The 115343-nt window shown below is 25.0% G+C and carries 115 protein-coding genes, 1 tRNA gene and 1 pseudogene (2 of these 117 only partly in view); 2 read left to right on the forward strand and 115 right to left on the reverse strand.

Annotation, left to right across the window (positions count from 1 at the left end):
• From SFLOR_RS04880 to coaD, 52 genes are all read right to left on the reverse strand, one after another.
• Positions 1-349 carry the 5' portion of a hypothetical protein gene (locus SFLOR_RS04880; protein ID WP_100916950.1) on the reverse strand. It extends 143 nt beyond the left edge of the window, so only the first 349 of its 492 coding nucleotides appear in the window; its start codon is at positions 347-349; the stop codon falls past the left edge of the window.
• A 187-nt stretch (positions 350-536) separates the two neighbouring features.
• On the reverse strand, positions 537-3557 hold the full coding sequence (locus tag SFLOR_RS04885) for an Mbov_0399 family ICE element protein (protein WP_100916951.1): 3021 nt from the start codon (positions 3555-3557) through the stop codon (positions 537-539).
• A 221-nt stretch (positions 3558-3778) separates the two neighbouring features.
• Positions 3779-5545: an RNA-directed DNA polymerase gene (locus tag SFLOR_RS04890; protein ID WP_100916952.1), complete on the reverse strand. Its 1767-nt coding sequence runs from the start codon at positions 5543-5545 to the stop codon at positions 3779-3781.
• Between the two features lie 553 nt (positions 5546-6098).
• The gene (locus SFLOR_RS04900) at positions 6099-6782 is read right to left on the reverse strand and encodes a hypothetical protein (RefSeq protein WP_100916954.1); all 684 of its coding nucleotides are present in this window, start codon (positions 6780-6782) and stop codon (positions 6099-6101) included.
• Between the two features lie 26 nt (positions 6783-6808).
• Complete coding sequence (locus SFLOR_RS04905) at positions 6809-7099, reverse strand: HNH endonuclease signature motif containing protein (RefSeq protein ID WP_100916955.1); 291 nt, start codon at positions 7097-7099, stop codon at positions 6809-6811.
• A gap of 5 nt (positions 7100-7104) precedes the next feature.
• Positions 7105-7632 carry a hypothetical protein gene (locus SFLOR_RS04910; protein WP_100916956.1) on the reverse strand — a complete coding sequence of 176 codons (528 nt, stop codon included), beginning with the start codon at positions 7630-7632 and terminating at the stop codon, positions 7105-7107.
• A gap of 76 nt (positions 7633-7708) precedes the next feature.
• Positions 7709-9361 (reverse strand): Mbov_0396 family ICE element transmembrane protein, encoded by a 1653-nt coding sequence (locus SFLOR_RS04915; protein ID WP_100916957.1) that lies wholly within the window; start codon positions 9359-9361, stop codon positions 7709-7711.
• An 18-nt stretch (positions 9362-9379) separates the two neighbouring features.
• Positions 9380-9688 (reverse strand): hypothetical protein, encoded by a 309-nt coding sequence (locus SFLOR_RS04920; protein WP_100916958.1) that lies wholly within the window; start codon positions 9686-9688, stop codon positions 9380-9382.
• Between the two features lie 20 nt (positions 9689-9708).
• The gene (locus tag SFLOR_RS04925; RefSeq protein WP_100916959.1) at positions 9709-9969 is read right to left on the reverse strand and encodes a hypothetical protein; all 261 of its coding nucleotides are present in this window, start codon (positions 9967-9969) and stop codon (positions 9709-9711) included.
• Positions 9970-10124: 155 nt separating this feature from the next.
• Positions 10125-10487, reverse strand: a complete 363-nt coding sequence (locus SFLOR_RS04930; protein ID WP_100916960.1) for a hypothetical protein — start codon at positions 10485-10487, stop codon at positions 10125-10127.
• Positions 10488-10606: 119 nt separating this feature from the next.
• Entirely contained in the window at positions 10607-11116 is a 510-nt protein-coding gene (locus SFLOR_RS04935) for a hypothetical protein (RefSeq protein ID WP_100916961.1), read from the reverse strand.
• A 284-nt stretch (positions 11117-11400) separates the two neighbouring features.
• The gene (locus SFLOR_RS04940; protein WP_100916962.1) at positions 11401-11601 is read right to left on the reverse strand and encodes a hypothetical protein; all 201 of its coding nucleotides are present in this window, start codon (positions 11599-11601) and stop codon (positions 11401-11403) included.
• A 64-nt stretch (positions 11602-11665) separates the two neighbouring features.
• Positions 11666-12538 (reverse strand): hypothetical protein, encoded by an 873-nt coding sequence (locus SFLOR_RS04945; RefSeq protein WP_100916963.1) that lies wholly within the window; start codon positions 12536-12538, stop codon positions 11666-11668.
• 256 nt (positions 12539-12794) lie between these two features.
• Positions 12795-13499: a hypothetical protein gene (locus SFLOR_RS04950; RefSeq protein WP_100916964.1), complete on the reverse strand. Its 705-nt coding sequence runs from the start codon at positions 13497-13499 to the stop codon at positions 12795-12797.
• A 15-nt stretch (positions 13500-13514) separates the two neighbouring features.
• Positions 13515-14252, reverse strand: coding sequence for a hypothetical protein (locus SFLOR_RS04955; protein WP_100916965.1), 738 nt, complete (start codon positions 14250-14252; stop codon positions 13515-13517).
• Positions 14253-14514: 262 nt separating this feature from the next.
• Positions 14515-15222, reverse strand: a complete 708-nt coding sequence (locus SFLOR_RS04960; protein ID WP_100916966.1) for a lipoprotein — start codon at positions 15220-15222, stop codon at positions 14515-14517.
• A 143-nt stretch (positions 15223-15365) separates the two neighbouring features.
• Complete coding sequence (locus SFLOR_RS04965; protein WP_100916967.1) at positions 15366-15977, reverse strand: hypothetical protein; 612 nt, start codon at positions 15975-15977, stop codon at positions 15366-15368.
• On the reverse strand, positions 15964-18654 hold the full coding sequence (locus tag SFLOR_RS04970) for an Mbov_0397 family ICE element conjugal transfer ATPase (protein WP_100916968.1): 2691 nt from the start codon (positions 18652-18654) through the stop codon (positions 15964-15966). The genes SFLOR_RS04965 and SFLOR_RS04970 overlap by 14 nt, the downstream gene beginning before the upstream one ends.
• Before the next feature lie 160 nt (positions 18655-18814).
• Entirely contained in the window at positions 18815-19360 is a 546-nt protein-coding gene (locus SFLOR_RS04975; protein WP_100916969.1) for a hypothetical protein, read from the reverse strand.
• A 47-nt stretch (positions 19361-19407) separates the two neighbouring features.
• Positions 19408-21870: a type IV secretory system conjugative DNA transfer family protein gene (locus SFLOR_RS04980; RefSeq protein ID WP_100916970.1), complete on the reverse strand. Its 2463-nt coding sequence runs from the start codon at positions 21868-21870 to the stop codon at positions 19408-19410.
• The gene (locus tag SFLOR_RS04985; protein ID WP_100916971.1) at positions 21857-22108 is read right to left on the reverse strand and encodes a hypothetical protein; all 252 of its coding nucleotides are present in this window, start codon (positions 22106-22108) and stop codon (positions 21857-21859) included. The genes SFLOR_RS04980 and SFLOR_RS04985 overlap by 14 nt, the downstream gene beginning before the upstream one ends.
• Positions 22092-23693: a relaxase MobL gene (mobL, locus tag SFLOR_RS04990; protein WP_100916972.1), complete on the reverse strand. Its 1602-nt coding sequence runs from the start codon at positions 23691-23693 to the stop codon at positions 22092-22094. The genes SFLOR_RS04985 and mobL overlap by 17 nt, the downstream gene beginning before the upstream one ends.
• A gap of 308 nt (positions 23694-24001) precedes the next feature.
• Entirely contained in the window at positions 24002-25690 is a 1689-nt protein-coding gene (locus tag SFLOR_RS04995; RefSeq protein ID WP_100916973.1) for a DpnII family type II restriction endonuclease, read from the reverse strand.
• Positions 25691-25771: 81 nt separating this feature from the next.
• A complete protein-coding gene (locus tag SFLOR_RS05000; RefSeq protein ID WP_100916974.1) occupies positions 25772-26011 on the reverse strand; it encodes a P-loop NTPase family protein in 240 nt (79 codons plus the stop codon).
• Between the two features lie 305 nt (positions 26012-26316).
• Complete coding sequence (locus SFLOR_RS05005; RefSeq protein ID WP_100916975.1) at positions 26317-26526, reverse strand: hypothetical protein; 210 nt, start codon at positions 26524-26526, stop codon at positions 26317-26319.
• Positions 26527-26949: 423 nt separating this feature from the next.
• Complete coding sequence (locus tag SFLOR_RS05010) at positions 26950-27243, reverse strand: hypothetical protein (RefSeq protein WP_100916976.1); 294 nt, start codon at positions 27241-27243, stop codon at positions 26950-26952.
• 99 nt (positions 27244-27342) lie between these two features.
• Entirely contained in the window at positions 27343-29289 is a 1947-nt protein-coding gene (locus tag SFLOR_RS05015; RefSeq protein WP_100916977.1) for a type IA DNA topoisomerase, read from the reverse strand.
• 574 nt (positions 29290-29863) lie between these two features.
• Positions 29864-30268, reverse strand: a complete 405-nt coding sequence (locus SFLOR_RS05030; protein WP_100916980.1) for a hypothetical protein — start codon at positions 30266-30268, stop codon at positions 29864-29866.
• 13 nt (positions 30269-30281) lie between these two features.
• Positions 30282-30518 carry a hypothetical protein gene (locus SFLOR_RS05035; protein WP_100916981.1) on the reverse strand — a complete coding sequence of 79 codons (237 nt, stop codon included), beginning with the start codon at positions 30516-30518 and terminating at the stop codon, positions 30282-30284.
• Positions 30511-30633: a hypothetical protein gene (locus SFLOR_RS06105; RefSeq protein WP_281253761.1), complete on the reverse strand. Its 123-nt coding sequence runs from the start codon at positions 30631-30633 to the stop codon at positions 30511-30513. The genes SFLOR_RS05035 and SFLOR_RS06105 overlap by 8 nt, the downstream gene beginning before the upstream one ends.
• A gap of 32 nt (positions 30634-30665) precedes the next feature.
• Positions 30666-31076 carry a hypothetical protein gene (locus tag SFLOR_RS05040; RefSeq protein WP_100916982.1) on the reverse strand — a complete coding sequence of 137 codons (411 nt, stop codon included), beginning with the start codon at positions 31074-31076 and terminating at the stop codon, positions 30666-30668.
• Positions 31077-31364, reverse strand: coding sequence for a hypothetical protein (locus tag SFLOR_RS05045; RefSeq protein ID WP_100916983.1), 288 nt, complete (start codon positions 31362-31364; stop codon positions 31077-31079). It lies immediately after the preceding gene.
• 1 nt (position 31365) lies between these two features.
• Positions 31366-31872 (reverse strand): hypothetical protein, encoded by a 507-nt coding sequence (locus SFLOR_RS05050; protein ID WP_100916984.1) that lies wholly within the window; start codon positions 31870-31872, stop codon positions 31366-31368.
• Complete coding sequence (locus tag SFLOR_RS05055) at positions 31853-32083, reverse strand: hypothetical protein (RefSeq protein WP_100916985.1); 231 nt, start codon at positions 32081-32083, stop codon at positions 31853-31855. The genes SFLOR_RS05050 and SFLOR_RS05055 overlap by 20 nt, the downstream gene beginning before the upstream one ends.
• Positions 32083-32370, reverse strand: coding sequence for a hypothetical protein (locus SFLOR_RS05060; RefSeq protein ID WP_100916986.1), 288 nt, complete (start codon positions 32368-32370; stop codon positions 32083-32085). The genes SFLOR_RS05055 and SFLOR_RS05060 overlap by 1 nt, the downstream gene beginning before the upstream one ends.
• 137 nt (positions 32371-32507) lie before the next feature.
• Positions 32508-32756, reverse strand: a complete 249-nt coding sequence (locus tag SFLOR_RS05065) for a hypothetical protein (RefSeq protein ID WP_100916987.1) — start codon at positions 32754-32756, stop codon at positions 32508-32510.
• Between the two features lie 8 nt (positions 32757-32764).
• Complete coding sequence (locus SFLOR_RS05070) at positions 32765-33517, reverse strand: ParB/RepB/Spo0J family partition protein (RefSeq protein WP_100916988.1); 753 nt, start codon at positions 33515-33517, stop codon at positions 32765-32767.
• 6 nt (positions 33518-33523) lie between these two features.
• Positions 33524-33943: a hypothetical protein gene (locus SFLOR_RS05075; protein WP_100916989.1), complete on the reverse strand. Its 420-nt coding sequence runs from the start codon at positions 33941-33943 to the stop codon at positions 33524-33526.
• Positions 33944-33979: 36 nt separating this feature from the next.
• Positions 33980-34639 (reverse strand): hypothetical protein, encoded by a 660-nt coding sequence (locus SFLOR_RS05080; protein ID WP_100916990.1) that lies wholly within the window; start codon positions 34637-34639, stop codon positions 33980-33982.
• A complete protein-coding gene (locus tag SFLOR_RS05085) occupies positions 34623-35045 on the reverse strand; it encodes a hypothetical protein (RefSeq protein WP_100916991.1) in 423 nt (140 codons plus the stop codon). Before SFLOR_RS05085 ends, SFLOR_RS05080 begins: the two co-directional genes overlap by 17 nt.
• Positions 35011-35529, reverse strand: a complete 519-nt coding sequence (locus tag SFLOR_RS05090) for a hypothetical protein (protein ID WP_157806963.1) — start codon at positions 35527-35529, stop codon at positions 35011-35013. The genes SFLOR_RS05085 and SFLOR_RS05090 overlap by 35 nt, the downstream gene beginning before the upstream one ends.
• Positions 35510-36277, reverse strand: a complete 768-nt coding sequence (locus tag SFLOR_RS05095; protein ID WP_100916993.1) for a ThiF family adenylyltransferase — start codon at positions 36275-36277, stop codon at positions 35510-35512. Before SFLOR_RS05095 ends, SFLOR_RS05090 begins: the two co-directional genes overlap by 20 nt.
• A 17-nt stretch (positions 36278-36294) precedes the next feature.
• Entirely contained in the window at positions 36295-36885 is a 591-nt protein-coding gene (locus SFLOR_RS05100; RefSeq protein WP_100916994.1) for an AAA family ATPase, read from the reverse strand.
• Positions 36878-37237, reverse strand: coding sequence for a hypothetical protein (locus SFLOR_RS05105; protein WP_100916995.1), 360 nt, complete (start codon positions 37235-37237; stop codon positions 36878-36880). Before SFLOR_RS05105 ends, SFLOR_RS05100 begins: the two co-directional genes overlap by 8 nt.
• Before the next feature lie 454 nt (positions 37238-37691).
• Positions 37692-38111, reverse strand: coding sequence for a hypothetical protein (locus SFLOR_RS05110; protein WP_100916996.1), 420 nt, complete (start codon positions 38109-38111; stop codon positions 37692-37694).
• A complete protein-coding gene (locus SFLOR_RS05115) occupies positions 38089-39351 on the reverse strand; it encodes a hypothetical protein (RefSeq protein ID WP_100916997.1) in 1263 nt (420 codons plus the stop codon). Before SFLOR_RS05115 ends, SFLOR_RS05110 begins: the two co-directional genes overlap by 23 nt.
• A 70-nt stretch (positions 39352-39421) precedes the next feature.
• A tRNA-His gene (locus tag SFLOR_RS05120) sits at positions 39422-39497 on the reverse strand.
• A gap of 87 nt (positions 39498-39584) precedes the next feature.
• Positions 39585-42479 carry a 2-oxo acid dehydrogenase subunit E2 gene (locus SFLOR_RS05125; protein WP_100916998.1) on the reverse strand — a complete coding sequence of 965 codons (2895 nt, stop codon included), beginning with the start codon at positions 42477-42479 and terminating at the stop codon, positions 39585-39587.
• A 114-nt stretch (positions 42480-42593) separates the two neighbouring features.
• The gene (locus SFLOR_RS05130; RefSeq protein ID WP_100916999.1) at positions 42594-43850 is read right to left on the reverse strand and encodes a Pr6Pr family membrane protein; all 1257 of its coding nucleotides are present in this window, start codon (positions 43848-43850) and stop codon (positions 42594-42596) included.
• Positions 43851-43935: 85 nt separating this feature from the next.
• The gene (locus SFLOR_RS05135) at positions 43936-45126 is read right to left on the reverse strand and encodes an acetate kinase (protein WP_100917000.1); all 1191 of its coding nucleotides are present in this window, start codon (positions 45124-45126) and stop codon (positions 43936-43938) included.
• The gene (gene pta / locus SFLOR_RS05140; protein WP_100917001.1) at positions 45126-46109 is read right to left on the reverse strand and encodes a phosphate acetyltransferase; all 984 of its coding nucleotides are present in this window, start codon (positions 46107-46109) and stop codon (positions 45126-45128) included. Before pta ends, SFLOR_RS05135 begins: the two co-directional genes overlap by 1 nt.
• Positions 46110-46112: 3 nt before the next feature.
• On the reverse strand, positions 46113-46541 hold the full coding sequence (gene coaD, locus SFLOR_RS05145; RefSeq protein ID WP_100917002.1) for a pantetheine-phosphate adenylyltransferase: 429 nt from the start codon (positions 46539-46541) through the stop codon (positions 46113-46115).
• A gap of 108 nt (positions 46542-46649) precedes the next feature.
• On the opposite strand from coaD, the gene SFLOR_RS05150 reads away from it, so the two are divergent.
• Positions 46650-47387, forward strand: coding sequence for a type III pantothenate kinase (locus SFLOR_RS05150; protein WP_100917003.1), 738 nt, complete (start codon positions 46650-46652; stop codon positions 47385-47387).
• A gap of 19 nt (positions 47388-47406) precedes the next feature.
• Here SFLOR_RS05150 and SFLOR_RS05155 read toward each other — a convergent pair whose 3' ends face one another.
• From SFLOR_RS05155 to lplA, 62 genes and pseudogenes are all read right to left on the reverse strand, one after another.
• Positions 47407-48324: an alpha/beta fold hydrolase gene (locus tag SFLOR_RS05155; protein WP_100917004.1), complete on the reverse strand. Its 918-nt coding sequence runs from the start codon at positions 48322-48324 to the stop codon at positions 47407-47409.
• 70 nt (positions 48325-48394) lie between these two features.
• Positions 48395-49348 (reverse strand): L-lactate dehydrogenase, encoded by a 954-nt coding sequence (locus tag SFLOR_RS05160; protein ID WP_100917005.1) that lies wholly within the window; start codon positions 49346-49348, stop codon positions 48395-48397.
• A gap of 127 nt (positions 49349-49475) precedes the next feature.
• Positions 49476-49880, reverse strand: coding sequence for a 30S ribosomal protein S9 (rpsI, locus tag SFLOR_RS05165; protein WP_100917006.1), 405 nt, complete (start codon positions 49878-49880; stop codon positions 49476-49478).
• Positions 49880-50335, reverse strand: coding sequence for a 50S ribosomal protein L13 (gene rplM, locus SFLOR_RS05170; protein ID WP_100917007.1), 456 nt, complete (start codon positions 50333-50335; stop codon positions 49880-49882). The genes rpsI and rplM overlap by 1 nt, the downstream gene beginning before the upstream one ends.
• A gap of 158 nt (positions 50336-50493) precedes the next feature.
• On the reverse strand, positions 50494-51543 hold the full coding sequence (locus SFLOR_RS05175) for a hypothetical protein (protein ID WP_100917008.1): 1050 nt from the start codon (positions 51541-51543) through the stop codon (positions 50494-50496).
• Positions 51544-51547: 4 nt separating this feature from the next.
• The gene (locus tag SFLOR_RS05180) at positions 51548-55666 is read right to left on the reverse strand and encodes an FtsX-like permease family protein (protein WP_100917009.1); all 4119 of its coding nucleotides are present in this window, start codon (positions 55664-55666) and stop codon (positions 51548-51550) included.
• The gene (locus tag SFLOR_RS05185) at positions 55666-57660 is read right to left on the reverse strand and encodes a hypothetical protein (RefSeq protein WP_100917010.1); all 1995 of its coding nucleotides are present in this window, start codon (positions 57658-57660) and stop codon (positions 55666-55668) included. Before SFLOR_RS05185 ends, SFLOR_RS05180 begins: the two co-directional genes overlap by 1 nt.
• Positions 57661-57768: 108 nt before the next feature.
• Positions 57769-58470 carry a hypothetical protein gene (locus tag SFLOR_RS05190; RefSeq protein WP_100917011.1) on the reverse strand — a complete coding sequence of 234 codons (702 nt, stop codon included), beginning with the start codon at positions 58468-58470 and terminating at the stop codon, positions 57769-57771.
• A 132-nt stretch (positions 58471-58602) separates the two neighbouring features.
• On the reverse strand, positions 58603-59325 hold the full coding sequence (locus SFLOR_RS05195) for an ABC transporter permease (protein WP_100917012.1): 723 nt from the start codon (positions 59323-59325) through the stop codon (positions 58603-58605).
• A gap of 41 nt (positions 59326-59366) precedes the next feature.
• Entirely contained in the window at positions 59367-62984 is a 3618-nt protein-coding gene (locus tag SFLOR_RS05200) for an ABC transporter permease (RefSeq protein ID WP_100917013.1), read from the reverse strand.
• A 24-nt stretch (positions 62985-63008) separates the two neighbouring features.
• Entirely contained in the window at positions 63009-63722 is a 714-nt protein-coding gene (locus tag SFLOR_RS05205; RefSeq protein ID WP_100917014.1) for a hypothetical protein, read from the reverse strand.
• Positions 63723-64001: 279 nt separating this feature from the next.
• Positions 64002-64739, reverse strand: coding sequence for a tRNA pseudouridine(38-40) synthase TruA (gene truA, locus SFLOR_RS05210; protein WP_100917015.1), 738 nt, complete (start codon positions 64737-64739; stop codon positions 64002-64004).
• Positions 64740-64750: 11 nt separating this feature from the next.
• Positions 64751-65650, reverse strand: coding sequence for an energy-coupling factor transporter transmembrane component T family protein (locus SFLOR_RS05215; RefSeq protein ID WP_100917016.1), 900 nt, complete (start codon positions 65648-65650; stop codon positions 64751-64753).
• A gap of 18 nt (positions 65651-65668) precedes the next feature.
• Positions 65669-66562 carry an energy-coupling factor transporter ATPase gene (locus tag SFLOR_RS05220; RefSeq protein ID WP_100917141.1) on the reverse strand — a complete coding sequence of 298 codons (894 nt, stop codon included), beginning with the start codon at positions 66560-66562 and terminating at the stop codon, positions 65669-65671.
• Positions 66563-66873: 311 nt separating this feature from the next.
• Positions 66874-68073, reverse strand: a complete 1200-nt coding sequence (locus SFLOR_RS05225; RefSeq protein WP_245858714.1) for an energy-coupling factor transporter ATPase — start codon at positions 68071-68073, stop codon at positions 66874-66876.
• Positions 68074-68170: 97 nt separating this feature from the next.
• A complete protein-coding gene (locus tag SFLOR_RS05230) occupies positions 68171-68680 on the reverse strand; it encodes a hypothetical protein (RefSeq protein WP_100917017.1) in 510 nt (169 codons plus the stop codon).
• 219 nt (positions 68681-68899) lie between these two features.
• Positions 68900-69937: a sulfite exporter TauE/SafE family protein gene (locus SFLOR_RS05240; protein ID WP_100917019.1), complete on the reverse strand. Its 1038-nt coding sequence runs from the start codon at positions 69935-69937 to the stop codon at positions 68900-68902.
• Positions 69938-70229: 292 nt separating this feature from the next.
• Positions 70230-70598: a hypothetical protein gene (locus SFLOR_RS05245; protein ID WP_100917020.1), complete on the reverse strand. Its 369-nt coding sequence runs from the start codon at positions 70596-70598 to the stop codon at positions 70230-70232.
• Between the two features lie 34 nt (positions 70599-70632).
• Positions 70633-71439, reverse strand: a complete 807-nt coding sequence (locus SFLOR_RS05250) for a pyrroline-5-carboxylate reductase family protein (RefSeq protein WP_100917021.1) — start codon at positions 71437-71439, stop codon at positions 70633-70635.
• Between the two features lie 112 nt (positions 71440-71551).
• Positions 71552-71911, reverse strand: a complete 360-nt coding sequence (rplQ, locus tag SFLOR_RS05255) for a 50S ribosomal protein L17 (RefSeq protein WP_100917022.1) — start codon at positions 71909-71911, stop codon at positions 71552-71554.
• 16 nt (positions 71912-71927) lie between these two features.
• A complete protein-coding gene (locus tag SFLOR_RS05260; protein WP_100917023.1) occupies positions 71928-72881 on the reverse strand; it encodes a DNA-directed RNA polymerase subunit alpha in 954 nt (317 codons plus the stop codon).
• A gap of 8 nt (positions 72882-72889) precedes the next feature.
• Entirely contained in the window at positions 72890-73282 is a 393-nt protein-coding gene (gene rpsK / locus SFLOR_RS05265) for a 30S ribosomal protein S11 (RefSeq protein ID WP_100917024.1), read from the reverse strand.
• A gap of 17 nt (positions 73283-73299) precedes the next feature.
• Complete coding sequence (rpsM, locus tag SFLOR_RS05270; protein WP_100917025.1) at positions 73300-73665, reverse strand: 30S ribosomal protein S13; 366 nt, start codon at positions 73663-73665, stop codon at positions 73300-73302.
• A gap of 62 nt (positions 73666-73727) precedes the next feature.
• On the reverse strand, positions 73728-73841 hold the full coding sequence (gene rpmJ / locus SFLOR_RS05275; protein WP_020834730.1) for a 50S ribosomal protein L36: 114 nt from the start codon (positions 73839-73841) through the stop codon (positions 73728-73730).
• 60 nt (positions 73842-73901) lie between these two features.
• Positions 73902-74129 carry a translation initiation factor IF-1 gene (gene infA, locus SFLOR_RS05280; RefSeq protein ID WP_053946570.1) on the reverse strand — a complete coding sequence of 76 codons (228 nt, stop codon included), beginning with the start codon at positions 74127-74129 and terminating at the stop codon, positions 73902-73904.
• On the reverse strand, positions 74129-74902 hold the full coding sequence (gene map, locus SFLOR_RS05285) for a type I methionyl aminopeptidase (protein WP_100917026.1): 774 nt from the start codon (positions 74900-74902) through the stop codon (positions 74129-74131). The genes infA and map overlap by 1 nt, the downstream gene beginning before the upstream one ends.
• 5 nt (positions 74903-74907) lie before the next feature.
• On the reverse strand, positions 74908-75543 hold the full coding sequence (locus tag SFLOR_RS05290; protein WP_100917027.1) for an adenylate kinase: 636 nt from the start codon (positions 75541-75543) through the stop codon (positions 74908-74910).
• Between the two features lie 19 nt (positions 75544-75562).
• Positions 75563-76993 (reverse strand): preprotein translocase subunit SecY, encoded by a 1431-nt coding sequence (gene secY, locus SFLOR_RS05295; RefSeq protein ID WP_245858715.1) that lies wholly within the window; start codon positions 76991-76993, stop codon positions 75563-75565.
• Between the two features lies 1 nt (position 76994).
• A complete protein-coding gene (gene rplO, locus SFLOR_RS05300; RefSeq protein ID WP_100917028.1) occupies positions 76995-77432 on the reverse strand; it encodes a 50S ribosomal protein L15 in 438 nt (145 codons plus the stop codon).
• A gap of 17 nt (positions 77433-77449) precedes the next feature.
• Entirely contained in the window at positions 77450-78094 is a 645-nt protein-coding gene (rpsE, locus tag SFLOR_RS05305; protein ID WP_100917029.1) for a 30S ribosomal protein S5, read from the reverse strand.
• A gap of 17 nt (positions 78095-78111) precedes the next feature.
• Positions 78112-78462: a 50S ribosomal protein L18 gene (gene rplR / locus SFLOR_RS05310; protein ID WP_100917030.1), complete on the reverse strand. Its 351-nt coding sequence runs from the start codon at positions 78460-78462 to the stop codon at positions 78112-78114.
• Positions 78463-78485: 23 nt separating this feature from the next.
• Positions 78486-79028, reverse strand: coding sequence for a 50S ribosomal protein L6 (gene rplF, locus SFLOR_RS05315; RefSeq protein ID WP_100917031.1), 543 nt, complete (start codon positions 79026-79028; stop codon positions 78486-78488).
• A gap of 16 nt (positions 79029-79044) precedes the next feature.
• Positions 79045-79434 (reverse strand): 30S ribosomal protein S8, encoded by a 390-nt coding sequence (gene rpsH, locus SFLOR_RS05320; RefSeq protein ID WP_100917032.1) that lies wholly within the window; start codon positions 79432-79434, stop codon positions 79045-79047.
• Positions 79435-79452: 18 nt separating this feature from the next.
• A complete protein-coding gene (locus SFLOR_RS05325; protein ID WP_020834740.1) occupies positions 79453-79638 on the reverse strand; it encodes a type Z 30S ribosomal protein S14 in 186 nt (61 codons plus the stop codon).
• Between the two features lie 19 nt (positions 79639-79657).
• On the reverse strand, positions 79658-80215 hold the full coding sequence (gene rplE / locus SFLOR_RS05330; RefSeq protein WP_100917033.1) for a 50S ribosomal protein L5: 558 nt from the start codon (positions 80213-80215) through the stop codon (positions 79658-79660).
• Between the two features lie 17 nt (positions 80216-80232).
• Positions 80233-80550, reverse strand: a complete 318-nt coding sequence (gene rplX / locus SFLOR_RS05335; protein WP_100917034.1) for a 50S ribosomal protein L24 — start codon at positions 80548-80550, stop codon at positions 80233-80235.
• Positions 80551-80563: 13 nt separating this feature from the next.
• The gene (gene rplN, locus SFLOR_RS05340; RefSeq protein WP_100917035.1) at positions 80564-80932 is read right to left on the reverse strand and encodes a 50S ribosomal protein L14; all 369 of its coding nucleotides are present in this window, start codon (positions 80930-80932) and stop codon (positions 80564-80566) included.
• A gap of 17 nt (positions 80933-80949) precedes the next feature.
• Positions 80950-81207 carry a 30S ribosomal protein S17 gene (gene rpsQ, locus SFLOR_RS05345; protein ID WP_100917036.1) on the reverse strand — a complete coding sequence of 86 codons (258 nt, stop codon included), beginning with the start codon at positions 81205-81207 and terminating at the stop codon, positions 80950-80952.
• Between the two features lie 536 nt (positions 81208-81743).
• A pseudogene (gene rpmC, locus SFLOR_RS06130) lies at positions 81744-82157 on the reverse strand (50S ribosomal protein L29); the annotation flags it as partial.
• Positions 82157-82570, reverse strand: coding sequence for a 50S ribosomal protein L16 (rplP, locus tag SFLOR_RS05360; RefSeq protein ID WP_100917037.1), 414 nt, complete (start codon positions 82568-82570; stop codon positions 82157-82159). The pseudogene rpmC and the gene rplP, both read right to left, overlap by 1 nt.
• Positions 82571-82572: 2 nt before the next feature.
• Positions 82573-83283, reverse strand: a complete 711-nt coding sequence (gene rpsC / locus SFLOR_RS05365; RefSeq protein WP_100917038.1) for a 30S ribosomal protein S3 — start codon at positions 83281-83283, stop codon at positions 82573-82575.
• A gap of 17 nt (positions 83284-83300) precedes the next feature.
• On the reverse strand, positions 83301-83636 hold the full coding sequence (gene rplV, locus SFLOR_RS05370; RefSeq protein ID WP_100917039.1) for a 50S ribosomal protein L22: 336 nt from the start codon (positions 83634-83636) through the stop codon (positions 83301-83303).
• A 26-nt stretch (positions 83637-83662) separates the two neighbouring features.
• Complete coding sequence (gene rpsS, locus SFLOR_RS05375; protein WP_100917040.1) at positions 83663-83932, reverse strand: 30S ribosomal protein S19; 270 nt, start codon at positions 83930-83932, stop codon at positions 83663-83665.
• 14 nt (positions 83933-83946) lie between these two features.
• The gene (gene rplB, locus SFLOR_RS05380) at positions 83947-84789 is read right to left on the reverse strand and encodes a 50S ribosomal protein L2 (protein ID WP_100917041.1); all 843 of its coding nucleotides are present in this window, start codon (positions 84787-84789) and stop codon (positions 83947-83949) included.
• 52 nt (positions 84790-84841) lie between these two features.
• The gene (gene rplW, locus SFLOR_RS05385) at positions 84842-85126 is read right to left on the reverse strand and encodes a 50S ribosomal protein L23 (RefSeq protein ID WP_100917042.1); all 285 of its coding nucleotides are present in this window, start codon (positions 85124-85126) and stop codon (positions 84842-84844) included.
• On the reverse strand, positions 85126-85752 hold the full coding sequence (gene rplD, locus SFLOR_RS05390) for a 50S ribosomal protein L4 (RefSeq protein ID WP_100917043.1): 627 nt from the start codon (positions 85750-85752) through the stop codon (positions 85126-85128). The genes rplW and rplD overlap by 1 nt, the downstream gene beginning before the upstream one ends.
• A gap of 20 nt (positions 85753-85772) precedes the next feature.
• Positions 85773-86498, reverse strand: coding sequence for a 50S ribosomal protein L3 (rplC, locus tag SFLOR_RS05395; RefSeq protein ID WP_100917044.1), 726 nt, complete (start codon positions 86496-86498; stop codon positions 85773-85775).
• Between the two features lie 54 nt (positions 86499-86552).
• On the reverse strand, positions 86553-86861 hold the full coding sequence (gene rpsJ / locus SFLOR_RS05400) for a 30S ribosomal protein S10 (RefSeq protein WP_020834754.1): 309 nt from the start codon (positions 86859-86861) through the stop codon (positions 86553-86555).
• Positions 86862-87051: 190 nt separating this feature from the next.
• A complete protein-coding gene (locus tag SFLOR_RS05405; RefSeq protein ID WP_100917045.1) occupies positions 87052-92055 on the reverse strand; it encodes an ABC transporter permease in 5004 nt (1667 codons plus the stop codon).
• 43 nt (positions 92056-92098) lie between these two features.
• Positions 92099-92527, reverse strand: a complete 429-nt coding sequence (locus SFLOR_RS05895) for a hypothetical protein (RefSeq protein ID WP_157806964.1) — start codon at positions 92525-92527, stop codon at positions 92099-92101.
• Between the two features lie 399 nt (positions 92528-92926).
• On the reverse strand, positions 92927-97216 hold the full coding sequence (locus SFLOR_RS05415; RefSeq protein WP_100917047.1) for an ABC transporter permease: 4290 nt from the start codon (positions 97214-97216) through the stop codon (positions 92927-92929).
• A gap of 3 nt (positions 97217-97219) precedes the next feature.
• Positions 97220-99493 carry a hypothetical protein gene (locus SFLOR_RS05420; protein WP_100917048.1) on the reverse strand — a complete coding sequence of 758 codons (2274 nt, stop codon included), beginning with the start codon at positions 99491-99493 and terminating at the stop codon, positions 97220-97222.
• Positions 99494-99568: 75 nt separating this feature from the next.
• A complete protein-coding gene (locus SFLOR_RS05425) occupies positions 99569-100069 on the reverse strand; it encodes a hypothetical protein (protein WP_169919205.1) in 501 nt (166 codons plus the stop codon).
• 318 nt (positions 100070-100387) lie between these two features.
• On the reverse strand, positions 100388-103063 hold the full coding sequence (gene alaS / locus SFLOR_RS05430) for an alanine--tRNA ligase (protein WP_100917050.1): 2676 nt from the start codon (positions 103061-103063) through the stop codon (positions 100388-100390).
• Between the two features lie 53 nt (positions 103064-103116).
• Complete coding sequence (locus SFLOR_RS05435; protein ID WP_100917051.1) at positions 103117-103377, reverse strand: hypothetical protein; 261 nt, start codon at positions 103375-103377, stop codon at positions 103117-103119.
• Positions 103378-103435: 58 nt separating this feature from the next.
• Complete coding sequence (gene guaB, locus SFLOR_RS05440; RefSeq protein ID WP_100917052.1) at positions 103436-104905, reverse strand: IMP dehydrogenase; 1470 nt, start codon at positions 104903-104905, stop codon at positions 103436-103438.
• Between the two features lie 12 nt (positions 104906-104917).
• Entirely contained in the window at positions 104918-106462 is a 1545-nt protein-coding gene (gene guaA / locus SFLOR_RS05445; RefSeq protein ID WP_100917053.1) for a glutamine-hydrolyzing GMP synthase, read from the reverse strand.
• 98 nt (positions 106463-106560) lie between these two features.
• Complete coding sequence (gene lpdA, locus SFLOR_RS05450; RefSeq protein WP_100917054.1) at positions 106561-108438, reverse strand: dihydrolipoyl dehydrogenase; 1878 nt, start codon at positions 108436-108438, stop codon at positions 106561-106563.
• 12 nt (positions 108439-108450) lie between these two features.
• Positions 108451-109773, reverse strand: coding sequence for a dihydrolipoamide acetyltransferase family protein (locus tag SFLOR_RS05455; RefSeq protein WP_100917055.1), 1323 nt, complete (start codon positions 109771-109773; stop codon positions 108451-108453).
• Between the two features lie 23 nt (positions 109774-109796).
• Positions 109797-110786 (reverse strand): alpha-ketoacid dehydrogenase subunit beta, encoded by a 990-nt coding sequence (locus SFLOR_RS05460; RefSeq protein WP_100917056.1) that lies wholly within the window; start codon positions 110784-110786, stop codon positions 109797-109799.
• A complete protein-coding gene (gene pdhA / locus SFLOR_RS05465) occupies positions 110786-111898 on the reverse strand; it encodes a pyruvate dehydrogenase (acetyl-transferring) E1 component subunit alpha (protein ID WP_100917057.1) in 1113 nt (370 codons plus the stop codon). The genes SFLOR_RS05460 and pdhA overlap by 1 nt, the downstream gene beginning before the upstream one ends.
• Positions 111899-111908: 10 nt before the next feature.
• Positions 111909-112904: a lipoate--protein ligase gene (lplA, locus tag SFLOR_RS05470; protein WP_100917058.1), complete on the reverse strand. Its 996-nt coding sequence runs from the start codon at positions 112902-112904 to the stop codon at positions 111909-111911.
• 137 nt (positions 112905-113041) lie between these two features.
• Here lplA and SFLOR_RS05475 point away from each other — a divergent pair, with 137 nt between their 5' ends.
• The gene (locus SFLOR_RS05475; RefSeq protein WP_100917059.1) at positions 113042-113914 is read left to right on the forward strand and encodes a Cof-type HAD-IIB family hydrolase; all 873 of its coding nucleotides are present in this window, start codon (positions 113042-113044) and stop codon (positions 113912-113914) included.
• A 22-nt stretch (positions 113915-113936) separates the two neighbouring features.
• Here the strand turns inward: SFLOR_RS05475 and pepF are convergent, their stop codons facing one another.
• On the reverse strand, positions 113937-115343 hold the 3' portion of the coding sequence (gene pepF / locus SFLOR_RS05480) for an oligoendopeptidase F (protein WP_100917060.1). The gene runs 372 nt beyond the window's last position; only the last 1407 of its 1779 coding nucleotides appear in the window; the start codon falls outside the window, past its right edge — the gene reads right to left on this strand; the stop codon is at positions 113937-113939.

Below are 115343 nucleotides of genomic sequence, written 5' to 3' on the forward strand. Positions count from 1 at the left end.
CTGAAAATAAAGTATTAGCTTTAATAATTTGCTTATCATACTCTTTTATTTCTTTATCTTTGTTTTTTTCTTTATCTAAAACATCAATTGTAATTTCTCCACTATTTGGAATAGCTACTTGAACAAATGGTGATTCTTTATTTTCAGATAAAGAAAATGTTTTACCTTCTTCTTTTGAAAATTCAATATTTTTAATTAACTTAGTTGAAAGTGTAATATATTTTTTTTCTTTATCATTATTTATAATTTCTAAAACAGCAAATTCATTTCCATTAGAATTTAAATAAGTTTTTTTAACAGCATTTCTATGTAAATAAACATTTGTAAATTTTTTATTAACTTCGCTCATTTTAATTTCCTCCTATTAAGCTTTAGTTTAAATTTTCCCCAGGGAAAATTAGATTGAAAAAACTCTAGTTGTACTAGATTCTTTTTAAAATAAAAAAAAGAGTTGAAAGGACAATTAAAGACAAAAAAAGATAGAATACTAGTACAACTAGTGCTCTATCAACCTTAATTAAATAATAACATAAATTTTACTTTATTCTTTTATTTTTTTTATTTTTCCTTCATCAAATAATAAAAACTATTAATCCTGTTAAAGGAATAATTAATGAAATTATTCATCATAAATTTTGCTTATTATATTTAGTTTTATCTTTCTTTTCTTCTTTCTTTTCAGGAATATTTGGTGGTTTTGGTCTATCAGGGGCAATTTCTTTACTTGTTGGATCATTAATAATTTTATAACTTGTAAAACCACTTAACTTAATTGATTCATCACTAGAATTAATAAATATTTCTAAGTTTTTTTGATTTTTTGAATTTAAAAAGTTATTTATTATTTCATCAAAATTATCTAATTCTTTAATATCTTTGCCATTTTGTGAATTAATTGAAATATAGTAATCCTTTTTATAATCATAATTTCAATTAACCTTATTTGGTTTGTAAATTTCAAGAATTTTTTCAACATATTCATAAATATAATTTTGAACAAATTTTTCTTTTTTTTCATTTGAAGTATCAGTAAAGTTATATTTAATTTCTTTTAAATTAGCTATTTTTGATAAATCTAATACCTTACTTTCTTCAAAATCTTTATTATTAATAATATTGAATTCTTTTTTTCCTGTTAATAGAGTTGAAGTATTTAATGATTTAATAAATAAATTAATTCTTTTAATTTTATTATTTTCATTTAAATCAACAAAATTATTAAAATCTAGATTTTCTATTTGATTTTCAGTTGAATCACAAATTATATAATCAGTTTTATAAATTGCTTTATCACTAAATTTTTGCATATATTTTTTAACATGCTCAATAATTTTATTCTTAACTTCAATAGGATTTATTTCATTCATTTTTAAGTTACTAATATTCAAATTATTTAAGTCTTTAAAACTTACAGGAATTTGGGGAACATCAACTTTTTGAGAAATTTGATCACTTACATATTTTTTTCAATACATAATTACTTGTTCATAAGTTAACTGCTCTATTTTTTGACTAGTATTAATTGTTGTATAAGCTATTAAATAATTTTTTAAATGAACTCCTTGCAATGAATCTCAAAACTTAGATATGTTTTGATCTTTAGCAATAAAATCTAAACTAGAAAATTTTGTATAATCTTTAGTTTTATTAGATATGTAAAGCAGTTTATGAATCGTACTTCCCTTTGTAGCTAAAACTTTTTCATTACCTGGATTAGAAGGATCTATTTCTTTTTCAACATAATCTTTTAAATAAATTACATAATGTCATAAGCCTTCTTTTGATCATTGTTCATTTAAATTTAAACTTATTTTTTCTTCTTTTTCAATTATTTCAAGTTTTTCATTTAATTTTAATCTATCAACTTGATAAACTTTTGACATATCAAATTTATCAAGAAGTGTAACTCCACTATTTGCAACACTTGCTTCAGCAATAATTCCTTTATTTATATCTTTAAAATCTTTTATTCTATTTCCGTATTTATCAAGTGGATCTTGATAGAAAGGAAACTTCATATTTCTTTCAAGAAAAATATATTCATTTCTCATTCCTGTTTTAGGATTAATTGAAGGATCATAATCAGGATTAGGTTTTCCATCTCCTAAAGTTTTTTCAATTAATTTACTTTGCTCTAAATTTTCTTTTGGATTTCATCCAAGTCATCGATAATTTAATTGATTTGAAAGTGATTGAATATTAATATTTAAACTTAACTTTGTAATTCTTCCAACATTTTTAATACCATTTACTTCAATTTTATAAGTATCTACACTATCATCTAACTTAATTCTATAAATATTGTTAAATACAGGTACTTCTTTACCATTAACTGTCATTATTTCAGATTCACTAATTGCAGAAAATGTAACATCAACTGAATTATGATAAATTAAAGTATTATTTTTTGGATCATATTCAGGTTTATCAATAACCAATTCATTATTATCTGTATTTGGACTTACAATTTTTCCTGGAACAACTTGTAATCTTTTTTGAGCACTTCTTTGATAATATAAATCTGTTAATTTTACATTAATTGGCATAATTACATTAGTTAAAAATTGATTATTTCCTGATATTTGTTGTTCATCTTTAAAAGTTATTGAAACATAACTTTTCTCATCATTAAAAGTATCATTTCTTTTTAAAATTGGTTTGTTAAATCATGCAGAGTAATCTATTCCAAATGCTAATTTTAATCTTTTTTCAATTTCATCAATTATTAACTGTTTATTAGATTTTTTAAAGTTATCAACACTACCGTTTTTTTCTACTGATGAAATATTAGGAGAAGTATCACTTGCAATGGTAAATGAGTTTTCTAAACTTTTTTTAATTTTATTTTTTAAATTACTTTGATTAAAGCTGGATTTAAAATTTATTCATTCATGATCAACTACTATTAAACTTGCATGGTTTACAGTTGAACCCCCTTTTCAATAAACAGCTGCACTTAATTTTCACTTTAAAGTTAAATCATTTCCGTTTCAAACTCATCCAAAATCCATATTAGCATGAGCTTTATTTGTTTCATTGTGATAAGCTGTTAAATTAATTCATTGATTAGAAGTATTTAATGTATAATTTTTATTTACTCTTAAAGTTGCATTTATATCTTTAGCTTTACTGTCACTTCAACCAGTTGAAGAATCTCATGTATTGTAATTGTAATAAAAATCTACCTCAATATTTTTATAGTTATCTAAAAAAATCTGTTTATTAGGTGCATATTGTAATATATTAATTGTTTTAAGATTTCACTCAAAATTGTATCAACTTGCATTACCTACTTTTGAATAAGTTCTGTCATCAGAACCTCGATAGTAAGGCAAAGAACTATCTCTACTACTATCAATATAAAGTCTTTTAAGACTATTGTAAAAATCACCATAAAAATTAAAACTTGGATATGTTGGATTATAGTTATAATTTGAAACTAATTTATCTGTATTACTTTCTAAATTAGCTATCTGATTATTTTCAAGAAAAATTGGTTTTGTTGGAACATAAACTAAATTTAAACATATTATTAAACTTAATATTAATTTTTTCATACTTTTTTCCTTTCTATTTTCCCTGGGGAAAAATTAATAATGATAAATAAAAAAACTAGCTGCTGCTAGTTTTCAAAATATTAATTTAAACAAAAAAATAGAGTCCTAGTGCTGCTAGTGCTCTATTTACCTTACAAATATAATAACATAATTTTAGATAAAAAAATTTCTATTTATTTACTATATTTTGCAACTAGCTTATATTTTATAATAATTTATAGTTATAAATTATTAATATTTATAAAATCGATATCTTTTGAAACAAATTCAATAAAAGGATCGTTAGTTTTTAGAATATTTTCACAAAAAGTTTTATTATTATTAAAATTAAATTTTTTTAGTTCAATAAGAAAATAAAAATATTTTGTATATCAAATATTTTTATAAACTTTTTGCTTCTCTAAAAAAGATTCAAAAAAATTTTCAAGTATCAAAAGATTTTGCTCTGATATCTGATTATATTCAATACTTAGATAATTTGTACAAATAGCTAATGAAAAAATATTAATTTTCATTTTAGTTTTTACAAACATTTCTATCAATTGATTTGGATTTTGTTTTAACTTTATTAAAATTGAATAAAGATATATTGAAGATATATCATCATAATTTTCAACGCTTAAAATTAAATTTTCTATTTTTGATTGATAATAACTAACAACATTATTATCAGTATTATTTTTAATTAAAAAATAAAGAATTTCATATAATACACTTGATAAATTTGACTTTAAAATTAATAAATTAACAAAATACGAGAATAAACACTCTACAACTTCTTGATCTATTTTTATTTCTTTTTCATTTAATTCTTTAATATAATTTTTAAACCTAATAACACAATATTTTATTTTTTGATTTTCAAGAGAATTTAATGAGCTTATAAGTTCAAAAGCTAAATTTAAATTTAAGTACTTATTTTTAATTTTATCTAAAATTAAATTAAAAAAAGTAGTTTGTGTATCAAAATCATCATAAAAATTTAATATTTTCGTTTTTTGATCATTAATTCTAAGATTTATTTTACTAATTATTTCTTTAAATTTACTTTTTATTAATTTTAGTTCATTTTCATTATTGCTATAAAATTCAAAATCATCTTTATAATGTAAAAAAGAAATTTCATTTTCATGTTTTAATTCATTAGATATAAATGCCAAAAGTAGTTCAGAGAAAATATTAGACGAATAAGGACCAGTTATTAATTTATCAGTTTGATTTTCATTTTGAATTTGCACAATTGATTCTAAAGAACTTGTAAAAGAATTTAATCTTGATTCTTTTATTTTTAAATTTTCTTTTAAAAAATTTAAAAAAGCTGGTTGACCAAATATATGAGTATATACACTATTATAAAACTCTTTAATATCTAGTTTTAAAATTTTTAAAACTCCAATCATTTTATTATATTTCAATAATTTATTTTTATTAAAAGTATTTTTAATTTTATTATTATCAATATATGTCTTTCTATCTTCTTCATTTTCAATAATATCAAAAGAAATATCATAAGAATCTTGCAAGTATTCAATTTTTGAAATTTTACCCATTTCTATAACTTTTTGTAAATTTTCTTTATTACTACTTATTATTTTAAATATTTCCTCTTTATACTCTAAAAGAAATATAATTGAAATAAAAAAACTCAGAAAATTTGGTATTGATATTTTTCTTTCTTCTCCATTGTTTTTACTTATATAAAATACAGTAGGTTCAGTTCCTTTAGGTATTTTTCCTCCTATATATTCATTTTTCTTTTTTAAAAAATTTAAAAAACCTGAGCAATTTTTGTCATTTTTTAACTTAGAGTAATTTTCATCATTTGAATTTATAAAAAAATTTATAGTTTTTATAAATAATTCCTTATTATTTTTTTTAAAAAAACAAGGAGGAAGTTCTCTAAAAAAACCTGACTCAAAAAAAACATCTAATTCTTTTTCATTTATTTCATCGTTTTCAACTTGCTTAAGAATTTTTTTTATATCCATTTTATGCTTTATCTCCTTATATATAAAGTTTTAAAAAATTAAAAATAAATATTGATTTATTATTATAAATAATAAAAATAATTTATAATAATAAAATGTAATTTCTTTAATAAATTTTGTAAAAAAATATTATTCATTACATTTTTATGTACTACTATTAGTTTTTTTATTAGTTCCACCCTTAGATTTAACTTTAGTCATCCTTTTTCTTCTTTTTCCTTTAAAGTCTTATTTAATTTTTTATAGTGTTTTCTTTCTTCTATTTCAGCCTTTTTTCCTAAACCTAAAATTCAAGATATAATATTCAAAATTCCCATTTTTTACCTTCCTTTTAATAATTATATAAAAAAGATATGTTTATTTTCAATATCTTTTAGTTATTTTTTTATTCTTTTTATCAATTAATTTATTAATATATATCTTTTTTATTTTGTTTATTAAGTTCTTTAATAAATTGATTTTCATATTTAGCTTGTATTTTATTAGCTTTTTTGTATTACCAATTGAAATAAAGTGATTAACTTATAATAATAGAAACTCCTAAATTTTCAAGTTATATCATATAATTTTTCACAACTGTAACATAATATAGAATACATGACATAAATTCATATGTATAATTTTTTACTATATTTATTATGTTTCCCCTAGCTTCTTTTGGTAAATATATTAGTCTAGTATGATGCGTTATTTGATTTCTAATATTTTTTAAATAATTCTTATAAAAACCTATATTATCAATTGTTTCAATAAATTCAGAATTTCTAAAGTAGATTTTTCTTAAATAATCTTCAATTTCACTGTCTAATTCTAATTTTAAATAACTACTATTATAATTTGAGTTAGATGTTTTTCTGAGTGTTTCTAAAACATCTAGTCTATTTATTATGCTTAAAATAACCATTTCTATTTCATTTCGATTAAATTCTAGATATGAAACATCAATATTATTAATAAGTTCTAGTTTTACACAAATTCAATTATTAAAAGAGAAAGTATCATTTTTAATATCATTATCCAATAATTCAGAATTTCAAATTTTTAAAGTTAAAAGATTGATAATATTTTTTAAAAAAAGACTAATTTCAAAAAAATTATGGATATTTATACCATTATTTCTAAGAAAGTTATCAAATTTAATTAAAATATCATTATAAATGGATGACTCATTTTTTATTAAAAATTCCTTATAATTTTTGAGTATTAATTCTATTGTTTCTTTATTTTCAATATACATATTATTTTAACTTTTTTCTAAATTATTTATTTAGAAGTTCATTTCTGACCTTTCATAGATCTATATTTTTGTGTAAAGTCTTTTTTACCTTTTTCAATATTGCAACTATAATGAACTGCAACTCAATTTGATGTAACCCCATTTGATTTATTTCCATCTAAATGATCTACATTTCAACCATTATTAGGATTTGAATCTGAATTTCATTTAGTACCATGATTCATATTTTTTTGACATAAATAACACATTCTATATTGCTTTGAGTTTAAATTCTCTCATTCAATAGCATTTTCTCAAGCATAATAAAATTTATTCATATTTTTTACCTTTGTCTTTCTCTATTATTACTATTTTTTAAATCCCTAATTTGTTTTTCTAATTCTAGTATTCTTTTTTCTTTTTCAAGCATTTCAATTTTATCTATTTCAGATTTTTTTTGATTTAACATTTCTTGATCGATTTCTTCTGCTATTTTTAAAATTTCATCATCTGTTTTCTTTCTCTTTATTTTTACTTTTCATTTTTCAATAAGATAATATTTTCCTGAATCACCTTTATATTGAGGTTTTTTTGCTTCAGAAACTAAATCATCAATATATTTATATGCTATTTTTTCTATATATGTACTACCAGAAAATACATATTTTTTTGGAAAACTATTTACTAAATCTGAAATATATAAATCCAATCTAAAACTTTCAAAACCTGGTAACTCTTTTACAAATTTTTCAAGTTTAGAAACTAATTTATTTCTTGTATTCTCATAATCCTCTCTTTGATTTTTTGAATATTGTCTTTGTTCTGCAGGAGGAACTCCAAGCAATCAACCTAGTGCTTTAAATACTGACATATTAAATTTCCTTTCTATAATACTTTAATTTTATTATACTAAAAAAAGCATTTTTTTAAATAAAAATGCTTTTTGACTATTCATTATTAATTTTAGATTTTTTTTCTAATTTAGAATTAATTTTTTCTAATTTAAAATTAAATTTATTTTGTCTTTTTTCTAAAATATTAACTTTTTTGGTTGGTTTTGAAATTTGTTTAGCATATTTATTTTCAAGTTCTAATGCCTTTTTAGCAATAAGTGGATTTTTACTGTTTTTTAAATTAGATACTAGATTCTCATGCTTTTTAAAGTTAGAGTTTTCAATTTTTTCTACATTTTTTTTAAGAGTATTTTTAAGTAAACCTGAATAAGTACTATTTACTTTATTTCTTTTTACAACAAATCTATTAATAGTATTTGCTCCTGCAATTACACCAAAATTAGTTGCTACACCTTTAACAACGTTTTTACTAGTTTCTCTCATACTTGCTCAACCTTTTCTTGAAAACAAACCTCCAGCAAATGCAACACCACTTGTTGCACCTCTTGCAACTCTTCCAATAACACTTGGAAAGCCCTTCATTTTTTGACTTATATTTTGAGCAGCTGCAAGATTTTGTTTACCCCCAGCAATTGAACCATCTGGGTCCGAAGCAGAAAAGTTTTGTACTTTATCAGCAGCTCTATTTAATGCATTAGTTGCACCATTTGAACCTTTAGATTTAAATAAAGCCATCATTCCAGCTCCTCCAGCAGCTCATCCAAGTGCTTTCATTCCAGCACCAAATATACCTTTACCGTGTTTTGCACTTAATAAAGCATTCTGACCTTCACTGTGTGTTACACCTTCTCCACCAGTAAAACTAGCTATAATTTGAGGAGCAACAAGTGCAAATGTTGACACACCAAGAATTACAACAATTAGTAAAAACATTTTTGTTGAAAATTCAAATTTATTAATTGATTTTGAAATAAATAGCATTAAGAAATTAATCATTACTATGTAACTTAAAATATTTCCTATACTTACGAATGCTTTTGCAATAACCATGTCTTTTCATTGTTTCATTCTTATACCATGATCATTTACCATTCATGCTGCAACAAGTGGTCCAATTAAAAATAATAAAAATAATTCAATACTTTTTTGAACAATTGCCATACATAACATTATTAAAGTATAAAGTAAAAACGCAACTGCTAATATTTCTACAACTATATTATAATTTTTAATATTTCCAGGAACCGAGTAATCACTAGGAATGTTTCCAAAATCGCCTTTCCAATCAGGGTCACCCATTTTATATAACAAATCTGCTAAATTTGCATTTTTTAAACCAAAAGCTAATTGAAAAGCTTTTTGTAAAAATTCGATTAAAAAAGTTAATCCATAAAAGCCAATTGGTATAAAAAATACAAAAACTATTGCAAGTCCAGTTGATTTTAAAGATTTTACAATTCTGGTTTTTCAGTCCAAATCTTCATTAAAAGTATAAGTCATGTACTGAATTGTAAAAATTAAAACAGCTACAAAACCACCAATAATACAAAATGCTCAAAAGCTTTGTGGTATATTTTCAATTCTAAAGTCTTTTTGACCATTAAAAAGTACATCATAAATAATTCCAGTTGTTAAATACTCAAATACTCCTTGAACTACAGAAATTAACTGTAAAGGACCTTGAATAAAAACAAATCAAATAACTTTAAGAATTACTTCTCAAATAGCTTCTCCTATAAATCCCATATCTTTAACTCCTATCTTTTAATTTTTTAAAAATATTGCAGAAAATACTCCTGCTGCAATAGTTGCAGAAAATACAAGTGCAGCCCCAATTGAAGCTCAAATTATGTCTCTAATTGCAGCACTTCTCCCTTCAACATCTCCATCGCTTGATGCTTTAGCAATTCTAAAACCTATTTTTACTAAAACAAATACTAAAAATAAACTGATTAAACTACAAACTGCTGTAACTGCAGCAAGTCCATAACCTCAAATATAATCTGTAATAGGCTTAAAATCTGGTACATCTGCAAGAAATACTATATTTAATTTTGCAATAAAATTTTTCATATGTTTTCTTCCTTCCTAAATTACATTTCATATTCAATTTCATCTTTATTTAATTCTGATAATAATTCTCTTTCGATTACATCTTCAATTGCTAGTTCTAAACTTGAATAATCTTTAAGCAAAGTTCCAGAATTATTTTTAGAATTAAGCACTTCTAAATCATCTATTTCGTTTTCATTTAAATTTTGATTATTTATTAATTCATCTCTTATATGTTCAGCTATTTTTTCAATAACTTCATGATGTGTTAAACTATTTAAAATTAATTCTTTTAATTCCATGTTTTTTTCCTTCCTATTTTCCCTGGGGAAAATTTAATAATGATAAATAAAAAAAACTAGCAGCTGCTAGTTTTCAAAATATTAATTTAAACAAAAAAATAGAGTCCTAGCGTTGCCAGTGCTCTATTTACCTTAATTTAAGTATAACATAAATTTTAAAATTCAAAGTCAATTTCATTATCTTTTAAAACTTTTTGAAGTGTATTTATTTTTTTTTCTTGTTCTTTGAACTTGTTTTCTTGTTCTTTGAACTTGTTTTCCTGTTCTAATAAAATTTCATTTATTTTTTCTTCTCAAATTTTATTATTTTTTTCAATTTCTACACTACATTTTGACATATCTAGTTTAAACTCCTTAATACAATTTCCAATATCTTTATTATACTTAATTTTTTGTTTATTTGTTAAATTTAGATCATTCAAAAATTGTTTAACTTCTTTAGGAGAATTACCATCATAAGAAATACCAACAATAATTTCATTATCTTTATTTTCAACTGTAATAATAATTCTTTTCATTTTGTTCTCCTTTCTTAGAAAATGAGTAAATAAAAAACTAGCAGCTGCTAGTAAACAAAAAAATAGAGTCCTAGCGCTGCTAGTGCTCTATTTACCTTAATTAAAGTATAACATAGATTTTAAAATGACGGCTCTTGGTTTTTATCATTTAAATTTCTAATTTCTAATTTAAGAATTTTAATTTCCTTATTTTTATCTTCTAATTCTTTTTTTAAGGAAATATTATCTTTATTTAATTCTATATAATTAGCTTTTAATTCTTTTAACATCAATTTATCTTTTACTCTTTGTTCTTCTATTGCTTTTAAATAATCTATTTCTTTATCTAAAACTTCTCTATTAAACTTTGATTTTTCAGTAAAATCATTAATATTTTTTAATTGAGAAATAATAATTGAATCATTATTTTCTAGATTCTTTTCAATTTTATTAATAATTTCTTGATGATCTCGAATTAAAGAGGTATTTTTATTCTCTCCAATTTGATTTTTAATATCTAAAGTATCACTTTTAATTTCATCTGTATTCTTTACTTTTGGTCTTTTCACACTTACTCCAATTATTACACCAATTAAAGTTATTATAGCTGTTACTATGGCTCCACAAAAACCTCATAATTCTCCTGACATATGTTCGTCTCCCTTCGTTGTTATTACTCTATATATTAGAATTATAACACTTACTATAAAGGGAATAAAAAATCATGTGTACATCCAAATATTAAGAAATTTATCAACATTAAATTTATATTTTTTCATTTTGTTCTCCTTTCTTAGAAAATGAGTAAATAAAAAACTAGCAGTTACTAGTAAACAAAAAAATAGAGTCCTAGCCCTGCTAGTGCTCTATTTACCTTATAAATATAATAACATTATTTATTTACTTTAATAAAAAAATTTAGCCATTTAAATATCTATTTATCAAACTCTTTTTCCAATTTATCTAAAGTTTCATTTATATTACTCATAAAATCACTAATTTCTTTATCAGATCAATTTGCACTATATTTTTTAAACTTTTCTAAATCATCTTTATTTGCTAAATTTAGTCTTCCTTCCTCACTTTCTACATAAATGCAAACTTTTAAACCATCTAATTTTTCAAATCTCTCCATTATATTTCCCTCCTTTTTAAACTTTATTTTTAATAAACTTAATTAAATTTTAACATAACGTAATTTACTCAAATTCTTTTTCTTTAATATTCTTATTGTTTTTATCTTTATAAATATCATTCATTTCTTTTATTTCTTTTAATTTATTTTTTAATTTTTTAATATATTCATTTTTATCTTCTCTTTCTAATTTATATAAATTTAATTGCTTTTTATATACATCAACTTCTATTTTTAATTTTTCTTTCTCATCTGAAACTTCAAAATAAAGTTTTTGTAAATTTTTATCTTTATTATCTAAAAAACTTTTACTATTTAATAAATTAATTTTTTCAATTGTTTCTTTTGCTTTTTTAGTAAAAAAAATTAATTGTTTTGAAATTGATAATATATCATTATTTAACTTTTTTTGAGTTTCTTCCATTAAATTATTTCTCAATATTACTTTTTTAATATTAAAATGTTTATCTTTATTACTTTTACTAAATTGTTTCTCTCTTTCTCATAATTTTTGTTCATTTAAAGTTAATTTATAAATTTTTTTATTCTTAATTATTTTTATAAATAAAGATTTTTCTTTACATTCAAATAAATATTTATTTGATATTTTTTTAATCTTATTTATGTCTTTAATAGCAATAGTTCCTACTTTTTCTCTTAATCTTTTTTTATGAAGAATATAAATATCATCAATTAATAAATTATGAGTATTAACTAAAACACCATTTTTATAAAGTTTATTAATACTTTTAATTTTTACAGATTTTGTTTTTATATACTTATTACTCAAAATGCCAACAATAAATCAATTATTGTCAATATTGTCAATTTTAATTACTTTTCTAATTTTTAAATCACCTTGTTTATAATTACCTTTTTCATCATTTTTTATATGAAAATCATCTGGAAATATTGATTTCATGTTATAAATATTCATATTTTAGTTCCCTTCCATTTTTAAAATGTAATAATAAAAAACTAGCAGCTGCTAGTTATCAAAATATTAATTTAAACAAAAAAATAGAGTCCTAGCGCTGCTAGTGCTCTATTTACCTTAATTTAAGTATAACATTAAAATTAAAAAAAGAAGTAATAAAATACTTCTACTCGTTTATATTTCAATAAACTAATCTGTAAACCAACTTGTACTATCAGTACTACTTGCACTTTTATAATATCATTAATTTTTAATATTAGTTTATTTTATTTAGCTGTTCATCAATTTTATTTGCAAATTTAGTATATTTATTTATTTTTGAAGACATTATTGGATTTTTTAAGTATTCTCAAGCTTCTTTTTCTTTTTCATATTTATTTGGTTCAAATTTAGGATCTTGAGTTAAATAATTTCATCACTCAGTTTGAATTTTTGTAAATTTTTTAATATTTATATATAAATTTGAAGTTTTTCTAGATAATTCTAAAAGTTTTATTTTATCATTAACAACTAAAATATTATTTAATAAATTATCTTCTTTATCGTAATCAATATCAATTTTATTTTCATATAAATATAAATAAAAATCAGTTTCTTGATAAATAACAAGATATCATGAATATAAAACTTCTAAAGTTAATCTCAATTTTTTATAAGATTGTTTAGCTTCTCCAGATGAATTTTTTTCTCATTGACTAAACTCTTCAACTCCTTTTTTTGTTTTATCTCTTTCTTTTGAGTACAAACTGCTAATATAATTTCAATCTTGTTTTGTTTTTGCAATAACATCTAATTTTTCCTTTGGAGTTTTTAGTATATTTACAATATTGTATGGATTTTTATCATCTTTTTTATCAATACCAGGTAAACTTCCTGATAAAACCCATCCACAACTTGCAATATTTGAACTAGTACTAACTATTAAACTACTTGCTCCTAAAAACAATAATAACTTTTTCATTTTTCTTTTTCCTTTCTAATTTAAGAATTCTAATAAATTTTGAAACGAATTTAAAGTAACACCATAAATTCCTTTTTCTGATGCTTCAAAATTAATATAATCTGCTAATAATAAAAATTTATTATACATTCCATTATTTTTATCTAAATTTTGTTTACTTAATTTAAAAAATTCTACTCAATTAAAATTCATTTTTTTATTTTCTTTTGAATCAAAAAATTGAAGGTCAAGTTTATAAAAATACTTATTTTTTATAGAAAACCTATACTCATATTTATTATTAGTTAACATTTTAAAAATAAATCAACCTTTGCTAGTTTCAATAATAAGATCTCAAATCAAGAAATTATTGTTATCTTCACCAAAATAAAATTTATTACTCTCTTCTGAAGACTGAAATATTATTTTAGCATCAGTAAGTTTTTTACTAATCATATTAAATACTTCATTTATTCATTTTCTTTTCTTTTTATTCATTTGTTTATTTTCTTTATTTTTTTGTTTTAAATTTAAATCTAAATTTTCTTTTTTTAAAAATTTTTTTAGTCTACTATACTCAGCAAAGTCAATTATTACTTGTAAAAGAATATATTTAGTTTTTTCATTACATATTACTCTAAAAGATATAACTTTTAATTTATTATTATCACCTTGTCATTTAAAAGGTTCTAAAGTTTTATAATCTTTATTGCTTATTAATTCAAGAGCATAAAACTGCTCTCCATATAAATTTGTTAATTCTTTAATTGTCATTTTTATTCCTTCTTTCTATTTTCCCCAGGGAAAATTTAATAATGATAAATAAAAAAACTAGCAGCTACTAGCAAACAAAATATTAATTTAAACAAAAAAATAGAGTCCTAGCGCTGCTAGTGCTCTATTTACCTTAAATTAAGTATAACATTAAAAATAAAAAGAAGTAATAAAATACTTCTCTATTTGTTTATATTTCAATAAACTAATCTGTAAATCTATTTATACTACTTTCACTTTTATAATATCATTAATTTTGATATTAATTAATATTATTTACACGTTCCTCAATTTTTTTGTCAAATTTTTCATATTTATCTCTTTTTGGTCACATGATTTTATATTTTAAATACTCTCATGATTCTTTTTCTTTTTCATATTTATTTGGCTCAAATTTAGGATCTCTACTTAAATAATTATCTCATCAATTTTCTTGAGCAATACAAAAGTCTCAAACGTCATGGTATAAAAGTAAAGTTTTTTTTGAAATTTTTAGAAGTGTTATTTTATCATTAACAACTAAAATATTATTTAATAAATTATCTTCTTTATCGTAATCAATATCAATTTTATTTTCATATAAATATAAATAAAAATCAGCTTCTTCAGAAATAACACGATATCATGAATATAAAACTTCTAAAGTTATTCTTTCTTTTTCATAATTTTTTTTAACTTCTCCTGATGAATTTTCTTCTAATTGTTTCAACTCTTCAACTTTTACTTTTGTTTTATCTCTTTCTTTTGAGTACAAACTGCTAATATAATTTCAATCTTGTTTTGTTTTTGCAATAACATCTAATTTTTCCTTTGGAGTTTTTAGTATATTTACAATATTGTATGGATTTTTATCATCTTTTTTATCAATACCAGGTAAACTTCCTGATAAATCTTGTCCACAACTTGTAATATTTGAACTAGCACTAACTATTAAACTACTTGCTCCTAAAAACGATAATAATTTTTTCATAATTAATTCCTTTCTTTTTTTCTTTTATATTTTAATTTTAATCTAAGTTTTCTTTTTTTAAAAATTTTTTTAGTCAAGAACATAAAACTGCTCTCCATATAAATCTGTTAATTCTTTAATTATTATTTTTCTTCCTTCTTTCTTTATTTAGTTTTTTTGCTTAATTTTAAGCTATGTTTTTTTAATTTATTATCAATATCTTTATTTATTTTTTCAATTGTTTTATTTAAATCTTCTTCTAATTCTTTTTGCAAGACAAAACTTTCCTTACCAATTGAAGCAAAATCTTTAATTATTTCAGTTTTTTGTAAATATGCAAATTCTGAATCTAAATTATTTTTTTGTTTTCTAACTCATGGAGCATCACTTAATTGCTGTTTGTGAGGTTCTGTAAAGGCGTTATCTTTTATAATTCCTGATTCAAATAATTGACTTAATAAATAGTTACTTTTCAATTCATCTATTTTTAAAAATTTTATTAAATTTAAAGTTATTAGATCTTGTCTTGCAAAAACTCTTTTCAAAATAAGATTTATATTTTTTTCTAATAAATTTTGAATTACATCTTCTAAATAATCTATCTTATTACTTAATAAATCTTGATTTATTGAATTTATAAGTAAATTCTCTAATGTTTTATTTTTACTAATATCTAATTCACTTGAATTATATTTGCCTTCTCACTCTGAAAAAATATCTAAATTTTTTTTATTAGTGATTCTGATATTAACTTGTTTTTGTTTATGATTTGACATTTAAACTCACCTCGTTATTAAAAGCTCTAAATTGTTCTGGAGTTACTTTTACAGAAATTGTGTGTCTATCAAATCCTGTTACCATTAATAACCCTTCACCTTGTTTTGCATATGCTATAAAATTAAGTTCTTCTTCACTTAAACCATCACCATAATTACTATAGAGTTGTGCAATATCTTGAATATTTTTTGATAATAAATTCATTAAAACTGAATATTGTACGTTGTTTAACATAGCCATAGTTTTTTTTCTAACATCTTCACTTCCTAAAAAATCATCTGGATTTTGAGTAATTAAAGTCATTGATCCTTTTCTTTTTCTAATTCTTTTAACCATTTGAAAAATAAAATTTAAAGCTATTGGTTTGTCTTTATCTACTAGTAAATGTGCTTCATCTATTAAAACAAAGCTTTCTTTTTTTGCATTAATAAAATTTGTATTTACTTCATTTCCAATAAATGCAGTAATCAAATAAAGTTGAGCTTGAATAATATTTTGTTGTCCTTTTTCAAATAAAGTATTTATATCAAAAACTATAAATGGATTATCATTTTTAATTAAAGTTGAATAACCATTATATAAAGTAGCATATTGACCATAATTTTCAAATTCTGATTTTAATAAAGATAATAATTTCTCTTGAACATCACTATTTTCTTTAACAACTTTAGTTTTATTAATAAATTTAATTAAATCACTCATTGTAGGATATTGTTCACTTTTTAAATTAACTATATCTTCAAAATCCCCTAATCAAGTTTCATATAGTTCTGCACAATTAGAGCTAAAACCTCTAATTATGTCTTTATTTAAATCACTAAATAATATTTCAAATCAACCAGTTAAAAATGCAACATGATTAGAAATAATTGTTTTATTACTTGGTTTTATTTCATCATCTAAAGTAGTAAAAATTTGTAATGGATTAATTCTTCCTGAAGTTGCATTTCCTACATCAACTCAATTTCCACTATGATAATTGCAAAGTGATCTATATTCTCTTTCAGGATCAACAACAATAACTTTTCTTCCAACTGAAGCATGATAATTTAATAGTAATTTTGCTAATGTTGTTTTTCCACTTCCAGTTGTTCCCATAATAACCATATTATGATTTTTTCTATCTCCTGTTAACTTAAATTGATCTAAAATAACTGGATCACCTAACATATTTTCTCCAATTCTAAATCCATTAGAATCATTTAATTCACTTGTCAAATATGGAAAACCTTCGGCTAATGTTATTGAAGGAACTTCTCTTGAAAAAGCTAAACTTAATGGATCTGTTGGTTTTAACATTATAGAAGATAATCCTTCAAATTGTCTATAAGCTAAGTGATCCAAGATAAATCCTGATTCTTTAAAAGAATCACTAAGGCTTTTAAATTTGTTTTCTAAATCAGTTTTATTAATTCCATAATTTAATACAAATACATTCATAGATTTAATAATTTCATTTCCAAAACCTATTGAATCTGCAACTTCATTATATATTTCTAACTCTTGTTGCATTTCTCTTGCTCCAACTAATTCTTTTTTTGATAATGTATACATGTTACTTTGTAAATTTAAAATTGTAGATTGTAATTTTTTAACAACTTTTTGTTTATTTAAATTTCCAATATTAATAACTACACTAGAATCATTTGTCATTAAAGGTAACATTCAACAGCGTTCAGGAAATTTGGGAAAATCTCTTATTACATTAACACTATAATTGATTTCTCCAGAATTAAAAGATTCTTTTTTAAATGTACAATCATCAAATTTCATAATATCTTTTAAATTACTTTTATTTTCATCAATTAACTCTTCACTAAATTCTTCTTCACTTGGATCAAATAAATATTTAATTGTATTAATAATTTCATAACCATTTAAAGAGTTTATATTTAGTCCTGCAATTTGACCTTTTTGAATAACACTATTAACCATTTCTTTACATTGTTTAAAATCAGAACAATATAAAAATAAATAATATTTATGTTGAAAATTATCTTCACTTAATTGTCCATTTTCTTCAAATAATTGTAAACTAGCTTTTAATTGTTTAACTCTAGAATTAATTTGTTCATTTGTTAATTTCATTTCTTTTAATTCATTTATTTTATTATTTAAATATTGTGCTCCTTTAATTTTATTAAAGTTTTTCTCTAATTTTAATAATGAACAACTAACTTCTATATTTGATCAAAATGTTTTTAAAATATTTATTTTTCTTATTTGTTCATCATAACTCATATTTAATAAGTTATATCCTTCTAATTCAACAGCACATACAAAAAATTCTTTATTTTCAAATAATTTGTCTGTTTTAATAACTCCTAACTCACTAATATTTCCAACTAACTCTTTATAGGGAATTAATAAACTAGTAGGATAATTTTTACTATTTATTTCATATTTTTTATTAGAAGCTTTAAATTTTAAAAATAAATAGATTAAGTAATAAATTCTCATACCACTTCTACCATTTGGCAATAGAAATATAGTTAAAAAACCAAAAATAAATATAGTTGTAATAACTTGACCAACTCATCCTATTACTGTTAAAGGTAAAGAAATTGCTAATGCAATTAAAATAAAAACTACACAACAAATAAAATCGATAAGAGTAATATTTCCTTTTATTTTTAATTTCTGACTACCTAATTTTTTGGGAATTATAGCACTCATACTTTTTTCCTTTCTATTTTCCCCAGGGAAAATTTAATAATGATAAATAAAAAAACTAGCAACTGCTAGTTACTAAAATATTAATTTAAACAAAAAAAATAGAGTCCTAGCGCTGCTAGTGCTCTATTTACCTTAATTTAAGTATAACATTAAAATTATTTTAATTTTTTCTAAATTTTTTTAAATTTGAAGATAAATAAACTTTTTCATTATCTAAATTAATAAATAATATTTTATCAAAAAAATATTTTTTTTCATCTAAACTTAATTTTAAAAAAGCAACATTTTCTTCTTCTGTAGAATTTTCAAAACCAATAGCTTTATAGATATTAAAATCTTCAAAAACATTAAATTTTATATCCATATTTTTCTTAATCGCTCATAATAAATTTTTTTTAACCCTAAAATATATTTTAATAAAAATAATATTAATTGCTTCAATTTCAATATGATTATTTGTTGTTACTGCTTTATTACAAAATACTTGAAATTTTTTAAAAAAACCATAAATATATACACTATAAGGGCCATAAATATTTACATTAAACTTATCATTTAAATATTCATTTTCTTTTATTAAAAATTTTAACACTCTATTATTGAAATTTCTTTTATGTTTAAAAAACGGAATAAAAATATAAGAAATTATTACAATTAAAATAGAAATAGTCAATGAAATTGCTGATATTAGTACTTCTGAATTCATATTATTACCTCTAAAAATATAATACCAAAAAAACATCTTTAAAGGTGTTAAATTTGTTTTAATAAAGACTTTAATTCTTTTTGAAGTCTTTTTATTTCTTCTTTTTCATTACTTGATAATAAATCTTCTGATTTAGATTGTAAAATATATAAATCATTTCTAATATTTCTTTCTCTAGTTTTTAACTCTAATAATTTATCAATATCTTGATCAGTAGTTTCTTTTAAAATTGAGAAAATATCTTCTCTAGCACTAGTTCCATCTTTTTCCAAAGCCTCATTTAAATTTACATTATCAGTTAATAAATCATCTTCATTAATTTTAGGTTTTATATCTAACTTAAATAAATTAATAAAGTAATCTTTTTCAAAGTTAATTGATTTATTTAAAGATATATCTTTATCTTGAATTTCAATCCCAAAAATCTCTTTAATTTTATAAAAATATTCATACGTTACAATATTTGGATTTGCTTCTTGATAAATTACAATAGCATATTTATTATTTTCTTTTTTGTTTGGTGGAAATATCAATTTAATATCACTAGGTTCAATTAAAGGTTTTTTTTGTAAATGATATGAAAAGTTCTTTTTACCAGTTTTATTATCTATATTTGGAGTACTGTTAGATACTTCTACAGTTGTATCTCCACACATTTTTGAAATTTGTTCATGAGTTTTTGTAGAAGCTGATTTTAAATAAACTGTTAGTAAACAGTTAGCCATTATTGTACTTGCAGTATCTGCTCCATATTTTGAATTTAACTGTTCAAAAGATTGCAAAACTAAATTAAAAAACATTCTTCTTCCCCTAGAAACTGTTAATATTGTTGCAAAGTTAACAATAGCTGGAAAATTACCAAATTCATCAAGATAAAATATTACATCCCTTTCTAATTGTTCTTTTCCAAATTTAATCAAATTCTGTCCTGCTTTAAATACATTAGCTTGATAAAGTTGACTTATAAATAGACTTGCTAATGGATGTTTTTGTTCTTTATCATCAGGAACTATCATAAAAATAGCTTTTGGTTTTTCACTAGTTACAAATTCAAATAAATTTATATTATTTTTACATAATAGACTTCTTAATTCATTTCCTTCAAATAATTGTAAACTAGTAGAGATAATTGAAAAAAAGTTACCAATTGATTGACTTGAACTTGTTAAAACTTTATTTGCTGCAATTACAGATTGATTAGATTCTCTTCCTTCACTTCATTTTTTAAAGAATTTTTGAATTTTATCTTTATCTGATAAATGAGTTGTAACAGTAACAATATTAAACTGATTTTCTGCAATTGAGTCAATATCTTCTTCAATCATTTCCATCATAGAGAAAATAAATCCTTTAAATAAACCTTGAGCACCATCATATCATTGTTTATTCTTATCATCTGCTCCAGGATTTAATAAAATTGCAGATAGATTATTAACTTCTTCATATGCGAGATTCTTTAATTTATTTGTTTCTCCTGAAATAAGTTCCTTTGCTAACTGTTCATCATTTGTTCAATAATCATCAATTTGATATATTAAAACTTCTTTTCAAATTAAAGCTAATTCATATTTTTCTGTATTTGGTTCAACATCATTGTTAACAGTATTATTTTTTAAAATTTCTTCTTTACAAATAGAACAGTTTTTTGCTTTATGATTTCTACATTTTATTTTTTTAATATAACTTTCAAATCCAAATTTTGAATGAAAAGTATTTTGTACTACATGTTCTTTTACATAGTTAATTGCAGAAATTAAAAATTTATAAGCATTAGATAATGGATTTCAACTTTGTGAATACATTGGATCTCTTAAATTTAAAACAAGTATTTCATATCCTTGCTCTTCTAAAATTGAACCCAAATTTGCATGTAGTTCCCCTTTTGGATCTGAAAATACCATACAAGGTTTTTTCTCAAATTCTAATTGACAATTAACAAAAGCAGATACATAAATAATTCTTTCAGTTTTTCCACTTCCTGTAGAACCAATTGTTATTGAGTGAACTGCTTTTTTAACAGGTATTCCTCAAATTTCAAGATTTTTTTTCTTATAATCAATTTGTGTTCTTGTAATGTAACTCGCTTCAGTAAAATTTTTATTATATACCTTTTCAAATTTAGTTAATTGTAGATTTCTAACTCTAATTTTATTACTTATTGGATTTTCATATTCATTTATATCTCAGGTTGCTTTACCAAAAGCTTTTTCTTTAGCTTCTTTTACTAAACTTTTAGACTTAACTTTTCCTTTAATATGAGCAAACAAGATAATAAATATTGTATGAATTAAACTTAAAAAAGTAACTAAATAAATAATTAAATTCTTTTCATTTTGAAAGTTAAAGTATTTAAATTTCTCTATTGTAATAATAAAATTAAATTCTGTTTTAAATAAAACTACTAAAAATAATAGAAATAAAGTTAAAAATAAAATTGAAAAAATAGAAATTATAAATAAGGCAATTAAAATGAATTTTCTATATCGATTTAATCATTTATTTTTTTGCATAAACTAAAATATAGGTAATTGTTGTAAAAATTAAAAATAAAGTTAAAAAAGTTAATCACAATATTAATGCATTTCTTTTTAATTTTTTTTGCTTTATTTTAAATTCATTATCAATTACTTGCTCCTTATTAATTTTTTTTAATTTAATTATTAAGCGAATATATTTATAAAAATAATAAATATAAAATACAAAAAATAGTGCATATATACATGACATTATTTTAATAATCAATTCCATTATAATTCCTTCTTTCTTTAATTAATTTATTTTTTTCTTTTGCTTCATTTTTTATAATATTCATAGCAGATTGTCTTGCTTTTCTTTTTTCTTTTTGAATCATTTGAAATAAGTTTTTTGGCATATATAAAAGAGAAGAAAAGTATTTTTTATTGTTACTTATTCCATTAGGATTAAATAAATTACTTCCTACATAACTTCTCTTAGATTTATATTTTTCTTTTTTTCAATTTCAAATAATTTTTTTTAATACTTTATTTCCAAAAGCTGGTAAAATACCTTGAAAATAACCTTGAGCATTTAATGACTTTATATGTTCATTTCTATACTTCAGTTTTTTATACTTAATTTTTTCAATTGGATCTTCTAAATTTCAATCTTTTTCATCTTTTAATAAGTCTTGTGTAGTTAAAATAAAACTTTTTTCTTCTATTTTTAAATCAACATTTTCTAATTCATAACTAGAATAAATTTGACAAAACTCTTCTGCTTTTTTATTATTTTCTTCAACAAAAATGTCATATTCTTTTTTTAAGTTAACATCACTTTTAATAAAATCTAAGGTAATTTCATCTAACTTTTTTCGATCTAAATCACTTATAAATTTAGAACCATAAGTAATTTTTTTTAATGGAATATCTTTAAAACTTCCAAAATTTAACTTTAATTTTTGTTGTAATTGATTAGAAAATAACTCAATTTTATCAATTAAATTTACTTTACTTTTATTAATATCTACATAAATTTGTTTTGCATCTTTTCATGATGTATTTACATTATTAGAAAATTGCTCTCATGATATTTCAAATCTTTCTCTTAAATTACGTTGAGTTTCTAAAAATCTAGAATTATCTTTTTGTTGATTTCTAATATTCATATCTAATCCAGCTCTAAATTCAATTTTTGAATAAAGTTTACCATTTTGTTTTCAAACTCTTTTTCTTTTTGGTTTTCCATATTTATTTAAAACTTTATTTTTATTATTATCTAAAACATACTCATAACTGGTAGGTTCTTTTTCAAAGAAACCTAAATGAATATGATTATTATCTGTATTTGTATGCATTGAAAAAAATCAATTTACTTTTTCATAATCCATTCCATTATCACTAAAAAAGTTTTTTAATTCAGTATTTAAAGCTTTCTGAACTTTTTCGGGAGTATAAAGATTATTTTCTTTAATAAAATCATCAGAAAAAGAAACAATAGTATCTCAAAAAACTTGGTTATCATCTAAGTTCTTCATATCTTTTCTTAATTCTTTAACTTCTTCTATACTCATTAGTCCATTTTTTGAATAAATTCCAGTACTTTTAAAGTTTTTATTTATTTCTTCAAGCATTTTATTATATTTAACTTTTTCCTCTCTTGATCCAGTTCTTAAAGTATTTAATAGTTTTACTTGTTCATCATCTATATTTAGATTAAAAACAGCATCAGGTCTAGAAATATAATTTAAATAATCACCAGATTTATAATAATTATCTCTAGATTTTTTACTTTTATTTCTTACTTCTTTTGTTACTGGATCAATTGGTTGATTAAAGTTTAAAGTTTTAAAAATAACTCCAGGAGCTTTTTTCATATATTTTCCTTTCTATTTTCCCCAGGGAAAATTTAATAATGATAAATAAAAAAACTAGCAGCTGCTAGTTTTTAAAGTATTAATTTAAACAAAAAATAGAGTCCTAGCGCTGCTAGTGCTCTATCTACCTTATAAATATAATAACACATATTAAATTTAATATTATTATATAATTTACTGTTATTTAATCTTAAAAAATGCTTTCATTTTATTGATATTTGTTTCTCCTTTGACATTTGGCAAGTACCAATAAGTTAAGTATAAAAAAACCTCTTTATTTTTAAAGAGGTTTGGTTTTTTAGAAGAATTTATTTTGCTATTGAGTCTAAGTATTTTTCAAATCTAAATAAATTAAACATGTTTTCAATTCTATCAAGAGCATTTATAACAATATCTCTATTTTTTCTTAAACCAGGTCCATCAGCAACATAAATAAATTGATATTTTTTAAAATCTTTAAATTTATCTTCTAGTCTAATAAATCTTGGTAATTCACTATTCATTTTAGAGCCTGAATCATTGAAAAAATTGCATTCTAAACAATATGTTATATCTTTTATTTTAAATACAAAATCGAATCTTTTGTCTTCTTTCAGCATAGCTTCTCCAAGAATTTTATTTTGACTAACTTCTTTTTCAAAAGATATATCTTTTGAAATTAACAATTCTTTTATAAAGTCACTCATAAATTTTCCAGATTTATTTTTTTTATCGTGTGAAGATAATCCAACTTTTAATCCAAATAAATATGTTTTTATATCTTTATATTCCGAATTAACAAACAGATTATTAATTAATCCTGATTCATCCATAAAATTAAAAATATCATCTTTATCATTTAAATTAAATTGATTTTCAGTATTCTTATTATCTATATAAGTAAAAGGTTCTTTTTTATTTTTAATATTATTATTTGCTAGTAATATAGGAATTAATTTTAAACATTCTCTTCTATTTTTGAATATATCATTAAAATTTAATCTAAACTCTTTAATATCTTGTGAAAACAAAATATTTAAATCGTTTATCAAAATTTTATTTTCACTTAGAAAATCTTTAATTTTATCTCATGAAACATATTTTTTTAAGATATATGATGTAGATTTTAATTCTTTAAAAAACAATGTTTGATTTAATTTATACTCTTGTTCTTTACTCAAAATATAGTTAGTTATTATAGTTTCAAAAGTGGAATTTTGTCTATTATCAGAATCTGAATTAATAAATCTATTTACAGGAATCCTATAAATATTAAAGTTTTTATAAAGTTCATTAATTAATTCGGTATTATGATTTGTCAAAATTCATTTAACTCCTTTTTTATCGACATTAATTAAAAAATTATTTAATCTAATTTGACCTTCTTTACCAAAAGAATTGGATGTGTACGAATCAAATCCTTTGTTATCAAAATCATATGGAGGATCCAAAAAAATAAAATCATCTTTCTTAGCTTTATTTAAAATTTCTTCAAAATCATCATTTAATATCTCTATATTATTTTTATTTAAAAACTTAGAAATATTTAATAAATTTTTTGAATCAAATATTGTTGATTCTTTTATAATTTCCTTATTATTGAAGGGAGTATTAAATTTATTATTTTTATTAACCCTATAAAGTCCATTAAAACAAGTTTTATTTAAGTAAATAAACCTTGCTGCAATTTGGATTTCAGATAATTTATTTGGATCTTTATCTCTCAATTTATAATAATAATCTTTTCCGTTTTTATTATGCTCTTTCACATATTTACTTAATAAATTCATTAATTCAGAACTATTGGATTTTATAACTTTTCAAGTAGTTATTAATTCAAAATTAACATCAGATAAAACAGCTTTTTGTGGCAGTAAATCTAAGAATACTGCACCACCACCTAAAAATGGCTCAAAATAATTATTTATTTTTTCTGGTAAAAATATATTTAAAATTTCTAATAATTGTCTTTTTCCGCCAACTCATTTTACAAAAGGCGCTATTTTTTCTTTATTCATTAATTTTGATTTCCTTATCTATAAAATATATTTTGACTTAATAATTTTACCATTTCTATATAATTATTATGATTTTTTGGTTTATTTTTTTCTTCTGTCAACACCTTTAAACTCATAAAAATCAAATAAATTCATCCTACTAGATATTCTATTTTGCAAATGAATTTCAATTGTACCTAAATTTTGTAAAATATTTTTAAATTCTTTCGGACTATAATTTGTTATAATTATTGTTTTTTTATCATTTTCTAACCTAGTATCGATTATTTCATAAAATATATTAATGTTATATTCGGTTGATTTTTTTAGATAAAAAATCATTAATAACTATAATATCTGAATTAAAGTATTTCTTAATTTTATTATCACCATTTAATACATCATTTATTATTTCATATCATTTATAATACATGCCTCTTCCACTAATTAATTCTTATGAAAAATAGGTTTTACCAACACCTATATTTCCGAATATATATAAATTATTATTCAATAATTCTGACTCTTTTAATCTTATTGATAATGATCTAAACTCTGTATCTCATTGAGTTTTTAGATCTAATTTATCATAATCTTATTTTTCTTTTTTAAATTTATTTAAAATGTCATAAAAATCATTTTGGATTTTAGTCATTCAAATATTCTCCTAATTTCTTAAATAATATTTGAACTGGTAAAATATCTTTACAAATATAAGCTGTTTCACTTGGTGGATTTTTACAAATCATTCCTTCTTCAGATTTAAATTTAATTCTTTTATCAAAAAGTAATAATTGTTTGTCATGTAATTTTCCCCTTATTGGTTTTAAAGCAATTGAAACTAAAGGAACTAACATCGCAAATGATTTATTCAGTTCTTCTAATTTATTAAAAACCTCCTTTCTTAAACTATATGGTGGATTTGAAATTATATAATCAAATAATAAAACATCCTAAAAAAATCAAATCCTTCTTTAATATCTCTATAAGTTAGATTATGTCCTGCATTTTTCAAAACATTTACATATTCACTATTTTTAGTATCAAAAGAGCATAATATATTTGAATTTGGTTTTAAAAATTCTAAAATTGGTTTAACTGCATATGGTAAGATGTATCATTTATCTTTTTTATTAGAAAAATATATTTTATTTATCCTCTTTAATTTTTAACTTTCTTTTTTGTAAAGTATCTTTACACATTAAAAACTTATATTTAACTATTGTATTAATTAAAAGTATATATAAGACTTCAAAAATCTCATTTTCTTAAAAATTTACTTACTTTCATCATTTTATTTCATAATTTTCTTTTCAAAATTGAATACACTTTTGTAATAATTCATTTTCAATATAGTAACTTTTGCCTATACCATTTAAAGTTGTATTTTCTTTAATAAAGGCTGGTGGTCTATAAAATGGTATTCCCCCTGCTCACTTATTTCATGTTTTTAGATATTTTGATTCTACATATCAAACCTTAAATTGATTATTAAATGTTGCTTTATTCATAAATTCTATAATTCTGGCATATCAATTAGCTTTAATATGCACTTTATTTATTTTTCTTTCCATTTTCTTTTACCTTTTCACTAAAATTATAAAATAAAAACTGCAATCTTTATTGCAGTAATTTTAATATTATTTAGTTTTAAAAATAAGTAATAAAAATGCTTAAAATACTGCATTTTTACAACTTGGGTAGTCTGAACAACCTATAAATTTCTTAGTTTTTTTGGTTTTTTTATCAGTATAACTTCTTTCGATCATGTAACCATTTTTACAAATTTCACATAATTTATTATTTGAATAATCTGGTTTATTAAACTTAATAAAATCACAGTTTGGATAATTTGAACAACCTTTAAATTTTGTTCCTTTTTTACTTACTCTCTCTAGAATATAGCCTATTTGACATTTTGAGCACTTTAATCCATCAAAATTGTAATTAGTAGATAAATTATCTAATTTTAAATAAAAATCCTTTAAATATTGTTTATGATTAACTATTTTATTATTAGCTATTAAATCTAAGTCTTTTTCCATGTTTTTAGTAAAATCTAAATTTATAATACTTTTAAAATTTTCTTCTAAAAAGTTATTAACTTTTAAACCTAATTCATTAACTATCATTGATTCAGATTTAGTTTTTTCTAATTCAACATAACCTCTTAAAACATTTACTTCTATTGCTGTTTTATAAGTACTAGGTCGACCAATTTCTAATTTTTGTAACTGTTCAATTAAACTAATTTCATTTAGTTTGCTTGGAGCTTTATCATAATCTTCAATAATTTCTAAATTACTTACATTTAATTTGCTATCTTTAAAGTAATTAAATTCAATATTTTTAGCTAATTCCAAACTTTTATCAATTTCATAATAACCTTTATTAATAAACTGCTTTAAATTTGTATAAAAAATACTTCCATTATTTTCTAAGAAAACTTCTTTTTTAATACCACTTGGCTTTTGATAAATTGAATTAATTGTATTTTGCCAAATTAATCAATACAATTCTTTTTCTTTATTACTTAATTGCTCACTACAATAATTGTCAATGTCTTCAACAAGTCATTCAAAATGAGTTGGTGTAATTGCTGGATGTCCTTCTTGATCTGTTTCTTTAGTTTGAGTTTTAATAAGTTTGCCCAATTTATCTTGTCCAAAATGATTAATAATAAATTTAATTAAATTCTGTTCAGTTTCATGATCTAAATTATTTGAATCAGTTCTAATATAAGTTATTAATCCTTTTTCATATAAACTTTGAGCTAATTGAGTAGTTTCTTTAGTTTTTAGCTTTAATTTTGATTTAGCTGCTTTTAATAAATCTGCTGTTGAAAATGGTTTAAAATTACTTTCTTCAAATTTAGTTTCTTTTATCTCTTTTACAATAAAACTATCATTTAAACTATTTTTTAACTCTAAAACTTTTTGCTTATCATAAATTTTATTAATTACTAACTTGTTATTTTCATTATAAATATAATTTTTAAAAATTATATCTTTAATAACTTCATCTTGTATATAAAAGTATTGTTTTTTATCAAAAGCTTCAATTTCTTTTTGTCTATTACACAATATTTTTAACACTGCACTTTGTACTCTTCCTGCACTAGCAGCTCCAATAGTTTTTTGCAAAATTGGAGAAATTCTAAACCCAACCATTCTATCAAGCATTTGTCTTGTAATAGCAGAGTTTACATAACTTTGGTTTATTTCATTTAAGTTATTTAATTCTTTTTGAATACATTCTTTTGTAATAGCATTTAATCTCATTCTTTTAAAATTATTATTATATTTTTTTAATATTTCAAATAAATGAAAAGCAATTGCTTCACCTTCTCTATCAGGATCTGTTGCAATAATTATTTCCTTTACATTTTTAGCTTGTTCAATTAATTCATTTACAACTTGTTTTTTATCATTTGAAATTTTATAAATTGGATTCATTTGTTTTAAATCAATTCCCATATTAAAGTCATTTTCATTTGAAAGTTCTCTAACATGTCCAATTGAAGCTTTTACAATGTAATTATTACTACTATCAATTTCTTTTAAAAACTGACTTACTTTTTTAATTTTACCTGGTGATTCTAATATAACTAGTTTAGTCATTTAATCAACTTCTTTCTATATTTAAGTTTGATATATAATATTTATATCTAGAAAAGGATTATATAATATCTATGTACTAAAAATATATGTAAAAACTTCTAAATAAGAAACAATAACATTGAAAAACAAATAAATTTTAATATATTAAATATAATTGTCATAAAAATAAATAACTGTTTTGCATAACTTGGTTTTTTTATTTTATAATTTCAAATAAAATAAGTTGTTATACTTGTATTAATAAAAAATAAAATAATTATTATAATGGATAAATAAATTGGCATATTTTCTACTTCTTTCTATATAAATTAGATAATATTGAAAAATTTTTAACAAGTTGACTACTTTAAATATAAATTATTATAAAATGGAGCAAATTTAAAATCTGATTTACACTTTGAAGAACAAACAGCTCTTTTTATTTTTATTCCTTCATAAAAATCTTTATTATATAATAATGGTACTTTTATATTTTTTTTACCCTTAGATATCTTTGTTTTACACATAAAACAATATTTTAATTTAATATATTCAGTTTTCCCACTTCCAGTTAGTCCCATAACTAATTCAATATTTAAATTATTTTTTTATATATATCACTTCTTTTTTTATCCCTATTAAAACTTTCTCTTTCAGGATTAGAAAATAAAAATACTATTCCATTTCTTTGAAAATTTTGAATTTCTTTTTGGTTAAATATTTTTATTTTTTTATTTGATTTACCAAAATAACAAATTTTTGAACCTTCTTTCTTTTCATAATCACCTAAAATACTTTTTGCTAGTGCTATAATAGAAATTTCATTTTCATTATTTACTTTTAGATTACTAATTTTTAATTCTAGTTGTTCAATACTTATATTTTCTTCAAAATTATCAATTATTAGCTTTTTAGCTGATTCTATTCAAAATTTATCTGTTGTTTTTTCTTTAGTTTCTAAGTCTAATTTTTTAATTAAAGTTTCTAAGTTTAGTTTCATATATATTCCTTCTCTATCTTTCTTTATTTAATTTAGCTATTTTTAGTTTTTTATTTAATACCTTTCTTTTCTTAATTTTTTCTTTTTGAATTTTTATTAAGGTATCGTATTCTATAACTGATAAATTTGGAAATTCATACATTCAAATTGCATGACTATTTTGTAACTTAATAGCTTCTTTTCCTGCTTTTCAATATTCTAATTCTTCATACATTTGCTTTAAGGTTTTTTTTCTTGACATTCTACTCATTATTTATCTCCTTCAATAGCTTCTTATATCTTTCCTTCACTTCTTTTAATTTTTTGATTTCATTATTTATTAACTTCACTACTTTTTTTCATCTTTCTTTATCATTTTCTATCATAATTTTCCTTCTTTCTTTATTTAATTTTTTTACTATCCTTTTTCTTTAATTTTTAATTCAAAACAATATTTTAAATTATTGTCTATTAAAAAATCTCTTATATTTTTTAATTTTGATTTTTCGTTTTCATAGAAAAGATAATTATTTCAATTAAAGGTTAAATCCCTTTTTTCTAAATCTCACACTTCATAATCATTGATAATAATTTCTTTTTTATCACCACAGATTCCCATACACGACATACAGGTTCTGAAAATAATATTTTTTTGACAAATGCAATTATTAAGTTTTTTAATTTTAAATAAACCTTTACTATCAATCTTTTCTAAAATATTAATATTTTCACAAACACTTCCTTGAGAACAGTAACAATTAACACTATGAGCTCATAATTTATTTACTTCTTTTGAAGTTATTAAAATATAAGTATCTTTAATTAACATCTAAAATTTTTCCTTATTTTTGATTTTTTTAAAAGCTTCAGGTTCATTAAATCAAGCTTTTCATTTATGTATTCCATATGTTAATCAATAAATTGGTATTCAAATAATTCAACCAACTGGAGCAAGAAATAAAATTGTTAAAAATATACCTACTATAGTTTTTCTCTTATTATAAATTTTTTTCTCTTTTAACTTTTCATATCAATTTAATCATTCAAGAAAAAATGCTCCAGTGATTGATAATCATATTAAAAACCCCAAAATACCAAAAAATATTCAAATTATCATTTTATCTTGCCTGCTCTCTATTATTTTTTCTATAATCTTCATAAGTCATTCATTGCTCATTGTGTCAAATATGAGTTATGTTATATCAATATAAACTATCTCCTTGCTTAAAATATTCTTTCAAAAAAATTCTTATAGAATTAAACATTTCTCATTTCATATTGTTTGAAGTAGAATACATCTCCAAATTATGTTGAATAAATCAAGCAATATGCAATGCATTCATAATAGTTTTTTGCAATTTAACTTTTACACTTGATTTAACCCTATAACAACCATACTTAAAAAGTATATTTTTTTTATTTTCTTGAATTTCTTCAAAATAATCAGGTCAATCGTGAGGGCATTTTTTTTCTTTTCTTTCGTGAAATTTAACTCCATTACAAACTACTTGTAATTCAACAATACCTTCTAAATCACTATCTTTTGTAATTTCAAAAGATTTATCACCACTCAAAATATAATTTTGAAAGTATTTAGTTATTTTTTTAGTTTTCATTGTTTGCATTGTAACACTCCTCACATAATCCCCATTCATCATCTTCTGTTTCCATTCAATGTGGTTCATAACAACTTTCACAGAATTCCTTTTTACATTTTTTACATCATCAAGTTTCTACAATATCATCTGATAAAATTTCACTATTCTCTGTAATCTCATTACAATTAGGGCAATATTCTTGTATATAAGTAAATTTCTTTTTTTCTATTGACTTCATTAATTTGTTTCTCTTAAATCTGGAGGTCAAAATAATCCAGTATAATCTTTAGGCAAATTATTTTTATTTCAATCAAAAAACTTAGCTAATATTTTAAAATTACCTTTTGCTAAAAAACTAACTCATACGTCTTTACAAGAATCACATAATTTTAATTTCAAATAAATGGGACCATTATTTTTTGTATCTTTAAACTCAAAATATATTTTCTTTTTATTTCAAATATTTTTATTACAGTTTTGACATAACTTACTATTAATTAATTTTGACTGATTTGTAATATTCATATATTTAATCTCCTCTTCTTATATTTTTGTAACAATTATGACAGACTTTTATTAACTCATTATTTAAATAATATGAAATCAGTTCTTTATTTTTAAATTTACATTTTTGACACATTTTAAAATCCTCTTTTTATTTATTATCTTGAAAATATTTGATTTAAAGAATTTAGAAGATCATTATAATTGTATTTATCCATTAATGTAGAAAGTATTCAATATCTGTTTCTACTTAAAGTAGTTTGATTAACTCATTTTTCTTTATCATCAACTATTTTCTTTTTTTCTCTAATTATTTTTAAAGCTTGATGAATTTCATCATAATCATGATATTTTGAAATATTTAAAAGTCATAAGTAATGATTTTTTTCTAATAATTTATAAGCCATACAAACACCTACCTTTTAAATAAATTTACAATCTGATTTAGCTGATCTAAATTTTTAAAATTTATAATTAATTTATTATTTTTTATACTAACTTTATATTTATTCTCTAAAGCTAAACAAATTTCTTGTTCTTGAATATAAAAATCTTCTCCAACTTTATTTTTAACTTTTTCTTCTAAATCTTTTTTTGAAACTTTATTGCTAATAACTTCGTTAATTAAATCATTTTTTTCTTCATTAGATAAATTTTTTTGACTTGCAATAATTGAAGCTTTACTAATTTCTATAGAACCATTTTCAATTTTTTCTTTTGCTTGTTCATCTAAATTATTAATTGCTAACATTTTATTTACTCAACTAACTGACTTTCCAAGTTGTTCACCAATATCTTCTTGAGTCATTCCAGAATCATAGAGCTCCTTAATACTTAATGAAGTTTCATATGAACTCATTTCTTCTCTTTGAATATTTTCAATAATTGATGCTTGTCTAAAATCTTTTTCAGTTGCATTTCCTACTAAAATAATACATTCAATAGTTTTTTTATTTAGTAACTTACAAGCTTCTAATCTTCTTTGTCCTGCAATAAGTTTTATCTCATTTTTATTATTTAAATTTACAATTATAGGTTGAAGTAAACCCACCTTTTTAATTGAATTTGCTAACTCCTCAATTTTTTCTTTATTAAAACTTTTTCTTGGTTGAAAAGGATTGGGAAGAATTCTTTCAAGTTCAATTTCTTTGATTTTATTTACTGCCATATATTTTTATCCTTTCTTAGGAGATTCTATTACATAGTAAAATATGTTATCTTCTTTATCATATTTAAGCTCAGCATTTTTATATTCTCATTTATTAATAATTCCATTTGGATTAACAACTTTTTTATGAATGTAATTTTGATCAATAACTTCATTTTCTTTAATAGATATATGTATTTGAAATTCTTCACCATCTATTCTTAAAATAGAACCTTTTGGAATATCTATAATTTCATCTACTTCTATTTCTTCAACTTTTTGTTTTTCTTTTGAAGTTTTTGCTTTATTAACTTCTTTTTCTTTATTATTACTTTCATTTTCATTAGAATTATCTGTCTTTATTTTTTCTTTAATTTTTTTACCAGTTTTAAATTTAAAAGCTGGTCATGTTACTTTTGTTTCTTGATTTTCATTAAATATTGACATATTTTTTACCTTTATTTTTCCCTGGGGAAAATCTTTCTATCTTTTATTAAAAAGTATTTTTTCATTAATTTTTTTGTATTGTTTTAAACCTTCTAATCCTTTTAAGAAATGTACTGGTTTTGTAAACTCTTCATTTATTTCAGTTCATTCATGACTAAATTTTGTAGAGAATATATAGTTTATAAGATTATCTAATTCATTTAACTCTTTTATTTTTTTTAAAGAATTAAGATTTCCCAAACATAAATCTCCAGATTCATAAAAATGAGGTAAGCGCATTGAGAAAAATTTAGTTTTTTCATTTAATTCTCCACTAAATGCAAATAATCGAATATTTCAGTTATTGGAAATATTTAATTTATCTAATCTAACTTCTGCAATTAGTTGAGGCAAAAATATAGTTTTGTGAATATATTTACCTTTGCTATAAGCAAAAATATCTCTTATAGAAGGTTCATAATAAAAGAAATAAAAATCAGAAGAATCATTGGATTTCATAGCAATAAGTTTTTTTGAAAAATTTATATTTCCAATTTTATCAATATTATTTTTTGTATTAATAAATAATCAATTTAAAAATTCATTAAATTTAATTCATCCAGATTGATTAATTCCACTTTTATTTTCTAATTCTACTTTACAATAACCTTTATCATTTTTATCAAACTCCAATTTCAATTTAGAAAAGGATTTCATAATCATCATTCCTTTCAAAAGTAATTTCTGTACAAGTTATCTCTTTTTCAGGTATAGATGAAGTTTTTGTTTCTTTTTCAACTTCTTTTTTTAGTTGAATAAAATTATAAAAACTATTTACATTAAGTTTTAATAATTTAGGATTTTGATCAAGTATTTCTTTAATTTTAATAACTCAATTTAAATCTAATTCACCTCATCCACAAATTTGTGCTCTAAGTTTTTCATATATGTATCATGTTTTAGATATTTTTCTAATTGACTGAATAAGTTCTAACTCAGTAAAACTGTTTTCATTTTTTTTAATAAATTCATTGTATTTACTTTTATCAATAATTTTTTTATTCTTTAAAGGGTTTGCATCTAAAAGTTTAATCTCTTTTATTTCTTTTAAATTTAGCTTCATCTATAAGCTCCTTTATCAATTTACGTTTTTCTTCCAATTCTTTTAAAAATAAAATATCTTGATTTTGATTTTTATTAGTTATTGATATTATTTCAAAATATAATTCATTTTTTAAATCTAAAATTTTTATATTTTCTGAACTTTTAAAGTTTTGTAATAAATACTCTTTTTGATATTTAGGAATTTTAGTTAAATACTTTGTTGTAACAAATAATTTATTTTTATTTTTTTCAAAAATAAAATTAGGCTCTGATAAATTTTGATTTATATTAAGTAAAATTGTTTCATATAAATCAAACTTATCATGATTAGGTATGAGCACTTTATTATAAACTGCAATATTTTTTATTAATTTATCTCTTTGTCAAGCTAACAAATAAATTTTATTTATAATATGTTTTTTCAAAAAATAGATTCTTTCTACATTACAATCTTTAATAATTTTTAAATTACTAATAAATGTACTAATTTGGTGTTTTTCCATTTTTAATACTTTCTTTAATTTTTTCAATTTTAGAATTAAATTCACAAAACTTAATATGATATTTCTTTTTTATATACATATCAATATTTGATAAAACTTTTAAAATTAAATTGCTTGTTTGATCATTTGTTGCAAATTGTTGAACAACTCCGTCATTTATTAACTCTTCACAACTTTCTTCTGATATTTTTAGTTCTGTTTCTTTTTCAATTTTTAAATTATAAATATTGCTTCTAAATTCATTAATTAAAATATCACCATATACATCTTCATTTGCTGAATCAATATAAATTACATCCGAAGTTTTAGAATATCCGATTCAACTAAAATCTTTTTCTGATAATCAATCTTTAAACATATCTGTTGATTTTTCAATAAATATTCTAGTTTTATGATTATCAACACAACTTATTATTATTACTTTATTAAAAGTATTATTAAAAGTATTATTAAAAGTATTATTAAAAGATTTAATTATTTTAAATAAAGAATTCTCTTTATTTAAAAATTTATTAATAGAATAACAATTTTTAAATCTACTTATACTATTTATTTTTTTAGCTAAACTTTCAGCCTTGAAGTTATAAACATCATGAGTTTGAAAAGGTTGTCTTGTGACATTTTTATATTCAACTTTATCTCCATCAATTAATACTAAATTATCATTATTTGATAAAAATTTTGCTAGTTTTCCAGCAAGAAGACCACCTGTGCCTCCTACTCCAATTAAAAATATTATTTTATCCATTTTTTCCCTGGGGAAAATTAAAAATCAATATATTCAAAATTTTTATTTTCAACTTCATTGGAGTATCTTTTATCAATTCCTTCAAATTCTATATTTAAATTCATTAATCCTTTTAATCTAGAAATTATTCTTGAAGAAGTTATATTATCAGATTTAGTACTATAGTTTTTTTCTAACTTATCTAAATCATAATTTGAAGTAATTATTGTAATTAAAGTATTATCTTGTTTACTCTTTTCAAATCTTTCATTTAATAAATTGTAAATATAAGGAAGTGTAGATTTGTGAATAAATTCACTGCCTAAATCATCTAAAATTAAAATTTGTTTTTGAGCTAAGCGACTAGGACTAGGAGCATAAATTCCTTCATAGCCATTTTCTCAAGCACTTTGATGAGATTTGATTCATTGTGAGACATTAACTAATTCAAAATTAGATCTTGAGTTTTCAACGAATTTATTAATAAAAGTGGTTTTACCAACTCCTGGTTTACCATAGATATAAATTCCATTATTTTTAAAATTTTCTTTTTGTTTAGCTTTTTCAAATAAAGAATCAAATTTTGTATAATCTAAATCTTGATCAACATTAAATTTAGTTTTAATCATAAATTTTTTCTCCTATAAATTTTGTTACAAATTCTCTATACTCTTGAGAATTTTTATTATTTAATTCTTCAAAGAAATTAGCTAAAATTTTACCTGAAATCAGATTTACTTGCTTTTCTCCTAAAGAGTAAATTATTTCTTGATAGTAATGAATTTCCTTGGTTTTAAAATTAACAATGTTAACTTCAATTCCAAAACGATTCTTATATTTACTAGATAAATAGTAATTTTTATAAATTCAAATTAGTCCGTTTGTATTTCAAGGGCTTTGAATTGCAAAAGCTGTTTTATTACTATTTCAACCCTTAAATCAATGGTTCAATAACCACACTTTTTGATTTTCACTCCCCATAGATGTCCTTTCTATTTTTCCCTGGGGAAAATTTTGTTTATTTAGTTTTCAATTTTTTTATAATCAAGTGATTATAATCAAAGATTATTAATAATTTAAAATTAATTTCTAAGTTTAAAGTAATTAATTTTATTTTTAAATGGTTTTTATAAATAATTCAAGAGAATAATCAAAGATTATAATCCAATTATTTATATTTATTTTTGTCATTTAGGTACTATAAAAAATAATTGCATTTGTTTTGTTAAGCATTTAATAGCTTTAGCAACTTTTTTAAATTTTTATATTTATAGTCATGACGTTTTTTTATTTTATTTTATTTTTTAGGTATAGAGCACAATATGTGCAAAAATGTTAAACTGCGTATTTGCAGATAGCTTAGATCACCTTTACTTTCTTAATCAAAATAAAAACTGCTTTTTATAGCAGTTTTTTTATTTACTTGGGGTATTTCTTACCCCCTTACTTTTTCCCTCGCCCTTTTATTAGTTCCATCATATTTTACACTTATCTCAGTTGGTTTTTTTGGATTATTAATTAAATAACTCAAATTAATTGAGTTATTTTTTGGTCCTAGTTTATTAAATTCTAATATAAAATAATATTTAAACTCATTCATTTTAAAAAGTTTTTCCTTTGAAAAATTTATAATATATATTTTTTGTTCTAAACTAAAGTTAATGCTCAAGTTTTTTTTCGCGAAATCAGTTTTTTTAATAACTGATGGCTTTTCTTTCTCTTGAGTATCGTTTTCTCCTTTTATTTCTACATTATTAGATTTAGTATAAGAATATATTAAAAAACTCAAAATAGATATTGTAAATAATAATAAAATTGATACAAAAAACAGCTTATAATTTTTTTTCTTTTTCATTTATATAATTTATTATCCTTTCTTTATTTTTTCATCCTATATTGTTTAACTCCTCTATTTTATAATTAATTAAATAAGTATACTTTTTATTCACTTTATCATAAGAATAATTAATCTTGTAGATATCATTTTCAAAATTATCATAAGTATAATCAACTAAAAAATATCTTGAGTTAAGATTAATAAATCTACTATAAATAATTGAATTATTATACAATGGATTTCAAAGTATCCCTTTTGTCCCTACTTCACTATCCTCAACTATATTTTTTGTAAATAAATATTTTGTCCTATTTAAACTAACTATTTCATAATTATCTTCTTTTTGTTTAACCTCATCTATTACTTTTTTAACATTATAATAGCTGCCAAAATTGGAATCACTTTTTAACTTTGGAGTAGAAGTTAAAAACTCTGTTCTATTTAATCCTTTTAAATAAAGTTTCAAAAAGGAAGTCATTTTATTTCCTAAAATTGATAAATCTAAATAATCTCATAAACTATATTTATTTTCCAAAGTCATAATAGGATCTATTGTATTTGAATATCTTGAATAGGTTTTAATTTTTATATCATTTCTTAGCAACTCAAAATAATTTCTTTTATACTTAAAATTAAAATCATAATTTATATAGCTATAGGCTAAATTAGCAATTGTAATTGTACATTGATTTTCTTCATACTTGTGTTGAGTTAAATTTCTTCTATCTATTTCAATACTTCCATAATTTGTATGTGGCTTTAATTCAAATCCTTGTACATCATAACTAGCACTATAAGAAATAAATATTTGTTGTTGATCTTCAATTAAACTTGCAGGAATATCTAATTTTATAAAATCAAAATCATTCAATATATATTTGCCATTTCTTTTTGCAGTAATTATATAACTTGGAATTTTAAATAAGTCTTCTTTACCATTTTTAATTGGTTGAATACCATTTTTAGTTCTTATATAAAATTGAATCATTCCCATCTTAAAATAAATTTGGGCTTCATTTTGATAAGTTTTTTTAAAAAAATTATCAAAATAATCATATCCTTCTGCATTAGATAAACTTGGTCTTATAAATAATCTATAGTACTCCTTTTTGTTATAAGTAAATTTCTCATTAATAAATATAGTATCAATATTGAAACTATTCATTTCAACAGGACTTACTTTTATAAACTCTTTATTTTGATTTTCTTGTGTAAATTTTATTTCATCTTTTAAAGATATATTTAAAATGTTTATCACCTCAATTAAACTATCGTCAATTAAAATAAAAAAAATCTCTTTTATTTAAAAGAGATTTTAGTTTCTTAAATGGGGCGTGTAAAGGGAATTGAACCCTCGAGTGCCGGAACCACAATCCGGAGCGTTAACCACTTCGCCATACACGCCATGAAAATATTTCACTTACTTATTATACTAAAAAAATATTTTATGTGTTAAAAAAGAATAAAAAAAATACAATAAATTATTGTATTTTAAGAAACAGTAAAAATTTCTGGTTTTTCAAGAATTGATTTAACTTTTGCCAAGAATTGTCCTGCTTCTGCAGCATCAATAATTCTTTGATCTACTGTTAAACTCATATTCATTATTGCTTTAATAGCTAATTTTTCATTATCAACTACAACTGGCTTTTTAACAACTTTACCTACACCAACAACTGCAGCGTTTGGATAAAAAATTGTTGGAGTTGCTTGAATTGCTCCAATATTTCCATAGTTGGCAATCGTAATTGTACTTCCATCAACTTCATAATTATAAAGTTCTCCTGATCTAAGTCTTGAAGTTACTTCTTTAATATCTATTGCCACTTCTTTTATTGATAACTTTTCCACAAACTTAAGTACAGGAATAATTAATCCTTCTGTTGTTTCTGTTGCAAGACCTATATGATGATATTTTTTAATTAATACTTCATTTGTTTCAGCATCATAACTTGAGTTCAATTTTGGATATTCTTCAAGAGCAATAGAAATAGCTTTTGCTATAAATGAAATTGTAGTAAATTTAATATTATTTTGAGTTTGTTTCAACATGTGTTTTAATTTTAAAATAGCACTCATATCTATTTCAGTTGAAATAGTAAGAGGAGGTATAAAATTTTGACTTAAAATCATTGATTTAACTGCTGGATTTCTATTTTTATTTACCTTAGTTCTTTCAACAACTTTATTTTCATCATTAGATTCAAATTGTAAATAACCTAGAGAGTTATCTGGTTTATCTTTTTCAAAATTTACATCCTGAATATTTTCTTTCTCTCTCTCTTTTTTATCAAATTCTCATTTTTCTTTTAAGTCTCTTTCAACTCTTTCAATTATTTCTCTTTCTAATCGAGCTCTTTCTTCTTCTTGACATTTTTTTTCTTTTAAATCTTTTGCAAATGAATTAATTTCATCTTTAATTATTGCTTTTAAATCATTTGCATTAAATTCTCTGTTAGGTTCTCTTTTTTGATTTTGATTCATATTTTGGATCATATTTTGCATTAACATATATTGCATCATTTGACCAAATGTATCTGTTCCAGCATTAAAATGTGATTGTTGATTTAATTTTGAAGTTGCTGCATTTAATTGATTTTGTTCTTTTAAAGTTCTTTGCAAATCTTTAATTTGATCTTTTAAAAATTCCAAAGTTTCATCTGCAACTTTTTTATCTGATACTTTCACAAGTTCATCATCTTTCTTCTCAATTTCTGTTTTAATTTCTTTTTGAATAATTTTTGGTGTTTTAACCAATATTTTTTCTTCTTCAAAATCCTGAGTAGGCTCTATTTGTTCTGTATTTTCTACAATTATATTTTCATGAGTTCTTTTAAAAGGCACTCGAATATTGCTTAAAGTTTCTTGAGTAGTTTCAATATTTTGTTTTTCTTTATATGCAGTATATAGATTTGTAGCTCTTAGTCAAGCTTCAAACTCTTCTATTCCTTTTGGTGTTTGATTATAAGGAATATAGAGCATAGCTCCAGTAATAGGGTCTTGATGAGGTACTTCTCTTAAAAATTCTTTTGGAATACCAATTTCATTAATTTTTTTATTGAAATCCATATTATCTTCTTGAATTCCTTTTTCAACCACTTTTCTTCTTTGATTAATAAGATTTCTCTCATCACGATTTTTTATAATATCTCATCTTCTTGAAGTATCATAAAGATTTGAAAGTTTTGATTCAGCATAAGTTTTGGTTGGTTTATGAATAATCTCTTCCACTAATTCCTCTGGTTTCTTTTTAGGCATAATAATTCCACTATGAGGACTTAAATCATTTGCATCAATTGTATTTTCTTCATCACTTTCAATATAAGACCCATATGATATTCCAAAAAGACCATCTTGAGAAGATCCTTGTTTTATTAATGTTTTCTTTAAATTAACGTCAAAATCTCTTTGTTTCATTTTTTCAACCTCTTGTGTACTGTTGACATTATTAGCAGAGCTTTTAAGTCTTTGATTATCGAGTATAGCATTACTTTTTGTTGCTACTATATTTTGTTCAAGAACACTTGGATCTCCCCCAGCATTATTTAATTTTTCCATTCTAGCTTGAATAATATTTCTCATTATTAAAGGTCTACCTTTTTCATCAGTTTTTGACATTGCATCAATTACTTGATTTTCATTTTGAGCCTCTTTAAAATCATTTTCTTCTAAAAGTTTTTCTTTTCTAGCTTGAACTAATTGTCTAAACTTACTTACTCCTGATGAATTATTTGTCGAAAATAAATTACTACCAGCTTCTTCATTTATGTCTTCTTTAGTCATTTTAAGTAATTCTTCTCTTGTTAAATCACCTATAACTTTATTTTGAGGAGCATTTTTAATTGAGTCTTTTATATTAGCTCTCATTTGAGCAAACTTATCTTTTGGTTGTTGATTTCCTTGACTCATGCTTTGATCTTTTTCCTCCATTTTTTGAACTTTTTGTAAAGTATCCATAATGTCATCTCTGCCTGTTGAAAAAGGTGTGACTGCTTGATTATATCTATCATATACAACAGCTCCTGAAAATGAATCAGCTACTGTTTCAACACCTTCTAACTTAGGTTCATCTTCTTGTGTTGAAATAAAAATTTCTTCTTCATTATTCTTTTTAGAATTTGTTTTTTTAATACTTTTATTTTTAAATTTTTGTATTTCTTTTTCACCAACAGCAATATTTGCTAAAATACTTCCATTTTTTACAGAAGTTCCTAAATTAATAGTTTTTGTAATTATACCATTATAGTTGGATTTTATATTAATTTTAGACCCATCATCTAATTCTATAAGAGCAAAGTCTTGTCCAAAATTAATTTCTTCATCAGAAAATAATCATTCTTTTAAAATTCCTTTAGATGGTAAATTTCTAACCCTCATATGAACCATAAAGCATCGCTCCTTTTTAAAATATCCACTATCTATAATTATATAAAAAATAAAGGCAAAATCCTACCTTTATTAGTTAACATATTAATATATAAAATATTATTTTTAAAACAGCTAATCAACATACTTAGTTTTAAATATAATGACTCCTTTTTTTACAAGTTTCTTGTAACGTTCTGCTTCTCTAAGATTTTCTTTAACAAAAGGTCTATCCTTATAATTTAAAGAAACAATAAATCTTTTAATCTGCTCTTTATTTGCTTTTTTCAGTATTTTCTGTTGTTTTATAGCAGCTTTTTTTACTTTTTCTTCTAAAAATCTAGCTTTAAAGTATTCTTTTCTCTTTTTTATTCTTTCTTTTTTTGGTAGTGATTTAATACTTTTTAAAAATACTTTATAAGCTGTTTTTTTATGAAGTAGAGTCATTTTATATTCATTTTTTGCAGTACTTTTTTTCAATTTAGCTTTTTGTTTACGATAGGCATGTTCTTCACTTGTAATAAGATTTCCCTCAATATCATGTCATCTATAGAATTTTTTATTATTTCAACTTAAATATACAAATTGTAAACCAACAACTAGAAAAGTTATAGCAAAGCAAGATATTACAAAAACAAGAAGTATAAATCATTGTGGTAATAAATTTTCACTAAAAACTGTTCCATTTGCTTCTAATTTAAATTGATGAATATTTAAAAATCAATATGGATATCACATTTGTTGACTAAAGTGTCTAGTTTGGTCAATAACTCCATTATCTGAGTTTCAGATATTTGTCCAAAACCAACTATCTGCAGGAAGAGAATAAATTTTTTTAAAAAGTTCCGGCGAATAGTAATTAAATCGAATTTCACCTCTTATCATTGCAAAAGCTAAATATCCTGCAGGATAAGTACATGTCAAAGGAAGTGCAAATTTTGAATATCTTCTAGCAGAAAAATATTGATCTCCACAAGATAATAAAAAGTAACCTATCATAATACTTGGTATACACAAATGTAAAACCATTGTAGAAATTCAATTTGATGGATAATATGCATCCATTTCATCACTTGATGCTAAAAGACCAAATCAGAAAACTAACATTGTTACTGTAATATAAACTGTCATAGCTAATTCAATACCAAAAACCGGTTTTGAATTATATATTCTTTTCATAAACAAGGCAGCTACTAAATATAGAACTACTGCATAGTTAGATTGTGTTGTAAAAAAAGAATAATATATATTTAATCTTTCAATTGCTGGTAAACCTTCAAGATTTTTTTTAGGTGAATATATTTGAAGTACAAAGTCTAATATTAAAAAGGAAATTAATAATATTAAAACCATGACCTTTAAAGAAAATTCAAAATCTTTATTAAGTTTCATTTACTCTCACCCGACTTCTCAATATAAAAATTATATCTAATTAAAAACAAAAAACCAAACCTGAAATTTGATTTTTAGAAATATTTTATAAAAATTTTAATGTTTCTTTGCAAATCATTAATTCTTCATTTGTTCTTACTTTAAAAACAGGTATTTTTGAATCTGTTGAAGATATTTTTAAATAATCTCCATATTTTTGATCATTTAATTTAGAATCTATTGATAATTCTAATAAACCACACTTTTGAGCAACTCTTTCTCTTATATTTGAAGCATTTTCTCCAATACCTGCTGTAAATATAATTCCATCAATTTTGCTATTAATTTGATTTACAAATTTGACTACAAAATCAGCAACAGTCTGTGTGTAAATTTCTAAAGCAAGTTTAGCTTGTTCATTATTTTTTGAGGCTGCATCAACTACATCTCTCATATCACTGCTTATTTCACTTATACCATACAAACCTGATTCCTTATTTAACATATCTGTAATTTCAAATACATTTTTTCCTGTTTCTTTAGAAACATATTGAAGAATTGATGGATCAATATCTCCACTTCTTGTTCCCATCATTAAACCTGCTAAAGGAGTTAATCCCATTGTTGTATTATATGATTTTCCATTTTTAATAGCACAAATACTTGCTCCATTACCTAAATGACAAACAATTAAATTTAAATCTTCTTTATTTTTGTTAAATATTTCTTGAGCTTTATATGTAATATAATCATAGCTAATCCCATGAAAACCATATTTTCTAACTTTTAAATCTTTGTATCATTTGTAAGGTACTGAGTACATATAACTAATTTCTGGCATTGTTTGATGATATGAAGTATCAAAACATCCAACAAGTTTAGCTTTTGGCAAACTTTCTTGAAATGCATTAATTGAAGTTAAAGCACCTGGATTGTGTAATGGAGCTAATCTAATATTTTCCTCTATTATTTTCTTAATTTCTTGTGTTAATTCTACTGTATTGACAATTTTGTCACCACCATGTACTACTCTAAAACCAATACCTTTAATATCTTCTGGTTTTTCAATAATTTTTAACTCAGTAAACTTACTTAAAATTAACTGAACTGCTTGTAAATGGTCTATCATTTGCTCTTCAAAAACATGTTTTTTTTCATTAACTTCAATGATTAATTTACCATCAACACCTATTCTTTCTGCTAATCCTTCTACTAATGATTTAGGATTTTCAGGATTTTTAATATCAAATAATTTAAACTTAATTGAGCTACTCCCCGCATTTACTACTAATATCATTATTTATTTCCTCCATTAAACATTGATGTAAAAATTGTAATTATAGATGTTTGTTTTATATCTTCTAATGTAGCTCCTCTTGATAAGTCATTTACAGGTTTATTTAAACCTAAAATAAAAGGACCTGCAGCTTGATAATTACCAAGTCTTTGAGCTATTTTATAACCTATATTTCCTGAATTTAAATCTGGAAATACATAAACATTTGCATGTTCTTTAGTAATTTTTGATTCTGGATATTTTTTATCTCTAACGCTTTTGTCAAATGCTGAATCAAATTGCATTTCTCCATCAAACAATATACCTTTAGTATTTTTAGTTTTCAGTATTTCAACTGCCTCTTTAACTTTTTCAACACTAGGTCCCATTCCTGATCCTTTAGTTGAATAATTTAACATTGCAACTTGAACATCATCTTCATTTAGTTGCTTTGCAAAATTTGCTGCCATTGAAGCTATATCTGCTAATTGTTGAGAAGTTGGATCAACATTTAAAGCACAATCTGTAAATAAATATATGTTTTCATCTTTTGACATTAGAAATACTGAAGAGGCAATTGAATACTCTGGAGATGTTTTAATAACTTGTAAAGCAGGTCTTAAAGTATCAGCTGTTGTATATTCTAAGCCACAAATCATTGCATCTGCTAAATTTAATTTCATCATCAATACACCAAAATAGGTTTTTTGTTTTAATAGCTCAACAGCAGTTGGTTTATCAAGTTTACCCTTTCTTACCTCCAAAAATACTTCAATCATTTCTTCTTTGTTATACTCTTCAAGAACAACTACTTCAATTTTTTCATTTAAATTGCTAGGTACTTCTTTTCTTGAATTAAATAATAATATTGGTTTTGCTAAATTTTGCTCCACTAAAAATTGAGCATTTTCTTGAATTTTTAGTTGATTTCCCTCTGGAAATACTATTTTTTGTTTCTTTTCAACTAATTTTATTTTATTTTCGATTTCTTTTATTGTTCACATATTTTAACTCTCACTTTTGTATTTTTCTATTTCTTTTAATAAAGAAGATGAAACTTTTCTATTTTCATTGTCTGATAAAAATAAAACTGTTTCTAATTCACTATATATACTTTTATTACCATCATGTAATTCAATTTCATAATCCAATGTTTGAGAATCTCTTATACCTCTAACTATATAATTTATTTTTCTCTCTTTTGCAAAGTTTGCAGTAAGTTGGTTTTGATTTATTTCAATTTTTACATTATCTAAATATCTTATTTTTGATTTTATTTTCTCTATTCTTTGAACTAAATCTGGATTTTTATCTTTTGAAATATTTTTTGTAACTACTAAAATTACTTCATCAAACAGTTTTGCTGCTTTTAATAAAATATTTAAATGTCCATCATGAAAGGGATCAAAACTCCCAGGATATATAGCTTTTTTCATATTTATTCCTTTTTTAATATCATTATAATTTTATAACCTTTTTAATGAAATTTTTTTCCTTTATTATATTTTATGTAATAAAATATTCTAAAAGAAAGAAGAAAAAAAATGAAAATACTTTTAATAGATATTGGAAATACCACAGCTGATTTTCGTCTTTGAGACAGTCAACAAAGTAAATTAACAAAAATCATAAGACCTTTAACAAAAGATACGCAATGAAGAAGAAGTAAAGCCTTAGTAAATTATTTTAAAAATAGTAATATAAGTTTTGATAAAATAGTTTATGTTTCTGTAGTTCCTGAATGAAATGATATTTTAAGAGCTTTTGCAAGCAATATTGGAATAGACATATTGAATTTAAGAAGTGACTTGAAAATAAATAAAACTGATTTTGAAGTTGATGATATAAACAAACTTGGTGCTGATTTTATTAGTAATTTTTATGGAGCTTTAAAATCTCACAATATTAAAAATGGAGCGATCGTTTCTATGGGCACAGCTTCTACAATTGCAATCGTAGAAAATAAAAAATTTAAGGGAGCAATAATTTGTCCAGGGTTAAAAAACTCTCTAAACTGTTTAATTTCAAGTGCAGTTCTTTTAAAAGATAATGCTTATAGTAAATCAAATAAAAAGTATGGAACAAATACAGTTGATGCCATAAATACAGGAGCTTTTAACGCTCACTATACAATGTTAAGTTCCACTGTTAAAAATTTAGGTTATGAATTTGCTATATTCACTGGTGGTAACTCTAGCGATTTTAAAGACGAAATTATCAAAGATAATTTTATTTTGGATGAGGAGCTAATTTTTAAAGGTTTAATAGAACTTAATAAATAAAAATAGCATTTAACTTTAGTTAAATGCTATTTAAAAAACTCAATGTATCTACAAAAATTTCTTTTTTATTAATATCAAAAAGAATCTCATGTCTTAAATTTTCATATAATTTTAATTTAGTATTCAGTTTAGCTTTTTTAAATTTTTTATATGTTTTTTTAACACTCTTACTATAATTTCCCACAGGATCATTTGAACCAGATACTAAAATTATTGGTAAGTCTTTTCTTATTTTTTTAATATTTTTATTATTTTGAATGTATATTAAGCCTTCAAATAAATCTTTAAACGCTGAAGTTGTGAAGATTTGACCACATAGTGGATCTTCAATAAATTTCTTAACATTATTTTCATCTATTGATAATCATTCCATTCCTGTTGAAGATTTCTCATTGAATTTTTTATTAAATTTTTTATAACTTAAATTTCAAATGAATTTATCTATATTTTTTGACCCATATTTTTTTTGTCTACTAATAGCAATTTTTCTACCGAATTTTAAAGCTAAATTACTTTGTCAAGCAGTTCCACTAAGTATTAATCCTTGAATAGTTTCAGAAAAATCAATGGCATAACTTCTTGCTAAAAAACTTCCCATAGAATGTCCTAACATTACTATATTTTGATTTTTATAATTTTGTTTTATATAATCATTAACTTTTTTTAAATCTTTTACTAAAATATCTCAACCATCTTTATCTGCAAAATATCCCAATTCATTATTATTTAAATCTGCTGTTTTACCATGACCTCTATGATCATTTGAAATAACAACTCAACCATTAGCATTTAAGAATTTTGCAAATTCATCATATCTTTTTGAATGCTCACAACTACCATGAACAAGTTGTAAAATTCCCTTTACAGTTTTAACATCTTCTCAAATATAAGTATATAAATTTTTACCCTCATGTCCTTTAATTAATAGTTCTTTCATAAAAAACACTCCTCTAATATTTATTTTATTCCTAAAATAAAAAAACCCCTAATTATTTAAGGGAGTTTTATTATTTTATTGCTGCTTTTGCTGTATCTAATGCTTCTCTTAATCGATCACAAGAATTTGTTAACAATTTTTGTTCTTCTTCAGCAATATCTCATTTTACAATTTCTTCAATTCCGTTTTTTCCAAGAATACATGGCACACTTGTATAAATATCCTTGTTTCCATATTCACCATCTAAATAAGCTCCAACCATCATCATTTTTAGTTCATCATTTAATATTGTTTTAGCAATTTTTGCTAAACAAGCACCGATACCATAGTTAGTAACTCTTTTTTTCTCAATAATTTTATAAGCTAAATTTGTTGCCTCATCTTTAACTTCTTCTAAATCTTCTTTAGTAATTGAACCTTCTTTTATATATTCTTCAATACTTTTTCCAAATATATATCCTCTACTTCAAGCTGCAACTGAAGAATCTCCATGCTCTCCTAATAAGAAAGCTTGAACAGCTTTTGGCATTACTCCTAATTTAACTGCCAACAGTCTTCTCAATCTTGCTGAATCTAAAGTTGTTCCTGATGAAATAACTCTTTTTTTATCAAATCCTGTAACTGATTGATAAACGTAAGTTAAAACATCAACTGGATTTGATGCAATTAATGTAATTCCTTTAAATCCTGATTTTTTAATTTGTGTTGCAATTTCTTTCATAATTTTTGCATTATCTGCAACCATTTCTAATCTAGTTTCACCAGGTTTTTGAGGTCTTCCTGCAGTAATAACTATTAATGCTGCATCTTTACAGTCTGAATAATCTCCTGCTTTAATTGAATTAAATGAATCTGGCAATACTGCTTGTGTATCAGCAATATCCATTTCATTTCCTTCTGCTGCATCTTTGAAAACATCTATTAATACATAATCATTTGCAATTCCTTGGTTAACAGCAGAATAAACAAAACTTGTTCCTACAGCTCCACAACCAACTAATACTACTTTTTTGTTATTTATCATATTTATCACTCCTACACTATTATATTAATACAAGCACAACTTATTTACACAAAAAAATACAAAAATGAAAAAAAATTGCAAAAAAATACCCTTTTGGGGTATTCATATGTACATATGATATTGTAAATTAACGTTTTGAGAATTGTGGTGCTCTACGTGCTCCATAAAGTCCGTATTTTTTACGTTCTTTAACACGAGCATCACGTGTTAATAAACCATGTCCTCTTAATTCTGGTTTGTAATCTTTTGAAGCTTCCAACAATGCTCTTGCTATTCCTAAACGAGCTGCTCCAGCTTGTCCAGTAAATCCTCCACCTTTAACAGTAATTTTGATTGAAAAATCTGATTTTGTTCCAGTTGCTTCCAAAGGTTGTTCCATATCTTGCACTAAAGTAGCATATGGGAAGAACTCTAAAGCTGGTTTCCCATTAACTATAATTCCACCTTGTCCAGGAGTTAATATAACTTGAGCAACTGAAGATTTTCTTCTTCCTGTTCCTCTATACATAACAACGTCTTTTTTTGCTGCCATTATTTATTATCTCCTTTTTTTGATTGAATCACTAATACTTCTGGATTTTGTGCTTGATGTGGATGTTCATTACCTGCATAAACGTGTAATGCACGGTATTGATTTCCCCCTTGAACATTTTTTGGTAACATTAATCTTACTGCTCTTTCAATAATTCTTTCAGGGAATAATTTACGTTGTGTTGCAACGTTTCTAGATTTTAATCCCCCAGGATGCATTGAGTGGTGGTAGTAGTTTTTATCATTTTCTTTTTTACCTGATAAAATTACTTTTTCTGCATTGATTACGATTACATGATCTCCATTATTAATATGAGGTGTAAAAGTTGGTTTATTTTTTCCTCTAAGTACCATAGCAATTTGTGTAGATAATCTACCCAAAGTTGCTCCAGTAGCGTCAACTACATATCATTTTTTAGCAATATCTGCTGTTTTAATAAGTGTAGTTTGTTTCATGTGCTTTTTCTCCTTACCTTCCGGGGCTTGTGAGTAAGCAAATATATTATACATTATTTCTTAATAGTGACAAACAAAAATAATAGAAAATATAAAAAACCTCAGGTTTAATCTTTCAAATAGAATAATAACATAAGGTTTTTAATTTTAATTAAATTTTATTGAAAATAACTAAAAGTCAATTCAATACCATCATTGTCTTTTAAATAATGTGCTTTTTTATCATAATCTCCATTTTGCTCTTCTGGAGATTCTGGTCTGTTATCATTTTCTTGATATGGTTTTAAAGTGAATTTCATTTTATATCTATTTTCTTGTCCTTCAATTGGCTCTGCTTTAAAATTATCTAAATCTAAGTCATTGACAAATAATCCCCAATAAGTTGGATTTGTTAAATTATCAATAATAAATTGCATTAATACAGTATACTGATCTTTTCCAGGTAAAGTTCCTAATTCTGTTTTTGGAGAATCCAAATTATTTGAAGCTTTGACCATTTCCTTTATAGTCATTGGATATGTGTCATTTTCAGGAGAAATAAATTCTTTGACATCATAATTTAACTCTAAAGATCCATAATAACCAGTAGGTTTTTCTTTAGGAATTGTATCATTTATTTTTATGGTTGCTCCATCAAGATTTTTATTATATACAAAGTTTTTAGAATTAGTTAACTCTTCTCCAACTTTTGGAAGTTGTTTAATCATGTCCATATTATTAAACATTAAACCCATCATTATTGTTCTTGGTCTATGATCATAAATTGTACCTATACTAGTAACTTTAAAAACATCTTGTAAATGTAAGGAATTTGTAATTTTAATTGAAGCAGTTATTTTATCATTACTATTTTTTTTGTTTGTAATAATAAAATCATAGTTAGCATTTCTAAATATATCAGTATTTTGTAAATCAGCTTCAATTCCATTTTTTAAAACTTGGATATTTAAATCACTCTCTTCATATCCTGCTAATTTTAAACATTGTAAAATTTCTTTTAACAAATCATCTGTATAAAATATCTTTTGAACATCTACACTATCCAAGTTTACATTTTCAAATCCATTTTTTACTATTGGTAAAATGGGAGCTGGTCTTCAAATATTACTTCCCCCCACACTCTTACAAGAAACTACACTCATTGTTAAAGAAGGAACAAAAATAAATGCTGAAATACTTATAATTATTTTATTAAATACTTTACTCATTTTTTTAGCCTCCTTGTACTGCCAATAACATACTTACTCTTTTTAAAGAATTTCAACTTAAAATATTACTTATAATATATAGTAATCATGTTCCCAAAATTCCAGGTATTATATATCATATTTGGAAACTTAATGGTAATGCTATAAGTGGTGTTAATACATTAACACTAAGAGTTATAATTCCCCAAGCTACTCCAAATCCTATAATTGAACTGATAATAGCAACTGGAATATATATACCAATAAATAATTTACTTATATAAAATTCTTTATAACCAAGTATTTTCATAACAGCAATTATTTTTGCATTTTCAGAAATTACTAAATTAATAGTTAATAAGATAATAATGGCACTTAAAAATATTGAAACAAATACAACGAAATAAATAATCATATTTACTGTATCATTTACTCTAGAAATAACTTTTAAAGCTTCATCAGTTTTAACAGCTTTTTCAATTGAGCTATTTGAATATCCAGAATATGAAGTGGTAGCATCTGATCCACCATTTAAACCAATCATGGAGTAATCTCCATATTTTTGATTTGTTGAAACTCCTTTTGAAATATCTGTAAAACTATTATCATAAGAACTTTTATAATTAAATAAAGGATATTCAGATTCAAATAATTTCATATATATTTCGTTTCCAGATTGATTTGTTCAATTTTTAAATTCACTAAACAGCTCACTATTTGAAGTATTTTTGCTTATTAGTTCATTTAGTTTTTCTGATAATCTTTTTATTTCATTATTTGGGTTTTTAGGATTTCGTCACTCTTCCATAAAAACTCTAAATAATAGTTCTTCAGACTCTTTATATTTAGACATTTCTTTAGCTTTTTCATTATTAATTCAAGCTTTATTATCTCCATATTGATCAACAATTCCAGATATTGTGTATTCAAAGTCTGATTCTAAATTTTTAATAGATATATTTGAGTTTGCAATATTTTTTGACATTTCTGTTGCTCCAACTAAACTTGGGCTAGTTACATCTATTTTTGATTTATAAACTCTATTATCTCCTAAAGGATTTATAACAGAGTTTTTTCAACCATTTCCATTATCTTTAATCATTGAAGAACTATATAAGTTAGAAGCTAATGTAAATCCATCTTCACTAGTTGAAGCTTTTAAAGATGAAGTATTTCAACTATCCATTTTTATTTCTTGTTCTTTATAATTTAAAGCACTAATTATGTGAGTTACGTTTACTCTATCTCCTGTTTTTAAATTTAATCTTTTTGCAAGAGATTGATTAATTAATATTGAATCATTGTTTTTAAATAATTCTTTTTTTAAATCGTTTCCTTTTACATCATTTAAAATTTGAGTTTTATTATCTTCTTTAATACCATAAAGTTTTAAATTCAGATTCTTAATATAACCATTTAAGTAAATTCCAATATCTTCTTTTTGTGAGTTATAAGGAATTAAATTAAATAAAGTATTAAAGTTTCCATCTTCTTTTTTAAACTCTTCTTCAAGAGTTGTTTTTATCATAGAAGGTGATTGACTGTAAATTCCTTGTAAAAAAGCTTGTTGTAAGTTATTAAAGAAAGATGCAATTATTCAATTATAAATTGGAATCATAACTGTGATTCTGGATTGAGTTCAATTTTCATTTTCTTCTCTATAATCATAAAGAGATTTTTCCATTGGTTCATCACCTTCAATTTGTCCAGTTTTCAAAACAAAAGTTGAAGGCATAGTATAGCTACTTCCAAATATATTTTTAAAGTCGCTATTAGATATCATTGGTTTTCCATCTTTTTCAGAACCACCTGTTGCATTTAAAAGATATTTTGAATTAACTTTCCTGAAATAATCACTTCTAGAAACTACAGAATCTATTCCAATAGTGTTTCTATATTTTAAATAAAATTGTCTTAATTTTTCTAACTCTTCAATATTTTCATTAGCTTTTGCATCACTTGAAATAATATTTAACAGTGATTGCTTGTTTCAATATTTATCTAAATTAAAACTTTTTAAATCAGGTCATAAATTAAAAATAACTGTTTTATAATAATTATTTTTAGTTCAAATATCTGTAATGTCTCCAAGATCTAAAGTAAGATTTTGATTTTTTAAATAATCTATATCAATTGATTTATATGTCATATCAGTTAAAGAACCAACGTCAGTTGAAGGATTATAAATCTTTTGTGAAACATTATTATTTAAATACATATTTCATATATTCTCTGATTCAGATACATCTAAATTATTTCCACTACTATAAGGATTATAAGTTTTATAAAAACTTGTGGGTACATTATAAAGAGGACTATTATATTCAATTTGATTGTCATAACCATCTTTTATATAAGTTTTAACTTTATTTTGATTTAATACATTTGGCATGATAGCTCCAACTGTAATTAAAGATGAAGAAACTAACATAACTGTAAATACAGATAATAGTTTTAAAATGGAACCAGATAATATAGCTCCTTTAAATCTACCATCAAATTTTCTTCCTTTAACCAATACTTTTTTTATAGTAAGTTTAAATCTATTAGTTGAACTTCTGCTTTCAAAATTTATCATTTGGAGAGGTGTAAATTTATTAAATACATAAAAATATGTAATTAATGTAATAATTTCTAAAAAGATAAACATTCCAAAAATAGTTACAAGAAATGATTCTCAAGATATTTCAAAAGATTGCATTTTTATAGAGAAAAAGTTATTAATAATTGATATAACTGCTTCTTGCATAACCATTCCTAATAAATAACCCGCTGTTCCCCCTATTATAGAAATAAATAAGGGATACAAACCATTTGATCATATTAATTGAGCTTTTTTATAACCAAGAGAAAGTAGTACTCCTGATTGTCCAAAAGATTTTTTAATTTGATTATTTAACATTACAACCAACATGACAATACCAATAGATAAAGTTATAAATATAATAATGTAGCTAAATATTTTATAACTATTTATTGTTAATTTTAATAATGTTGTTCTTCCATAAAATTTATATCTTGTATCTCCTCTTTGTAAGACTATTGGAACTGTTTTATTTAATGTATTTTCATAACCAGCATATAAATTAAGTTCCTTTGCTTTATCTAAATTTGTTAAATATTCATTTATCTTATCTGTAGAGTTTTTAATATCATTTCTATTTTTAAATTTTGCTACAAAAGTTACTTCTTTATCTGTATTAGAAGAAGCTGAAATAACTTCTTCATTTTTAATTTCACTGTTTGTATATCAAATTTTTTGATTTTGTGGATTATTAAGTTCAAAAATATTTTCTGGAAAAATACTTTGATAATAAGTATTTATAATTCCCAAATTTGAAGGTTCAATATAAACTAAACCTTCACTTTTAGTATTTGGAAGAGGTTTTGTTTCATCTATTATTGGAGTTGAAAAATCAGCAGTTGAACCAAAACCTACAACTTGAAATCAATCTTGACTAGCATATTTTGTATTCTTTATTCAAGAATTAATATCTATATTTTTATAAAGAGATAGATTAACTGGAGTAATTTCACTATCCTCTACACGCATAGTTGTTCCATACTCATCATCTTTTAATCTAATAACATCATCAATTTTAATATTATTTGCTGTTGCAAATTCTTCATTTAAATAAACTCATTTTTTTGTATTAATATTTGTTGCCTGAGTATATTGCTTTCACAGTTCAATACTCATTCCCTTGCTAACAACAAATTTATCAACTTTTTGATCTGGGTTTAATGCAAAAACCTTTAAAGTTTTATTTGAAGATAAAGTAGAAATTCTAGACTCTACTCTATCAAAATCAAAAGCTAAATCTGTATTATTTAGTTTATTTTGTAAATAAGTTATTAATAAATTATCTTTAATTTCATCATTTGAGATATTTTTACTAAATAAATCTTTTTCAAAATCTTTTACATATGAAGCTTTTGATAAATCAATTACAAAGTCATGGATATTACTATTATTTTCAGAAATAAAACTATTATAGGACTTCTCAATTCTACTTGTTGAAGAGTAGGAAAGAGTAAAGACAAAGGAAGTTAAAAACACTAGAACAATAATTGTAATTAACTGTATTTTATTTCTTAATAAGTTTTTAAAAGCATTTTTAAAAAATGGTTTTTGATTTTTCATTAGTTAGTTGATGTTACTTTAAAACTTTGTGATTTATATCCATTAACTTTAATTGTAATATTAGCGTTTTTTGTAGCTTTTGATGAGTTTAATTTTATTGAATAGTTGTTCTCACCTTTATCGATAAGTTCTGCAGTTATATCTGATTTATCTGATTCTACAGTTACAATTTGACCTTCCAACATATTTATCATGGCAAAATCAATTTGTAGTTCTTCAGTTATTTTGAATGTTTTATCTGAAATTGCTTCTGAAGGTTTTTGATTTAAAACTATAATATCATGACCTTGATAAAAGTTTCCTTTAGTAGCTGCAGTCATATCAAAATATCCCATACCTTTACTATGTCTTTCTTCAAATTTTTTATTCTCTTCATATTTAGCAAGATTCCCTGCACCTGTACCTATTCCTGCTCAAAAACCAGGACTAATGTAACTTTGAAATGCTGCTCCATCATGTCCATATAATATATCTGATCCTGGTAAAACATCAAATTTAAAATCAAGATATTTTCCGTTATCATCTTTTGTATTAAAAATAATATTTGTAAATTCAATAAAATGACTTAAAGATATTTTACTTTTAAACTCTTGACTTAACTGATTGTAAACTTCAGTTTTAGCATTTTTTTGTCCACTTTTTGATTTATCTACTAAATTTTGAGCACTTATATTAACTTTTTTATTTTCTGGCAATGATTCATATATAGTTATTCTATCTTCTTGTACAAATTTTTGAGTAAATTCAATAACAGAATTTGCTTTAAAAATACCTTTCAGATCTGGCATTCCATTTATCTTAAAAGTTGTTGCTGAAACTGTAGATTTGCTCATTAACTCTTTTCCTGGAGCTCCTAAATCTTTAACTAAATTATTTTTTATATATTCTAACTGTTTATTTTTAGCCCCAACTTGTTCAAAAATAATTGCTGCTAATGATATACTATCTTTTGAATTTGCTAAAACTTTATCTAGTTGATTGAAAGAACCTTTAAATAATCTTATTTCACCAAGATTTGTATTTACAAAATACTTTACTGGGTCGATATTTTGATTCAAGATAAGAGTTGTTTCTCCTTTTACATTTTGGTTTCCCTCTTTAGCAGCTATTATACATTGAGCTCCTATTCCATTATTTCCAGTTCCCTCAATAATTTCTATATTTAAGTCATTTAATAATAAATTAAGTCCATTTATTTCATTGAAACTAGCTAATACAGATTCTTCAGTTACTTTAAATCCCTCATCTCCAATAGCAATTGAAGAATCGATTAATCCATTAGTCATATTACCTGCCATAACATTTAACACTAAATTTTCTTGTGCTAAATCAAATTCTGCTAAAGTAATTTTAATATTTACATCAACACTAGTATTGCTTGATGATTTAATTGTTAATTTTAAATCATCAACTGCTTGATTATTAGCTGTTACTTTAATTCTTTTATTTGCTGAATCAAGTTCTGCAGAAGCATAGCCTTCTTTATTAAAGATAAATTCTGAAGGTTTTTTATCTTCAGACAATGAATCTCAGTTCACTATAGTTAAGTATTCATATTTACTTGTTTTTAAATATAAAGAAGTTTTATCCAATTTAAACTGATCTTCTTGTTGTATTTCATTTACATTAACTGTAATTACTTCTTTATGTCCTTTTTCAGACTCTGCAGTAATCTTTACTACAGATTTTTTTGCATTAGCTAAAGGACTTATTGTTATTTGCCCCTCTAAACCAGTAGTTGCTTGAACAATACCTTCTTCACTATAAGTAAATTTTGTTGGTTTAGATCTATTATTTAAAATCTCTCAATTAGTAATTTTAATATTTCCAGGGTTTTTTGTATCTATATCTATTTGATTTTTATCTAATTTAAAATTTGCATCTGGTAAGTTTTCATCTCCTCCAGGTGCTGTTACATTTCCACATGCAACAACTGAAAATACAGGTGCTGAACATAAAGTTGCACTTGCTAACAATATTAATAATTTCTTCATTTTCCTATTTCTCCTATTTATTTTTTTTAAAATTTTTAAGTATAATAAAAAATACTATTTTTTTTATTAATAGAACATTTATAAATTTATTGTTAAAAATTTGTAAAATTAAATTAGAGCAGGTGGAGTTGTTGCCTTTTTACTCTCTTTTAAAAAAAGTGCTACTTTTTCACTAAATAGTGTATCTTTTTCGATATTTGTAGATGTTAAAAATACTTTTATCTCATCTTTTAATTCTTTTGAATAAATTTTTTGATCATAGTTTAAAATGTTCAAAAAGATTGAGTTGAAAAAAATTTGTTCGACTAAAAAATCAAATTCTTTATCATAATTTTCTACTCATTCAATTCTCATAGCAAATTTATATACAAAAAATAGGATTATTAAAGTAACCATCAATAAAAAACTAGAAGATGCAAAAATTAAAATTCCTATGCTATATTCTAAATCATCTGTCTGCTTTGAAAAAAATTTTATTAAATAAAGAATAACAAAAGGTGCTGTTAAAATAACTAGTTTACTAACAGCTCTTAAGTGATCTTTTTTAATCATTCATTTTAAATTTTTCGTATTATTTGAGTTGATTTCTATGAAATATAGAAATTTACTAAATTCAATAGTTGTAACTAAAAGTAAAATAAACATAAATAATATATTAATAGAAACATTAAAATGGTTAAAAATAAAATTTGCTTTCCCGCTTATAAATATATTTTCTCCAGAAATAGCAGATAAATAGAAATGCAAAATTAAAGAAAAAATAAAAACACTTGGTATAATTTTTTTGCTAATTGCTTTAACTTTTAACATTATTTCATCCCCATTTTTTAAATTATACAACTTATGAATTTAAATACAAGTTTTGTAAAAGCATTTTAATATTTAAAAATATTTTTATTCATTCTAGAATAATAAAAAAATCCTTTAGGGGATTTTTTCATTTTAGTCATTTACTTTTAACGCTTCAATTGGATTAATTTTTTGTATACTCAATCAACCTATTGCAAACGTTGTAATATATATTGATGCAATTACTAAAAACACAAGGAATGGTAATCAAATTTCAAATTGTACTGGTAATACCCATGTTGTATTTATTGCCAAATAATTTGTAATAATTATAAATATATATCATCCTACTGCAAATCCTATAATATACATTATAATTACAGGCGCTATATATATTCCTAAAATTTGTCTTACTACATAACCATTTGAATAACCTAAGGTTTTCATTGTAGCTATAAATTGTTTATTTTCATAAATAATTAAACTTGTTGTTAAAAGTATTATTGTTGTAGAAACAATAACTGCTATTGTTATAAATAATATAATAATCATATTTACAACATCTGTTAGTTGACCTAGAATTATTCTAGTTTGCTCTTTTGGTAACATTGTTGAAAGTGTACCAATTCCATATCCTTCATTAAAGTTTTTTGTATCTATTACATAACATTTTTGTTTTTCTTCTGTTGTTTCATATTCACTAGTTTCTTGATCACATTCAGTTTCTATCATATTGTAATTTCCATTTAAACCAATAGAGCTAAAATCAGCGATTCTTGAAGATATTGAAAATCCATCAGTTAAATCAAGCATTTCACTTGTTGGACTATATTTGTAATTAAATATTGGAAATAAATTTTCATATAATTGATTCATATTTCTTCAACTTGAACCAATTTCACTCTTATTAACTTTTTCTATAAAGTCTTTATAAGAAACTTTTTTTCTCCCATAAATTCTTCTAAACTTAAATTATCAACTTTAATTTGATCATTAAATCCTTCATATTTATAAATTGGATTTCCTTTTGGATATTCTTTTGCAAATCATTGCTCAAAGTTTTTTTCATTTATTTTGTCATATCCTAAAATTTTATTTGCATTATCATTTGAAATTCAACATTGAGGTTGTCCATAACCATTTTGAATTCCCACAATTTTAAATTGCTTATTTAGTATCTCTTGATTAATTGATAATTGACCATTTCGATAATTTTTATATATTTCCATTGTTTCAACTGCTTTATCAGCTTTAGAACTAGCAATAGTATTAGATTGTCCTATTGATGATGCAGATACGGTTTTTCCAACAGGAAGTGGAGAAGCAGTTGGGCTATCTGCATATAGATAGTCATTTGTATATCATCCATATGTTGATTGTGTTCTTAATTCTGAAAAATCAATAGCCTTATCATTTTCTAAATTATGTCCATATGTAACATCATCTAATGAAATTTCTTTGTCATTTTGATATAGCATATCTCTTAAAACCTCAAGATTAACAATATCTCCTGCATTTTTATTAGTTTTTTTAGCAAAACTTTGATTAATAATTAAAGGAATTGTATCTGAATCTTCACTTAAAAATAAATTTCGTTTTAGATCTTTATTTTTTGAGTTTTTTAAATCAATTAAAGATGAGTTTTGATTTATTCCAAATATTTTGGCATTTTCTTGTTTATTATTTACTGTTTTAAATTTAGTGTTTAAAACAGTTCCCAATTCATCTTGTTTATTATCATAAGGTATAATATTAAAACTTATATTATAATTACTATTTTCTTGGATAGCTTTTTTAATTGCTTCTTGTACAAAATATGTTGCTCTTGTATAAGTTGTTTGTAAAACTGCCATACCCATTCTTCCATCAAGAGTTGCTCCAAATCAATAAGTTAATCCTGTATTTAATTCTTTTAATTCATTCTCTGTCATTTCATTAATCTGACTATCAGTTAAATCAAGAGGACTTATCTCTTTTTCATCTTCTTTAATTCAAACAAAATCAGCAGTTTTTTCTTCTACTGGTTTAATTTTATTTAATAAATTTTTGTCATAATAATTTTTTTTATTATTTTTTATTTCCTTATTAAATTTATTATTTATAAAGTTATGAACGAATTTATTATCCTTCACAGATCCTTCATTATAAGTTAATGATAATCCTTGTATATATTTATTATATATTTTTAGCATTTTAAAAGTATATTCACGAAGCTCTGTTTTACTTGGTGTTTTTGTCATGCTACTTAATTCTTTCATCAATTGTGTATAATCTGGTCATTGACCTTGCAAAGTTTGTAATGCAGTTCCAGAAGTTAGAAGTCCTGTTGCTGTTGCTTTATCTAAATTTCTTAGAAGATTTGTTGACATATTTCTTCAATTTAAATATGAAAATTCTGATCAAAAGAAAACATTATCTGCTGCTATATCATAAGTATAATAATAAGGACTTATCTCTCCTTTTAATAGTTCTTGTACAACTTTTTCTCAATCAATACTATTATTAATATCGTTTGATGATGGTTGATTTTCATCAACTCCATCTTTTATTGGATATGCAGTTCACCCTTTAGTAAAACCAGCAGGAGTTGTTTGAAGAATACCATTTCCTGTAATTTTTTTTCCTGCTCCTGCATCTCTTATTAAAACTTGTTCCTTATATTGACCTCAACCTGTATTTTCACTTTCAAAATTTGGATTATATGTTTTATAAAATGATCATGGATTATTTGCAATTGGCTGAGTATATTCCACCATGTTTTCATAGTTCATTCCATTAAAAGTTGCTGTTATATTATCTTTCATAACTTTTGGAGCAATGACTGTTGTTGTTATAAGTGTTGCACTTAATAACATTGTTACACTAACACCAACTAATTTACCCAAAGAAGTAGTTAAAAGTGCAGTTCTCAATCTATAATTAAAGCTTCTTTTTGATGAAAGTTGTTTTATTTTTATTGATAATTTGTTAATTACTTTATCATCTCCACCTTTTAATAAAGTTAAAGCTGATTTTTTTATAGTTCAATAACCAATAGAGAATGTAAGAATTGTTAATAAAACTCACAATGCTAGTAGACTTGCTGCAAAAGCAACTGGGTTAAATTGAAATTTAAAGAATGAAATATTGAAGTAAGTTGAAAAAACACCAACTATTTCTGATTCTATAAAAATTGATAATATATATCCTGCAAGAGAACCAATTATTGAAACTATTAAGGGTATGGCAATAAAGTTATTTACAATTTCACGTTTTTTATATCCCAATGATTTTAAACAACCTATTTGTCTGCTCTGTTGTTCCACTTGTTTTTTTGTTGTTAAAATTGTTGTAAATCCAGCAATTAGTATAATAACTATAATTAAACCATTTGCCATTACATTATAGCCAATCATAACTGAATCAAAACTTGTAGTTCTTGTTGCAAATTTATATAAAGGATCTTTTGCATCATATATATATTTTAAATCTTTAATATTTACAGATATATATTGTTTATATTCATCTTCCATTTTACTTCTTAATTCTTCTGAAGGACTATCATTAGATTTAATAGAAAAATATACTTCTCTATCTTTTTCAGAAGCAACAACTACTTTTGCTGTTTGAACTGTATAAGTTGACATTTTTCTTTTATATAAATTATTTTCATTTTTTTTATCAGTAAAACTATATATATCTGATTGATAACCCATTCAAATTGAATCCATATAAATGATTGCTTCATTTTTTGTGTTAGGCATAATAGTTGTTTCATCTATTATTGGCGTTATAAAATCAGCTGAGGTCCCTATTCCTACAACTTCAAATCATACTTGATTTTCATATCTACTATTTTTAAGTAAATCTTGAGGAGAATCTTTATATTGATTTAAGTCTTCTTTTAATTTTTTACCATCTTGTGAATTGAAGTTCGAGTTTTTTACTAAAAAATCATCTCCATATTTATCAGAATTTACTCTAATAATATCGTTTAATTTTATATCATTTGCTTTTGCAAAAGATTCATTAATAACAACTTCTTTTACTCCTGCATTAAAATTTCTACCTCTTGATACTACTAATTTATCAACACCATTATTTGTATCTGAATTAATTTTAGATACTGTTTTAATTTTCATACTTTCGTTATTATTTTTTACTCCATTTAATAATCTTGCTTCTGTATAAGAAATATCAAGATTATATTTTAGAGCGATTTGATTTAAGATATATTGTTGATAAAGTTCTTTATTTTGAACAATAGTTTTATCAACTTTATAATCTGATAGCTTATCTCATAAATTTTCTTCTTTTGATTCTTGACTATTTGGATCATTAATTTGATTGTCTAAATTTACATCTAAAATATAGTCTTTCATGTTTGAAGAAACTATAAGTTTATCATAAGCACCTGCAACTCTAGTTGAAGTTGCAGATAAAACAGATGTTACTAAAGAAACAAGCATAACTAAAAGTGACAAACCTATTATTTGAGATTTGTTTTTTCAAGAAGATTTAAATGCGTTTTTTAATAAAAGTCTAATTCCTTTCATATTATTTTTTTCCTCCTATTCAATTTATTTTTTTAAATTAAATAATGAATTTGGTGGAGTCACTCCTCTTTTAAAAATTCTTAAACTTAAGCTCTTTTTTGAATTTATTATTTGCTGAATAAATAAATTTTTTTCAAAAACCTCTTTAAATTTAATTTTTATTTTACTAAAAATTAAATATGGCATATTTACAAATTTTGTATCATTTTCCTCTTCAATAAAATTTTTAAATACTGCAAAAAATATTTTTTCACTTATATTTAACTTTACAACTTTTCTCAAACGGTTAAAAATTAAATTTAAAGAAATAATTATAATTGAAAAGAAAATAATAGAAACTAAAGAAAAAATTAACAAAATCTCTAAATTAATAATTTTTTGATTATCTTTTCAAATATAATCAAATGCTTGTGCTTCTGTTGAAATAAAAATAGGTACTGAAATTATAATAAGTTTGAAAAAATCACTTAAAAAATTACCCCTTGCTAGGAATTTAAATGTTTTTATTTCATAAAAAGTTCTTTTTAAATGAGAAATAATAATTGATGATTCAATTATTATTCACAAGCATAAAGCTGTTATTATTATTGTATTTATAATTGATGCTATTTGAATTACTTGATAAAATTTATAATTCCCTTTAGCATATGAAATTGAGATAAATAAGATACTTAAATGCATGATTACAAATAAAATATATACATTTTTAGCAATTTTTTTATTTATTGAATGCTTCATTTTTGAGTACCTCTACTATTTTATATGATAACACTATAAGGTTGAAAATCAAATCTGGTTTATAATAATATTTTCTACTAAAACTTATAAAAAATAAAAAAATGTGCTAAGCACATTTTAGTCAGTTAACTGTAAGCAAAATTTATTATATACCTTTTCCTTCTTGTTCTACTAAAACTTATGCAAAAAAGATAAACTAATAAAGATTATTTACTTCTTATTTTTTGGTATATTTAAGTTCTCTTAACTGACTTAAATATATATTACACTAAAAAATAATTAATAGTCTATTTTTTTTAAAATAAGTCCTTCTGGATTTGCTATAAAAGGCATTTTTTCTTCTCTCATATTTAGAACATTTTCAATTTTTTTAAAGTTAATTTTATTTAAACTATAAGCAATAGAGGCACCAACAATCATTCTTATTTGATATCTTATAAAACCTTTAGCTTTAAACGTTATTGTGAAAATATCTTTTTCTAAATTTGTTTCAATTGAATTAATCGTTCTTTTAGTCTCAATTAACTCTTTTTCTTCAATTTTTAAACCTGAGAAATTATAAAAATCATAAGTTCCTATAAATATATTTAAAGCTTCTTTCAATTTAAATAAATCAAGTTTGTTATTTGGTGAAAAATAATATCTATTTTCAAAAACATTATTTTCCCCTAAATTGATTTTATATTCATAAGTTTTCTCTTTACAATTTCTAACTCTAAAATCTTTTGCTATTTCTTTTACATTTAAAATTTTAATGCCCAAAGGAAGACTTCTATTAAGTGCATTTAAAAACCCTTGTACATTTGGTTTAAAATTTAGTTCTACTCATGCTTTTTGATCTTGTGCATGAACTCCTGAATCAGTTTTTGAGGCTCCCACTATTCTAAATATTGAGTTTCGTGCAACTCGCGAAATTGCAGATTCTAATTCTCCTTGAATAGTTGATTGATTTTTTTGTTTAGCTCAACCACAAAAATCAGTTCCATCATATTGAATTGTAAATAAATAATAATACATATTAATAAATTTTAAGAAAATAGAATGCTATCTATTCTAGGAATTTGTAATAGGTTTTCAAGTGAAGGAATATTAATATAACAAATTAAAGCTGAAAATACACCTATTCCTAATATAAAAATAACTATATCTAAAATTCTAAACTTAACTTGTCTATATCTTGTTCTTTTTGCATGTGGATCATATCCTCTTGAATCCATCGCATATGCTAAATCCTCAGCTTTTTGGAAAGCAGAAACTAGTAAAGGAATTATTAAAGAAGTCATTGATTTAGCTTTATCAACTAATTTACCATTTTTAAAGTCAATACCTCTTGAAGATTGAGCTTTCATAATTCTTCCTGCTTCATCAATTAAAGTAGGAATCATTCTTAAGGCAATTGAAATAATTGTTGAAAAAATATAAACAGGTATTCCAATTAGTTTTAATGGTCATAATAAATCTTCAATAGCTAAAGTTAATTCCAAAGGTTGTGTTGTTCCAGTCAATATTGTAGTTAATGTAATCATTAAGAATATTCTAATTGTCATATATAAAGCTGAATATAATGCTTTTTCTGAAAAACAAAATGCTTTTCATTTATAAATATAACCAAAGCTATTTGCACCTGTATTATATCCTCCATCAGCAAGATTTGAGAAGTTTTCTGGCCTTAGCATGAATATATTTATAAGTATAAGAACTATAAAAATAAATGTTATTGGAAAAAACAATTTAAACAACATTTTAAAACTTAATTTACTTACAGCATACATTAAGAATATAAATGTAGCAATTAAAACAAATCCTGTATATCCTATAGGAAAAAATACAACAACAATTAAAGCAATAATCATAAATAATTTTAACCTTGGGTCCATTTTATGAATCATTGAATTATACGGCATATATCTACCAAATACCATTCTCATTATTAATTTTCTCCTTTCCTATTTTCTTTTAGATTTAATTGCTTTTGCAAGCTCTTCTACTGTTCTAAATTCAACGTTTGTAATATCTAATCCTGCATCTTTTAATTTATGTGCAAGTTTATATAATTTTGGTGGTTCAATTTCTATTTTTTTCAACAATTCTGAGTTTGAGAAGATTTCAAAAGGTGATCCTTTTGAGATAACTTTTCCTTTATGCATTACAATAACTTCATCAGCTATTTGCAACACATGATCCATATTATGAGTTACAATAATAATTCTTTTTCCATTTTCTTTATTTAGTCTATAGAATAAATTCATAAAATCTTCTTCACCTTGTGGATCTAAACCTCCAGTTGGTTCATCTAAAACTAATGTATTTCCATTCATTGCAATAATTCCTGCTATTGCCACACGACGTTTTTGTCCCCCACTTAAATCAAATGGACTTCTTTTTACATAATCTTCCGGTAAATCTACCATCCTTAATAATTCAGGAACTTTTTCAAAACTTTCTTTTTTATTTGCTCCTAAATTAATTGGACCAAATGAGATATCTTTTTCAATTGTATCTTGAAACAATTGATATTCAGGAAATTGAAATACTAAGCCAACTTCTCTTCTTAACTCTTTTACTTGTTTAATTTTTTTAGTGGAAGCAGGTATTTGGAAATTCCCAATAATTGTTCTACCTGTTTCTGTTACTAATAAACCATTTGTTAATTGAATTAAAGTAGATTTACCACTACCTGTCATACCAATTACTGCTGTAATTTTACCTTCTTGTATTGTTAAATCAGTACCATTTAATGCCCTAAATTCAAAAGGAGAATTTTTACTATATGTATATGAAACTGAATCAAATTTAATTTCTCCATTAAAGTCTCATTTTGGTTCAGTTGCAATATTCATTTTTCTTTTGAATTCTTTTTTATTAGCTGAGTTTTTTTCAGATATATTTTCATATCATTTTTTAACTTCATTTACTCTTTCTGGTATTAATTGTTTATCATTTTTTATATAATCTTTAATTTCTTTTTGATATTGTTTTTGATTTTTTTGATCATTTTTTATTAAAAGAGAGATTTCTTTATGTTTTTCTTTTCGCTTTTTAGCATCTTTTTTTTGTTTTATAGAAAGTTCTTTAGTATGTTGTTTATGCTCAGCTTTAGCTTCTTTTTTATCAGCTAATAATTTTGCCTTTTTCTCTGGTGACATTTTTCTTATTTTTGACATATATTTTTCACCAACTCTTCCAAATTTGCACTTCCTGAGATTTTCATTCCTTCATTTTGAAGTGCTTCTTCAATTTGGGCAACAAAAGGAATATCTAAATGAATAGATCTTAAAAATTCTTTTTCACTTAGTATTTCTTTTGGTGATCCAAATTTTACTAATTCCCCTTTATTCATAACCATAACTTTATCTGCATTTAAAATTTCATCCATATCATGAGTTATTGAAAAAATTGTTTTTTCTCTTGTATTTTTTAATTCCACCATGATTTCTTTAACTTCACTTTTTCCTTTTGGATCAAGCATACTTGTTGCTTCATCAAAGATTAAAATGTCAGGAGATAATGCTAAAGCTGATGCAATAGCAACTCTTTGTTTTTGTCCCCCACTTAACATTAAAGGCTCATGATCAAGATAGTCTTGCATTCTAACTTTTTTAGCCGCATTCATTATAATATGAGGCATTTTTGATGGTTCAATTCTTCTATTTTCTAAACCAAATGCAATATCATCTCTAACTGTAGAACCAATAAATTGATTATCCGGATTTTGAAAAACAATTCCTAAGAATTTACGAATCATATTTATATTATTTCTCGTAACTTTATTTCCATAAACTTCTATTGATCCATTTGTTGGTTGTAAAACTCCTATTATTATTTTTGATAAAGTTGATTTACCACTACCATTATGACCTATAATTGCTACATAATCTCCGTGTTTAATTTCAACACTAACACCATTCACAGCAAATGGATGTCCTTCTCTATATCTGAATTTAATATTATTTAATTTAAGAGCAATATCTGATAGTTGAGCAAGTTGTCCCCCATGTCCTCTATCTTTTATTGCAACTTTTGATTCTTTATATATAAAAACAGCAAGTTTATAGTCCTCAAATAATTTTCAATACTCTTTTGAATTTTTGCTTACAGTTTTTAATTTGGCTTTTGATTCTTTTACATTTTCTAAAAAGAAACTATTGTCAGTTATTTCTTTATATTCTTTTTTTATTGTTTTGTATTCATTTTCTGCATTTTTTACAAAATCAATATCTACCTCTCGCTTAGAGAATTTGCTTCTTGCGATAATCATTTTTTGACTTGCACGAACTAATTTATCATTATATTCATTCAATTTAAGTCTAAAATCATTCAATTTTTCAGTTGCATTTAAATTTGTTGACATAGCATTACCTCTCATACATTAATCATTATATCAAATATAAATATTTAAAAGTACTTAATTATAAAAAATATAAATAAGTCTAATAAAAAATAGCTAATTATTTAGCTATTTTTCTAATTAAATTATAATACAAAGCATATGAAACTATATCAGTTTTAGTTTTTTTGTATATTAATTCAAATTGATTTTCTTGAAAATTAAACTTTATATGTCCAACTTTTCCAAAAACTTTTGCTCCCTCAAAATAAGCTTTCTTAAGTTGTGAAGTTTGATATTTTTTTCAAGTTCCATTTATTTCTAACTTAATCTCATTTTTTATTCGTAAAACCTTAAATGATTTAAGTATTTCACCATTACATACAAATCCAAAATCAGTTAAATCAATTAGTGTATTATTATAGCCAATATAAGAGTTTAATAAATTATTGTTTCTATAAGAGAAAATAAGTCCTAATATTGCAGTTAATATTGATCCTATTAAAGCACAAATAACTATTATAACTTGATTTGAATAATTAGAATCTAGTTTTACTTGAGTTAATAAAATCATTGATCCTATTAAAGTAAAAATAAATATTAATTCATAAACTATTACAGTTTTTCCCATATTATAGCTTGTTATAAAAGTTAAGTTATAAAAGAAAAAAAATAATAATAGTTAAAATTATAGCAATGATTTTAAATCTTGAGAAAATTTCATTTATATAAGAACTTGCCATAGGAAGCAAAATAATCAATGGAATTAATATAAGTAATTGAATTCATATTGCAGATCTATATTTTGCAAATATATTATCAATTCTTCTCTTTTTTTTACTTTTCACTGTTATTTATATACACTTTTTAGATTATTAAATTTAATTTCTTGATTTTTTCTTATTGCTTTTACAGAATCTAGAAACATTGTTACTGATGAATAAAATATAACAATAATAACAATTCACAATAAGATTTTTTTAAATTCAACTTCACTTAATCCAAGACCATATTTAATTCCCATAAATAGAACTAAAAAAGAGATGAAATTTCCTAAAATTCCTCCTATCATTAATGATACAGAGAGTTTTGGAACATAATTCTTATCTTTTACAAATTTAAATGTTGATACTGGCATTAGAAAGGCACATGCACCCATCATAATTGGATATGCAGCTCCCCCATCCATTCCTAGCAAACTGATAACAGCAAGAGCTGGAGCATATAGACCAACTCCAAAGCTCATAAGAGCACCTAAAATTAAGAAAGCAAAAGTGGCTATATAAAATTTCAGATCGCTTAAAGAAAATCCTGTAACACCTTCACCACTATTAATTAAAGCAACACTTGGGTGACTTAATAACATAAGCAAAGCACTTATGAATAAAACTACTGCCATTGCTGTTTTAATAAATAATTTATTTACCTTATTGGCAACAGCAGCTCCTATATAACTTCCAATTACAGCAGCTATGATTAAAACAATAAGAGTTAAAATATCTACTTTAATAACAGATATCATAATTAAAGCTTGCAAAATTATAGGTAAAACATAACCAGCATTTAAAGTTCCAGGTATTTTTTTATCATCTTCAATTAATCCTATTGTATTTGAAATTGATATGGTTGGAGCAAATGCCCCTACTCCAAATAATCCTAACAGACCTACAAATAGTGAACTAAAGAAACCCTTATTCATAGGATATTTTCTTTCTTTTGCAAGACTAGTTTTTGCATTAATAACAATAAAACAGGTTGTTATCAATCCCAAAACAACTAAAAGCATTGAAATAATAAATGCTGGTAGTGCTTCTTTATTAAAAGTGGAGTAATTTTGGTCTGTATTTGGTAAATAAACTGCATAATTTAGTGCTAGGGTTGTTGCCATTACAAGTGGAACTATAATTAGTGGAATAACAATAAATAAAGTTTTACTTATTGAACTTTTAGATGATAAGTATTTATTTTTTGCTTCTAAAAGCTCTTTATTATATTTTTTAAAAATTTCTTCTAATTTAAGCTCAAAATTTCTTTTTTGTTTTATTAAAGCACCTTTAGTGGATAAGTTTTCAGTTGATTTAATAAATTCTTTTAATAATTTTCTTTTTTTATATCAAAACTCTTCTTTAACTTTTTTTAAGTTTTGTTTGCTAGTTTTTGATAAGATTTCTTTTCTATTTTTAGATAGTTTTTTTAATTCTCCTCTCTCTTATTTTTAAAAGGTTTAAATAATCTTGACTATCTTTTTCAGAATGTTTAATTGCCTTAATTTGCTTTATAGTTAAGGTATTTTCATATTTAAGTTTTTTTACTTCTTCTTTATATTTTGATAAAACTTCTAAATAAGTAATCTTATTTTTTAATCTAATTTCTTTTAATTCCTTACTTTTTTTTAACTTTGAAAACTCAGTTAACATTTTATCTGATTCTATAAGTTCATTATTAAGTTTTGTTGATAAAATAGCAATTTCAGTTTTAGTTCTTTCAGCTTGTTCAACTTTTTTAGCAATCTGATCATCTAAATCATAAATTTGTTTTTCAATTTTCATTTTAATTTCTTCCTTTATACTCTTATATCTTTTTTTATTTTTTTGAAGTTGCTTTTTTATCAGCAGCTTTAAGACATTTTTTTATGATGTTCTCAAATCCATCATTATCTAAAACTTTTTGTCCTTCAATTGTTGATCCATTTGGTACACAGATTTGATTCACCATTGTTCTTAGATCAATTCCAGAATTAGCACAATTTTTAATGCTTCCAATTACAGCAGTTTCTACAATTCTATAAGCTTGTTCTTTTTCAAATCCCTTTTCGATTGCATAGTCTGTGATTGCTTTAAAAAAAGAAATCACATAAGATGGTAAACACCCTGAAATTGCAGTAAGTGTACCAAATTTAACTTCTTCAATAATTTCAACTATTCCACAATTTTGAAACATTTCCACAACAAAATCTATTTTTTCTTTTGATGCATCTTTATGTGCAATAGCTGTAACTGATTCTCTTATTGACGCGTTCATATTTGGCATCATTCTTATAATTGTTAAATCTTTTTGATTTTTAAAGTTAGATTCTAATCGTTCTATATCAACAGCATTTGCCATAGATACAATAGTTCTTCATTTTAAGTTTAATTTATCTAATTGAGAACATAAAGAATCAATAGCATCTGGTCTTGTTCCAATTACAATAACATCAATTCCTTCTGATTCAATTTCCTCAAGTGAATTAATAGCTGTTAATTTATCTAATGAGTTAACAATTTTATCTTGTAAATCCTTAAAAGCATCATATCCATATATTTTTGCTTTAAAATTATTATTTGCAAGAATTCCTTTTACTAGTGAAGAACCCATATGTCCTAATCCAATAAACAAAATTTTTTTCATAAATACCCCCAAATATTATAAACCTTTCATTAGAAACTTTTTTAATCAAAGCAAATTAAAAAAAAAAAAAAAAACACCAAATAGTGTTTTTAATTATGCTAAGAGTTTTTAATTAAACTAACTCTATGATACACATTGGTGCATTATCACCACGACGGTTATCCAATTTAAGAATTCTTGTATAACCACCTTCTCTTGTTTTAAATCTTTTTGCGATTGTTGTAAACAATTTTTGTAATGCAGTTTCTTTTTCTGAAGCATCAACATGTCTTAATCAAGCAGCTGCTTGTCTACGAGCATGTAAATCTCCTCTTTTACCAAGTGTAACCATTTTGTCAAAGTGTTGTCTTAATTCTTTAGCTCTTGTTTCAGTGATTTCTAATCTTTCTGAAATAATTAGCTCAGTAGTTAAGTTTCTCATTAATGCAACTCTTCAAGCAGTATTTTTACCTCTTTTTTGAATGTATGACATATAACTACACCTCTTCCTAATCTTGTTTAAAAGTTAGTCCTAATTGAACCACTTTATCTTTTATTTCTTTTAATGATTTTCTACCCAAGTTTCTGATTTCTTGAATATCATCTTCTGTACGTGATACTAAATCACGCAATGAGTTGATGTTTGCTCTTTTTAAACAGTTTAAACTTCTTTGTGTAAAGTCTAGATCTTCAATTAAGCGATCTAATTCTTTTTCATCTTCTTCGTTTGTTGCACCAATAACATTTAAATCATTAATTTCGTCATTTAAATTAACAAAGAATTGTAAGTGTTCTACTAAGATTTTTGCAGCTGTTGCTACTGCATCACTTGCTGTAACTGTTCCATCAGTTTCAACTTCTAAAATTAACTTTTCTAAATCTACTGATTTACCAATTTTTGTTGCATCTACATTATAAGAAACTCTAACAATTGGAGAATAATTTGAATCAATTGTAATTGCATCTACAACTAATTTTTCTTTTTTATTTTCTTTAAATGATCTATAACCTCTTGAGTTTTTTGCAAATAAAGTTAAATCTAAAACTCCTCCATCTGCTATTGTACAAATATGTAGTTTTGGATTTATAATTTCAACTCCTGTAGGGACAATAATATCTCCTGCAGTGATTGCTCCTACTCTTGTTGAATTAACTTTTAATTCAACAACTTCATCATCTTCAAATATTTTTGTATCAATTTTTAAAGCTAATTTTTTTAAATTTAATATAATTCTACTTACATTTTCAACTATTCCATTGATTGATGTAAATTCATGAGCAGCTCCAGCAATTTTAATTGCATAAACTGCTGCTCCTGGTGTTGATGATAGCAATGTTCTTCTAATTGCATTACCAAGTGTAGTTCCAAATCCTCTTTCAAGTGGTTCTACTTTAAATTCCCCATAATTTCTGTTTTTTTCTTCTTTTAATAAATTAAATTCTGGTCTTGAAAACTGTTTCATTAATTATATTAACCTCTTGGGCGTTTTGGGGGACGCACTCCATTATGAGGAATTGGTGTTGTATCTTTAATTGCTGTTATTTCTAATCCGATACCTTGTAAACTTCTTACAGCAGCATCTCTTCCTGGACCTGGACCTTTTACCTCAACTGAGATAGTTTTTACTCCATTATCCATTGCTCCTTTTCCTGCAGCTTCTGCAATCATTTGAGCAGCGTAAGGTGTTGATTTCTTACTTCCTTTAAAACCCATAGCTCCAGCACTTGATCAAGATATTACGTTACCTTTCTCATCTGAAACCGTTACGATTGTGTTATTGAATGTTGAGTGAATGTGAGCTATACCTTTAGCAATATTCTTTTTAACTTTTTTCTTGTTATTGTTTTGTCTATTATTTGCCATAGTTTATACCTCTCTAACTATTTTTTCTTGTTAGCTACAGTTTTTCTTGGACCTTTTCTTGTACGTGCGTTAGTCTTTGTAGATTGTCCACGAACTGTAAGTCCTTTTCTGTGTCTCATTCCTCTGTAACATCCAATTTCCATTAAACGTTTAATGTTTAATGCTGTTTCTCTTCTTAAATCTCCTTCAGTTTTAACTTTTGAGATTTCTTGAGAGATTGATTTGATATTATCTTCTGATAAATCTTTAACTCTTGTATCTTCGCTTACTTTTGTAGCCTCAAGGATTTTTTGTGAAGTTGATAAACCAATACCATAAATATAAGTTAGAGCAATAACTACTCTTTTTTCATTAGGTATTTCTACCCCATTTATACGAGCCATTATTAATTTCCTTTCTAAAAGATTAACTAATTTTTTGTTTAATAATATTAATTATTAAATAATTAACCTTGACGTTGTTTATGTTTTGGTTGTTCACAAATAATCATTACACGGCCTTTACGTCTAATTACACGACACTTGTCGCAAATTTTTTTGACAGATGATCTTACTTTCATCTTTTCTAACCTCCTGATTTTGTGCACTTATTTTTTTATATTTATTTTAATTGAAATTACCTATTTACCATTTTTAAAACGGTATGTAATTCTTCCACGTGTAGGGTCATATGGTGAAATTGCCACAGTTACTTTGTCACCTGGTAAGATGCGAATGTAGTTCATACGGATTTTACCAGACACGTGGGCGTCTATAACTATTTCATTTTCTAATTTCACCTTAAAAGTAGCATTTGGTAGTACTTCTAAAACAGTACCATCCACTTCTAAATAATCTTCTTTTGCCATTATTCTGTTTCCTCCTTTGGTTTAAATAAAGTTAATACCTCTGGGTTTCCTTCAGTTACCAAAATAGTATGTTCAAAGTGGGCAGTCATGCTACCATCTTTTGATGATACTGTTCAATCATCATCAGCAACAACAGTTTTATCTGTTCCTATTTGTACCATTGGTTCAATACAAATAGCCATTCCTGGAACTAATCTCATTCCAGTATTTTCTATTCCTACATTAGGAACAAAGGGATCTTCATGCATTTCTAATCCTATACCGTGTCCTGAATAATCTGTTGGCAAATGATAACCATTTTCTTCAATAAAATTTTGAACAGTTGAAGAAATGGTTCCGATGCGCACACCGGCTCTTACATGCTCAATTGCCAAGTATAGTGACTTTTCAGTCAACTCTATTAGTTTATCATACTTTTTGTCTTTTGAGTTACCACAAGTTACTGTTATTGCTGAATCTGCATGATATTTTTCATAAACACAACCAGCATCAATTGATACTATATCGCCATCTTGTAATACTCTATTTTTAGGAATACCGTGAATTAATTGTTCATTAATTGAAATACAAATATGGGCAGGAAAACCTCCATAACCTTTAAAATTGCTTGTACAACCTTTACTTGTAATAAAATCAATGAAAAATTTATCTAAATCTAAACAATTTATTCCTGGTTTAATAAGTTTTTTTAATTTATATAAAGCTTCTCCAAGTACTTGTCCAGCATATCTCATTTTCTCAATTTGTTGTGCATTCTTAATTGTAACTGCCATCTATCTTAAGAACCTAATACTTTTTTAACTCTATTGTATAGTTCTTCAGGAGAACATTTATCAGCATCTACTTTAATAATTTTACTTTTATAGAATTCTATTAAAGGTGCTGTTTGAGTATGATATGCTTCTAATCTTGTTTTAATTTTATTTTCTTGATCATCTGGTCTTGTAATTAATTGTCCACCATCAAAATCACATATTCCCTCTTTTAATGGTTTTCTGTTAATTTTGTGATAACTTCTTTTACAGATTTTGCAAATCATTCTACCTGTTAATCTTCCCAATAAAACATCTTGATTGATTTCAAGATAAATAACTTTATCAATTTGATTATTTAAATTTTTTAACATAATATCTAATGATTTTGCCTGATCATCGGTTCTTGGATAACCATCAAAAATTAATTCAGATGATCTTGTTTTTAAATAATTTTCAACCATTGAATTAGTAACAGAATCAGGAACTAAATTTCCATCATTCATATACTTTTGAGCTTCTATTCCTAAATCTGTTTTATTTGAAATGTTTTCCCTAAATAAATCTCCAGTAGATAATTGAGTAAAGTTGTCTTTCTCACAAAGGAACTCTGAAAGAGTTCCTTTTCCACTACCTGGAGCTCCAAGCAATATTATATTCATAAATTATTGTTTCTCCTTATTATCAAATATGTGAATTATATGAAGTTTCTTCTTCTTTAAATTTATCTTGTTTTTTGTCCAAGAATGATTGTTGAATTAATCTTCCTTTTAATTGCTGTACTGTTTGAATTGAAACAGAAATAACAATAATTAATCCTGTTCCTCCAATAGCCAAGTTTGATGGCAATGAAGTAATTTTTGTAATTACATATGGAAGAACTGCAATACCTGCAAGGAATAGAGAACCCATTATACTTAATCTATTGATTACACCAGTTAAGAATTTCTCTGTCTCTTTTCCTGGTTTAATTCCAGGAATAAAGGTTCCTGATTTTTTAAAGTTCTCTGCAATTTTTTCTGGATTGATTTGAACTTGTGAATACAAGAAAGTAAATAGAATTGTTAATACTCCATATATTGAAATTCCTCATCATGTACCAAATGATAGATAATTTTGTGTAAATGCTACAAATCCGTTACTTGGATTACTTGCAGCAATAATTTGAGCTACTGTCATTGGAGTAGAAATAATTGCTGATGCAAAGATAACTGGAATAACTCCCGCATTATTTAACTTAAGTGGTAAATAAGGGGTGTGCTCTTTTGTATCTACTAATCCCGAACCTGTTTGTTGGATTGGAATTTTTCTTTCAGCTTCATTCATTACAACAACAACAAATATAACAAATAAGAATGAAACTATATAAATTAAGAATTTTAATAATCCATCAAATAAGATTGTTGGTTCTCCCTTTAATTCAACTCAGAATTTAAATGTATTTGTAAAGTTATTAGGCATTTGTGAAACAATACCTGTAAAGATGATAATTGAAACTCCATTACCAATTCCCTTAATTGTAATTTGATCTGAGATTCATAACATTAAAAATGTTCCACCAAGCATTATTGTTGGGATTAATATGTAATAGAATCAAGCAGGACCTGTACCTTGAGCATTTGTTCCTCATTTTGCATCTATTAATCCTTGACTTGTAAGTGTAAAGATTGTTGCAACTGATTGCATTAAAGCAAAAGGAATAGCCAATAATTTTGTTAATCTATCTAATTTTCTTCTTCCTCTTTCTCCTGATTTACTTCATCTTGTTAAAACAGGAATAACATCTGTTGAAAGTAATTGAACTATAATAGATGCTGTAATATAAGGAGAAACTCCTAATGCTAAAATCGAGAATTGCCCAATTGATCCTCCCCCTAAAGTAGAAAGTAACTGGAAGAAATCTTGATTTCCAACTTGTTCTTTAAAATTTGATGATACTTGAATACCTGGGACTGTTAATAATGTTCCCATTCTAATTAGAATTAATACTATTAAAGTAAAAACGATTCGTTTTATAAGATCTTTGTTTCTGATAAAGAAACCACCTTTAGCGAATTCGTTTTTATATTTAGTTGATTTAGCCTTTTTAGTTTTTTTAACTTTAGCAGCCACTCTAAATCACCTCTACTGTACCGCCAGCTGCTTTAATTAACTCTTCAGCGCTTTTTGATACTTTATTAACTTTAACATTTATTGACTTTGTAATTTTACCATTTCCTAGCACTTTTACCAAAGTTTTTTCATTTTTAATGATTTTTTTCTCCATTAGTGTTTTGTGATTTACATCTTTTAAACCTAATGTTTCTAATTTATCTAAATTGATTAATACAAATTCTTTTCTATTTAAACTTGTGAAACCAATTTTAGGTAATCTTCTGAATAAAGGAGTTTGTCCCCCTTCAAAACCAGGTCTTACCCCTCCACCAGAACGTGAATTTTGACCTTTATGTCCTCTAGTTGATGTTTTACCTTTACCAGAAGCCATACCACGACCAACACGAGTTGCGTCTTTTTTACTTCCTGGTGTAGATTTTAATTCATGTAATTTCATAAAATAATTACTCCTTCTTAAGCTGTTGTAGCTTCTTTAGTTTCTTTTTTAACTTCAACTTGAGTTCCACGTAATCTTGCAATTTGTTCTGGTGTTTGCATTTGTTGTAAACCTTCTAATGTAGCTCTTATCATATTTATAGGTGTATTTGATCCCAATGATTTAGTATAGATATCTGAAATTCCAGCTAATTCGACAACAGCACGAACTGGACCACCAGCAATAACCCCTGTACCTTTTCTTGCAGGTTTAATCATGACTTTACCAGCTCCATAGTGTCCCATTACATCATGGGGAACTGTTGAACCAGCTAAAGGAATTCTAATTAAAGATTTTCTTGCTTCTTTAATAGCTTTCTTAATAGCATCTGGTACTTCATTTGCTTTTCCTGTTCCTAATCCAACTCTACCTTTTTTATCACCAATAACTACAACTGCTGCAAATCTGAATCTACGTCCACCTTTTGTAACTTTTGTAACACGGTTAATTGTAACAACTCTTTCTTCATAAGGGTTGTCTTCTCTATTTCTGTTGAATTTTGGATCTCTTCTTTGTCCATTAGGTTTATTGTTGCTATTTGGTCTTGTGTCTTTTTTGTTTTGACTGTTTGAATCTGCTTTTGGAGCAGTTTCAGTTTTAACAACTTTTGTTTCTTCTGCCATTTTTCCTTAATCTCCTTTTAGAATTTCATACCATTTTCTTTTGCAGATTCTGCAAAAGCTTTTACTTTACCATGGAATAAGTATCCACCTCTATCAAATACTACATTAGATATTTTTTTATTTTTTGCTTTTTCTGCAATATCTTTACCTACAGCTTTTGCTGCATCAATATTACATCCATTTTTTAATCCCAGTTTGATTGAAGATGATGATACTAATGTAACACCTTTAACGTCATCAATAATTTGAGCATAGAAGTATGTGTTTGATTTAAATACATTTAATCTTGGTTTAGCACTAGTTCCTGACACTTTATTTCTTACTCTATAGTGTCTTCTTTTTCTTGCTTCTGCTTTAGTGTATTTCATAATTACTTCTCCTTAGCAACAGCCTACTTACCAGCTGCTTTACCTTCTTTTCTAATGATTTTTTCATTTTTGTATTTAACTCCCTTACCTTTATAAGGTTCAGGTCTTCTATATGCTCTAATATTTGCTGCTACTTCTCCAACTAATTGTTTATCAATTCCTGATATTTTTATTTCTGTTGGTTTTGGGATTTCTACTGTTATTCCTTTTGGAACTTCATATTCCACTGGGTGTGAAAACCCAAGTGATAAGTTGATTTTATTTCCTGCAAGTGCAGCTCTATAACCAACCCCAACAATTTCAAGTTCTTTAATAAAACCTTGACTAACTCCTGTTAGCATACCTTCAATTAAAGAATTTGTTGTTCCATGCAATTGTTTTGTATGTTTATTTTCATTTGCTCTTAAAGTTTTTAGTTCTGCACCTTCAACTTTAATTTCAATTAATGGACTAAAAGTTTGAGTTAACTCTCCTTTTGATCCTTTTATAGTTACAACGTTATTTGTTTCAACTTTAACTTCTACTCCAGCAGGAATTGCTAATATTCTGTTTCCTATACGTGACATATATTAATTCCCCCTATTATCAAACAAATGCTAGAACTTCTCCACCAATATTTTGGTGACGAGCTTCTTTATCTGTTATGATTCCATTTGAAGTTGAAACGATTGCAATACCTAACCCGTTTAATACTTGAGGTAAGTCATAAGAATTTGAATAAACTCTTAATCCTGGTTTTGAAATTCTTTTTAATCCTTTAATAACTCTAATTTTCCCTTTGTATTTTAAGCTTATAGTAATGTCTTTCTTAAAGTCATCTGCAACTTTGAAGTCTTCGATAAAACCTTCTTTTTTAAGAATTTTTGCTATTTCTAATTTTACTTTGCTTCCTGGAATTAGAACTTCTTTGTGATAACGTTGGTTAGCATTTCTAATTCTAGTAAGCATATCTGCGATTACATCTGTTGTCATAATTTCTTTTTCCTTTCACTATCATGAAGCTTTCTTAATACCAGGGATTTGTCCTTTGTATGCTAAATCTCTAAAGCACACACGACATAGATTAAATTTTCTCAAAACTGAATGAGGTCTACCACAATTTCCACAACGTGTGTATTCTCTAACTTTGAATTTTTGGACTTTTGCTTGTTTTACTTTTAATGATTTTTTTGCCATTTTATCCTATTCTCCTCAATTACTTAACGAAAGGCATTCCTATTTTTTTTAGTAATGCAAATGATTCGTCCTTGTTAGTTGCTGTTGTAACTATTGTTATGTCCATCCCACGAACTTTTTTTACTTTATCATAATCAATTTCTGGGAAGATAATTTGTTCTTTGATACCCATTGTATAGTTTCCTTGTTTATCAAAACTAGTTTTAGGTACCCCTCTAAAGTCACGTACACGTGGTAACGCAACTGATATTAATTTGTCTAAGAATTCATACATTCTTTTTCCTCTTAAAGTAACTTTTGCTCCAATTGGCATACCTTCACGCAATTTGAACACCGCTAAAGATTTTTTAGCTTTAGTTACAAGAGGTTTTTGACCTGTGATTTGTTGTAATTCAAGAACTGCATCATCTAATTTCTTAGTATCTTGTACAGCATCTCCAATTCCCATATTTATAACTACTTTTGTGATTTTTGGAACTTGCATGATTGATTTGTATTGCTTTTCTTTAAATAATTCTGGGATGATTTTTTCTTTATATTGTTTTTCTAATCTATTAACATTTGCTTTTGTTGCCATATTAACTTATCCCTTTCCTATTTAACTTCTGTTCCAGATTTTTTAGCAATTCTAACTTTTTTTCCATCTGCAATTTTGTATCCAACTTTTGTAGCACTATTTTTTACTTTTGGATCAACAAGTGAAACGTTTGAAGCATCAATTGATGCAGGAATTTCTCTAATTCCACCTTCTTGATCTGTTTGTGAAGGTTTTGCATGTTTGATTGCAACTATTCCTTCTACATATACTCTTTTTTTATCTTTTGATAATTTAACTACTGGTCCAATTTTTCCTTTATGTGTTCCGGCGATTACTTTTACTACATCTCCTCTTAAGATTTTTGATTTATTCATAAAAGTTCTCCTTCTATAACACTTCTGGAGCTAAGGATGCAATTTTTGCAAAACCTGCATCCTTTACTTCACGTGCAATTGGACCAAAGATACGAGTACCTCTTGGTGATTTATCATCTTTAATAATTACTGCAGCATTTTCTGAAAATTTGATGTATGTTCCATCAGCTCTTCTTAAACCTCTAACAGTTCTAACAATAACAGCTTTAATTACTTGACCTTTTTTAACAGCTCCACCAGGTGCTGCTGATTTAACAGTTGCAACAACAATATCTCCTATATTTGTAAATTTTCTAACACTTCCACCTAAATTACGAATAACCAATATTTCTTTAGCTCCTGAATTATCTGCAACTTTTAATCTTGATTCATTTTGTATCATTCTACTATACCTCTAAATTAAATAATTGCTTTCTCAATAACTTTAACAAGTCTAAAGTTTTTAGTTTTACTCATTGGACGAGTTTCCATAATTTCAACTCTATCTCCCATTTGAGCTTGTGAGTTTTCATCATGTGCTTTATATTTTTTTGAATACTTAACTCTTTTTTTGTAAATAGGGTGGTTTTTATATGTTTCAACTAAAACAGTTATGGTTTTGTCCATTTTATCTGAAACAACTCTACCTGTGTAAGTTTTTCTTAAATTTCTTTCCATAGTTATTTAGCTCCTTTTGTTGTTGCTTTTTTAAGTAATTTTTTTTCTGCTGCCTTTTTATTTGCTTCTTCAATTTGTTTTTTTGCTTCTTGAGCATTAGATCCAAAAGTATATGTTTTTGCATCTTTTGGCTTACCTGAAAGTTTTAAATCAATACCTTCAATACCTTCACCTTTAGCAACTCCAACTTTCATAGGTTTCATTTCAAATCCTTGAAGTGATTTTTTACCTTTTCCTGTTGGTACTGCTTCACCAGTTTTAATTGGTTTAATAACAGTTTCTTTTATTTCAGGTTTTTTTACTTTAGATTCAACTTTTGTTGTAGCTGCTACCTTTTTAGGTTCAGCTTTCTTTACCTCAACTTTTGGTGTAGCCTCTTTTTTAGGTTCAGCTTTCTTTACCTCAACTTTTGGTGCAGCCTCTTTTTTAGGTTCCGCTTTCTTTACCTCAGGTTTTGATGCAGCTGCCTTTTTAACTTCAGCTTTCTTTACCTCAACTTTTGGTGCAGCCTCTTTTTTAGGTTCAACTTTTTTTACTGTTTCTTCTTCAATTTTTGATTCATTTACTGCATTTTCCATTGCTGCCATAATAGCATCTTCTGAAACATCATTTTGTGAACCAAATTGTTCTTGTTGAAGTTTTTCAATCATTTCTTTGTGTTTTTTACGAACTTCTTTACCAGCTTTTTCAGCATTTTCAACTGCTTGTGAATAGTTAGCTTTAATAGTCTGATTAATATTTTCACCAGTTCTTTTTCTTTCACCTAATAACATTTCAATTCTTGCAATATCTTTTTTTAGAGCAGGAATTCTATGAGTTTGTTCTAAACTACCTACTGCTACTTGAAACTTAAGTGCGAATAATTCGGCACGGCGATCTTCACCTAATTTTATTAAATCTTCAATTGATTTTGTTCTTAATTCCATCATGAAGTCAACTGATTTAGACATTATTCATCACCTCTCTTAACGATTTTGCAACGTACTGGTAATTTGTGCATTGCTAAACGTAAGGCTTCACGAGCAACTTCTTCTGAAACTCCACCAATTTCAAACATAAATTGGCCAGTTTTAACTACTGCTACTCATTCTTCAGGAGATCCTTTTCCTGAACCCATACGTACTTCTAATGGCTTTTTAGTTTTTGCCATATGGGGAAATATTCTAATTCAAACTTTTCCAAAACGTTTCATATAACGTGTCATAGCAATACGTGCTGCTTCAATTTGTCTTGAAGTAATTCAAGCACCATCTAATGACATTAATCCATATTCACCAAATGCGATGAATTTTCCACCTTTTGCTTTTCCTTCATAACTCACTCTGTGAGGACGACGGAACTTAACTCTTTTGGGCATTAACATAACTATTTAACCTCCCTTGGTGTTTTTTGTTGAATTTTTTTATCTTCAATTACTTTTGAATTGTTTTGATTGTTTTTTCCTAAAATTTCCCCGTGATTAATTCAAACTTTAACCCCTATTTGCCCATATGTAGTTCTTGCTTCATATAAGGCATAATCGATATCACTTCTTAAAGTTGACAATGGTACTGAACCTTCTAAGTAACCTTCAGTACGAGCCATTTCAACTCCACCAAGTCTTCCAGAAACTGAAGTTTTAATTCCTTTAGCTCCTGCTTTTAAAGCTTTTCTAATTGCTAATTTTTGTACAGTTCTAAATGATGCACGATTTGTAATTTGTTCTCCAATAAATGTTGCAACTAATTTTGCATCAACATCTGGATTTTTAATTTCTATTACTTTAACTTTTACATCAGCTTTTCTGTCTTTAATTGTTTTTCTAACTGTTAAAACGATATTTTCAACATTTTTACCTTCTTGTCCAAGAACGATAGCTGGACGAGCAGAACGAATTACTAGAGTGATTTCTTTTTTAGTTCTTTCGATTTCAATTTTTGAAACTGCTGCATTTTTTAATTGTTTTTCAACAGCTTTTCTAATTTTGATATCTTGATGTAATCACTTAACATATTCACCTTTTTCAGCATATCAACGATTTTCTCAACCTCTGATAATACCTATACGTAAAACATTTGGAGATACTTTTTGTCCCATAACTCTATAATTCCCTTCTATCTTTCGTCGCTAACCACTATTGTAATGTGGCTAGTTCTTTTCAAAATTTCATATGCTCTACCATGAGCTCTTGGTCTAAAACGTTTTAATGTTGGTCCTTCGTTAACGAAGATTGTTTTAACAAATAATTGATCAGCTTCCATACCATTGTTGTTAACAGCATTTGCTACAGCTGAGTTTAATAATTTTAATACTGGTTCTGAAGATCTTTTGTCTTGATTTTGAAGAATTGCTACAGCTTCTGATATTTTCTTACTTCTGATAGAGTCAGCTACTAGTCTAACTTTTCTAGGTGATATTCTAATCATTGTTAATTTTGCTTTTGCTTCCATATTTTGAAACTCCTATTTCCTAATGATTATTTTTTCTTTTTCTTATCATCACCGTGTCCACCAAACTTACGTGTTGGTGAAAATTCTCCTAATTTGTGACCTACCATATCTTCTGTAACATAAACTGGGATAAATTCTTTTCCGTTGTAAACTCCAAATGTGTGACCAACAAAATTTGGAAATATTGTTGAACGACGTGATCAAGTTTTAATTGTTTCTTTTTTGTCACCTAATGCTTCTACTTTTTTAATTAAGTAGTCATCTGCAAAAGGTCCCTTTTTTAATGATCTAGACATTTATTCATTTCCTCCTATTTGTTGTCATTTCTTCTTCTTACTATTAATTTAGTAGAAGCTTTCTTTTTATCACGTGTTTTAACTCCAAGAGCTTTTTTACCTCATGGTGTTAATGGCGCTTTACGCCCAATTGGAGCACGACCTTCTCCCCCTCCGTGAGGGTGATCGATTGGGTTCATAACTGACCCACGAACTGTTGGTCTAATTCCTCTTCAACGGTTTCTTCCAGCTTTTCCTCAGTTTACTAAGTTATATTCTTCATTTCCTACTTCACCAATTGTTGCATAACACTCAGCAAGTACTTTTCTAACTTCTCCTGAACCTAAACGTAAAGTGATGTATTTTCCATCTTCATCTTTACCTAAAATTTGTACTGAACTTCCAGCACTACGTGCTATTTGTCCACCTTTTCCTGGTCTTAATTCAACATTGTGAATTAATGTTCCTTCAGGAATATTTTTTAATGGTGCAGCATTACCTACTTTAATATCGGCATGTTCACCTGCAATAATTTCTTGACCCACTTGCATTCCTTTTGCAAATAAGATGTATCTTTTTTCACCATCAATATAATTAACTAAACAAATAAATGAGTTTCTATTTGGATCATATTCAATAGTTGCGATTTTTCCAGCAATATCTAATTTATTACGTTTAAAATCAATGATACGATATTTTCTTTTATGTCCTCCACCTTTATGGCGAGTTGTTATTTGACCATGATTATTTCTTCCAGCCTTTTCATTTAGTTTAGAAACTAATGAACTTTCAGGCTTTGAAGTTGTAAGGATACTATAATCTAAGCTAGTCATGTTTCTGCGACCATTAGTCGTAGGCTTATATTTTTTGATTGGCATAATATATCCTCCTGTTTTCGCCTAATCTCTTTTCTTTCCTTATAAATTAATTTTATAAGTCTGATAAGATATCTAATTTTTCTCCATCTTTTAGTACAATGATGGCTTTTTTGAAACTTGCTGTTTTACCAACAAATTTACCCATTCTTTTATCTTTTCCATCATAGTTCATAGTTCTTACATCTTTAACTTTAACTTGAAAGATTTCTTCGAATGTTTTTTTAATTAATGATTTATTTGCTTTTTTATCAACAATAAATGTGTACGCACCATTTTGTTGACCTAAGTAAGTCTTTTCAGTTAACAAAGGTTTTTTAATAACTTGTGTTAAATGCATTATGCATACACCTCCTCGATTTTGTTTACAGTTTCTTCAGTAACAATTAATTTAGTTGCATTTAATAAATCAAAGATATTCATTTTTTGAAAATCTAAAGTTTTAACTCCTGGAATATTTCCAGCTGATTTAACAACTAATTCTTCATGTTCTTTAGTTACTATTAATGTTTTTTGATCTTCAGCTTTAATATTTTTCATTACACTTAACATTTCTTTTGTTGAAGGTTTTGAGAATGCAAATTTATCCAATATTACTAAATTTGCTTCTTTTGCTTTAATACTTAAAGCACTTCTAATTGCTAATTGTCTAACTTTTTTATTAACAGCTTTTTTGTAGTTAATATTTGGTGTAGGACCAAAAGTTACTCCCCCACCTCTTCATTGTGGAGCTCTAATAGAACCTTGACGAGCACGTCCTGTTCCTTTTTGTCTTCAAGGTTTTCTACCTCCACCACGTACTTCAGCTCTAGTTTTTGTTTTTCTTGTTCCTTGTCTTAATGCAGCTTGTTGAGAAACAACTGTATCAAATATAGCTTGTTGATGAGGTTCAATACCTCAAACTTTATCGTTTAATGTAATTTCTTTAAGAGATGTTCCCTTAACATCTAAAACTTTTGCTTTCATGTTAAATTGTATCCTCCTAATTATTCAGCTACAGGAGCTGCTTCTTCTACTACTGGAGCAGCAGTTTGTTCAACTGGTGCTTTAGTAGCAGTGTTTCTTGATAACAATGAAACAGCTTCTTGTGCTTTTCTACCTTTAACGTTTTGTTTAATTACAACAAAGCCTTTTCTTGGACCAGGAACTGATCCTTTAACTAAAACTAAATTTCTTTCAGCATCGATTTTCACTACTTCTAAATTTTGAATTGTCACTTGTTCATGTCCCATGTGACCTGCCATTTTTTTAGATTTAAAAATTCTATTAATAATTGCACCCATTGATCCAATACCTCTGTGGTATCCTGAACCATGACCCATTGGCCCTCTTGAGTAATTATGTCTTTTAATTGCTCCTGCAAATCCTTTACCTTTTGATATACCTGTAACGTCCACAAATTCACCAGCGTTGAATACGTCGGCTGCATTTATAATTGCACCAGTTTCGTATCCTTCCATATCTCTGATTTCTTTTACGAAGCGCTTAGGTTCTGAGTTAACTTTTTTAAATTGACCCATATCAGGTTTATTTAATAAGTTAGCTCTTTTTGTAACAGTTCCCAATTTTAGTGCTTGGTATCCATCTTTTTCAACTGATTTTACTTGTAAAACTGTATTTTGTTCTACAAAAATAACAGTAACTGGAATTAATTTACCGTTTTCACTAAAAATCTGAGTCATCTCTAACTTACGTCCTAAGATTCCTTTCATGATATTTCCTCCTGTATTTTTTTTATGACTATTCATGTATATCTTGATTGTTTACTATAATTTAATTTCGATATTAACACCTGTTGGCAATTGAACTCTTGTTAATGAATCCATTGTTTTAGGTGTTGGTTCAACTATTTCAAGTATTCTTTTATGTGTTCTCATTTCGAACTGCTCTCTACTATCTTTGTATTTGTGAGTAGCTCTTAATATTGTAATAATTTGTTTTTCTGTTGGTAATGGAATAGGTCCACGAACTTTAGCTCCTGTTGATTCAGCTGCTTCAATAATTTTAGCAATTGATTGGTCAACAATGGCATGGTCGTAACCTTTTAATTTAATTTTAATTTTTTGTTGAGCCATTTGGTCCTCCTTCAACATTGACAACCCTTTTCAGTGTGTTGTCTTAATGAACACAAAATATACATGCTTTTCAATTATCACACAACAATGTTAGGAAAGCAATAGATTATTTAAAAAAATAATAAATAAATGTGAATTCTTTATTTATTAAAAAATAAAGTAAAAATCAACTTAAATAAGCTGATTTTCTTTATTTCATTAAAGATACTGGTGATTCTTTTCTAATTTTTCAAGTAGTAATTAGAATTGAAGTCACATAACTTGTTATTAACAGTATTGACGATATTAGTAATGCTCATCAACTTAATCCCAAAGGAATGGATCCTACATTTTTTCGAATATAAAATCCAGCTGACAGTACAATTGCAGCACTTCCACATATTCCCAAAACCATTGCTATTGCTGCTAGTATTGATAAAGTACCAAATGAGTATTTAATTACTTTTCAATTTGAATAACCTAGAGATTTCATAACAAGCATAAATTTTTTATATTGATTTACATATAAATCAGTAATTATTATCATTGATAAAGTTGCAGTTATGATGATTACTACAATAAAAGATATTCCTATTGTTAAAATTAAACCTGCAATTTGATTAATTAAAGCTTTTTGCTCTGTTAAAAACTCTACACTTTTCATTTCTAAACCATCATAATATTGGCTTCCTCCATTTAAAGTATACTCACCAACTCTAATAGTTTTAGAAAATGAGGCCTGACTTGTTAAAAAATAGGGCTCTTTTGATTGAGACATAATTCCTGTAAATCAACTAGAAGGTTCATAGTTTTTCTGTTCTCCTTCTCCTCAAATTTGTTCTTTTAAATCTCTTTGCACTAAATCTTTTGGTTTGTTTCATTCATAAGTTTTTATCTCTTCACCATTTAATAGCTTATAAGAAGATTTTTGTTGTTTTTCATAAACATAATTGTATGGCATATAAGAACTTGTTGAATAACCATGAAGTAGATTTGCTAATTTTTGATCTGTAAGTATTACATTACTTCCATAAACATCTACTGTTGAAACAGGAACTAAGTTTATATTAGTTGATCATTGCATTTTTATATCTTTATCAACTATTCCTGGTTTTGATTCTAGAAAATTCTGTCTATAGAATGAATTATAATATCTTAAAACATTTGCTATTTCTGTTCCAACCTCTCCTTGACCCTCATATGTTGAATCATAAGTTCATGAATAAGGTCTTATTCACATAAAATCATTGGCTGAATAATTTTTACCAACACTAGCTCTATTTCAATCATCAATTGTTTTTTGAGGAATTTTATTAGTATTGTTTAAATCATCAAATCATTTATGATTTTGAGCTCCAGCATTTAAAGCTGCCATACTATCTTTATATTCTTTGGGAATAATTAAAAATAAATTATCAAAAGTATAATATGGTCTTATCTCTGATTTTAATACTCCATTTTCATCATAATATAAATTAGCAAAAGCCATTGCATTTTCTGCAATTGATTTAGTTCTTGCTGTTCTGTCAAAGGCATATGAATCTTCATTATTATTTAAACCTTGTTCCTTATCATATATAAATGATCTTGCAAATGTAAATTTTGAAGTATCTAATGTAGAAGGGTCTAAAAAATTCTGTGCTGAATAAGTTTTTTTGTTCTCTTCTCTTTGTGAAGCTCAATCATTGTCATCATAAATTCAAGCACTATTTGGAATGTTTGTATTATCTTTTGACATTACTAACCTTTTGGAAACAAAATCATCAAGTTCAATTGAATTACTTTTTGATTTATTTAACGAAAATTTTGCTTGTTCATTCATAGTAACTGGTATATTTAATGTTCCATTTGAATAAAGTGTAAATCCATTTGCTGTTTCAATTGTTTGATTTTTATTTGTATCTATTCCCTTAATAATTTTTTCACTTTTCAATAAAGAATCTTGATCAATATACATTTTTTTAGAGTTATCTTTTAGCTTATAGGCTTTTTGATTTTCTTGAACTCCTGTTAGAGACATTTGTTTATCATTAGAAATAAAATTAGTAGTTGTATAAAAATCATCATCTCCTGGGATATAGTTCGTGAAAGTTCACCCAAAAGTATATTGATTATATCTATTTTCACTTTTATTTAAATAACTTTTTACATAACTTGGCGATTGACTTAAAATAGCAGATGTAATTTGGTTTTTTCAAGTACTATCTTCATTATTGTTAATCTCTGATGGGAAAATTGCTTTTAGAATTGGAGGCAATCCTTCTGAAAGAGTAGCTGTTAAATTATCTATTTTCTTTATTCTATCTTCAACACTTAAATGTTCATCACCTTCACTATGAGCCATTCATTCAATAATTCTTTGCATATCTGCTATATTTATAGCTCTTCCTAAAGTTTGAGGTAAGTTATTTCCAAAAATATACCCAACTAAATTTAACAGTGAGTCACTGGCAAGCATCTCTGTACTTCAATTAGCAGATAAATTTCCATTTGAATCTTTAGTATACATGAATTTTGGAATTAAAGAATAATCTGTATTTCCAGTAACTTCTGTAACTGAATCACTTAAATAATCTACTGTCCCATAGTTTCCTTTTACATTTCTTAAATATGACTCATAATAATCTACACCATTTCAAGCAGATAAAGTTGTTTTGGATAAAGGAGAATTACCAATAGGTTCAAAGTTCTCCATTTTATTAGAATATTTAACATTTTTATAATATGAAGTTACAGCTTTATTAACCATTCCAGGAATTGACATGGATGTTGTTATTAAAAGAGAAGAAATTAATATAGTTATTGTTGAAACTAGTGTTGGTTTCATACCACTAATTGCAAGTTCTATACTAAATTTAGTTGTGAATTTTGTATTTTTTGTTAATTTTAGTTTTAAGTTATCAACTCATTGGATTCTTTTAACACTCTCTTTTTTATTTATAATTTCAAGAACAGGTTTATTAATAAGAACTATTGCAGTTATATATGAAACCAAAATAGTAAGAACTCCAAACAATAATATTGAAACTCCCAATGATCAGCCATTAAAGTAAATACGATTGTAAGAGCCACCAGTATAAGATATAAATAACCTAGAAAATAATTCTTGAATTAAAGTTCCCATAAATCAAGATAAAGGAACAACAAATATTAATAGAATCAGCCCATATGAAATATATGAAAAAGCAATTTGTGAATTTCTTGCTCCTAAAGCTTTTAAAATCCCAATTTCTGAAGCATTGAATTTTATTGTTTTTCTTATAGCAATTAGTGTTGTTGCCAAACAAATTGATAAAATAATGGCACAAACTATGTATGAAATTGTAGAAAAAGTTTTTAAAGCTATTGGAGTTAACTCTCAGTTATATGAAAATACACTATTTTTATAGTTTTTAAAAGAGTAATTATAATCAATATAACTAGGAGTTACTTTTGAAATATTTTCGTTGTCTGCTTTTAAAAAATTAACATAATTATAATTCAATGATTTAAATAAATTAAGATTTTGTGATTTCTTATCTTTATCTTTAAATGTCAAAAATCTATAAACATTTGATGTTGTAACTTTCGCCTCATTTGAAGGAAGAATAAGATCTATAATATCTTTATTTATATATATTATTGCTCCTTTTTTATTATTTGGAAAAGGTATTGTTAAATCAGCAATAGGAAAATTAGTATAAGGATCAGCTGCAAAACCTGAAACTATTAAATTTGCAGCTCCAACTTTTATATTTGAACCTATTTGAATTTTATTTGAATGAGCATATTGAGAATTTAACAATATCTCATTTTTAGTTTTAGGTTTTCTACCATCATAAATGGTTACATTATCATCAATTCATTGATCCATTACAATCATTCTATAATGTTTTTCAGATGCATTATCTGAATAAATCATTTCTGTTCTTGAATAAACTTGTGCATCACTTACCAAACCAATTAATTTCTGTCTTATAAAATATGATGAAGCTATATCAGCATTTTGTAAATTGTAATTATCTTTTTTAATAAATCCTCTTTTATCTTTTAATTTATTTTCAATAAAATCACCATTATCAATTAACTTTAATCCATCAGCTTTATCTTTTACATTTCCATTTAAATCAACATGAGCTAATTGTCCTTTAGCTCCACTTAAATAAATATTATCTTCTTGTTTTAGATTTCTTGAAGAGTTATTAAAATCTTTAGAAATTAATCATGAATATAATACTTCTTTATTTGAACTAGTATCTTCTATTCCTAACTTACTTGATATTTTAAAAGTATTTAATACTTTTTCTTTTTGAGGCAAATCAATATTTTCTTTGATGGCTTCTTGCATATGATATTCAACATAATCATGAATCATTTTATTAATTTGTATTACTAAAGATAAAAAAGCAAAATCCATATAAGTATTTACTTCTCTAATGAATTCACTTTCTTGTGAATAGTCAAAATTATCATTTATTATAATATCTTTTGCTGAGAGCAATTCATTTTTAAAAAGCAACCCAAAAAGGGAGTTTTGTTTTTTTATACCATTTTGCTCTTCTACATCTTTTATTAACTCAGTTTTTAATATTTTTATTGTTGACTTACTAAATTCGCCCAATTGTTTAGCTATAAAGTTATTTTCATTTGTATAAACATCTAATGGAGAAAAGTTTCTATTAGTTCCCTTAGCATCATCTTTATCAAATTGATATCAATAGTTTGTTTCTCTCACATTATTTTTCTTTGAATCTAAACCATATGCATTATAGTATGGACTTTGATCTCATTCATTTCATTTATAATTGAATCAGCTTTGTGAATAATTATGATTATCTATTAATTTGTTAAAAGATAATTTAAAATCATTGCTTTCAAATGCTTTTGTAATAAAAGTTTCTTTTTCATTTTGTTTTGCAATATTTACATTGTATCCAACAGATTCACCTTTATATACTAAATATTCATCAGATATAAAATCCATTATTGGAACCATCATTTGACTTCCAGTAGCATTTGATGTTTCTAATGCTTTTTCATCATAATAATCAAATTTACTTGTTTTTTGCATAGTTTTATTATATTCATATCTAATTCTGTCACTTATTGAGTTACTAATACTTAATATAAGAGATGCAAAAAAACCTAATATAACTATTAATATAAATTGTGTTTTATATCTAAATACACCTTTTAATCCTTGTTTAACCAACAAGAAAAAATTGCTCTTTCTCATTTATTTTTGCTCTTTTCTAATTTTCTTTTATTATTTTCAAATTTTAAAAAGCAAAAAAATCAGGAGGCACAATTCCTTTTTTATTTTTTCTAAGTTGTTTTGATTCAATATTATTAATTAAAATTATAGTTTCCTTTCAGCTTTTTTGAATTGAATAGGTTTTACTGTTAGTTATTTTAATTTTTTCAAAAATTAGCTTTATAATTTGATTTAACTTTACTGATTTTTTATAAATAGTATCAATGAATTGTTTATTTGAACTTATAACAGTTTTTATTATTGAATAAAAAAATATCAATACAGAAGCATAGCAAATTGAATATATTAGAAATAAATTAAATAAAGCAATTAGAAGAAAAAATATGACATTAATATTTAAATATTTATTTATATTATAATTTCATCATCCATCATTTTTAACTGTAATAGCAATTATTTTTTCAAGAAAAATATAAGTGTTTAAAAAGGACATACCAAAGAACACAAAAATTAGAGTAATTATTAAACAAAAATTAGAGTTAATATTTAAAAGATTAATATTTAAAAGATTTCTTTTTGAAATTTCAAAATTGCATTTCTGAATATGTTTTAAGCATTTTGAGATATTTATAGAAATAAAATAAAAGGAGAATAAAAAAACTGAGATATTTACAATAAAGGAAATAACTAATACCGTAACTCTATTTTCTAAATAACTTTGTATTAAGAATGTAAAAAAAAATAATATAAATAATAATACTAAGTTAATGTACTCCCCACACTTTTTCATAAGTCACCACTTTATAGTCATTATAAATAAAAAAAAAAAAAAAAGAACTGAAAATTCTTTTAATTAAAAAATAAAAAAACTTTTTAATTTTTAAAAGTTCTTTTATTCATTCCCTATTAGCGATGCTAATCTAACACGTTTAATAGATAACATAACTATAATATATCCAAATAAGAATATAGACATTCCAGCTATAAAAATAACTGGCATGATTGATCAACTAAATATTATTGGAACTGCTATATCAATTGACAATAACACGTGTGGCAATAAATTAGTTATTAACAATGATATTATTGTTATACCTAATAGAACTGAAATTATTGTTAGAGGTAAGAATATTCACATAATAATAGAGTTTATTTCTTTCATTGAATATCCTTGAATTCTCATATAACTCATAAATCTCTTATACTTACCAACAAACATATCTGTAATTAAATAAATAATTATGATAGCTGTTATTAAAGATAAAGAAACAAATATCAATGATATTGAAATTACTGACATTATTAGATTATTCATAGCCTCTTTTTTCATATGAATATAATCTGTATTTCCAATTGACTGATTCATATATTTTGCCAATCCATCTGTAGCGTTATTTGAATTAAATGTTGTAAACAATATTCTTTGTAATTGATCTGCATTTTGAGTATTAGAACTCATTTTTGCATTACTTCAAATATTTATTGAAGTTCCATCATTAAACATTTTTCTTGCATTAAAATTATTATTTACTTCCATTAGTTTATTTGCATATAATTGGTCCATATAAATTTTATTTCCATCATATAATTCTTCTACACCTACAGCTTTAAGTTTTTGATAACTAGTTGTATCAATTAATTTATTAGCTAATAGTCCCTCTTTTAACGCAATATTGAATCAACTATTTGTTCCGTTTAAAAGAGTTTGAGTTAGAAAAGGAATACGTCCAATATTTTCTTCATAATGATATATATCAAATGGTTTAACAATATAATAATCTCCACTTTCTTTATAAACATTTTCGTTATTTGAATATTCTTTATATTCTTGATTTACTTTATTAAATAATTCCTCATTAATTAAGTCTTTCTTAAGTTTTAATTCAATATCTGCCATATTTTCATATGGTTTATAATTGTCTTGAGAATCTTGATAATAAAATTTATTTTCATCTAAATAATAAGTAAATCTATTTAAATCCATTGTATATAAATCCTGATTTTTATAAGTTCAATCACTGTTTTTTATTTCATTTAAATTACTATTAGAATCAAGTGTTGCTAATAAATTTTTTGATGTTTTTATATTAAACTCATCACCAACTTTTAGACCTTCCAAGATATCTTTTTTATTAATTAAAACCGGAACATAATTTAAATTTTCATCATACTTAATTAACTCTTTATTTTTTAAAACCAAATTATTTAAGTTTGAGTTTAAATCAATACCATAAATTTTAACTTGTGTTTCTGCACTATTTTGTATAGATGAATTAAATGTTGTATACATTTGATCTAAATTTTTATCTACTGATATGCTTGAAAAATTAAATGAGAAGTTTAAAAACTCATTTTCGTTAGTATCTCAAAGTTCTTTTACACTCGAAGGAAGTATATTATTTGAAATAGATTTTATACAATCTTGATAGTTTGCTTTGTTATCATTAATAGCTGCTTGTCCAAATAATTCTGGTAATACTTTACATGAAAAATCATCAAGATTATTTTTAACAGTTTTATTTTGTCCTACTATTTCTTTTTCCAACTTTACAAGGTTGTTCATTACACCAACAGAGATTAATCCACTTTTAAAAGTAAGAAGATTATTAACTAATATATTTTCAAAATTATCTGTAAAATCTTTTGCATTACCTTTTCATTTGGAAGCATCTAATAAATTTTTATGTTCTGTTTCATCTTTAATTCATATATTAAATAGTGAAGCTTCTAAATTGCTTTTTGATTTATTTTCTTCATCCATTTGATAAAAAGAATATCTTGATAAAGGATTATTTTCAACAACTCCTGAATAATTAAAGTCATTATTATATTTAATATTTTTATAATATTCTTTTGTCATATTTTTCATTGTTTTGGGTGCAATAGATGTAAGAGTTATTACAGCACTTGAAAATAACAATATAGAGAAAAATATAAAGATATCTTTTATAGAAGAAGAAATAATTACTAATCTTAATTTTGAAGTAAAGCTTTTAATTTTAATTTTATTTAAATTTCTTAGTAAAAAGATATTAGGTTTGTTACTTCTACTTGGAGAAAGTAGTTTTAATGGAGATTGTTTAACTGTAGTATAAGCCAAAATAAACACCATTAAAGAAACAATTGATATAAATGAGATTCATTCAACAAATAATAATTTTCAATCAATTGAAAAGGCTGCTGAAATATTGAAATATCTTTCAAAAACTCCCATTAAGGATCCTTGTAAAAATAAACTTATTGTTCAACCTATTGGTACAAGAATTATGACAGGAAAAGCCATATAAAGTATATAGTTAAATATTATTTTAAAGTTCGAAAATCCCAATGACTTTAAATTACCTATTTGAGTTCTTTGAGAGACTAAAACTTTTTTAAAAATATTGTAAACAACAAACGCTAAAGATATTGCAAAAACTAAACAAAATATAATAGCTAGTGCTAAAAACCCAAAAACCACACCAGAAAATAGACTACTTCTCATATTTAATAAAGTTGTTTCATCATACTTTTGAATCTTAGCTCTTGAAAGATCATTGTTGAAAACATTATTTGTAATATTTTCTTGAACTTGTTCTAAATTTAATATATTGTCTGCAAAATAAGTTTTAAATTTATCAATATCTGAATTCATTTGTGTCTTATTTTTATTAGTATAAGTTAGATATGTTCTACTTACATCTTGATAAGATTTTTCATCTGGAATTGTTTTTGAATTTCTGTTAAATTGCTGATTAAAAAGACTATTATTTATATAAAATATTGCTTCATTTTGTTGATTAGTTAAAAGATCTTCTTCATAAATTGTAGGATAAACATTTAGTGAATCTACACCAATTCCATCCATTTTAAGAGATTGTTGAAAATCATTAAATATTTTATAAGAATTTCCTAAAATCATATTATTATATTTAGCATATCCACTAGAAACAATAAATGAATTTGCTGTTAAAGAATCAACATCATTAGTTCTTTTATAAAAATAAAATAAATCTTCATTGTAAAAATGAACTTTGTATTTATCTGTTCCTATTTCTTGTTCATTATAGAAAGCCGAAATATATCGATATTTATTACCATTAGAGTCTCATTTAACTGCTTCACTTGTTGTTCTAATTTTGAAGTTTGTTAAATCTCCTAGTAGATTCATATATTTACTGAATCAATCACCTTGAGTAATTTGTCTGTTAGCAACTAAATAACCATCAGCATCCAGACTTGTTTTAAATAAATTATAAGTGTCAAATTCTTTCATTAAAAAACTTGCATTATTTTTAATCATATTAAATGATTGAGTATCATCATTTCAATTTTCATTTTCAACTTCATGGTTTAGAAATGAATATTTTCCATTTTTATCTAAATTACCTATACCTTTTTTAAGATAATCATCAATAGCTTGTTGACCTCCCGTATTGTATAGATTTATTAGATCAAGTTTAATTTGATAAGTTAATCAAGAATTATTTAAATAAAACATGTAATCAAAAATATTTAAAGCACTTTCTTTAGCTTCAGAAGTTAAAGAATTAGATTGAAAATAATCATACTTTTCATAAATTTGACCTATTAAAGATTTCTTAAAATATTGTGATTTAAAATTTATTTTATAAAAATCACCAAACGCACCTTTTGCAACAGTGTCAATTTTATCTTCATCAGAGTAATTTGTAATTGCCTCTTCTGGTGTTGGAATTATTCTTTTTCTATTTGCTGTATTGTCAAAACCATAATTAGATTCTACATCTCCAAAATGAAAATTTAGATGTTCTTTGCTTCCAAATTTAAAAATTGATGATTTATAACAACCATTAACTGAATCTAAGCAACCAGCTTCTTGTTTATCAATAAATTTATAGGATTGAAAAATACTATCTTGTTGTCCAAATGTTAATTGAGGTAAACTAATATTATTTTCATCCTTTATTAAATTAGTATTAAATGCAAATCAGGGAGTAAAAGTTTGAGTATCATTAGATTTATACGAAGTCGACGTATATCTAAATGAGTAATCAAACTTTTCAAAATTTCTATTTATTTCATTATCTGTTCTTATTAAATTTGAAGTGACAATACCAAAAGAAGAAGTAAATATAACAGCAATTGTTATAAGTACTAAATAAATTCCAAATTGAACATAATCTTTTAGTAGTTTTCTTAAACCATTTTTAAATAAAAGCATTTATTAATATATATTATAGAATTCTTCTCCACTTTCATTAAAGCATTTAATTGAAGTAATAATTCAGTAAGGTGATTCAGTATTTTTAGAAATATTTTCTCAAACTATTTTATATGAATTTTTAACATTGTTATAGTCTTGATAATTTCCTTTACCATCATATGCTGCTAGTTCATCTTCTTTAATAACTCCTTGCTCAAGTCCAAGAATTTTTCCTGAATTAGCTATTTTTTCTTGATCTAATTTTGATTCCAATCCATCTTTTCACTTATCTTTTTGATTTTCCACTATTGTTTGATAAGGATTGAACTTCTCATTTACTTCTACTTGTTTTGTTTGTTTACTTGCATTTGAAGTAACATCTCCAATACCATTATATTTCAGATTGAATTCCATTTTAGCTCCAGCTTGTGTATTACTTGTTGAAGTAATTTTTACATCATTTACATCTCAATATTTTTCATCTACTAAATATTGTAATACTGGTTCATGAACTTCTTTCATAGCATTAGCTACATAATCTTTGAAACTTGCAAAAAAGTTAGCTAAGTCAGATTGTCCTACAGTTTTTGAATCTGTCATAGCACTAAAAATTCTTGCCCCAATTGAACCCTCTTCATAACCTTTTTCAGATCAACCTATATCTTTTAATAATTCATTTTTCTTAGAAATAGTTAAATCTCTAAAAGTTTTTTCATCTTTAAAATCTTCAATTATTTGATCCAAAGTATTTCTAACATTTTCTTCAGTTATCATTTTATAAAAACTTTGAACTAACTTAAGAAGTTTAATTCCTCCAGCATTATTTTTTCCATACATAGAGTTTTTTCAATTTTCTTCTCCAATATAAGTCATCATAGAACTATAAGCATCATAAAATCCCTTTTTAGAAGTACAAAACATTTCTGTTATAAAAGCGTTCTTATCAGTACTTTGTTCATATGAGTTTACAATACTATCTATAATATCAACTATATTTGCTGCATTTGTTCCTGGATTAATTTTGTCTTTATCCTTACTTTTATAAAGATCACTTACTATAGGACTGCTAAGTCCTAAAAATGAATAACTTGGAGCTTCATCTAAATTATTTATTTTTTCTTTAGTAGATTCATCTAACCTATCTGAAGTGCTAGGATTTTTTATTCCCTTTCAAATATTGCTTGTCAATGAAATACCAACAGATTGCATAATATTGTTAGAGTCACCTATACTAATATTTCCTGACCTTACCATAGGAAATAAAACATTCATAAATTCTGCAAATATTAAAGCACCATTTTTTGTAGGTGAAATATTTTCAAACATTGATCCAAATAAACTTATAAATCCTTTAATATTTTGTTCTCCTGCAACTTTTGTTATTAATCCCCCAGTTGAGTTAAATTTAATATTTCCAATTTGAGATTGGTTATCTGAATTCGCCTTTGAATAATTTTTATCTTTCAATTTATTTTTACTTAGTTCTTGTCCCTTTGAACCAAGTCATCCATCTTTTACACTATAATCAGTGCTTTTTTTAGCACCATCGTTCATTAATATAGAATTATATCAAGCATATCCTGAACCATTTGTACCAACTTTCTCTCCTGCAGAAGAAGCTGGTCCTGATGAACCATTGGTATCTGTTGGATTTGCACCATCAAATTTCATATTTAATAAGTAATTTGAAAGTGCTCCTGTATCTTGAATAGCTCAAGCAAGATTTCTTCTATCTTGATTATCAGATAAATTAATATCACTTCCTAAACCTGCTGCATATCCCATTGCATTTTTTCCATCTTTTTTGTTATATCCTTGGTTACCAGTTGTAGAAAATGTATCATTGAAATAATATGCCTTATTATCACTATTTATCATAGTTTGATAGAAATCATCATCATACATTCCCATAATATAACTTGCAAACATTCCTGCATAATTGTCTCCATTAAAGTAATTTAAAGATGGAGCCAAATAGTTTTTATATTTATTAATATCTGATGCCATATTTATACTTTTTCCATCATATTTATATGAAGTTGGCATATTCATAGCAGTTGTTGAAGGTGTTAAGAAAATTGACAATATTTCGTTAATATTGTAATTTAAATTTTCATGTCTTCCCCCAACAATTAATCTTGATATAAATTCTGCTCCTTGAAGCATTTCTTTTTGAATATCTGTTAAACCATTTGTTTCTGGATCTGGTTTCACAGGAACTTTACATGACATAACTGTAGCAGTTGATGATCCTAACAATGTAATAACTGCTAACGAATTTATTAATTTTTTCATTATTTTTTCCCCTTATTTTTAAAAATTTATAGATATTTATTTTATATTTAAAATAATTTAGTTTATTAATGTCATTTAAAATTTTAAACTTGGGGGAGTTTTTCCCTTTTTATTTATTTTTAATTCCTCTGATTCATATGTACAAATTTGTCTAATAGTTGAATCTCAACTTTTATCTTTACTTGTTTCTTGAGAATTTTTAATTTGAATATCTCCAAAAAGAGCTTTTATAAGATTTTTCAACTTTATAGAATTTTTATAAATTTTATTTATAAATTCTTTATTTGAATTTGAAACAACATCTAAAATAAAAAATATAAACAAACAAATACCAATATAAGAAACATTATATATTAAGAAAATATTTACAAGAAGAATGAAAACATACATAAATAAACTGACATTATGCATATTCAAATATTTATAAACTTTATAATTATTTCATCAATTTATATCATTTGTTACTGAATCTGTTATTGAAAATGATCTAATTGTTAATAAAATTGAAAAAGCAAAAAATATTAATATGATAATCATCTTACTGTAGAATTTGTAATTAGTATTTAAAATATTCAAATTTAAGAGATTTTTTCTTGATATTTCAAATTTATATTTTTCTGTATACTTTAAAAATTCAAAAATAAATTCACTTATATAATAAAGAGTTATAAAAATAAGAATTGCATTGATTATAAAGCAAATTGAAGTAGTGGCAATTTTATTATGAAAAAAATTTTGATCTGGGAACGCTAAAAAAAAATAGTAATAAATAAGGTATTAAATTTTTTTTACCCCTAATTATTTTCATAAATACCCTCTTGATAATTATTATATTTCAAAAAAATAAAAAAATACACTTATTTTTATAATAAATATAAAAAGAAATGTATTTAATTAAACTATTTTTCCTTGAGCAAAGGTATTATTTCCTCCACCTTTAACTTCATATTTGCCATTATTTTTAAATAGATCTATTGCTTTGTTATCATTTGAAATACTTTCACTTACTGATACTATAAATACTTTATCTTTTGTATTTGCAAATTTAATAATTAAATTATCATATTTATTTTGCATTTTATCTGAAAGAACTTTTAATTCTTTCATTTCAAGATCATTTATTTCAATATCAATTAAATTTATATTTTCTTTTTTAGTTGGTTCAATATTTGAATATTTTGCTAAATTCTCTTCAATTAGCAAATCTTCTACTTCCTTTTGATAAAGTTTAAATGTATTTTTTAGATCATTTACTTTTTGTTTTATTAAAATCAAATTAGGTTTAGTTACTTGCATAGAAGTAATTGCATTTATTTCTTGTTCAATTTCTTGATTTTTAACTTTTAATTTAAAATTATTGAACTTATCAATTAATGAAGATATTTCAGATTTTTGTTTTCTGAATTGTTCATTTAAATAATTTGCAACTTCTTTATGACTTGTTACTGCGTGATATCTAAAAACTCCACTACCTTTTGATTCCACATTAGTAATTAATAAGTCTTCAATATCTTTGGTATTTTCAACATGAGTTCCTCCACAAAGTTCACATGAAAATTTTCCAAATTTAATTATTCTAACTGTTCCACCATATTTTTCTGTAAATAATGCTAAAGCATTATGTTTTTCAATTGCTTCTTGTAATGAACAGTAAATGATTTCTCTTGGTATACAGTTTTTTATTTCTCTGTTTATAGCTAAGTGAATCTTATCTATTTCTTCTTGAGTTGGTAATCTATTGTAAGAAATATCAATTCTTAATCCATTTTCATCATTATAACTACCGCTTTGCAATGCTTCTTTTCCTAAGACTTCTTGAATACCTGCTTGTAATATATGAGTTCCTGAATGATTTTTCATAGTATAAAAACGTTTTTCACTATTAATTTCAGCTTTAATTAAATCCCCAACTTTTAAAGTTCCATTGACTTGAACTTTGTGAATATGTTGACCATTTGGCCCTGATTGAACATCAAGTACTAAATGACGATTTTCTTGTTCATCGATTAAATAACCATTATCTGCTGCTTGTCCACCTTTTTCTGCATAAAAGGGTGTTTTTGTTAAAGTAACAAAAACTACTTTATCTTTTGCAATTTCAAGAGATTTTTCATCTTCAAAAATAAAGTTAATAGTAGATTCACATTCTTCTAATTCATAACCTACAAATTCACTTTCAACATTTAATCCAGTTAAAATAGCAGATTGTTTATTTCATGCCTTATCATTCTTTCTAGAATTTCTAGCTAACTCTTTTGTTTGTTCTAATAGAGCTTCATAGCCCTTTAAATCAACTTCTACATTTGATTCACTTGCTATTTCTGAAGTTAATTCAATTGGAAAACCAAAAGATTCAAATAATAATAAAGCATTTTTGGCACTTACTTTATTTTCATTTTTAACTATATTTTCTAAATGCTCATAACCTTTTGAAAGTGTTTTCAAAAATCTTAACTCTTCTTGTTTAATTATTTCTTTAACTGATTGTGCTTTTTCAATTAAATAAGGATAAAATTCTTGCATTGCTTCAATAACTTTATCAACTAATTTGTATAAAAAAGCATCTTGAATTCCAAGTTTTCTTCCATACACTGAGCTTCTTCTTATAAGTCTTCTAATAATATATCCTCTATCTTTATTCCCAGGAAATACTCCATCACTTATTGCAAAGACTACAGCTCTTACATGATCTGCAATAACTTTAAAAGCTGTATTAATTTTAGTTTGTTCTTTATTTTCATTATAATAATTTTCAATAGAGTATTTAAATTTTGAGTTACATATCTTTTCTACTTCTTTTATAGTTGGAAAAAATATATCTGTTTCAAAGTTTGTAGGAGCATCTTGAAATATTGAAACTAGTCTTTCAAATCCAGCACCAGTATCTATATTCTTTCTTGGCAATTCAATATAATTATTATTTCCGTCATTATTAAATTGTGAAAAAACTATATTTCAAATCTCAATGTAGCGATCATTTTCAATATCATCTTTTAAAAGTCTAGAACCTATTTTTTCTGTGTCTCATTTTTCACCACGATCAAAGAAAATTTCAGTATTTGGTCCGCAAGGCCCTTGTCCTACATCTCAAAAGTTTGTATCTCTAGAACCTTTGAAAATATGATCTTCTTTAATACCTATAGTTCTTGTTCAAACATCATAGGCTTCTTTGTCTTCATTAAAAACAGTTATGTATAAAAGTTCAGGATTAATAGCAAATCATTTTGGAGATGTTAAAAGCTCTCAAGCAAACTCAATTGCTTCTTTCTTAAAGTAATCACCAATTGAAAAATTTCCTAGCATTTCAAACATAGTTTGATGACGAGCTGTAACTCCAACATTTTCAATATCATTTGTTCTAATTGATTTTTGTGAATTAGTTAATCTTGGTGAAGGAGGATTCATTCTCCCATCAAAATAAGGTTTTAATGTAGCCACTCCTGAGTTAATTCACAATAAACTTGGATCTTCAACAGGAACTAAACTTACAGGTTCTAAAAAATAATGATCCTTAGATTTGAAAAAATCTAATCACATTTTTCTAATTTCATTTGCAGAAAGTTTTTTCATTATATTGTCTCCTTATAAATAACAAAATAATTTTAGCATATAAGAACTTTTAATTATTTTATAAAGCAATCTTTATGTACTGCCATTGTTATACCACTAAATTCAACCTCATTATAATTTTCATTATTGTAGAATTTAATATTTCATGCACTAGAGTCATCAACTTTTGAGTAATGTTTATTATAATCCATATGTTTTAAACAAACTATGCAAAGTCTGTGAATATCAAATTTATCTTTTTCATCTCCACATTGACAAAGTAATGCATTACTTCAAGCATTAGTTGCTATATTATCTAATTTAATTTTTTCCATAATTTAATTCTCTTTTCAAATTTTGTTTAGAAAGTAAAAGGTTCATATCGAACCCTTTTTATTTATTGTAATTTGGTGCTTCTTTTGTCAGTTCAACATCATGAGGATGACTTTCTTTTAAACTAGCATTTGTTATTTTTACAAATTTTGTGTTTAAACGAAGATGTTCAATAGTTTCACTTCCAGTATAACCCATACCACTTTTCAAACCACCCATTAATTGAAAAATAACATCTTTTATTTTTCCTTTAAAAGGAACTCTTGCTTCGATTCCTTCTGGAACTAATTTTTTCGCACCTTTTTGAAAGTATCTATCACTGCTTCCTCTTTTCATTGCTGCAAGTGATCCCATACCAACATAAGTTTTATATTTTTTACCATTGGCAATAATCTCTTCTCCAGGAGATTCTTCTGTACCTGCAAAAATACTTCCCATCATGACACTGTGTGCTCCACCTGCAAGTGCTTTTACAATATCTCCAGAATATTTAATTCCCCCATCAGCTATAATAGTTAAATCTTTATCTTGTGCTCAGTTAAATACTTCACTAATTGCTGTAATTTGAGGAACACCAACTCCTGCAACAACTCTTGTTGTACAAATACTTCCTGGACCAACTCCAACTTTAACTGCATTTGCTCCTGCTTCATAAAGTGCTTTTGCTCCTTCAGCAGTACAAATATTTCCAGCAATAATATCAAGATTTTTATATTTAGCTCTAATTTTTTTAATAACTTCAAGTATACCTTTACTATGTCCATGAGCTGAATCAATAACAATAACATCTACTTGCGCTTTAACTAAAGCATCAACTCTTTCAATAGAATCAGATCCAACTCCCACTGCTGCTCCAACTCTTAATCTTCCTTTTAAATCTTTGCATGCATTTGGATGATCAATTGCTTTATCAATGTCTTTTGTAGTTATTAAACCTACTAAAATATTGTTTTTATCAACAATTGGTAATTTTTCAATTCTGTTCTTTAATAAAATTGCTTTAGCTTGTTCTAATGTAGTTGAAGGATTTCCTGTTATTAAATTTTTTTTAGTCATAACTAAATCAACTTGTGCATGGAAATCTTCAAAATATTTTAAGTCTCTGTTTGTAACAATTCCTATTAATTTTTGATTATCATCAACTACAGGTAAACCAGAGATTTTATAAGTTCCCATTATTTTATTTGCTTCTTCAACTGTTGTATCTTTTGAAATTGTAATTGGATCAGTTATAAATCCTGATTCATTTCTTTTAACTTTTTGAACTTCTAATACTTGTTCTTCAATAGTTAAATTTTTATGGATAACTCCAATACCTCCAGCTCTTGCCATTTCAATTGCCAATCTTGCTTCTGTTACAGTATCCATAGCAGCACTTATTAAAGGAATATTAAGTTCAATATTTTTAGTTAATTTTGTTTTTAATTTAACTTCGCTTGGTAAAACTTCAGAGTATCCAGGAACTAATAAAACATCATCAAAAGTGATTCCCTCATTAATTATTTTTCCATTTAAATCATTTCTACTCATCTTTTAAAACTCCTATTCTCATTCAATTGTACCTGGAGGTTTTGAAGTAATATCATAAACCACTCTGTTAACACCATCAACTTTATTAATAATTTCATTGACAGTTTTATCTAAAAATTCTCAAGGTAAATGACTACTTGAAGCTGTCATAAAATCAATTGTATTTACAGATCTTAAAGCAACTACATAATCATAAGTTCTATTGTCTCCCATTACTCCAACTGTTTTTACAGGAAGTAATGTAACAAATGCTTGTGAAACTTCATTATATAAATTAGCTTCAATTAAATTATTTATGAAAATATCATCAGCTTCTCTTAAAATATCACATTTTTCTTTTGTTACTTCTCCAATAACTCTTACTCCAAGACCAGGGCCAGGAAATGGATGACGATTAATCATTAAATCAGGAATACCTAATTCTTTTCCTACAGCTCTAACTTCATCTTTGAATAATGTTCTTAATGGCTCTAGTAATTCAAATTTTAAATCTTCTGGTAAGCCTCCAACATTGTGATGTGATTTAATTGTTTTTGAAACATGACCATGACTTGAAGATTCAATAACATCAGGATAGATAGTACCTTGTGCTAAAAATTTAGCCCCTTGCATTTCTCTTGCTTGATCACTGAATACCTCAATAAATTTGCGTCCTATAATTTTTCTCTTATTTTCAGGATCTGTTTCTCCTTTTAAAGCATTATAGAAAGTTTCTCCTGCATCAATCAATTTAATATTCATATCAAATTCTTTATTGTACAAGTCCATAACTTTTTGTGCTTCATTTTTTCTTAACAAACCTGTATCAACTAAAATACATGTTAATTGTTTTCCAATTGCTTTTGAAATTAAAACAGCAGCTACAGAAGAGTCAACTCCCCCTGATAATCCAAGAATGACTTGTTCTTCACCAACTATTTCTTTAATTTCTGCAATTTTTTCTTTAATAAATTCTTTCATTTCTCAATCTTTTTGACATTTTGAAATATCAAATAAGAAGTTTTCTAGCATTTGAATACCTTGTTCTGAATGAGTTACTTCTGCATGAAATTGAATCCCATAAATTTTTTTCTCTTCATTTGCAATTCCCGCAACAGATGAATCTGAATGAGCTATTTGTTTAAAACCTTTTGGCATTTGTGTTAAATGATCTGCATGACTCATTCAAACTTGTGAGTTGTTTTTTACATTTTTAAATAGAGGAGTTTTTAAATCATCTATAAATAATTGTGCTTTACCAAATTCTTGTGAAGAAGCAAGTTCAACTTTTCCTTCAAACATTTCAGTTATAAGTTGCATACCATAGCAAACACCAAGTATTGGAACATTTAAATCAAATAATGCTTTATCAACAGTATATGCTTCACTTAAATATACACTACTTGGTCCTCCTGAAAATATAATTGCTTTTAAATTTGTATATTCTTTTTGTAATTCTTCTTTTGTTTTATCAAAAGGAATTACTTCTGCATATACATTTAAATGTCTAACTCTTCTTGCAAGCAATTGAGTATATTGACTTCCAAAATCTAAAATAAGTATTTGTGTTTTTGACATATTTCTTACCTTTCGCTAATTTTATTAAAACCAATGTTTTATTAATTATACATTAAAAAAACATCAGTATAATTCAAGTATACTGATGTTTTTTAAAATTAAAAGTTAATTGGTTTTCCTGTTTCTAATGCCTCAGCTGCTTCTCCAATTGCCTCACTTAATGAAGGGTGAGGGTGAATTGATCTTGCTATTTCAGTTATTGTAGCTTCCGATTGCATAACAGTAGTTATTTCTGAAATCATATCAGTTGCTGTATTAGAAATAATATGACAACCTAAAACTTGTTTGAATTTAGGTTCACAAATTAATTTAACAAAACCTCCTGTATTTCCATCAGCAAGTGCTTTACCAATTGCAGCAAATGGAAATTTATAGACTTGATATTCAGTTCCTGCTTTTTTAAGTTCATCTTCTGTTTTACCAACAGCAGCAACTTCTGGATAAGTATAAATACAACTTGGTACTCTGTCAAAATTCATAGATATATCTTCAGCGTGTTCGTTTCCCAATCTTCTTGCTATTCTATTTGCAGCAATGATACCTTGATGAGATGCAACATGTGCTAACATCATTTTTCCTGTAACATCACCAATTGAATATACTCCATCAATATTTGTTTCACAGTATTCATTTACATTAATATGTCCACGTTCATTCATTTCTAAATTAATATTTGTAAATCCCTCTGTTACAACTTTACGTCCCACTGATTGTAAACAATAATCAGCTTTAATTTTATATTCTTTACCATCTTTTTCATAAACTACTTCTTTTTTACCAAATGACTTTGTGTTTACTCCATAAATAATCTCTAAGTTTCCTCTAGAGATTAACTCTTTTGTCATTTCTTTTGAAACATCACTATCTAACATTTCTAAAATGGTTGGTAAAAATTGCAGAACAGTAACTTTTGTTCCTAATCTTTTATATACACAAGCAAACTCAATACCAATAACTCCTCCACCAATAATTACTAATTCTTTTGGAATTTTTGGAAGAGATAAAGCTCCTGTTGAATCAATTAAGAATCCTGATTCCATAGCTTCTTTTGCTCCTGGTAAATTAAAGTGATTTGGTACACTTCCTGTTGCAATAATCATATTGTCACAAGTATATTTTTTATTATTTACTTCAACTGTGTTTTTATCTAATGCTTTTGCAAAACCTTCAACTGATGTAACTTTATTTTTTTTCAATAAACCTTTTACACCTGTTGTTAATTTTCCAACAACATCATCTTTTCTTGCTTGAATTGCTTTTCAATCTGCTTTTACTCCACTAACATCAACTTGAATACCATACTTGTCTGCACGTTTTGTAATTTGTTCATATAAATATGCTGATTTTAATAAAGTTTTAGTTGGAATACATCCAATATTTAGACAAACTCCCCCATAATTTCCTTTTTCTACAATTAAAGTTTTTAAACCTAATTGAGCACACTTAATAGCAGAGACATAACCTCCAACTCCAGCTCCCACAACAATAACATCAAAATGATCTTCTGGATTTTTTGGTGTAAATTTTGGTGCTGGTCTTAAAGCTCCACCTTTGCCTTTTACAAGCCCTGACATATTTACATTATTTACAGCATTAACAATTGTCTCTACTGGTGATTTTTTGGGAGGAACTGCTCTTGTTCTTCCTCTTGAAAGTAAATCATTTGATACTGGTGTTGCACCAACAACTGATGCATTTTCTTCAACTGGTTCAGCTTTTGCTTCTTGTGGAGCATCACCTTTACCATCATCTATTTCTACAACTATATCTCCAACTTTAATTTCTTGATTTGGTGAAATTAAAATTTTTGCTACTGTACCATCTGTTGGTGCATAAATATCTGAAGTAACTTTGTCAGTTTCAACGTTAAATAAAGAGTCTCCCATTTTAACTTTGTCCCCAACTTTAACTAAAACTTCAGTAACTGTTCCTTCTGTTAAACCTTCTCCGATGTCTGCGAATTTTACTTTAAACATATATCAATTCTCCTAAACCAATAGAATTGCAGGATTTTGTAAATAATACGCGATTCTTGTTAAGAATCTTCCTGCATCAGCACCATCAATTACTTTATGATCTGCAGTAATTGAGAATGGCATATAATCTCTAATTTCAATTTCATCTTTAACAACTCCAGGAGCTTTTGTTATTGTTCCAACTCCTAAAATTGCTGATTCAGGGAAGTTAACAATTGGTGTTGCATAATCTAAACCTACAGCACCAAAGTTTGTAACAGTAAAAGTAGCTCCACTCATTTCACTTGGTGCTAATTTTTTAGCTCTTGCTTTTGTTGCAAGATCATTAATTTTTACAGCAATTTGTAAAACACTTAATTTATCTGCTCCTTTAATTACAGGAACCATTAAACCATCTGGTGTATCACATGCCATACCAATATTAATTTGTTGTGCAAATTTTGTTGCTTTATTTTCTTCATCAATTCTTACATTTAAATTTGGCATATCTTTTAAAGCATTTGCACTAGCTTTAATAATAAATGCTAAATAAGTCAATTTAACCCTTAATGAATCTGCATGACCTTTTAATTGATTTCTAATATTTACTAATTCAGTAATATCTAGATTTCTCAATCCTGTAAATCCTGCAACTTTTTCATGAGCTGTTGTCATTGCTTTTACAGTTGCTTTTCTAATAGGATTTCATGGTTTTGATTCAAATGTTAATGGTTCATTAATTTCAGGAACTGAAATTAATGGGTTTGAATAATCAATTGCAGTTCCTTTTGAAGCACTTGCAATTGGTGCTGAAACTGTACTTGGTTGTGGTGTTGCTGAAAATGATTGAACATCTGCAACTAATATTCTTCCATTTGGTCCAGATGGACTAACTTTTGATAAATCCACTCCCATAACTGCTGCCATTTTTCTTGCTAATGGTGATGCTTTAACATCAACATTGCTATTATCAATAATACTTGGTTGAGATGAAATCTCTTGTTTTGGTGCAACCTCTCTAGCTGCTCTTGAGATAACTTCATTAGAAACTGGTGTTGCACCAACAACTGATGCATTTTCTTCAACTGGTTCAGCTTTTGCTTCTTGTGGAGCATCACCTTTACCATCATCTATTTCTACAACTATATCTCCAACTTTAATTTCTTGATTTGGTGAAATTAAAATTTTTGCTACTGTACCATCTGTTGGTGCATAAATATCTGAAGTAACTTTGTCAGTTTCAACGTTAAATAAAGAGTCTCCCATTTTAACTTTATCTCCAACTTTAACTAAAACTTCAGTAACTGTTCCTTCTGTTAAACCTTCTCCAATGTCTGCGAATTTTACTTTAAACATATTTTCAATTCTCCTATGACTATTTAAAATTTATAATTTAAAATTTCTTCCATTTTAACTAATATTTTTTTTGGATGAGGTTGGTGATAAGCTTCACCTGAATCAAAAGGAATAACAATATCATAACCTGTGCATCTCATTGAAGGAGCCTTTAAGTATTCAAAACACTCTTCATTTACTGATGCAATAATTTCTGATGAAACTGAAAATGATCTAATTGCTTCATGTACAACTAATAATCTTCCAGTTTTTTTAACTGATTCGAAAATCATTTCTTTATCTCATGGTTGAATTGAACGTAAATCGATTAATTCAATTGTGATATCTGGATTTTTAGATTCTAATTCATCAATAGCTTTTTGACAATCAACAGTTTGTGCTCCATAAGTCACAACTGTTAAGTCATTTCCTTCTTGAATTTTAAAAGCTTTTCCTATTTCAACTGTATAGAATCCTTCAGGAACTTCTTGTTTGAAAGCTCTATATAATTTTGTTGGTTCAAATACAATAACTGGATCTGGTGATTCAATTGCTGCTAATAATAAACCTTTTGTATCGTATGGTGTTGAAGGACAAACAACTTTAATCCCTGGTGTATGTGCATACATTGCTTCCATTGCCTCAGAGTGTAATTCAAGAGCTCTAATTCCCCCACCCATTGGCATTCTTATAACAACTGGTGTAGGATATTTTCCTCTTGTTCTGTTTCTCATTCTACCCATATGTCCTAAAATATTTTGCAATGATGGTCATCCTAAACCTTCAAATTGTAATTCCACAACTGGTTTCATTTTATTAATAGCCATACCTATTGCAACTCCAGCAAATACTGCTTCAGAGATTGGAGCGTCAAAACATCTTTTTTCTCCAAATTTAGCTTGTAATCCTTCAGTGGCTCTAAAAACTCCACCTTCATAACCTGCATCTTCTCCATAAACCACAACATCGTCTCATTTTTCCATTGCAACTTCAAGTGCTTCTGAAACGGCTTTAACGTTATTTAAAACTTTCATTAATGGTGTCCTCCTTTTGCAACTTCTGGATATTTAGCAAAGAATTCTTTTGCTTCATTATATTGTTTTTCAAGATCTGGAGTTTTTTGAGCATATTGAAAATTAAAGACATCTTCTAAATCATATGATTTATTTGCTTCTGCTCAATCAAATTCTGTTCTAATAAATTCATCTTGTTCTTTATCTAATTTTTCTTGTTTTTTATCATCTCATATACCTTTTGCAATTAAGAATTTTTTCATTCTAATTAAAGGATCTTTAGTAAGTGCTTCTTCAAATTCAGGTTTTGGTCTGTATATATCTGGATTATCTGAAGAAGAGTGAGCTCCTAATCTATAAGTATCACATTCAATAAATACAGGTCCATTTCCACTTCTTGCATATTCAACTGCCTCTGATGCAACAGCATATACTGCCAATAGATCATTTCCATCAACTTTAACTGAAGGAATTCCTGATGCAATACCTTTTACAGCAATATTTATTGCTTTTGTAGATTTTTTATAAGGTGTTGATATAGCTCATTTATTATTTTCACAAATAAATATAACTGGCAGTTCGTGAATTTTTGCAAAGTTCATAGCTTCGTAAGTTTCTCCTTCACTCATTCCTCCATCACCAGTAGTAGTTAAAGCAACTCCACCAGTACCTCTATATTTTTCTGCAAATGCAATTCCTGTTGCTTGTGAAAATTGAGAACCAATAATAATATTTGGTGGAAGTGAATTTACACCTTCAGGTGATTTACCTCCATACTCATTTCCCATTCAATAAAGCATAATGTTTCTCATTGGCATTCCAACATTTAATCATGCTGCATTGTTTCTATAACCTGAAGCAAATCAATCTTTTCCTTTTATCATTGGTAAAGTATATCCAATTTCTGATGCTTCTTGTCCTGTTGATGAAAGAAATGACAATAGTCTTCCTTGTCTTTGTGCTTTATTTTGAAAATCATCTTGTCTTCTTGAAAGATTCATTAATTTGTAAGCTTCTATCATTTCTTTGTCAGTCATTTTTGGCATTAATTTTTCATTTAATATTTTGCCATCTTTATCCATAATTTGAACGATTTCGTCTTTTAATGGATCAAATTTTCCTATAAATTTCATTTTATACCTCCTATTGAATTAATAAGTTAAGAATGTCTTGAGTTGTAAATGTTTCTCCAAACATACCTTTAATATCTGAATTGTCTAAGATTTTCTGTAATTCGAATGTCTCATACTTTGCATTGATTAGACTTTTTTCAAGTGGTTCTGTTCCTTTAAATCCTAAAAAATCTCCATAGAATTTAGCTTCTTTAATAACTGCTTTTTCAATTTTTAAAAGAACTTCTACAGAACCCTTTCCTTCTAATCTTTGTTTGTTTCTATAATCAAAATCTGCATTTTTTGCAAAATTTCAATCTGGATTTTTGAATTTATTCTCACTAAGAGTTTTAATTTCTTCTAATTCTTCTTGAGATAACTCTATTGTTTTAATTTCTTGTAAATCTTTATATGTTTCAATTAACTGATTCATAAATTGTTCTATATCAATTTTATTTTCTATTTCAGAGTTTATATTTGTAACTCTAGCTGCAATAGATTTAATATTTTTTGAAAGAATCTTTGCTCTATCAACAGTTAAATAATTTGTTAACTTATCAAGATTTGCATTAAACAATATTGTTCCATGTTGCAAAAACCTATCCTCATATTTTCACATTGCATTTCCAGATATTTTTTTGCCATTTAATTCAATATCATTTCTTCCAGAAAATTTTGCGGGAACACCTAAATTATTTAAAGTTTTAATAACTGGCTCTAACATTGATGCAAATAATGAAACAGCTTTGTTATCAACATCTGTATAAATTATGCTAAAATTCATATTTCCCAAATCGTGAAATACAGTTCCCCCACCACTATTTCTTCTAACAATATTTACCATATCTTTTTGCGCATTTTGAAGATTAATTTCTCAAGCAGCATTTTGATTTCTTCCAACAACAATAGTATTGTCATTTTGCCATAAAAAAAGAATTGGTTCGTTATATTTTTTTACTCTTACAAAGTATTCTTCTGTTGCCAAATTAAAAGCAGGATCAACACAAGAAGTTTTATAAATAAACATTCTACACTACCTTCCTATACATATATATTTTAGAACTTTTCTCTGTTTTCTCCAAAATTTTTTTAAAGTATGAAAAAAATTTTCAAAAATTTTTATTATAAAAAATATATAATCTTAATTAAAGGAGTTGAATATATATGCAACTACAACATTTATCTAAAAAAAGACTAATTTTAATAGATTTAGATGGAACTACTTTAATGTCTAATGGAGAAGAAATTCATCCAATTACAAAAAAAGCATTAATAAATGCAAGAAAAGAAGGACATGAAGTTTGTATAATAACAGGTCGTCCACATAGAGCAAGTATCAGATTTTACAATGAATTGGGTTTAACTACTCTTTTAACTAATTTTGATGGAGCTCATATTCACGATCCAATATCAAAGAAATTTAAAAGAATTGTGTTTCCAATAAGTGAAGAAATTGTAAGTGAAATTATGAATCACGAAAAAATTAAAAGTTCTATTTCAAATATATTAGTAGAATCATACAATAAAGCAATGGTGAGAGAGAAAGACGAATTTGTAGAAAACTTTTTTCACTTAGATGACGTTGATGATGATGAATACAAAATAACAGATCCATATAAAAGCTGAGAAGGTTCAGCAACTAACTTAGTTTTGTTTATTGATACAGAAGATAATAGAGATGAAGTTTTAAGAGTTTTAGAAAAATTTAAACATACAATTAAAATTCAATCTGGAAATGTTTATGGAAATTTAACAAAGTCTTCAAAACTAATGATTACTTTAACAAATAAAATAGTAAATAAGGGATTTGTAACTGATATATTAGCTCAATATTACAATAAAGATATTAGAGATGTTATTGCTTTTGGAGACCAAATGAATGACTATGAAATGGTTCAAAAAGTTGGTTATGGAGTAGCTATGAAAAATGGAAGTCAAGAGTTAAAAAATATTGCAGCAGGTATTACAAATTTAACTAATAATGAAGGTGGAGTTGGAGAGTACTTAGAAAAATTGTTAAAAGGATTAGAAGTTTAAAAAACTGGCTTAAGCCAGTTTTTTATTTTACTAGTTTTTCTAATTCGTCTATCAGATTATCTATTTCTTCAATTAAAGGCAGATAAGTATTTTTATCTAAAAAATCTACACCTACATCTTTTAAAATTTCTAAGGGTTCTTTTGAGCCTCCCATTTTTAAGAAATTTATTATATTTTCTTTATATCCATTTTTAAAATCATTGTAAAGTTTAAAACTTGCAACTAAATCTATTGCATATTTGTAAACATAAAATGGAGATTGAAAGAAATGAGAAATATAAGGTCATGAATAATTTGACTCATCCTTATCTGCAAATTCATCATATCCAAACTCTTTTTGTTTTTGAACAAATAAGTCTTTTAATGTTTCTGTAGTAATTGGTTCATCTTCTTCAATTAATTTATGTGCACTATATTCAAAATCTGCAAATTGTATTTGTCTATAAAAAGTTGAAATTAAATCAAATATTCTTTGCTGTAATAAGTATTTTTTCTCTTCTAAATCGTTTGTATTTGAATATAAATAATCAAATAACAAATGCTCATTAAATGTTGATGCTACTTCTGCTAATATAATTGGATAATTATTTAATGGATAAACTTGATATTCATCTGAAAATAAAGTGTGCACTGAATGACCTATTTCATGTGCTAATGTACTTACTGAACCTAGTGTATCATCTCAATTCATTAATATTATTGGTTCAACACCATTTCCCCCAGATGAATATGCTCCATCAGATTTATTATCATCTTCATAATAATCTATTAGATTATCTTTAAAAGCTATTTGTAATTTATCAATATATTCTTTTCCTAAAACTTCTAAAGAATTTTTTACAATTTCTTGTCCTTGTTCAACACTAAATTTTTTATTATAGTCCTTAGTAATTTTTAATAATCTATCTGAAGAGTTAAATTCTTTTAAATCATAAACCTTCTTAATTAATCTATTATATTTTCTAAATGATTCAATAGTTTCCTTTCCAAATTCAATTAACTTTAAATAAATACTTTCACTAACTTGATCATCAAATAAATTCATTTCCAGTATTGATTTGTAATTTCTTACGTTTTTGCTTTCATATTGTTCTTGAATAATTGCCTCATATATTTTTGCAAAACTATGTTTTCTAGAAATAAAGTTTTCAAAATATAACTTTTGAGCTTCTTTTCGTTTTTCTTGATCCATTTTAGGATCTGAATTTTCCATAATTTCTTTATAAAGAGAAGAGGTTAATTCTTCTTCTTTATTTTGTCAAATTATTTTATTTGACTCTCTATCTGCATAAGCAAGAGAATCATATAAATTTCCAACTGCATTTCTGCTTCTTTCTAATTTGCTCATTAACTCTTCTTGTCTATCATCAAGAATATACTTTGAAGATTTAAAAAAAGTTCTAAAATAATAATTATAATTTTGTAAGTT

Origin of the sequence: Spiroplasma floricola 23-6 (assembly GCF_002813555.1) — a bacterium.
Taxonomy (GTDB): Bacteria; Bacillota_I; Bacilli_A; order Mycoplasmatales; family Mycoplasmataceae; genus Spiroplasma_A; species Spiroplasma_A floricola.